110 protein-coding genes (1 of these 110 running past the window's edge) are annotated in these 110,006 nt (G+C 61.0%); 50 read left to right on the forward strand and 60 right to left on the reverse strand.

Going from position 1 to position 110,006, the window contains the following annotated elements:
• Positions 1–66, forward strand: the 3' portion of a protein-coding gene (gene tag, locus EIY71_RS09265; protein ID WP_007954111.1) for a DNA-3-methyladenine glycosylase I. It extends 492 nt beyond the left edge of the window; the window shows 66 of its 558 coding nt (coding positions 493–558); the start codon falls outside the window, past its left edge; its stop codon occupies positions 64–66.
• 40 nt (positions 67–106) lie between these two features.
• Positions 107–994, forward strand: a complete 888-nt coding sequence (locus tag EIY71_RS09270) for a lysophospholipid acyltransferase (protein WP_085748012.1) — start codon at positions 107–109, stop codon at positions 992–994.
• A gap of 51 nt (positions 995–1,045) precedes the next feature.
• On the opposite strand, the gene EIY71_RS09275 is transcribed toward EIY71_RS09270, so the two are convergent.
• The 5 genes from EIY71_RS09275 to def are packed head-to-tail and all read right to left on the reverse strand — an operon-like array spanning position 1,046 to position 5,609.
• The gene (locus EIY71_RS09275) at positions 1,046–1,360 is read right to left on the reverse strand and encodes a tetratricopeptide repeat protein (protein ID WP_134021484.1); all 315 of its coding nucleotides are present in this window, start codon (positions 1,358–1,360) and stop codon (positions 1,046–1,048) included.
• A gap of 20 nt (positions 1,361–1,380) precedes the next feature.
• On the reverse strand, positions 1,381–2,757 hold the full coding sequence (gene trkA, locus EIY71_RS09280; protein WP_085606334.1) for a Trk system potassium transporter TrkA: 1,377 nt from the start codon (positions 2,755–2,757) through the stop codon (positions 1,381–1,383).
• Positions 2,758–2,779: 22 nt separating this feature from the next.
• Positions 2,780–4,090, reverse strand: a complete 1,311-nt coding sequence (gene rsmB, locus EIY71_RS09285) for a 16S rRNA (cytosine(967)-C(5))-methyltransferase RsmB (protein ID WP_134021487.1) — start codon at positions 4,088–4,090, stop codon at positions 2,780–2,782.
• Positions 4,087–5,046: a methionyl-tRNA formyltransferase gene (gene fmt, locus EIY71_RS09290; protein ID WP_134021490.1), complete on the reverse strand. Its 960-nt coding sequence runs from the start codon at positions 5,044–5,046 to the stop codon at positions 4,087–4,089. The genes rsmB and fmt overlap by 4 nt, the downstream gene beginning before the upstream one ends.
• A gap of 56 nt (positions 5,047–5,102) precedes the next feature.
• Positions 5,103–5,609 (reverse strand): peptide deformylase, encoded by a 507-nt coding sequence (gene def, locus EIY71_RS09295; protein WP_064116564.1) that lies wholly within the window; start codon positions 5,607–5,609, stop codon positions 5,103–5,105.
• A 169-nt stretch (positions 5,610–5,778) separates the two neighbouring features.
• On the opposite strand from def, the gene EIY71_RS09300 reads away from it, so the two are divergent.
• From EIY71_RS09300 to EIY71_RS09335, 8 genes are all read left to right on the forward strand, one after another.
• Positions 5,779–6,804: a LysM peptidoglycan-binding domain-containing protein gene (locus EIY71_RS09300; protein WP_134021493.1), complete on the forward strand. Its 1,026-nt coding sequence runs from the start codon at positions 5,779–5,781 to the stop codon at positions 6,802–6,804.
• 79 nt (positions 6,805–6,883) lie between these two features.
• Complete coding sequence (gene dprA / locus EIY71_RS09305) at positions 6,884–7,984, forward strand: DNA-processing protein DprA (protein ID WP_134021496.1); 1,101 nt, start codon at positions 6,884–6,886, stop codon at positions 7,982–7,984.
• A gap of 54 nt (positions 7,985–8,038) precedes the next feature.
• On the forward strand, positions 8,039–8,596 hold the full coding sequence (locus EIY71_RS09310) for an L-threonylcarbamoyladenylate synthase (RefSeq protein ID WP_007954101.1): 558 nt from the start codon (positions 8,039–8,041) through the stop codon (positions 8,594–8,596).
• A gap of 271 nt (positions 8,597–8,867) precedes the next feature.
• On the forward strand, positions 8,868–9,539 hold the full coding sequence (locus EIY71_RS09315; RefSeq protein WP_085748018.1) for a hypothetical protein: 672 nt from the start codon (positions 8,868–8,870) through the stop codon (positions 9,537–9,539).
• Positions 9,517–10,251: an iron-containing redox enzyme family protein gene (locus tag EIY71_RS09320; protein WP_134021499.1), complete on the forward strand. Its 735-nt coding sequence runs from the start codon at positions 9,517–9,519 to the stop codon at positions 10,249–10,251. The genes EIY71_RS09315 and EIY71_RS09320 overlap by 23 nt, the downstream gene beginning before the upstream one ends.
• A 42-nt stretch (positions 10,252–10,293) precedes the next feature.
• On the forward strand, positions 10,294–11,388 hold the full coding sequence (locus EIY71_RS09325; RefSeq protein WP_134021502.1) for a DUF3419 family protein: 1,095 nt from the start codon (positions 10,294–10,296) through the stop codon (positions 11,386–11,388).
• Positions 11,385–12,653 (forward strand): aminotransferase class I/II-fold pyridoxal phosphate-dependent enzyme, encoded by a 1,269-nt coding sequence (locus EIY71_RS09330; RefSeq protein ID WP_134021505.1) that lies wholly within the window; start codon positions 11,385–11,387, stop codon positions 12,651–12,653. Before EIY71_RS09325 ends, EIY71_RS09330 begins: the two co-directional genes overlap by 4 nt.
• Positions 12,643–13,941: a phenylacetate--CoA ligase family protein gene (locus tag EIY71_RS09335; protein ID WP_129972476.1), complete on the forward strand. Its 1,299-nt coding sequence runs from the start codon at positions 12,643–12,645 to the stop codon at positions 13,939–13,941. The genes EIY71_RS09330 and EIY71_RS09335 overlap by 11 nt, the downstream gene beginning before the upstream one ends.
• A 23-nt stretch (positions 13,942–13,964) precedes the next feature.
• On the opposite strand, the gene EIY71_RS09340 is transcribed toward EIY71_RS09335, so the two are convergent.
• A complete protein-coding gene (locus EIY71_RS09340; RefSeq protein WP_102687897.1) occupies positions 13,965–14,942 on the reverse strand; it encodes an NADPH:quinone reductase in 978 nt (325 codons plus the stop codon).
• A gap of 147 nt (positions 14,943–15,089) precedes the next feature.
• Here EIY71_RS09340 and hemF point away from each other — a divergent pair, with 147 nt between their 5' ends.
• On the forward strand, positions 15,090–16,004 hold the full coding sequence (gene hemF, locus EIY71_RS09345; RefSeq protein ID WP_102687947.1) for an oxygen-dependent coproporphyrinogen oxidase: 915 nt from the start codon (positions 15,090–15,092) through the stop codon (positions 16,002–16,004).
• Positions 16,005–16,013: 9 nt separating this feature from the next.
• Positions 16,014–16,835, forward strand: coding sequence for a shikimate dehydrogenase (aroE, locus tag EIY71_RS09350; protein ID WP_134021508.1), 822 nt, complete (start codon positions 16,014–16,016; stop codon positions 16,833–16,835).
• A 7-nt stretch (positions 16,836–16,842) separates the two neighbouring features.
• Here aroE and EIY71_RS09355 read toward each other — a convergent pair whose 3' ends face one another.
• From EIY71_RS09355 to betC, 3 genes are all read right to left on the reverse strand, one after another.
• Positions 16,843–18,411, reverse strand: coding sequence for a SulP family inorganic anion transporter (locus EIY71_RS09355; RefSeq protein WP_134021511.1), 1,569 nt, complete (start codon positions 18,409–18,411; stop codon positions 16,843–16,845).
• A 268-nt stretch (positions 18,412–18,679) separates the two neighbouring features.
• Complete coding sequence (choX, locus tag EIY71_RS09360; protein WP_102688222.1) at positions 18,680–19,597, reverse strand: choline ABC transporter substrate-binding protein; 918 nt, start codon at positions 19,595–19,597, stop codon at positions 18,680–18,682.
• A gap of 16 nt (positions 19,598–19,613) precedes the next feature.
• Positions 19,614–21,128: a choline-sulfatase gene (gene betC / locus EIY71_RS09365; RefSeq protein WP_102688223.1), complete on the reverse strand. Its 1,515-nt coding sequence runs from the start codon at positions 21,126–21,128 to the stop codon at positions 19,614–19,616.
• A gap of 114 nt (positions 21,129–21,242) precedes the next feature.
• On the opposite strand from betC, the gene EIY71_RS09370 reads away from it, so the two are divergent.
• Positions 21,243–22,193 (forward strand): LysR family transcriptional regulator, encoded by a 951-nt coding sequence (locus tag EIY71_RS09370; protein ID WP_085748027.1) that lies wholly within the window; start codon positions 21,243–21,245, stop codon positions 22,191–22,193.
• Positions 22,194–22,197: 4 nt separating this feature from the next.
• Here the strand turns inward: EIY71_RS09370 and EIY71_RS09375 are convergent, their stop codons facing one another.
• Positions 22,198–22,857, reverse strand: coding sequence for an NAD(P)-dependent oxidoreductase (locus EIY71_RS09375; protein WP_134021514.1), 660 nt, complete (start codon positions 22,855–22,857; stop codon positions 22,198–22,200).
• Between the two features lie 84 nt (positions 22,858–22,941).
• Here EIY71_RS09375 and EIY71_RS09380 point away from each other — a divergent pair, with 84 nt between their 5' ends.
• On the forward strand, positions 22,942–23,268 hold the full coding sequence (locus tag EIY71_RS09380; protein WP_085748029.1) for a DOPA 4,5-dioxygenase family protein: 327 nt from the start codon (positions 22,942–22,944) through the stop codon (positions 23,266–23,268).
• Here EIY71_RS09380 and EIY71_RS09385 read toward each other — a convergent pair whose 3' ends face one another.
• Entirely contained in the window at positions 23,269–23,670 is a 402-nt protein-coding gene (locus EIY71_RS09385) for a GFA family protein (RefSeq protein WP_085748030.1), read from the reverse strand.
• Positions 23,671–23,993: 323 nt separating this feature from the next.
• Here EIY71_RS09385 and EIY71_RS09390 point away from each other — a divergent pair, with 323 nt between their 5' ends.
• The 9 genes from EIY71_RS09390 (at position 23,994) to EIY71_RS09430 (ending at position 34,171) form a co-directional block, all read left to right on the forward strand.
• Positions 23,994–25,301 carry a CitMHS family transporter gene (locus EIY71_RS09390; RefSeq protein ID WP_007954069.1) on the forward strand — a complete coding sequence of 436 codons (1,308 nt, stop codon included), beginning with the start codon at positions 23,994–23,996 and terminating at the stop codon, positions 25,299–25,301.
• A 71-nt stretch (positions 25,302–25,372) separates the two neighbouring features.
• Positions 25,373–26,140 (forward strand): TerC family protein, encoded by a 768-nt coding sequence (locus EIY71_RS09395; protein ID WP_085748031.1) that lies wholly within the window; start codon positions 25,373–25,375, stop codon positions 26,138–26,140.
• Positions 26,141–26,354: 214 nt separating this feature from the next.
• Complete coding sequence (locus EIY71_RS09400) at positions 26,355–28,013, forward strand: Na/Pi cotransporter family protein (RefSeq protein WP_074689766.1); 1,659 nt, start codon at positions 26,355–26,357, stop codon at positions 28,011–28,013.
• A gap of 94 nt (positions 28,014–28,107) precedes the next feature.
• Complete coding sequence (locus EIY71_RS09405; protein WP_134021517.1) at positions 28,108–29,499, forward strand: pitrilysin family protein; 1,392 nt, start codon at positions 28,108–28,110, stop codon at positions 29,497–29,499.
• A 76-nt stretch (positions 29,500–29,575) separates the two neighbouring features.
• Positions 29,576–30,604, forward strand: a complete 1,029-nt coding sequence (locus EIY71_RS09410) for a DUF5924 family protein (protein ID WP_039764894.1) — start codon at positions 29,576–29,578, stop codon at positions 30,602–30,604.
• Between the two features lie 55 nt (positions 30,605–30,659).
• The gene (locus tag EIY71_RS09415; RefSeq protein ID WP_102718832.1) at positions 30,660–31,808 is read left to right on the forward strand and encodes an ABC transporter permease; all 1,149 of its coding nucleotides are present in this window, start codon (positions 30,660–30,662) and stop codon (positions 31,806–31,808) included.
• On the forward strand, positions 31,805–32,608 hold the full coding sequence (locus tag EIY71_RS09420; RefSeq protein WP_039764888.1) for an ABC transporter ATP-binding protein: 804 nt from the start codon (positions 31,805–31,807) through the stop codon (positions 32,606–32,608). Before EIY71_RS09415 ends, EIY71_RS09420 begins: the two co-directional genes overlap by 4 nt.
• 1 nt (position 32,609) lies before the next feature.
• On the forward strand, positions 32,610–33,548 hold the full coding sequence (locus tag EIY71_RS09425; protein WP_085748035.1) for an MlaD family protein: 939 nt from the start codon (positions 32,610–32,612) through the stop codon (positions 33,546–33,548).
• Complete coding sequence (locus tag EIY71_RS09430) at positions 33,545–34,171, forward strand: ABC-type transport auxiliary lipoprotein family protein (RefSeq protein WP_085748036.1); 627 nt, start codon at positions 33,545–33,547, stop codon at positions 34,169–34,171. Before EIY71_RS09425 ends, EIY71_RS09430 begins: the two co-directional genes overlap by 4 nt.
• A 3-nt stretch (positions 34,172–34,174) precedes the next feature.
• Here EIY71_RS09430 and EIY71_RS09435 read toward each other — a convergent pair whose 3' ends face one another.
• The 5 genes from EIY71_RS09435 to EIY71_RS09460 form a co-directional block, all read right to left on the reverse strand.
• Entirely contained in the window at positions 34,175–35,404 is a 1,230-nt protein-coding gene (locus tag EIY71_RS09435) for a nucleoside recognition domain-containing protein (RefSeq protein ID WP_085647178.1), read from the reverse strand.
• Between the two features lie 201 nt (positions 35,405–35,605).
• Entirely contained in the window at positions 35,606–36,937 is a 1,332-nt protein-coding gene (gene gltP, locus EIY71_RS09440) for a glutamate/aspartate:proton symporter GltP (RefSeq protein ID WP_134021520.1), read from the reverse strand.
• Between the two features lie 697 nt (positions 36,938–37,634).
• Positions 37,635–38,099, reverse strand: coding sequence for an inhibitor of vertebrate lysozyme family protein (locus tag EIY71_RS09450; RefSeq protein ID WP_085748037.1), 465 nt, complete (start codon positions 38,097–38,099; stop codon positions 37,635–37,637).
• A gap of 2 nt (positions 38,100–38,101) precedes the next feature.
• Positions 38,102–38,266 carry a DUF1328 domain-containing protein gene (locus tag EIY71_RS09455; RefSeq protein WP_003177151.1) on the reverse strand — a complete coding sequence of 55 codons (165 nt, stop codon included), beginning with the start codon at positions 38,264–38,266 and terminating at the stop codon, positions 38,102–38,104.
• Between the two features lie 67 nt (positions 38,267–38,333).
• A complete protein-coding gene (locus EIY71_RS09460; protein ID WP_134021522.1) occupies positions 38,334–38,618 on the reverse strand; it encodes a hypothetical protein in 285 nt (94 codons plus the stop codon).
• A gap of 427 nt (positions 38,619–39,045) precedes the next feature.
• On the opposite strand from EIY71_RS09460, the gene algB reads away from it, so the two are divergent.
• Positions 39,046–40,392 (forward strand): sigma-54-dependent response regulator transcription factor AlgB, encoded by a 1,347-nt coding sequence (gene algB / locus EIY71_RS09465; protein WP_007954049.1) that lies wholly within the window; start codon positions 39,046–39,048, stop codon positions 40,390–40,392.
• Between the two features lie 10 nt (positions 40,393–40,402).
• The gene (locus tag EIY71_RS09470) at positions 40,403–42,193 is read left to right on the forward strand and encodes a KinB sensor domain-containing domain (protein ID WP_102688233.1); all 1,791 of its coding nucleotides are present in this window, start codon (positions 40,403–40,405) and stop codon (positions 42,191–42,193) included.
• Here EIY71_RS09470 and EIY71_RS09475 read toward each other — a convergent pair.
• The 7 genes from EIY71_RS09475 to EIY71_RS09505 form a co-directional block, all read right to left on the reverse strand.
• The gene (locus EIY71_RS09475; protein WP_134021525.1) at positions 42,190–43,806 is read right to left on the reverse strand and encodes an EAL domain-containing protein; all 1,617 of its coding nucleotides are present in this window, start codon (positions 43,804–43,806) and stop codon (positions 42,190–42,192) included. The two genes, EIY71_RS09470 and EIY71_RS09475, sit on opposite strands and share 4 nt — an antisense overlap.
• Positions 43,807–43,878: 72 nt before the next feature.
• Positions 43,879–44,658, reverse strand: coding sequence for an N-acetylmuramoyl-L-alanine amidase (locus tag EIY71_RS09480; RefSeq protein WP_134021527.1), 780 nt, complete (start codon positions 44,656–44,658; stop codon positions 43,879–43,881).
• A gap of 101 nt (positions 44,659–44,759) precedes the next feature.
• Positions 44,760–46,850 carry a diguanylate cyclase gene (locus EIY71_RS09485; RefSeq protein WP_129973329.1) on the reverse strand — a complete coding sequence of 697 codons (2,091 nt, stop codon included), beginning with the start codon at positions 46,848–46,850 and terminating at the stop codon, positions 44,760–44,762.
• Positions 46,847–47,725, reverse strand: a complete 879-nt coding sequence (locus EIY71_RS09490; RefSeq protein WP_011331775.1) for an endonuclease/exonuclease/phosphatase family protein — start codon at positions 47,723–47,725, stop codon at positions 46,847–46,849. Before EIY71_RS09490 ends, EIY71_RS09485 begins: the two co-directional genes overlap by 4 nt.
• Before the next feature lie 14 nt (positions 47,726–47,739).
• The gene (locus EIY71_RS09495) at positions 47,740–48,381 is read right to left on the reverse strand and encodes a thiol:disulfide interchange protein DsbA/DsbL (protein WP_102688236.1); all 642 of its coding nucleotides are present in this window, start codon (positions 48,379–48,381) and stop codon (positions 47,740–47,742) included.
• Positions 48,382–48,581: 200 nt separating this feature from the next.
• The gene (locus tag EIY71_RS09500) at positions 48,582–49,193 is read right to left on the reverse strand and encodes a cytochrome c (RefSeq protein ID WP_039764863.1); all 612 of its coding nucleotides are present in this window, start codon (positions 49,191–49,193) and stop codon (positions 48,582–48,584) included.
• A gap of 32 nt (positions 49,194–49,225) precedes the next feature.
• Positions 49,226–49,531, reverse strand: coding sequence for a cytochrome c5 family protein (locus EIY71_RS09505; protein ID WP_085690419.1), 306 nt, complete (start codon positions 49,529–49,531; stop codon positions 49,226–49,228).
• Between the two features lie 191 nt (positions 49,532–49,722).
• Here EIY71_RS09505 and yihA point away from each other — a divergent pair, with 191 nt between their 5' ends.
• The gene (gene yihA, locus EIY71_RS09510; RefSeq protein WP_102718519.1) at positions 49,723–50,367 is read left to right on the forward strand and encodes a ribosome biogenesis GTP-binding protein YihA/YsxC; all 645 of its coding nucleotides are present in this window, start codon (positions 49,723–49,725) and stop codon (positions 50,365–50,367) included.
• Between the two features lie 410 nt (positions 50,368–50,777).
• Here the strand turns inward: yihA and polA are convergent, their stop codons facing one another.
• The gene (gene polA, locus EIY71_RS09515) at positions 50,778–53,585 is read right to left on the reverse strand and encodes a DNA polymerase I (RefSeq protein ID WP_134021530.1); all 2,808 of its coding nucleotides are present in this window, start codon (positions 53,583–53,585) and stop codon (positions 50,778–50,780) included.
• A gap of 74 nt (positions 53,586–53,659) precedes the next feature.
• Between polA and EIY71_RS09520 the strand changes: the two genes are divergently transcribed.
• Both EIY71_RS09520 and EIY71_RS09525 read left to right on the forward strand, forming a co-directional pair.
• The gene (locus tag EIY71_RS09520) at positions 53,660–53,956 is read left to right on the forward strand and encodes a DUF2782 domain-containing protein (RefSeq protein ID WP_007954026.1); all 297 of its coding nucleotides are present in this window, start codon (positions 53,660–53,662) and stop codon (positions 53,954–53,956) included.
• A gap of 61 nt (positions 53,957–54,017) precedes the next feature.
• The gene (locus EIY71_RS09525) at positions 54,018–54,971 is read left to right on the forward strand and encodes a homoserine kinase (RefSeq protein WP_085748044.1); all 954 of its coding nucleotides are present in this window, start codon (positions 54,018–54,020) and stop codon (positions 54,969–54,971) included.
• Positions 54,972–55,011: 40 nt separating this feature from the next.
• Here EIY71_RS09525 and EIY71_RS09530 read toward each other — a convergent pair whose 3' ends face one another.
• Positions 55,012–55,932 (reverse strand): zinc ABC transporter substrate-binding protein, encoded by a 921-nt coding sequence (locus tag EIY71_RS09530; RefSeq protein ID WP_102688238.1) that lies wholly within the window; start codon positions 55,930–55,932, stop codon positions 55,012–55,014.
• A gap of 66 nt (positions 55,933–55,998) precedes the next feature.
• On the opposite strand from EIY71_RS09530, the gene zur reads away from it, so the two are divergent.
• Genes zur through EIY71_RS09550 form a run of 4 tightly spaced genes read left to right on the forward strand, consistent with a single transcriptional unit; the run spans position 55,999 to position 58,798 of the window.
• The gene (gene zur, locus EIY71_RS09535) at positions 55,999–56,481 is read left to right on the forward strand and encodes a zinc uptake transcriptional repressor Zur (protein WP_011331783.1); all 483 of its coding nucleotides are present in this window, start codon (positions 55,999–56,001) and stop codon (positions 56,479–56,481) included.
• Positions 56,481–57,266: a zinc ABC transporter ATP-binding protein ZnuC gene (znuC, locus tag EIY71_RS09540; RefSeq protein WP_085690422.1), complete on the forward strand. Its 786-nt coding sequence runs from the start codon at positions 56,481–56,483 to the stop codon at positions 57,264–57,266. Before zur ends, znuC begins: the two co-directional genes overlap by 1 nt.
• Positions 57,259–58,047: a zinc ABC transporter permease subunit ZnuB gene (gene znuB, locus EIY71_RS09545; RefSeq protein WP_007954005.1), complete on the forward strand. Its 789-nt coding sequence runs from the start codon at positions 57,259–57,261 to the stop codon at positions 58,045–58,047. Before znuC ends, znuB begins: the two co-directional genes overlap by 8 nt.
• A gap of 37 nt (positions 58,048–58,084) precedes the next feature.
• On the forward strand, positions 58,085–58,798 hold the full coding sequence (locus EIY71_RS09550; RefSeq protein WP_134021533.1) for a PA5502 family lipoprotein: 714 nt from the start codon (positions 58,085–58,087) through the stop codon (positions 58,796–58,798).
• A 39-nt stretch (positions 58,799–58,837) separates the two neighbouring features.
• Here the strand turns inward: EIY71_RS09550 and katE are convergent, their stop codons facing one another.
• Positions 58,838–60,979, reverse strand: a complete 2,142-nt coding sequence (gene katE, locus EIY71_RS09555) for a catalase HPII (protein ID WP_134021536.1) — start codon at positions 60,977–60,979, stop codon at positions 58,838–58,840.
• Between the two features lie 260 nt (positions 60,980–61,239).
• Between katE and EIY71_RS09560 the strand changes: the two genes are divergently transcribed.
• The 3 genes from EIY71_RS09560 to EIY71_RS09570 all read left to right on the forward strand — a co-directional run bounded on the left by EIY71_RS09560 (position 61,240) and on the right by EIY71_RS09570 (position 63,769).
• On the forward strand, positions 61,240–62,247 hold the full coding sequence (locus EIY71_RS09560; protein WP_007953999.1) for a methionine ABC transporter ATP-binding protein: 1,008 nt from the start codon (positions 61,240–61,242) through the stop codon (positions 62,245–62,247).
• Positions 62,247–62,921: a methionine ABC transporter permease gene (locus EIY71_RS09565; RefSeq protein WP_007953997.1), complete on the forward strand. Its 675-nt coding sequence runs from the start codon at positions 62,247–62,249 to the stop codon at positions 62,919–62,921. The genes EIY71_RS09560 and EIY71_RS09565 overlap by 1 nt, the downstream gene beginning before the upstream one ends.
• 74 nt (positions 62,922–62,995) lie before the next feature.
• Positions 62,996–63,769, forward strand: coding sequence for a MetQ/NlpA family ABC transporter substrate-binding protein (locus EIY71_RS09570; RefSeq protein ID WP_039764846.1), 774 nt, complete (start codon positions 62,996–62,998; stop codon positions 63,767–63,769).
• 157 nt (positions 63,770–63,926) lie between these two features.
• Here EIY71_RS09570 and EIY71_RS09575 read toward each other — a convergent pair whose 3' ends face one another.
• From EIY71_RS09575 to EIY71_RS09595, 5 genes are read right to left on the reverse strand one after another with little or no spacing between them, the layout of a single operon-like run.
• Positions 63,927–64,562, reverse strand: coding sequence for an SCO family protein (locus EIY71_RS09575; protein WP_007953994.1), 636 nt, complete (start codon positions 64,560–64,562; stop codon positions 63,927–63,929).
• Entirely contained in the window at positions 64,559–65,458 is a 900-nt protein-coding gene (cyoE, locus tag EIY71_RS09580) for a heme o synthase (protein ID WP_007953992.1), read from the reverse strand. The genes EIY71_RS09575 and cyoE overlap by 4 nt, the downstream gene beginning before the upstream one ends.
• Positions 65,446–66,525, reverse strand: a complete 1,080-nt coding sequence (locus tag EIY71_RS09585) for a heme A synthase (protein WP_134021539.1) — start codon at positions 66,523–66,525, stop codon at positions 65,446–65,448. The genes cyoE and EIY71_RS09585 overlap by 13 nt, the downstream gene beginning before the upstream one ends.
• A 10-nt stretch (positions 66,526–66,535) precedes the next feature.
• Entirely contained in the window at positions 66,536–67,129 is a 594-nt protein-coding gene (locus tag EIY71_RS09590; protein ID WP_039764840.1) for a hypothetical protein, read from the reverse strand.
• A complete protein-coding gene (locus EIY71_RS09595; protein WP_085667441.1) occupies positions 67,095–67,835 on the reverse strand; it encodes an SURF1 family protein in 741 nt (246 codons plus the stop codon). The genes EIY71_RS09590 and EIY71_RS09595 overlap by 35 nt, the downstream gene beginning before the upstream one ends.
• A gap of 72 nt (positions 67,836–67,907) precedes the next feature.
• On the opposite strand from EIY71_RS09595, the gene EIY71_RS09600 reads away from it, so the two are divergent.
• Positions 67,908–68,111, forward strand: a complete 204-nt coding sequence (locus tag EIY71_RS09600; RefSeq protein ID WP_134021542.1) for a twin transmembrane helix small protein — start codon at positions 67,908–67,910, stop codon at positions 68,109–68,111.
• A gap of 76 nt (positions 68,112–68,187) precedes the next feature.
• Here the strand turns inward: EIY71_RS09600 and EIY71_RS09605 are convergent, their stop codons facing one another.
• The 4 genes from EIY71_RS09605 to coxB form a co-directional block, all read right to left on the reverse strand.
• Positions 68,188–69,075, reverse strand: a complete 888-nt coding sequence (locus EIY71_RS09605) for a cytochrome c oxidase subunit 3 (protein WP_011331798.1) — start codon at positions 69,073–69,075, stop codon at positions 68,188–68,190.
• 25 nt (positions 69,076–69,100) lie between these two features.
• Positions 69,101–69,652 carry a cytochrome c oxidase assembly protein gene (locus tag EIY71_RS09610; protein ID WP_074689750.1) on the reverse strand — a complete coding sequence of 184 codons (552 nt, stop codon included), beginning with the start codon at positions 69,650–69,652 and terminating at the stop codon, positions 69,101–69,103.
• 27 nt (positions 69,653–69,679) lie between these two features.
• Positions 69,680–71,272 carry a cytochrome c oxidase subunit I gene (gene ctaD / locus EIY71_RS09615; RefSeq protein ID WP_134021545.1) on the reverse strand — a complete coding sequence of 531 codons (1,593 nt, stop codon included), beginning with the start codon at positions 71,270–71,272 and terminating at the stop codon, positions 69,680–69,682.
• Positions 71,273–71,354: 82 nt separating this feature from the next.
• A complete protein-coding gene (gene coxB / locus EIY71_RS09620; protein WP_134021548.1) occupies positions 71,355–72,482 on the reverse strand; it encodes a cytochrome c oxidase subunit II in 1,128 nt (375 codons plus the stop codon).
• Positions 72,483–72,851: 369 nt separating this feature from the next.
• Between coxB and EIY71_RS09625 the strand changes: the two genes are divergently transcribed.
• Positions 72,852–73,484, forward strand: a complete 633-nt coding sequence (locus EIY71_RS09625; RefSeq protein WP_129973324.1) for a hypothetical protein — start codon at positions 72,852–72,854, stop codon at positions 73,482–73,484.
• A gap of 51 nt (positions 73,485–73,535) precedes the next feature.
• Here EIY71_RS09625 and EIY71_RS09630 read toward each other — a convergent pair whose 3' ends face one another.
• From EIY71_RS09630 to EIY71_RS09640, 3 genes are all read right to left on the reverse strand, one after another.
• The gene (locus EIY71_RS09630) at positions 73,536–75,062 is read right to left on the reverse strand and encodes a SulP family inorganic anion transporter (RefSeq protein ID WP_102688243.1); all 1,527 of its coding nucleotides are present in this window, start codon (positions 75,060–75,062) and stop codon (positions 73,536–73,538) included.
• Positions 75,063–75,152: 90 nt separating this feature from the next.
• Positions 75,153–75,884 carry a carbonic anhydrase gene (locus tag EIY71_RS09635; protein WP_039764830.1) on the reverse strand — a complete coding sequence of 244 codons (732 nt, stop codon included), beginning with the start codon at positions 75,882–75,884 and terminating at the stop codon, positions 75,153–75,155.
• Between the two features lie 238 nt (positions 75,885–76,122).
• The gene (locus EIY71_RS09640; RefSeq protein ID WP_129973323.1) at positions 76,123–77,181 is read right to left on the reverse strand and encodes a PA0069 family radical SAM protein; all 1,059 of its coding nucleotides are present in this window, start codon (positions 77,179–77,181) and stop codon (positions 76,123–76,125) included.
• Between the two features lie 233 nt (positions 77,182–77,414).
• On the opposite strand from EIY71_RS09640, the gene EIY71_RS09645 reads away from it, so the two are divergent.
• Positions 77,415–77,717, forward strand: a complete 303-nt coding sequence (locus tag EIY71_RS09645) for a hypothetical protein (protein ID WP_007953977.1) — start codon at positions 77,415–77,417, stop codon at positions 77,715–77,717.
• A 53-nt stretch (positions 77,718–77,770) separates the two neighbouring features.
• On the opposite strand, the gene EIY71_RS09650 is transcribed toward EIY71_RS09645, so the two are convergent.
• From EIY71_RS09650 to EIY71_RS09660, 3 genes are read right to left on the reverse strand one after another with little or no spacing between them, the layout of a single operon-like run.
• Positions 77,771–79,072 (reverse strand): cytochrome c, encoded by a 1,302-nt coding sequence (locus EIY71_RS09650; protein ID WP_102688244.1) that lies wholly within the window; start codon positions 79,070–79,072, stop codon positions 77,771–77,773.
• Between the two features lie 12 nt (positions 79,073–79,084).
• Positions 79,085–80,869 carry a GMC family oxidoreductase gene (locus EIY71_RS09655; RefSeq protein WP_007953975.1) on the reverse strand — a complete coding sequence of 595 codons (1,785 nt, stop codon included), beginning with the start codon at positions 80,867–80,869 and terminating at the stop codon, positions 79,085–79,087.
• Between the two features lie 2 nt (positions 80,870–80,871).
• Entirely contained in the window at positions 80,872–81,618 is a 747-nt protein-coding gene (locus EIY71_RS09660; protein WP_129973322.1) for a gluconate 2-dehydrogenase subunit 3 family protein, read from the reverse strand.
• Positions 81,619–81,915: 297 nt separating this feature from the next.
• Here EIY71_RS09660 and EIY71_RS09665 point away from each other — a divergent pair, with 297 nt between their 5' ends.
• The gene (locus EIY71_RS09665) at positions 81,916–82,560 is read left to right on the forward strand and encodes a dual specificity protein phosphatase family protein (RefSeq protein WP_129973321.1); all 645 of its coding nucleotides are present in this window, start codon (positions 81,916–81,918) and stop codon (positions 82,558–82,560) included.
• On the opposite strand, the gene EIY71_RS09670 is transcribed toward EIY71_RS09665, so the two are convergent.
• The 3 genes from EIY71_RS09670 to prlC form a co-directional block, all read right to left on the reverse strand.
• Complete coding sequence (locus EIY71_RS09670; RefSeq protein WP_134021551.1) at positions 82,547–84,589, reverse strand: M3 family metallopeptidase; 2,043 nt, start codon at positions 84,587–84,589, stop codon at positions 82,547–82,549. The genes EIY71_RS09665 and EIY71_RS09670 overlap by 14 nt on opposite strands.
• A gap of 112 nt (positions 84,590–84,701) precedes the next feature.
• On the reverse strand, positions 84,702–84,992 hold the full coding sequence (locus EIY71_RS09675) for a YheV family putative zinc ribbon protein (protein WP_007953955.1): 291 nt from the start codon (positions 84,990–84,992) through the stop codon (positions 84,702–84,704).
• Complete coding sequence (gene prlC / locus EIY71_RS09680) at positions 84,989–87,040, reverse strand: oligopeptidase A (protein ID WP_129973319.1); 2,052 nt, start codon at positions 87,038–87,040, stop codon at positions 84,989–84,991. The genes EIY71_RS09675 and prlC overlap by 4 nt, the downstream gene beginning before the upstream one ends.
• Before the next feature lie 89 nt (positions 87,041–87,129).
• Between prlC and EIY71_RS09685 the strand changes: the two genes are divergently transcribed.
• Positions 87,130–87,675: a gamma carbonic anhydrase family protein gene (locus EIY71_RS09685; protein ID WP_064379538.1), complete on the forward strand. Its 546-nt coding sequence runs from the start codon at positions 87,130–87,132 to the stop codon at positions 87,673–87,675.
• A gap of 28 nt (positions 87,676–87,703) precedes the next feature.
• On the forward strand, positions 87,704–88,354 hold the full coding sequence (locus tag EIY71_RS09690) for an HAD family hydrolase (RefSeq protein ID WP_129973318.1): 651 nt from the start codon (positions 87,704–87,706) through the stop codon (positions 88,352–88,354).
• Positions 88,355–88,467: 113 nt separating this feature from the next.
• Here EIY71_RS09690 and EIY71_RS09695 read toward each other — a convergent pair whose 3' ends face one another.
• A complete protein-coding gene (locus EIY71_RS09695; RefSeq protein ID WP_129973317.1) occupies positions 88,468–89,544 on the reverse strand; it encodes an aminopeptidase in 1,077 nt (358 codons plus the stop codon).
• A 58-nt stretch (positions 89,545–89,602) separates the two neighbouring features.
• Here EIY71_RS09695 and EIY71_RS09700 point away from each other — a divergent pair, with 58 nt between their 5' ends.
• Positions 89,603–90,025 carry a hypothetical protein gene (locus EIY71_RS09700; RefSeq protein WP_129973316.1) on the forward strand — a complete coding sequence of 141 codons (423 nt, stop codon included), beginning with the start codon at positions 89,603–89,605 and terminating at the stop codon, positions 90,023–90,025.
• A 40-nt stretch (positions 90,026–90,065) separates the two neighbouring features.
• Positions 90,066–90,485, forward strand: a complete 420-nt coding sequence (locus EIY71_RS09705) for a hypothetical protein (protein ID WP_102688251.1) — start codon at positions 90,066–90,068, stop codon at positions 90,483–90,485.
• A 6-nt stretch (positions 90,486–90,491) separates the two neighbouring features.
• On the opposite strand, the gene EIY71_RS09710 is transcribed toward EIY71_RS09705, so the two are convergent.
• Entirely contained in the window at positions 90,492–90,731 is a 240-nt protein-coding gene (locus EIY71_RS09710) for a DUF1161 domain-containing protein (RefSeq protein ID WP_007953935.1), read from the reverse strand.
• Between the two features lie 103 nt (positions 90,732–90,834).
• The gene (locus EIY71_RS09715; protein WP_011331817.1) at positions 90,835–91,266 is read right to left on the reverse strand and encodes an OsmC family protein; all 432 of its coding nucleotides are present in this window, start codon (positions 91,264–91,266) and stop codon (positions 90,835–90,837) included.
• Between the two features lie 243 nt (positions 91,267–91,509).
• On the opposite strand from EIY71_RS09715, the gene EIY71_RS09720 reads away from it, so the two are divergent.
• Positions 91,510–92,511 (forward strand): LLM class flavin-dependent oxidoreductase, encoded by a 1,002-nt coding sequence (locus tag EIY71_RS09720; RefSeq protein ID WP_039764807.1) that lies wholly within the window; start codon positions 91,510–91,512, stop codon positions 92,509–92,511.
• Positions 92,512–92,572: 61 nt separating this feature from the next.
• Here the strand turns inward: EIY71_RS09720 and EIY71_RS09725 are convergent, their stop codons facing one another.
• The gene (locus tag EIY71_RS09725) at positions 92,573–92,797 is read right to left on the reverse strand and encodes a DUF1161 domain-containing protein (RefSeq protein ID WP_085748065.1); all 225 of its coding nucleotides are present in this window, start codon (positions 92,795–92,797) and stop codon (positions 92,573–92,575) included.
• A 128-nt stretch (positions 92,798–92,925) separates the two neighbouring features.
• The gene (locus tag EIY71_RS09730) at positions 92,926–93,141 is read right to left on the reverse strand and encodes a dodecin (protein WP_007953919.1); all 216 of its coding nucleotides are present in this window, start codon (positions 93,139–93,141) and stop codon (positions 92,926–92,928) included.
• A 156-nt stretch (positions 93,142–93,297) separates the two neighbouring features.
• Between EIY71_RS09730 and EIY71_RS09735 the strand changes: the two genes are divergently transcribed.
• Positions 93,298–93,624: a YqjD family protein gene (locus EIY71_RS09735; protein WP_011331820.1), complete on the forward strand. Its 327-nt coding sequence runs from the start codon at positions 93,298–93,300 to the stop codon at positions 93,622–93,624.
• On the opposite strand, the gene EIY71_RS09740 is transcribed toward EIY71_RS09735, so the two are convergent.
• A complete protein-coding gene (locus EIY71_RS09740; protein ID WP_085748066.1) occupies positions 93,597–94,514 on the reverse strand; it encodes a LysR family transcriptional regulator in 918 nt (305 codons plus the stop codon). The genes EIY71_RS09735 and EIY71_RS09740 overlap by 28 nt on opposite strands.
• Positions 94,515–94,626: 112 nt before the next feature.
• On the opposite strand from EIY71_RS09740, the gene trpB reads away from it, so the two are divergent.
• From trpB to EIY71_RS09755, 3 genes are all read left to right on the forward strand, one after another.
• Positions 94,627–95,874, forward strand: a complete 1,248-nt coding sequence (gene trpB / locus EIY71_RS09745; protein WP_085748067.1) for a tryptophan synthase subunit beta — start codon at positions 94,627–94,629, stop codon at positions 95,872–95,874.
• Positions 95,874–96,686, forward strand: coding sequence for a tryptophan synthase subunit alpha (trpA, locus tag EIY71_RS09750; protein ID WP_007953915.1), 813 nt, complete (start codon positions 95,874–95,876; stop codon positions 96,684–96,686). Before trpB ends, trpA begins: the two co-directional genes overlap by 1 nt.
• A gap of 122 nt (positions 96,687–96,808) precedes the next feature.
• Positions 96,809–97,252: an anti-virulence regulator CigR family protein gene (locus tag EIY71_RS09755; protein ID WP_007953914.1), complete on the forward strand. Its 444-nt coding sequence runs from the start codon at positions 96,809–96,811 to the stop codon at positions 97,250–97,252.
• A gap of 70 nt (positions 97,253–97,322) precedes the next feature.
• On the opposite strand, the gene EIY71_RS09760 is transcribed toward EIY71_RS09755, so the two are convergent.
• From EIY71_RS09760 to EIY71_RS09805, 10 genes are all read right to left on the reverse strand, one after another.
• Positions 97,323–99,284 (reverse strand): DUF4105 domain-containing protein, encoded by a 1,962-nt coding sequence (locus EIY71_RS09760; protein WP_129973315.1) that lies wholly within the window; start codon positions 99,282–99,284, stop codon positions 97,323–97,325.
• On the reverse strand, positions 99,281–99,601 hold the full coding sequence (locus EIY71_RS09765; protein WP_007953910.1) for a DUF2388 domain-containing protein: 321 nt from the start codon (positions 99,599–99,601) through the stop codon (positions 99,281–99,283). Before EIY71_RS09765 ends, EIY71_RS09760 begins: the two co-directional genes overlap by 4 nt.
• Positions 99,602–99,628: 27 nt before the next feature.
• The gene (locus EIY71_RS09770) at positions 99,629–99,937 is read right to left on the reverse strand and encodes a DUF2388 domain-containing protein (RefSeq protein ID WP_129973314.1); all 309 of its coding nucleotides are present in this window, start codon (positions 99,935–99,937) and stop codon (positions 99,629–99,631) included.
• Between the two features lie 106 nt (positions 99,938–100,043).
• Positions 100,044–100,361 (reverse strand): DUF2388 domain-containing protein, encoded by a 318-nt coding sequence (locus EIY71_RS09775; RefSeq protein ID WP_007953908.1) that lies wholly within the window; start codon positions 100,359–100,361, stop codon positions 100,044–100,046.
• A gap of 332 nt (positions 100,362–100,693) precedes the next feature.
• Entirely contained in the window at positions 100,694–100,909 is a 216-nt protein-coding gene (locus EIY71_RS09780) for a DUF1127 domain-containing protein (RefSeq protein ID WP_007911656.1), read from the reverse strand.
• Positions 100,910–101,230: 321 nt separating this feature from the next.
• Entirely contained in the window at positions 101,231–102,724 is a 1,494-nt protein-coding gene (locus EIY71_RS09785; RefSeq protein ID WP_074689736.1) for an acetyl-CoA hydrolase/transferase family protein, read from the reverse strand.
• Positions 102,725–102,939: 215 nt separating this feature from the next.
• Positions 102,940–104,373, reverse strand: coding sequence for an NAD(P)(+) transhydrogenase (Re/Si-specific) subunit beta (locus EIY71_RS09790; protein WP_085613551.1), 1,434 nt, complete (start codon positions 104,371–104,373; stop codon positions 102,940–102,942).
• Positions 104,373–104,693, reverse strand: a complete 321-nt coding sequence (locus EIY71_RS09795; protein WP_003220416.1) for an NAD(P) transhydrogenase subunit alpha — start codon at positions 104,691–104,693, stop codon at positions 104,373–104,375. The genes EIY71_RS09790 and EIY71_RS09795 overlap by 1 nt, the downstream gene beginning before the upstream one ends.
• A gap of 15 nt (positions 104,694–104,708) precedes the next feature.
• The gene (locus EIY71_RS09800; RefSeq protein ID WP_011331831.1) at positions 104,709–105,830 is read right to left on the reverse strand and encodes a Re/Si-specific NAD(P)(+) transhydrogenase subunit alpha; all 1,122 of its coding nucleotides are present in this window, start codon (positions 105,828–105,830) and stop codon (positions 104,709–104,711) included.
• A gap of 434 nt (positions 105,831–106,264) precedes the next feature.
• Positions 106,265–107,164, reverse strand: a complete 900-nt coding sequence (locus tag EIY71_RS09805) for a LysR family transcriptional regulator (protein WP_134021554.1) — start codon at positions 107,162–107,164, stop codon at positions 106,265–106,267.
• A gap of 158 nt (positions 107,165–107,322) precedes the next feature.
• Here EIY71_RS09805 and EIY71_RS09810 point away from each other — a divergent pair, with 158 nt between their 5' ends.
• Both EIY71_RS09810 and EIY71_RS09815 read left to right on the forward strand, forming a co-directional pair.
• Positions 107,323–108,504, forward strand: coding sequence for an acyl-CoA dehydrogenase (locus EIY71_RS09810; protein ID WP_134021557.1), 1,182 nt, complete (start codon positions 107,323–107,325; stop codon positions 108,502–108,504).
• A gap of 13 nt (positions 108,505–108,517) precedes the next feature.
• The gene (locus EIY71_RS09815) at positions 108,518–109,738 is read left to right on the forward strand and encodes a CaiB/BaiF CoA-transferase family protein (RefSeq protein WP_102688256.1); all 1,221 of its coding nucleotides are present in this window, start codon (positions 108,518–108,520) and stop codon (positions 109,736–109,738) included.
• The last annotated feature ends 268 nt before the right edge of the window (positions 109,739–110,006 follow it).

Raw genomic sequence — 110,006 nt, forward strand, 5'->3', positions numbered from 1 at the left:
TCGGGCATGGTCATGGATCACACCCAGGACTGCGACCGCTACGCGCAGCTCGTCAACGCCGGTTAGAATGGCCGCCTCGCGCACAGCACAAGATCAGGAGTGACCTGTGGAAAAGTTTAAAGGCGCCATGCTGGTTGGCGCTCTGCGGCTGTTTGCCCTGCTTCCGTGGCGGGCCGTGCAGGCCGTGGGTTCGGCGATCGGCTGGATCATGTGGAAAACCCCCAACCGTTCCCGCGATGTGGTGCGGATCAACCTCGCCAAATGTTTTCCACAGATGGACCCGGCCGAACGCGAGCGTCTGGTCGGCCAGACCCTGAAAGACATCGGCAAGTCCCTGACCGAAAGCGCCTGCGCCTGGATCTGGCCGGCCCAGCGTTCCATCGACCTGGTGCGCGAAGTCGAAGGGCTCGAAGTGCTGAAAGAAGCGCTGGCCTCGGGCAAGGGCGTGGTCGGCATCACCAGCCACCTGGGCAACTGGGAGGTGCTCAACCACTTCTATTGCAGCCAGTGCAAACCGATCATTTTCTACCGGCCGCCGAAGCTCAAGGCTGTGGACGAATTGCTGCGCAAACAACGCGTGCAACTGGGCAACAAGGTCGCTGCGTCGACCAAGGAAGGCATCCTCAGTGTCATCAAGGAAGTGCGCAAGGGTGGTCAGGTGGGGATTCCCGCGGACCCGGAACCGGCCGAATCCGCCGGGATCTTCGTGCCGTTCTTCGCTACTCAGGCCCTGACCAGCAAGTTCGTACCGAACATGCTCGCCGGTGGCAAAGCGGTTGGGGTGTTCCTGCATGCCCTGCGGTTGCCGGACGGTTCCGGCTATAAGGTGATCCTCGAAGCGGCGCCGGAAGCGATGTACAGCACCGACACTGAAACCTCCTGCGCGGCGATGAGTAAAGTCGTCGAGCGTTATGTGGCGGCTTATCCGAGCCAGTACATGTGGAGCATGAAGCGCTTCAAGAAGCGTCCGCCGGGCGAAGCGCGCTGGTACTGATCGGCAATGTGCGTTTGTGGATAACCTGACCAAACGGGTTATCCACAGCCGTCACGGCTTCTGCCGTTCGAGCTTCTTCAGAAACACCGTCATTTCCTTCTCGGCCTGCTTGTCGCCATGGGCCCGGGCCGCTTCCAGCCCCTGCTCCCACGCATGACGCGCAGCCGCCATGTCACCCAGCGCCACTTGCGCCTTGCCCAACAATTTCCACGCCGCCGAGTATTTCGGATCGAAGCCGACGCAACGCTGGAAATGCTCGGCTGCCTTCGCGTTCTCCCCCAGATCCAGATAACTCTTGCCGAGGCCGAAGCGCAGCAGCGAGTTATCCACACCCTTGGCGAGCATTTTTTCCAGGGATTCGATCATCGGTCTCGCCTCTTGGTCGGTCAGAAGAAACTCAGTCCTACGTGGAACAGCTTCTCCACATCGCGAATATGCTTTTTATCCACAAGGAACAGGATCACATGGTCGCCCGCTGCGATCACCGTGTCGTCATGAGCGATGATCACTTCTTCATCGCGAATGATCGCGCCGATGGTGGTCCCCGGCGGCAGCGCGATGTTTTCGATGGCCTTGCCGATGACTTTGCTCGACTTCGAATCGCCATGGGCCACCGCTTCGATGGCCTCTGCCGCGCCCCGACGCAATGAGTGCACGCTGACGATATCGCCGCGCCGCACGTGGGCCAGCAAGGTGCCGATAGTCGCCAGTTGCGGGCTGATGGCGATGTCGATGTCGCCGCCCTGGATCAGGTCGACGTACGCCGGGTTGTTGATGATCGTCATCACCTTCTTCGCGCCCAGACGTTTGGCCAGCAGCGACGACATGATGTTGGCTTCGTCATCGTTGGTCAGGGCAAGGAAGATGTCCGCGTCGGCAATATTCTCTTCCAGCAGCAGGTCGCGATCCGACGCGCTGCCCTGCAGCACCACGGTGCTGTCGAGTGTGTCGGAGAGATAACGGCAGCGCGCCGGGTTCATCTCGATGATCTTCACCTGGTAGCGGCTTTCGATGGCCTCGGCCAGCCGCTCGCCGATCTGCCCGCCACCGGCGATGACGATGCGCTTGTAGCTTTCGTCTAGACGGCGCATTTCGCTCATCACTGCGCGAATGTTCGCACGGGCGGCGATGAAGAAGACTTCGTCGTCGGCCTCGATCACGGTATCGCCCTGGGGAAGAATCGGTCGGTCACGACGGAAAATCGCGGCCACTCGGGTTTCCACATTCGGCATGTGTTCTCGCAACTGGCGCAGTTGCTGACCCACCAGCGGCCCGCCGTAGTAGGCGCGCACCGCGACGAGTTGCGCCTGGCCTTCGGCGAAATCGATCACCTGCAAGGCGCCGGGATGCTGGATCAGACGCTTGATGTAGTTGGTGACCACCTGCTCGGGACTGATCAGCACATCGACCGGAATCGCCTCGTTCTGGAACAGTTGCTCTTCGCGAGTCAGGTACGACGCTTCGCGCACCCGGGCAATCTTGGTCGGGGTGTGGAACAGGGTGTGAGCGACCTGGCAGGCAACCATGTTGGTTTCGTCGCTGTTGGTCACCGCGACCAGCATGTCGGCGTCGTCGGCGCCAGCCTGACGCAGAATGTTCGGCAACGAGCCACGGCCCTGCACGGTGCGGATGTCCAGGCGATCGCCCAGATCGCGCAGACGGTCGCCGTCAGTGTCGACCACCGTGATGTCGTTGGCCTCGCTGGCCAGATGTTCAGCCAGCGAACCGCCGACCTGTCCCGCACCGAGGATGATGATTTTCATCCAGTCACTCCATTGAATCCGTTTAGCCGCGTGCGGCAGCGATCTTGATCAGCTTGGCGTAGTAGAACCCGTCATGCCCGCCCTGCTGGGCCAGCAGTTGGCGACCATGGGGCTGCTTGATCCCGGCGGCGGTGGCCAGATCCAGCTCCCGTGCGCCCGGCGTACGCTCAAGGAACGCGGCGATCACTTCGGTGTTCTCGGTCGGCAAGGTCGAGCAGGTGGCGTACAGCAGGATGCCGCCCACTTCGAGGGTTTTCCACATCGCGTCGAGCAACTCGCCTTGCAGTTGCGCGAGGGCGGCAATGTCGTCGGCCTGACGGGTCAGCTTGATGTCCGGATGGCGGCGGATCACGCCGGTGGCCGAGCACGGCGCGTCGAGCAGGATGCGCTGGAACGGTTTGCCGTCCCACCAGGCTGCCGTGTCGCGACCGTCGGCGGCGATCAGTTCGGCGTTCAGACCGAGGCGTTCGAGGTTTTCCTTCACTCGCACCAGACGCTTGGCTTCCAGATCCACCGCCACCACGCCGGCCAGTGCCGGTTCGGCTTCGAGGATGTGGCAGGTCTTGCCGCCAGGCGCGCAGCAGGCGTCCAGCACTCGCTGGCCCGGCGCGAGGTCGAGCAGGTCGGCGGCCAGCTGCGCGGCCTCGTCCTGCACGCTGATCCAGCCTTCGGCGAAGCCAGGCAGGCTGCGCACGTCGGCAGCGGCCTCCAGCACGATGCCGTCGCGGCTGAAGGTGCACGGCTGCGCGGCGATACCCGCTTCAGTCAGCAGACCAAGGTAGGCGTCACGGCTGTGATGACGGCGGTTGACCCGCAGGATCATCGGCGGATGCGCGTTGTTGGCCTCGCAAATCGCTTCCCATTGCTCAGGCCAGAAGGCCTTGAGGGATTTTTGCAGCCAGCGCGGGTGGGCGGTACGCACCACCGGATCGCGCTCCAGTTCGGCGAAGATCGCCTCATGTTCGCGCTGGGCATTGCGCAGTACGGCATTGAGCAGACCTTTGGCCCACGGCTTTTTCAGCTTGTCGGCGCAACCGACGGTTTCGCCGATGGCGGCGTGTGGCGGGACGCGGGTGTAGAGCAGTTGATAGAGACCGACCAGCAACAAAGCCTCGACATCGGCGTCCGCTGCCTTGAACGGTTTCTGCAGCAGTTTTTCCGCCAGCGCCGACAAGCGTGGCTGCCAACGGGCGGTGCCGAACGCCAGGTCCTGGGTGAAACCGCGATCGCGATCCTCGACCTTGTCCAGTTGCGTCGGCAGGGAGCTGTTGAGCGAAGCCTTGCCGCTGAGGACAGCAGCGAGTGCCTTGGCGGCGGCCAGACGCGGGTTCATTGCGCATCCACCGCTGTACCCAGCACGGTGCCGGTGGCGAATTTCTCACGACGGCTGTTGAACAGATCGCTGAAGTTCAGCGCCTTGCCGCCGGGCAATTGCAGGCGGGTCAGACACAGCGCCTGTTCGCCACAGGCGACGAGCAGACCGTCCTTGCTGGCGCCGAGAATCGTGCCCGGTGCGCCTTTGCCTTCGGCCAGGGTCGCCGCCAGCACTTTCAGCGCTTCGCCGTTGAGCGTGCTGTGGGTGATCGGCCATGGATTGAAGGCGCGGACCAGACGCTCCAGCTCAACGGCCGGGCGGCTCCAGTCGATGCGCGCTTCGTCCTTGTTCAGTTTGTGCGCGTAGGTGGCGAGCTCGTCGTTCTGCACTTCGCCTTCCAGGGTGCCGGCGGCCAGACCGGAAATCGCTTGTACGACGGCTGGCGGGCCCATCTCGGCGAGGCGGTCGTGAAGGCTGCCGCCAGTGTCTTCGGCGCTGATCGGTGTCACGACTTTGAGCAGCATCGGCCCGGTATCGAGGCCGGCTTCCATGCGCATCACGGTCACGCCGCTCTCGGCATCGCCCGCTTCCACGGCGCGCTGGATCGGCGCCGCACCGCGCCAGCGTGGCAGCAGCGAGGCGTGACTGTTGATGCAGCCCAGACGCGGAATATCCAGCACCGCTTGCGGCAGGATCAGGCCGTAGGCCACCACCACCATCAAATCCGGTTTCAGCGCAGCGAGCTCGGCCTGAGCGTCAGCGTTGCGCAGGGTCGGCGGCTGCAACACCTGGATATTGTTTTCCAGGGCGAGCTGTTTGACCGGGCTCGGCATCAGTTTTTGCCCACGACCGGCCGGGCGATCCGGTTGGGTGTAGACCGCAACGATCTCGTAAGGGCTGTCCAGCAGGGCCTTGAGGTGTTCGGCGGCGAATTCCGGGGTGCCGGCAAAAACGATGCGCAGTGGCTCAGTCATGGGGGAGTCTCATAAAAAGAAAAAGGCTTGCCGCAGCAAGCCTTTGGAGAGGGGCATCAAGCGTTCTGGCGGTGCTGCTTTTCCAGTTTCTTCTTGATCCGGTCGCGTTTGAGCGTGGACAGGTAATCGACGAACAACTTGCCGTTGAGGTGGTCGCATTCGTGCTGGATGCACACGGCGAGCAGGCCTTCGGCGATCAGTTCGTAAGGCTTGCCGTCGCGGTCCAGAGCCTTGATCTTGACCTTCTGCGGGCGGTCGACGTTTTCGTAGAAACCCGGCACCGAGAGGCAGCCTTCCTGGTATTGCTCCATTTCTTCGGTCAGCGATTCGAACTCGGGGTTGATGAACACCCGCGGTTCGGTGCGGTCTTCGGAAAGGTCCATCACGACGATACGTTTGTGCACGTTGACCTGGGTCGCGGCAAGGCCGATGCCCGGCGCTTCATACATTGTTTCAAACATGTCATCGACCAGCTGACGCACTTCGTCGTCCACTACAGCCACAGGTTTGGCGATAGTGCGCAGACGCGGGTCCGGAAATTCGAGGATGTTCAAAATGGCCATAAGCTTGATTGCTGCACGTGTGAGGTAAAGTCGGGCGATGGCCTGGCGGGTCCGAAGATGCAGGCTACCGTTGTGAAACGTAGCTCCTTGATTTTCAGCATAGAGCAGGGAGCGAGCCACGGGGGCTCTGGCGTTTCACGCGAACGCACATAATAAAGGGATTCACCGCATGAGGAAATCACTACTCGCCTTGCTGTTTCTGGCCTCGGCCAGCGCCGCGCACGGGCAGGTGCAACTCAAGGAAGGTTTTCCACAGCAATACACGGTGGTTTCGGGGGATACGCTCTGGGACATCTCCGGTAAATATTTGCGCGAACCCTGGCAGTGGCCGCAGCTGTGGCGGGCCAATCCGCAGATCGAAAACCCCAACCTGATCTATCCGGGCGACACGCTGACGCTCAGTTACGTCAACGGTCAGCCGCGCCTGACCGTCAATCGCGGCGAGTCGCGCGGCACCATCAAGCTGTCGCCGCGCATCCGTATCAGTCCGGTAGCGGAGGCGATTCCGAGCATTCCTCTCAAATCCATCAACAGCTTTCTGCTGAGCAACCGCATCGTCGACAAGGTCGAGGACTTCGACAAGGCGCCGTACATCGTCGCCGGCGATGCCGAACGGGTGCTCAGCGGCACCGGTGACCGGATCTTCGCCCGTGGCCATTTCGATCCTAACCAGCCGGTCTACGGCATCTTCCGCCAGGGCAAGGTCTACACCGATCCGCAGAGCAAGGAGTTTCTGGGGATCAACGCCGACGACATCGGCGGCGGTGAGATCGTCGCTACCGAAGGCGACGTCGCCACCCTAGCTCTGCAACGCACGACCCAGGAAGTGCGCCTCGGCGACCGCTTGTTCAGCGGCGAAGAGCGTTCGATCAACTCGACCTTCATGCCTAGCGCTCCCACCACCGACATCAACGGCCTGATCATCGATGTGCCGCGCGGCGTCACGCAGATCGGTGCGATGGACGTGGTGACCCTGAACAAGGGCAAACGCGACGGCCTGGCCGAGGGCAACGTGCTGGTGGTGATGAAAACCGGCGAAACCGTGCGTGACCGGATCACCGGTCAACCGCTGAAAATACCGGATGAACGCGCTGGCTTGCTGATGGTGTTCCGCACCTACGACAAACTCAGTTACGGCCTCGTGCTGAACGCATCGCGCTCGCTCGCGGTGCTGGACAAGGTGCGAAATCCTTAGCTGGCTTCACAAGTTACCAACAGAGTTATCCACAGCTTGTTCCGAAAGGTTCGGGCCTTATAACGATCAAGGATGATCCATGATGATGCCTGTCTCTCCGTCGGTTTCCCCGGCGGAACTGGAAGCGCGCCTGCGCGTGCACCGCTTGCCGGAAATCGGTCCCAAGCGTTTCACCAAACTGCTCGAAGCCTTCGGCTGCGCCTCGAAGGCAATCAGCGCTCCCGCCAGCGCCTGGCGATCTCTGGGTTTGCCAGCGGCCTGCGCCGAGGCCAGACGCTGCCCTGAAGTTCGCGACGGCGCCAGCCACGCATTGCGCTGGCTAGAGCGTCCGGATCAACATTTGTTGATGTGGGATCACCCGGATTACCCGGCCTTGTTGGGGCAGATTCCCGATCCACCGCCTCTGCTGTTTGTCGCTGGCGACCCACGGATTCTGGAAAAACCGCAACTGGCGATGGTCGGCAGTCGCCGCGCTTCCCGCCCGGGCATGGACACTGCTGCTGCATTTTCCCGCAGCCTCGCGGGGGCCGGATTCGTCATCACCAGCGGCCTGGCGCTGGGCATCGATGCGGCGGCGCATCAAGCCGCTGTCGACGTCGGCGGGCAAACCGTCGGGGTGCTCGGTACCGGTTTGGAAAACTTTTATCCACAGCGCAACCGACGGCTGGCGGACGCGATGATTGCGTCTGGCAGTGCGGTGCTTTCGGAGTTTCCTCTGGACACCGGGCCGACGGCGAGCAACTTCCCCAGGCGCAACCGGATCATCAGCGGTTTGTCCCTTGGCGTGCTGGTTGTCGAGGCCAGCGTTGCGAGCGGTTCGTTGATCACTGCGCGGCTGGCGGCGGAACAGGGTCGCGAGGTTTACGCCATTCCGGGTTCGATTCATCACCCCGGCGCCCGGGGTTGTCATCAGTTGATCCGTGACGGAGCCGTGCTGGTGGAAACTATCGAGCACATTCTCGAAGCGCTGCGCGGCTGGCAGCACCTGCCGGTATCCACAGCTGCAGCGAATCCGGAGAACCCATTGTTGAGCCTGCTGCTCGCGGCGCCGCACACCAGCGAGGGGCTGGCCGACAGCAGTGGCTGGGCGCTGCCCAAAGTGCTGGCGGCGCTGACCGAACTGGAGATGGATGGCCGCGCGGTGTGCGAAAACGGCCGCTGGTTTGCGCGCGTGAGCTAGGTTTTACATTGAAGATCGGTAAACTGCGCGAAACCTGTTTGCGGAGAGTTTTTCATGGTCAACAGTTGGCGTGTGCAACAAGCCGCACGAGAGATTCGCGCCGGGGCGGTGATTGCCTATCCAACCGAAGCCGTCTGGGGGCTGGGGTGCGATCCTTGGAATGAAGAAGCGGTGGATCGCCTGTTGGCGATCAAGAACCGTTCGGTGGACAAGGGCTTGATCCTGGTCGCCGACAATATTCGTCAGTTCGATTTTCTGTTCGAGGATTTCCCCCAGGACTGGATCGACCGCATGGCCAGCACCTGGCCGGGCCCGAACACCTGGCTGGTGCCGCATCAGAACCTGTTGCCGGAGTGGGTGACCGGGGTGCATGACACCGTGGCGCTGCGGGTCAGCGATCATCCGCAGGTGCGGGATCTGTGCTCGCTGGTCGGGCCGTTGATTTCGACGTCGGCCAATCCACAGGGGCGACCGGCGGCGAAGAGTCGCTTGCGGGTCGAGCAATATTTCCGAGGTCAGGTCGATCTGGTGCTCGGCGGAGCGCTTGGCGGTCGCAAGAACCCGAGCCTGATTCGGGATCTGGCCACCGGCAATATCGTGCGCCCGGCCTGATACCACCCTTGGTTGATTTCGTGAGTACTCCTCGGCTTTCATGGCGAGGAGTACTACGCGTGCCTGCGATTTTTCCTTCATTTATCTGAAGTTATAGCCCCGCGTTTTGTTTGAATTTTTCCTTTCTACGTCAGATGAATCTTTAAGTATTCAATTGTTGTAATTTTTCCGACGTTATTCTCAGAAGCCACACAGTGGCGATTTTTCTAAAACCATTCATTATTTCAATGCGCTCAGAAAACTTCGAAAAGTTAACGGCTGCGGAGAAGAAATGGATATCAGGGATTCGCAATTAACGGATTATCTGCAGGAGATTCAGGCGACCTTTAAAAGGCGTCATGAAAACTATCGCATCGTTATTCTTGAAGCAGGATCAGACACACGAGAGTTTGAACGGTTTGTTTCCCGTCATTTTCGATTGCGATTGCAACACTACATGTTGACACCCAGAGCCAGGTCACTTGAAACACGCCTGGCGATTATTTCGCGCAGTACCCACTTTCTGTTGTATCAGCACGACAGGCCCACGGCCGTATTGAGAGTGACCCCTGCGCCGTTCGAATGGGCCTCACTGGCGCAGCAGCAACTGTCTCCCGCCACGACGCTGTCGCGCCATGTCGAGTTCAGTCGCTTGATCAGTCACTCGCAAACTCAGTTCCCCATGTCGATCAACGGTCTGCTGGCCGCTGCCACGGAATGGGCGGTCACGCGGGGTTATGAGGGCGTTACCGCGCTGTGCCGATCACCGCAGCGGCGACTGTTCCAGCGCTTCGGCCTGACGCCCATCACCACCGACGCCCTTCGCATCGAACAGCGCCAACGCGGCGATTACTGGCTGCTCTCGGCTCAATGGCAGCAAATCCTCACAGCACTTCAACAGTCCGCCCACCTGCTCGCCAACCCATTGGAGACCCCCGTTGATGAATACGCCTCTCAGTTTTGAACAACAATTAAGCCTGCTCGATGAGCGAATCGAAAAATCATGGGCCGATATTCTGGAAAGTTCGCGGCTGGTGAATGCCATTCGCGAAGGCAGCGTTTCAAAAGCCTTGTATGCGATCTACATGATCCAGACTTTTCACTACACGGCGCACAATGCGCGAAATCAAGGACTGGTGGGTGTTAGACATGCGGATAATCCGGTGTATGCCAAGTTCTGCTTTGAACATGCGGCACAGGAAGTCGGTCATGAAAAAATGGCTCTGCATGATGTCATGAGTCTAGGTTTGAAGAATGAAATTTTCGATATTCCGCCAGCACTTCCGGCCACCGATGTGCTGATCGCTTATTTATATTGGATTTCCTTTACCGGTAACCCGTTACAACGGCTTGGTTATAGTTATTGGGCAGAAAATGCCTATCAGTTCATCACTCCGCTCATTAATAGCCTGAGTGAAACGCTGGCGCTCAAACCCGCGCAACTGACTTTCTTCATTGCGCATTCCGACATTGATATCGAGCACTTCAATGAAATCAAACTCATGCTGCAGCGCACCTGCAAGCGTCAGGAAGACTGGGATGCGATTAGCACTGTCATGGAAACCAGTCTGCGTCTGACCGGCAACATGCTCGAGGCGGTTTATGAGCAGTTCGAGGCCTGGCAAAACGGGCTGGCGCCCCGTTATGACTTCCTCCATGCGCTGGACAACCAATGACAGCCTCACACCCATGTTCAGATCAGAAGGCTGGGGGCAGACATGGCTGATTATTTCGACCGGCTCAACTACACGCTCGGCGATGAGGACACCGCGCTTGAGTACGCGATCCTGCCCAGACATGCCGGGCACGTGCTGGGTATCGCCGGATGCGGCGGCCGGCTCTTGCCGTTATTGGCCGCCGCCCCGGCACGCATGACCTGTACCGATATCAGCGCGCCGCAACTGGCGTTTACCCGATTGCGTTTTGCCCTGCTGGAACAGACTGATCACGAGTCGTTCATGGCGTTCATGGGCTATCGAATGGAAAGTATGAGGGCGCGACGCCGCTCCATCTTCCAGCAACTGGTTTTACCGCCGGCGGATCGTCGCTGGCTGTCCGTGTTTTTTCAGTCCCGACGTTGGGAAGCGCCGATCTACATGGGCGCATTCGAGCAGACCCTGAAGCGCTTGGCGAAGATCACCGGACTGTTCATCGGCAAGGCCGGCCGGGGCATTTTTCAGTTCAGCCAGCTCGAGGAGCAAACGGAGTATTACCGAAACCGCTTTCCCCTCAAGCGCTGGAAAGCCGTGATCGCTTTGCTGGGAAACGCAGCAGTCCTCAATTCGCTGCTGTACAAGGGCGCGTTTCCACCCAACAACCTGGGGATCAGTTCCCGCGCGGCGTATCTGGAAATTTTCCATACGTTGTTCACCACTCAGGTGGTCCGCGAGAGCTTTTTCCTGCAAATGCTGTTCTTCGGTGAGCTGCGTTATCCACAAGGCTTTCCGCTGGAGTGCGATCCGCAGATTTTCCAGCGGGCCCGCGAGGGGCTTCAGCAGTGCGAGTTACGCGTGGTGCAGACCGACATCCTTGACTGTGTTGCCGGGGAAACAGCCATCGATTTCGTATCGCTGTCGGACGTGCCTTCCTTTATGCCCGAAGCGGCCGGCAAGAACGTTTTGCAGCGCCTGGCACCGGCCCTGTCGGAAAATGCACAGGTGGTCATGCGCGGGCATTTGCATGTGGTGCGACCCGATTGGGCAGGTTTCTGCGATATCACCCAGCAGTACCAGGCAGACATTGCGCGAGAAAAAACCCAGCTCTGGCATGTCCAGATCTATCGCCGCACACCCTCTTTGCAGGTATCCCGATGAACACTTTTCAACCGACCGTCAATTGGGTCAAAAACCGTGTCCGGCAAGCGCGTGACGATCAGCAACAGCTATTCGATGCCGGGCTCAATGGTCTGAAACTGGCTAAACGTGAAGGCAAAGAGATCGAGCTCGACAGCGGTGAACGGCTGACCGAGTTTCTCTCGTGTTCTTATCTGGGGCTGGAGTGTGATCCTCGCTTGATTCAGGAGGCGATGCACTCCGTCGAGTCCTTCGGCGTGCAGTTCGCCGCCGCACGAACCCGGGCGCTGTTGCCACCCATGCGTGAGCTGGATGAACTGCTGAACCGGATATTTCAGGGGCATTCGGTCACCTTCAACTCGGTGGGCAGTGCGCACCTTGGCTGTCTGCCGCTGCTCGGCTCCGGCGAGATGCCCTCATATTCCATGCGTCGTGGCCCCTGCTGGATTGTCGACCGTTCCGCTCATGCTTCGATGCAAGTGCTGCAAGGCATTCTCTGGCAATTCGGGCCGATACAGCGCCGCGATTGCAGCGATGTAGAGCAGGTGGAGGAAGCGTGCTCAACGGCGGTCGCGGCGGGTAATACGCCCATTATCCTGACCGACAGCATTGGCTCGATGCGCGGTGTTTACCCGATCAACCGGCTGCTGCAACTGGCGGAGCGTTTCGACGGTTATCTCTATGCGGATGACGCCCACGGCACCTCGATCCATGGCGTGGCTGGAGGTGGTTACGCACTGGACGCGGCGGATGAACGACAACGCGGCCGGCTGATCCTGGTGTCGTCGCTGTCGAAGGCGTTCGGTGCAACCGGTGGGGCAATCACTGTGCGCACCGAAGCGGATGCCGAAATGATCCGGCGTCATGCGTCGACCTACACGTTTGGCGGACCATTGTCAGTTGGCGGGGTGGGCGCGGCAGTTGCTTCGGGGAAAATTCATTTGTCGCCGGAATTGGGTCAGTTGCAGGTGGCGCTGTGGAGAAATATCGCCACGATCGACCGTTTGCTGGGGCCAATGCTGGGCAATCATCACGTCGCATCCCCCATTCGTTTCGTCCGCGTCGGCGCCGAGAAAGATGCGATCAGCCTGGCGCAGCATTTGCGCCGGCAGGGTATGGCGGTCACCACCGCGCTGTTTCCGGTGGTGGCCAAGGGCGAGGCGATTCTGCGTCTGGCCATCAGCGCGAGTCACAGTCAGCGCCAGCTGGAATGTCTGGCGAACGCCGTCCGTAGCGGATTCGATGAGCTGGGCATTCGTCAGGGAGGGCGCGGCCATGAGCAATGAACTCGTCACGGATGTATCGGCCGAGGCTCTAACACACAAATTGGCTTACGCACGCTCACTGCCATGGTTTCGTGCGCTGTATCCGAGAATCCTGGAAGTACAGGGATTGGCAGATCTGCATCGACTGCCGGTTCTGGCGGTGGAAGACGAGTCCGGCGGCGGGCTGTTTTCCGCGCTCGGTGAAGCTTCACATCGAGCACTGGGTGGCGGGCTGACCCTGACCTCGGGAGGCAGCACCGGCAATCGCAAACAGATCACCCATTCCTGGGCGTTCAACGCTGCAATCGTACCCTTGGGGGCACGGATGTTCGGCGAGACGGACGAACGCCCTGAGGTGGTCATCAACTGCCTGACGGCCGGGGAAATGCAGGGCGCCTTTCAATACGCGTCGGCCATCGTCCAGCACATTGGCGCACGCCTGCTGCCTGCCGGTTCACAGATGGGCGTGCAGCGCGTTGCCGAGCTGATTCAGGCACACAAGGTGGATACGTTGATATGCACACCCTCCTTCGCCGCCGCGTTGTTCAATCATGAAACAGTCGGCGCTGTGCAATTGTGCAGCCTGAAGTGGCTTTACTACATTGGAGAATCCTGCAGTAAAACGCTGCAGGACCAGTTGGCCCGGGATTGGCCGACGCTGAAGATCCGCTCGCTGGGTTACAGCTCGACTGAGACCGGTCCCATCGGTTTTCAGTGTGCCCATCTGGACCACGGTTCTTATCACCTGCATGCCGATGCCATGTTGCTCGAAGTGGTTGATCCGCTGACCCTGCAAGCTGTGGCTGAAGAAAAAACCGGTGAGTTTTTACTGACGCCGCTGCTGCCCGATCATGTGCCGTTGCTGCGCTACCGGATCGGGGATCGTGGGCGAATCCTGCGCACAGTGACGAAGTGTGCCTGTGGCAGTCCCATGCCGGTGCTGGCGCTTGAGGGGCGGGTCGAGACATCGATCAAACTGGGTGGCGCGCTCATCACCCAGTCACAGGTATTGCACGTACTCCGGCAGCTTTTGCCGCAGTTGCAGGCCACCGATGTCCAGGTGCAGATTGATCGACGGCCCGAGGGGGCACGCATGCGTCTGGTCCTCGCCGAAGACTCACTGACAGCCGACACACGAAGCGTCATTGAAGATGCGTTGCAGGTTGAAGGACAAGCCAGCGCACTGTTCAGGTTGCCCGGTGTGCTGGGGCTGGAGGTGAAGCGTCTTGCTCGTCAGGAGTTCGAAACCACCCTGGCCGGCAAGACGCCGTTTTTTGTGACGTCTGAACAGACCCCGGCACCGTCATGAAGATGGGACGAGGTCATCGGTGGTCAGGGCAGCAGGACAGTCGAGCCCGTGGTGCGCCGCGCCGACAGTTCGGTCTGGGCTTTCGCCGCGTCAGCCAGTGGATAGCGCTGGCTGATATCCACTTTCAGCTTGTCGCTGGTGATCATCCCGAACAGCTCGTCGGCCATGCGCTGCAGGTTTTCGGCGTTGTTGGCGTAGGTCGCCAGAGTTGGCCGGGTGACGTACAGCGAGCCTTTCGCCGCCAGAATCCCCAGATTCACGCCGTCAACCGCGCCCGACGCATTGCCGAAGCTCACCAGCAGGCCACGGGGCGCCACGCTGTCCAGCGAAGCCGGCCAGGTGTCCTTGCCGACGCCGTCGTAGACCACCGGGACTTTTTTCCCGTCGGTCAATTCCAACACGCGCTGGGCGACGTTTTCGTGGCTGTAGTCGATGGTTTCCCAGGCGCCATGGGCCTTGGCGAGATCGGCTTTGGCTTTCGAGCTGACGGTGCCGATCAGCTTCACGCCCAGGGCTCTGGCCCATTGGCAGGCGAGCAAACCGACGCCCCCGGCCGCTGCGTGGAACAGAATGGTTTCACCACCCTTGAGTTCGTAGGTCTGGCGCAGCAGGTACTGCACGGTCAGGCCCTTGAGCATCACGCCGGCGGCGGTTTCGAAGCTGATGGCGTCCGGCAGGTGCACCAGATTCGCTTCCGGCAAGACGTGGACGTCGCTGTACGCGCCCAACGGGCCGCTGCCGTACGCCACACGGTCACCGACCTTGAACCGGGTGACCTCGCTGCCCACGGCCTCGACGATACCGGCGCCTTCCGCACCCACACCCGACGGCAAGGTCGGTGGCGAGTAAAGACCGCTGCGGTAGTAGGTGTCGATGAAGTTCAGGCCGATGGCCTTGTTGCTCACGCGAACCTGCTGCGGACCGGGTTCGGCGGGTTGATAGTCAACGTACTCGAGCACTTCGGGGCCGCCGTGGGCGCGGAACTGGATTCGCTTGGCCATCTGCCTACTCCTTGGGTCATTTGGGAAGGTCCCTATCGAACGCTCATGCTTGATCTTCGTCAACTGCGGCGTGCCGGTTTGCGATGGTATGCTACGCGCCCATTTGCGCGGGGCGCCGCGCAGTTCCGCCCGATCCAAGGTGAAGCCATGACGACCCGCACCGATGCCGTAAAGGCCTATCTGCTCGACCTGCAAGACCGCATCTGCGCCGCGCTGGAAATTGAAGACGGCGGCACGCGCTTCGTCGAAGACGCCTGGACCCGTCCGGCCGGCGGTGGCGGTCGGACCCGGGTGATCGAGAACGGCACGGTGATCGAAAAGGGCGGCGTCAACTTTTCCCACGTCTTCGGCAGTGGCCTGCCACCGTCTGCCAGCGCCCATCGGCCGGAACTGGCCGGGCGTGGTTTCGAAGCCCTTGGCGTGTCGCTGGTGATCCATCCGCACAACCCGCATGTGCCGACGTCCCACGCCAACGTACGTTTTTTCATCGCCGAGAAGGAAGGTGAAGAACCGGTCTGGTGGTTCGGCGGTGGCTTCGACCTGACCCCGTACTACGGCAACGAAGAAGACTGCATCCACTGGCACCGCGTCGCCGAACAGGCCTGCGCGCCGTTCGGCCCGGACGTCTACCCGCGCTACAAGGCCTGGTGCGACACCTACTTCCACATCAAGCATCGCCACGAGCCGCGCGGCATCGGTGGCCTGTTCTTCGATGACCTGAACGAGTGGGACTTCGACACCAGTTTCGCCTTCATGCGCGCCATCGGCGATGCGTACATCGACGCTTATCTGCCGATCGTGCAGCGACGCAAGAACGATGCGTTCACCGCCAAGCAGCGCGAGTTCCAGGAATTCCGTCGCGGCCGTTATGTCGAGTTCAACCTGGTTTACGACCGTGGCACCCTGTTCGGCCTGCAATCGGGCGGGCGCACCGAGTCGATCCTGATGTCGCTGCCGCCGCAAGTGCGCTGGGCCTACGACTGGAAAGCCGAGCCGGGCAGCGAAGAAGCGCGCCTGACCGAGTACTTCCTGCAAGATCGCGACTGGCTGGCCCAGGCCTGAGGATTTCCGATGGATCGTTACGTCGTTTTCGGTAACCCGATCGGCCACAGCAAGTCGCCGATGATTCACAAACTGTTCGCCGAACAAACCGGGCAAAGCCTCGACTACAGCACCCTGCTGGCGCCGCTCGACGATTTTTCCGGCTGCGCAACGGCGTTTTTCCAGGAAGGTCGCGGCGCCAACGTGACCGTACCGTTCAAGGAAGATGCTTATCGCCTGGCCAACAGCCTGACCGCCCGCGCCGAACGCGCGGGTGCGGTGAACACCCTGAGCAAACTGGCCGACGGCAGCCTGCTCGGCGATAACACCGACGGCGCCGGTCTGGTGCGGGATCTGACGGTCAACGCCGGGTTCAGCCTCACCGGCAAACGCATTCTGCTGCTCGGCGCCGGTGGCGCAGTGCGCGGTGCGCTGGAGCCGTTGCTGGCGGAGAAACCGGCCTCGGTGATCATCGCCAACCGCACGGTGGACAAGGCCGAGCTGCTGGCCGAACTGTTCTGTGATTTGGGACCGGTGTCGGCCAGTGGTTACGACTGGTTGCGCGAGCCGGTGGACGTGATCATCAACGCCACCTCCGCCAGCCTCACCGGCGACGTGCCGCCGATTGCCCCAAGCCTGATCGAGCCCGGCAAGACGCTGTGCTACGACATGATGTACGGCAAGGAACCGACCGCGTTCTGCCGCTGGGCCTGCGAGCATGGCGCAGGCGTGGTGATGGACGGCTTGGGCATGCTGGCCGAACAGGCTGCCGAAGCGTTCTTCCTGTGGCGCGGTGTGCGTCCGGACACTGCGCCGGTTCTGGCGGAATTGCGTCGGCAGTTGGCGCTGTAAGGCGCCCTCAGTCCTCGAACCGGATCGGGCATTTCTCCGGCCCTTCGAGTTTGCGCAACTCCTCCACCACCTGCGGTCGCGCCTGACGCAAGGTCAGGCTGCGATCCTGGCGCAGAAGCCGCCGGGCTTCCTGATGGAGCATTTCCACGCCTGAATAGTCGATGAAGTTGATCTGCTGCGCCTCGATCACCACCCGCGCGCCATGCATCCGTTGCAGGCGTACTTGCAGGTAGTGGCTCGCGCCGAAAAAGATTGACCCGCCGACCCGCAACACATCGTCTTCACCATCGCGCCAATGCTGCACCCTCGGCTGCGAAGTGCGCTTGAGGTAGAAAAACAACGAGGCCAGCACGCCGGCATAGATCGCCGTCTGCAATTCCAGCAGCAACGTGGCGACGCAGGTCAGGCTCATCACCACAAATTCCGCCCGGCTGACCCGCAGCAACGCGCGAATGCCGCGATGATCCACCAGTCCCCAGGCGATCAGCAGAATGCTGCCGGCCATGGCCGGAATCGGAATGTGCGCGATCAGCCCGGCACCGAAGATCGCGAACAACGCCACCCACAACGCCGAAAACACCCCGGCCAGCGGCGAGCAGGCCCCGGCCTCATAACTCAGCCCGGAACGGGTGAACGAGCCGGCGGACAACGATCCCGAAAAGAACGCCCCCACAATGTTCGAAAGACCCTGGGCGCGGACTTCCTGGTTGGCGTCGAGCAGCTGTTGCGAGCGTGCGGAAATTGAACGGGCAATCGACAGGCTGGTGACCAGCCCGAGCATGCCCACCGCCACGGCGCTGGGCAGCAGGCGCAGGATCAGGTCCATATCCAGCGGCAATCCACTGAACGGCGGCAAGCGCCCGACAAACGCGCTGACCAGTTGAACATGGCCGAACATCGCCGGCCACAGCCACACCACCAGACTGCCGAGGACCAAGGTCATCAACAGCGTCGGCCAGCGCGGCAGCCATTGTTTGAGCAACGCACCGACCACCACCGTCGCCACACCAAGAACCAGCGACGGTTGATCCACCGCCCCGAGATGGCGCAGCAGATCCATCAGGCTGGCCAGCGCCGTGGCCTTGGCCGGCAGATCGAGCCCCAGCAGGTTCGGCAATTGACCGATGGCAATCACCACCGCAGCGCCTAGGGTGAAACCCAGCACTACGGAATGTGAGACGAAATTCACCAGCGCGCCGAAGCGCAACAGGCCGAGCAGCCACTGGAAAATCCCGGCAAGGAAGGTCAGCAGCAGGATCAGGGTGATGTAGTCCTGTGACGCAGGCACGGCCAACGGACTGACACTGGCGAACAGCACAATCGAAATCGCTGCCGTCGGCCCGCAGATCAGATGCCACGACGAGCCCCACAGGCAGGCGATCAACACCGGGACGATGGCGGCATAGAGCCCGTATTCCGCTGGGAGACCGGCGATCAGGGCGTAGGCAATCGACTGGGGCAACGCGAGAATCGCCCCGCTGAGGCCGACGACCAGATCCCGCCCGACGCTGGTGCGGGTCTGCCGGGGCAGCCAGGTCAGGAAGGGGAAAAGTGAGCGACGGCTGGGGAGGGCCATGGATCCTCTCGGTTTGGGATGGGTGGTGTGTGAAGGGTATCAGGGTGTCAATCAGGAACAGCCCCCTCACCCTAACCCTCTCCCGGAGGGAGAGGGAACTTACCGAGGTGTCTGTTCGAAATCCATCGACCTGAACGTCTTCAGTCGAACTCAGTTTCTGAAACCAACGACGGTCAGCTCCCTTTCCCCCTCGCCCCCCTTGGGGGGAGAGGGTTGGGGTGAGGGGGGAAAAGATCTAAAGCGAACTCAGACCTTCAGCACACCGCGATCAAAGCTTCGCTTTAACCGCCGCCAATGCATCTTTGCCATCCACCGTTTTCACCCCATCAAGCCACTTGTCCAACACCGCCGGATTCGCCTTGATCCACGCCTTCACCGCCTCCGCATTACTGACCTTCTTGTTCACCACCTCGGCCATGATGCTGTTCTCCATCTCCTGAGTGAACGAAAGATTGGTCAGCAATTTACCCACATTCGGACAGGCCTCGGCGTAGCCCTTGCGGGTCAGGGTGTAGACGCTACCCGTGTCGCCGAAGTACTTCTCGCCGCCCTTGAGGTAATGCATTTTCAGCTGCACGTTCATCGGGTGCGGGGTCCAGCCGAGGAAGGTGACGAATTTCTGCTTCTTCACCGCTCGCGAGACTTCGGCCAGCATCGCCTGTTCGCTGGACTCGATCAGCTTCCACTGGCCCAGGTCGAAGTCGTTCTTCTTGATGATCTCCTGCAGCGAGATATTCGCCGGCGCACCGGAGCCAATGCCGTAGATCTTCTTCTCGAATTTATCGGCGTACTTATTCAGGTCGGCAAAGTTATGCACACCCGCATCCCACACGTAATCCGGCACGGCCAGGGTGAATTCGGTGCCGTCGAGATTCTTCGCCAGTTGGGTGACGTCACCGGTGGCCACGAACTTGTCGTAGAAGCCCTGCTGCGCCGGCATCCAGTTGCCGAGGAACACGTCAACCTGGCCATCCTTCAAGCCGCCAAAGGTGATCGGCACCGCGAGGGTGTCGACCTTGGCCTTGTAGCCCATGCCATCCAGCAGAAACCCGGTGATGGCGTTGGTCGCGGCGATGTCGCTCCAGCCGGGGTCGGCCATTTTCACCGTGTCGCAGCTCTCGGCGAACGCGGATGCGCTGCCCAGTGCCAGCAGACTGACCGTCACGACTGTGGATAACTTGACCATGGACTTCCCCTTAACGTTATTGGTTTTGGCAGGGTTGTGGATAACGGGCCTTGCGCTCCAGGTCATCGAGGTCGATGTGGTTGCGCATGTACTGCTGACTGGCGTCCACCAGCGGCTGGTGATCCCAGCTCTTCAGCTTGCCGATCGTCAGCGCCTCGGAGACGAAGCGCCGGCGACGCTGGCTTTCGAGGACTTCACGGTGGATCGCCGGGATGTCCCACTTGGCCCGTGCTTCAGCAAGAAAATCGTCGAAAAGCTGGCGATGTTGCGGTGATTGGCTGAGTTCTTCCTGCTCGCGCGGATCGTTGTCCACATCGAAGAGTAGGCAAGGGTCGGTTTCGCTGTAGATAAATTTGAAGGCGCCACGGCGGATCATCATCAGCGGACTGACAGTGCCTTCGGCCATGTATTCGCCGAATACCTCGTCGTGACCGCCCTGCCCTTGCAGATGTGGCACCAACGAACGGCCATCGAGCGGCAGACTTGGTTCCAGGCTGCCGCCGGCCAGTTCGACGAAGGTCGGCAACAGGTCGGCGGTGGAGACGGCAGAGCTGACACGGCCCGATTTGAACTGACCGGGTGCACTTATCAACAGGGGCACTCGAGCGGCCATTTCGTACCAGTGCATTTTGTACCAGAGGCCCTTCTCTCCCAGCATGTCGCCATGGTCGCCGGAGAACACGATGACGGTGTCGTCCGTCAGCCCACAATCTTCGAGGGTTTGCAGAAGTTTGCCGACGTTGGCGTCGATATAACTGCATGCACCGAAGTACGCGCGGCGTGCGTCGCGGATTTTATCCACAGGCAGCGGCTTGTCCCACAGGTCGTAGACCTTGAGCAAACGCTGGGAGTGCGGATCGAGTGAATGCTGATCCGGCGTCGTCGGAAGCGGGATATTCGCATCGTCGTACAAATCCCAGAACGCCTTGGGAATCGTGTACGGATCGTGAGGGTGAGTCATCGACACGGTCAGGCAGAACGGCTGATCGCCGTCCTCGCGGATATGGTCGAACAGGTATTGCTGAGCCCTGAACACCACCTCTTCATCGAAATCGAGCTGGTTGGTACGCACGCACGGCCCGGCCTGCAACACCGAAGACATGTTGTGATACCAGCTCGGCCGCACGTCGGGCTCGTCCCAATTCACCGCCCAGCCGTAGTCGGCCGGATAAATGTCACTGGTCAGGCGCTCTTCGTAACCGTGCAGTTGATCGGGGCCGCAGAAATGCATCTTGCCCGACAGCGCGGTGCGATAACCGAGGCGGCGCAGGTAATGCGCGTAAGTGGGAATGTCGGCGGGGAAATCGGCGGCGTTGTCGTAGGCGCCGATCTTGCTCGGCAACTGGCCGCTGACCAGGGTGAAGCGCGAAGGCGCGCACAGCGGGCTGTTGCAGTAGGCGGCATCGAACACCACGCCTTGTTCGGCGAGGCGGCTGAGATTCGGCAGTTTGATCGGCGACGGGCCGTAGAACGGCAACATTGGCGCGGCCATTTGATCGGCCATGATGAAAAGAATGTTCTTGCGCTTCATGTGATCGCGGCATTCCATAGTGAATATTTATGCGACATTGCTGCGATCGAGCATGGATTCCCCGCAATATCCGGTAAAGCCCGCGCCGGACAATGACTAGGATAAGCACAGCTTATGTATGAAGCCCTCGGTGTTTTGTCGCTGGACCTGTTGCGCGCCTTCGAGGCGGCGGCCCGTCATCGCAGTTTTACCGCTGCGGCGGTGGAGCTCGGCACGACGCAACCGGCGATCAGTCAGCAGATCAAACGGCTGGAGGAACAGCTCGGAACGCGACTGTTCGATCGCATCTACCGGGGCATCGAACTGACCGAGGTCGGCTCGATCCTGTTCGAGCAGGTTACCCTCGGTTTGCAGAATATCGACGCAGGATTGAGCGCGATCAGCACGCAACAGCAACATGAAGTGCTGCAGGTCGCCACCGATTTCGCTTTCGCCGCGTATTGGCTGATGCCGCGTCTGCACCGCTTCCATGAAGCTAATCCACAGGTGGACGTGAGCCTGGTCACCAGCGAACGCAATCACAACATGCTGCGTCCGGATATCGACGTTGCCGTTCTGTTCGGCGACGGTCGCTTCAAACAGGGCGAAAGTCACTGGTTGTTCAGCGAAGAAGTGTTTCCGGTGTGCAGCCCGCAACTGCTCAAGGATCGCCCCCTGCCCTTGCCGGCCCAGGCATTGATGGAGTTTCCGCTGCTGCACCTGCGCGGGGAAAACAGCAGTAACTGGTTCGATTGGAGCGGTCTCTTCCGCGCACTGAACATCAGCACGCCGCCAGCCCCGGGCCAGCTGCGCTTCGACAATTACACCTTGTTGATTCAAGCCGCGATTGGCGGTCAGGGTGTGGCGATCGGCTGGCGGCACCTTGTGGATAACTTGCTTACCCAGGGTCTGCTGTGCCGGCCGATCGCCGAAACCACCCTGTCGCGCCTCGGTTATTACGTGGTGCTGCCGCAGCGCAAACGCCGGGGCGCGTTGATCCAGACGTTCGTGGATTGGCTGATGGCTGAACAGGCGAGCAGCGCCGAATCCCTGGCCGGGCTGGCGCTGCCGTCGATTGCGGTGTAACGGATCAAGAGGCGGCGACAAAATCCACGTGCTGGCGCAGATGCAAATTCAGCCGCAGCTCATCGGCAATGCCCACCGCCACCCGGTTCAGGCGCTCCAGCGGTTCGGCCAGACCCGGTTCGAGCGTGCGGCCGACCTGATTGAAATGCTCGATCGTCAGCCCGGCGACGCTGCGCGGTGCGTTCACCAGCGTCCAGTGCAGCGGGCTGCTTTGCAGGGCTTCGCGCACTTCTTCGGCGGCGTGGCGTTGCAATGGGTCTGCGTTTTCCGGGTCGTCCAGGGCTTCGAATTCGCCGATGACAAACAGCCGCGAGACGTTCGCCGCCTGCAGTCCGTCGATCAGCGCATCCACCGCCAGCACCTGTTCCACCGGCCCCAGCACCACGGATTTCTCGACATGATCGCTGATCAGCGGCAAGCCCGGCGCATTCAGCAGGCAGATCACTACCGAGCTGCCGGCGACACTCTGGTTGACCCGCTCGGCATCGAGCAGATCGCCGCTTTTGGTGCGCAGCCCCGGCCGTGGCGCGAGCGCCGTCAGATCGTCGAGGATCGCGATGACTTCGTGCTGGCGACGCAGCAGTTCAGCCATCAACGCACTGCCCAGGCTACTCATGGCACCATAGAGCACCACTTTCACCGCCGGGGTTTCGGCATTTTTCATGGCTGAGGTCCCTTTTGTTTTCCCTTGTATGGCGTGTGACATACGGGCAACGCCGAGGGTTCGAACCGATTCAGAGGGTTTGCGATGCAGACGATCAAGGGTTATCACGCCCATGTTTATTACGACGCCAGCACGATCGAACAGGCGCGGGCGCTGTGTGAGCAGGCCGCGCAATTATTCCCATTGAAGATGGGCCGCGTGCATGAACGTCCGATCGGCCCGCACCCGGACTGGAGCTGCCAGTTGGCCTTCGGCCCGGAGCTGATCGGCGACGTGCTGCCGTGGCTGGCGCTCAATCGCAAGGGTTTGGTGGTGTTCCTGCACCCGGACACCGGCGATGACTTGCTCGATCACACCGAACACGCGATCTGGATGGGCGCGATGCGGCCGCTGGATCTGTCTGTTTTTTAATCAGATGGTTTCTTCGGGCTCGCCCGGCAAATGCTCGTCCAGGTGCAGCCACGGCAACTGGCTGTCGGTCCAGATATGCCGCTCGGCGGCGGCCTGCTCCGGGTGATCCAGTGTGGCAATCGTCAGATCGATGCTCTCGGGACTGAGCAACGTTACCAGCGCCAGTTGTGCGCCGCAGTTCGGACAGAAGAACCGGGCGCAACTGGTCGATGAGTCATAGCGCGAAGGCGTCCCCGCCAGCCACTGGAAGTTCGCCGCCGGCAGCGTGATCCAGGTAGTGACGATGCCACCGCTGACCTTTCGACAGATCGAACAATGACAGTGGGCGATGTCCTGCAACGCGCCGCTGAACTGATAGCGGATATGTCCGCAATGGCAGCCACCGCCGTGCAACTCAGTCATCGCCCTGCCCTCCGCTTCCCGTGTTCATTGACTCTAGCCCGCATCCGACGGCCGGTTGGCCGTTCGCCCAAAGCTTTCTTGCGCGAAAGGTAGCTGAAAGGTTCCCCGATTAGGATCGCCCCCACTGCCGGCAACAGACCGGTTGGCCAACGCGTGTGATTGCTCGCACGACAGGCCCAATTAACAACAACAATGGTGATTCTGATGTCCTCTGTAACCCGCCTCCTCGCTGCAACTCCGCCCGTACGCCTCGTGCTTCCCGTTCTGCGCTGATCCCGCCGATCCGCTCACTTACCTAGCCGCGCTACGCCTGGAGTATTCCCATGCTGACTTTCCTTGGCTTCGCCATGGTCATCACGTTCATGTTCCTGATCATGACCAAGCGCCTGTCTGCGCTGATCGCTCTGATCATCATCCCGATCCTGTTCGCTTTGTTCGGTGGCTTTGCGCCGAAGATCGGCCCGATGATGCTCGAAGGTATTACCAAGCTTGCGCCGACCGGCGTGATGCTGATGTTCGCGATTCTGTATTTCGCCCTGATGATCGACTCCGGCCTGTTCGACCCGGCCGTGCGCAAGATCCTCAAACTGGTCAAGGGCGACCCGCTGAAAGTTTCGGTCGGCACCGCCGTACTGGCGCTCGTCGTTTCCCTCGATGGTGACGGCGCGACCACTTACATGATCTGCGTGGCCGCCATGCTGCCGCTGTACAGCCGCATCGGCATGAGCCCGCGGATCATGGCCGGTCTGATCATCCTCGCCGGCGGCGTGATGAACATGACCCCATGGGGTGGCCCGACCGCCCGTGCCGCCAGTGCGCTGCACGTGGACCCGTCGGACATTTTCGTACCGATGATCCCGGCGATGGCTGCCGGTGTGGTGGCGATCCTGATCATTGCCTACTTCTACGGCAAACGTGAGCGTGCGCGTCTGGGCGAGCTGCACCTGATCGGCGACGAAATCGATCACAGCGAAATCAGCGTTTCGCAATTCCCGGATGCCCGCCGTCCGAAACTGATCTGGTTCAACGGCCTGCTGACCCTGGCCCTGATGTGCACTCTGATCGCCGGCCTGTTGCCGCTGCCGGTGCTGTTCATGGTGGCGTTCAGTATTGCCATGATCGTCAACTACCCTTGCCTGCAAATGCAGAAGGATCGCGTCGCCGCCCACGCCGGCAGCGTGCTGTCGGTGGTCAGTCTGATCTTCGCGGCAGGCATTTTCACCGGTATCCTGTCGGGCACCGGCATGGTCGATGCGATGTCGAAAAGCCTGCTGGCGGTGATCCCTGATTTCCTCGGCCCGTACCTGGCGGTGATCACGGCGCTGGTGAGCATGCCGTTCACGTTCTTCATGTCGAACGATGCGTTCTACTACGGTGTGTTGCCGGTGTTGTCCGAAGCGGCCAGCCATTACGGCATCACCGCGGTGGAAATGGCCCGTGCCTCGATCGTCGGTCAGCCGGTTCACCTGCTGAGCCCACTGGTGCCGTCGACATACCTGCTGGTCGCACTGGCGGGGATCGAGTTCGGCGATCATCAGCGTTTCACCCTGAAGTGGGCAGTGCTGGTCTGCCTGTGCATACTGGTCGCAGCCTTGCTGTTGGGGACTTTCCCGCTGTTCAGCACGTTGTAACGGCACCAAACTCACCAGGACGCCAGCTGATTGCTGGCGTCCTGGTTTAACACTCGCTCAAAGGAATACACATGGAATGGCTGACCAACCCTGAGATCTGGGTTGCCTTCTTCACCCTGACCGCCCTGGAAATCGTTCTGGGCATCGATAACATCATCATGATTTCGATCCTGGTCAGCCGCATGCCCAAACACATGCAGCAGCGCACCCGGATCTTCGGTCTTGGCCTGGCCATGATCACGCGGATCCTGTTGCTGCTGTCGATCACCTGGGTCATGCGCCTCACCGCCGACCTGTTCGAAGTGTTCGGCCAGGGCATTTCCGGTCGCGACCTGATCCTGTTCTTCGGTGGCCTGTTCCTGCTGTGGAAAAGCTCCCAGGAGATGTACCACGCGCTGGAAGGTGAAGATGAGAGCGGCGACGAGCCTTCGGGCAAGGGCGGCAATTTCCTCTACACCATCATCCAGATCGCGATCATCGACATCGTGTTCTCGCTGGACTCGGTGATCACCGCCGTCGGCATGGTGTCCCACGTTCCGGTCATGGTTGCGGCGATCATCGTGGCCGTGCTGGTGATGATGCTGGCCTCGGGCAAGATCAGCGAGTTCATCGACAAGCACCCGTCGCTGAAAATGCTCGCGCTGTCGTTCCTGCTGGTGGTCGGCACCGTGCTGATTGCCGAATCGTTCGACGTGCACGTACCGAAAGGCTACGTCTACTTCGCCATGGCGTTCTCGCTGGCGGTCGAAGCGATCAACATCAAGATGCGCACCGCCATTGCGAAAAAACGCAAACAGCAGGATCCGGTGAAACTGCGCAAGGATATTCCGGGTCAGTAACCCGAACGCTGCGCAACAGATCAAAGGGCCTTCGGGCCCTTTTTTCATGGCCGCATGAACCTGTTTTCATGACACTTTTGTTTCAATCCCCGCTTTAGCTGTGCAATGCTGGCGCCCAGACCGTTAGCCAACTACAGCTTAAGTATCAGAACGTAGAAATTGCGCGGTACCGTCAACTTGCCCCTCTGGGGCGCTGCTATTACAGGGGGTCTGCATGCTCACCCTGCTCAATCTGCTCTCTGCCGTGGCCCTGCTGATCTGGGGCACGCACATCGTCCGAACCGGCATCCTGCGGGTGTACGGCACCAATCTGCGCCATGTGATCGGCCAGAACATGTCCAAACGCTGGCTGGCCTTTGTCGCCGGCATCCTCGTGACCGCGATGGTGCAGAGCAGCAACGCCACCGCCATGCTCGTGACGTCGTTTGTCGGTCAGGGGCTGATGGCGTTGACCCCGGCCCTGGCGACCATGCTGGGTGCCGACGTCGGTACGGCACTGATGGCGCGGGTGCTGACGTTCGACCTGTCGTGGCTGTCGCCGCTGCTGATTTTTATCGGGGTGATTTTCTTTCTGTCGCGCAAACAGACGCGGCTCGGGCAGATGGGCCGCGTGTCCATTGGGCTTGGGCTGATCATTCTGGCACTGCAATTGATCGTCGAGGCCGCTGCGCCGATCACCCATGCCCAAGGGGTGAAGGTGATTTTCGCCTCGTTGACCGGCGATATCCTGCTCGACGCCTTGGTCGGCGCGCTGTTCGCGATGATTTCCTACTCCAGCCTGGCGGCCGTGCTGCTGACCGCCACCCTCGCCGGCGCTGCGGTGATCAGCCTGCCGGTGGCGATCGGTCTGGTTATTGGCGCCAACATCGGCAGTGGCGTGCTGGCGTTCATGAGCACCAGCATGCAGAACGCCGCCGGCCGGCAGGTGGCGCTGGGCAGCCTGCTGTACAAACTGATCGGGCTGCTGCTGATCATTCCGGTGCTCGACCCGCTGGTGCACTGGATCGACAGCCTGGATTTCAGCCCCCAGGAAATGGTCATCGGCTTCCACCTGCTCTATAACACCGCGCGCTGCCTGATCCTGCTGCCGAGCGTCGGGCCGATGGCGCGGCTGTGCGCCTGGCTGCTGCCGGAGCGGCCGGAGGTCAACGGCACCGCCAAGCCCCGCCACCTTGATCCCACCGCGCTGGTCACGCCGAGTCTGGCGCTGGCCAACGCCGCTCGGGAAACCCTGCGCATGGGCGACCTGATCGACAACATGCTCGACGCGACCCTCGACGTGCTGCGCGGCAAACAGACCGCCATCACTCAGGAAATGCGCAAGCTGACCGATGACGTCGAAGCGCTGTACAGCGCGATCAAGCTGTACCTGGCGCAGATGCCCCGCGAAGATCTCGGCGAACAGGACAGTCGACGCTGGGCGGAGATCATCGAGCTGGCGATCAACCTTAAACTGGCCAGCGACCTGATCGAACGCATGTTGCGCAAAGTGCAGCAGCAGAAGACTTCGCAACGCCGCTCGTTCTCCGAAGACGGGCTGGAAGAACTGGCCGGCCTGCAACAGCAATTGATCGCGAATCTGCGGCTGGGGCTGTCGGTGTTCCTCAGCGGCGACAAGGAAAGCGCCCGCCAGCTGCTGCGCGAGAAACGTCGCTTTCGCGCACAGGAACGACGTCTGGCCCACGCCCATGTCAGCCGATTGCAACGCAAGATCGTGCAGAGTATCGAGACCAGTTCGTTGCACCTGGAGTTGATTGCCGACATGAAACGCCTGAACTCGCTGTTTTGCAGCAGCGCCTATGTGGTGCTGGAAACTTCCGATACCGGCGCGCTGGCGGCGGACGATATGGCGGACATCACGCATTCGCCTTGAACGTCTGGGGTTGTGGTCAGTCAGTAACTCAAGGTTCGGCCTCGCAGCCGGACTGACGACACGGATCTCCAATTCAGCCGTATGGAAGCTCGTTATGCGTTGCCTGTTGTTCGCTTGTCTGCTGCTCGGTTCCCTGCCCGCCTTCGCCCTGGATCGTTTTCAGGTCGAAGGCTATGCGCTGCCCAACGGCTTGCAATTGCTGCTCAAGCCCGGCACCGAGCGTGGGCACGTGGCCATCCGGCTGGTGATCGGCGTCGGTCTGGACGATTTCGACTGCAATGAAAAGGAGCTGCCGCACCTGCTCGAACACTTGCTGTTCAGCGGCATCGATGCCACCGGCGAAGGTGGCCTCGAAGAACGCATGCAGGCCCTCGGCGGTGACTGGAACGCCTTCACCAGCAACGCCGACACCACGTTCGTCATCGAAGCCCCGGCGAAAAACCAGCGCAAGGTCCTCGACCTGCTGCTGGACCTGCTGACCCAGACCCGCTTCGACGACAACGCGATCAACGCCGCCAAACGGGTGGTCGAGCGTGAGGACGGCGGCCATTACACCCGCCTGCAACGCTTTCTCGACCGACAGGATCTGGGCCACACCGCGAGCAACCAACTGGCGGTCGAACTGGGCCTGAAATGCCCGCAACGGGCCGAAGTCGATGGCCTGACCCGCGAACAGCTGGAGACGGTGCGCAAGGCCTGGTACGCGCCGAACAACATGACCCTGATCATCGTCGGTGACCTCGACAAACTGCTGCCGGCCTATCTGGAACGGGCGTGGGGCGCGCTCGAAGCTGTCGAGCCGAGCGAACACCGCCCGTTGCCGGACATCCGCGCCAGCGCCGCCCACGAACGCACGATCACTCGCGGCTTCATCGGCAACAGTGCCAAGCTGCACTGGCTGGTGCCGGAGCCGGTGCTGGACGATCAGTACGACGAAACCTTCGACCTGCTCAAGGAATATCTGGAGTGGGCGCTGTATCGCCAATTGCGCCTGAACCACGGTTTGTCCTACGGGCCGTGGGCCGAGCGCGAGGTGTTCGGCGGCGTCGGTTTCATGAGCCTCAACGCCGACCTGGATCGCGGCGACATTGCCGAAGCCGAACAAGTGCTGGAAGACCTCAAGGCCGACCTGCTGAAAAACGGCCTTGATGCCGATACCTTCAATCGCTTGAAACAAGCCGCCATCGCCCATCAGGCCTGGGCCGTGCAAGGCACCAGCGCCATGGCCGACTATTACTGGAGCGCGTTGGGCGACTACGAAGATGGGCGCTTCGCTGATCCTGCGCGGGAGCTGCAAGGCGTGACGCTGGAGGCGGCGAACAAGGCCATGCGCGAGTTGTTGCTGCAACCGGGCTATCTGCGGATCGAGAAACCGCTGCTCAGCGACGATCAGGTATTGTGGCTGCTGGCGGGCGGATTGGGCGTGCTGGTGCTGATCCTGCTCGGCTGGCGCCTGCATCGGCGCAAATCCGTGCATCCAGACTGACCGGCAGCCTCGCCACACGGCCCGGCGGGCGGTACTCTGTCGAGGTTTTTTTCCTATCCAGTCGTGAACCGCCCAAATGTCTAAATTGACCCTCCTGATCCAGCGCATTCTCGAACTGATGAAGCGCTACCCCGGGGTCATTGCGCTCGGTGGTTTCATCTCCGGGGTCGGCAGTTTCATTCTGGTCGACCGGCAACAGGGGCTGGCGAGCTGGATCACCACGATCATGCTGCTGAGCTGGATCTGGCTGATGCTGGAAAACAGCCTGACCAAGCTGTTCACGCGGATCTTCAAACGGGAAATCCCCCAGCCGCTGCTGCGTTACGCGACGCAGATGATCCACCAGGAAAGCCTGTTTTTCGTCCTGCCGTTCTTCTTCATCACCACCACCTGGAACAGCGGCCAGCTGTTTTTCACCGGGCTGCTGTGCATCGCGGCGCTGATCTCGATCGTCGACCCGCTCTACTACAAATGGCTGGCGCCACGGCGCTGGGCATTCCTTGCGCTGCACACCCTGACCCTGTTCGCCGCCCTGCTCACGGCGCTGCCGGTGATCATGCACCTGACCACCTCGCAAAGCTTCAAATGGGCGCTGGGGATTGCGGTGGTGTTGTCGTTCCCGAGCCTGGCGTCGATCTTCCCGATCCGCACCGTGCGCAACGCGCTGGCGATCCTGTGTATCACGGTCGGCATCGGTGGCGTGGGCTGGGTCCTGCGTTCGTGGGTGCCGCCGGCGACGCTGTGGATGACCGACGTGGCGATCAGCACCCAGGTGCAGGACCGGGTTCCGGGCGCCAGCCTCAAGGAAGTCAGCGCCGAACAGATCCGTGGCGGCGGGCTCTATGCCTACACCGCGATTAACGCGCCGCGCGGGCTTGATGAGCGGATTTATCACGTCTGGCAATTCAACGGCAAAGAGGTCGACCGCATCGCCCTCGACATCCACGGCGGGCGCAAGGAAGGTTACCGGGCCTGGACGCACAAGCAGAACTTCCCCGGCAACCCGGCGGGCAAATGGCAGGTGCGGGTGTTGACCGAAGACGGTCAGGTGATTGGCGTGCTGCGCTTCGAGGTCACGGACAGCACACCGACCAAAGAAAAGTAACCGTGTTCGTGCTATTACGTATGCCAGCGTATTCAGCCGAACAAGCACGGAGCTTATGACCAGCAGCCCAATGACCGGCAGTGCCCGCCTGGACACCTCGATCACCCCTGCCCGCCTGCGGGTCACCGGGGACTGGACGCTTGCCCATTACGCCGACCTCAAGCAACTGAGCGAAACGCTCCACGGCCAGTACGACGCCAACACCCCCATCGACCTCAACGGCCTCGGCGCCCTCGACACCGCCGGTGCGTCGCTGCTGGTGGAACTGCTCGGCTCCGAGCGGCTGAGCAAGTCCGCCGAACACCCCGACTGCACGATTTCCAGCGCCGACCGCGCCTTGCTGCAAACCGTGTATCGCTCGCTGACCGACTTCTGCGTGCCGATCAAGGAGCCGGAAATCAGCGTCAGCGTGCAATTGCTGACCCGTATCGGCCGGGCCGTCGACACGGTCTGGCAAGACACCCTGCAGCTGCTTGGCTTCGTCGGCCTGATCCTCGAAACCATCGCTCGCAGCCTGTTCCGGCCCAAGCGCTGGCGGATCACGCCGATGATTGCGCACATCGAACAGACCGGCCTCGACGCTGCGCCCATCGTCGCGTTGCTGACCTTTCTGGTGGGCGCGGTGGTGGCGTTCCTCGGGGCGACGGTGCTGGCCAGTTTCGGTGCCAGCGTGTTCACCGTGGACCTCGTGGGTTTCGCCTTCCTGCGCGAGTTCGGCGTATTGCTCACGGCGATTCTGATGGCCGGCCGCACCGCCAGTGCCTTTACCGCGCAGATCGGCTCGATGAAGGCCAACGAGGAAATCGACGCCATTCGCACCCTCGGCCTCGATCCCATGGAATTGCTGGTTGTGCCCCGGGTGCTGGCGCTGCTGGTGGCGCTGCCGATGCTGACCTTTCTGGCGATGATTTGCGGGATCGTCGGCGGCGCAGTGGTTTGCGCGGTATCGCTGGATATCTCGCCGGCGATGTTCCTGTCGCTGCTGCAAAGCGACATAGGGATTCAACATTTCCTGGTGGGTCTGGTCAAAGCCCCGATCTTCGCGTTCCTGATTGCCGCCATCGGCTGTCTGGAAGGCTTCAAGGTCAGCGGCAGCGCCGAATCGGTCGGCGCCCACACCACCTCCAGTGTGGTGCAATCGATTTTCGTGGTGATCGTGCTCGATGCGGTCGCTGCGCTGTTTTTCATGGAGATGGGCTGGTGAGTCGTCTACCCCGCGCGCCCTCCGAGGCGGTCATCGAAGTCCGTGGCCTGTGCAATCGCTTTGGCAGCCAGAGCGTGCACGAGAACCTCGACCTGGACTTGTACAAAGGCGAAATCCTGGCCGTGGTCGGCGGCTCCGGCAGCGGCAAATCGGTGTTGCTGCGCAGCATCGTCGGCCTGCGCCAGCCCAGCGAAGGCATGGTCAAAGTGTTCGGCCAGAACCTGCCAAGCTTGCCGGAGCATGAGCGCTCGCTGATTGAGCGGCGCTTTGGCGTGCTGTTTCAGAAAGGCGCGCTGTTCTCGTCGCTGACCGTCACCGAGAATGTCGCCCTGCCCCTGATCGAACACGCCGGCCTGAGCCGCGACGATGCCGAACATCTGGCGGCGGTGAAGCTGGCGCTGGCCGGGCTGCCGTTGTCGGCGGCGGACAAGTACCCGGCCTCGCTGTCCGGCGGCATGATCAAACGCGCGGCACTGGCCCGGGCGCTGGCGCTGGATCCGGACATCCTGTTTCTCGACGAACCCACTGCCGGCCTGGATCCGATTGGCGCCGCGCAGTTCGACCAATTGATCCTGACCCTGCGCGATGCCCTGGGTCTGAGCGTATTTCTGGTGACCCACGACCTCGACACGCTCTACACCATCACCGACCGCGTTGCGGTATTGGCGCAGAAGAAGGTGCTGGTGGCCGGTCCCATCGACGTGGTCTCGGAAACCGACGACGCGTGGATTCACGAATACTTCCACGGCCCTCGCGGCCGCTCGGCGCTGGACGCCGCCAAACAGCTCAACGAGGTCTGACATGGAAACCCGAGCCCATCATGTATTGATCGGCCTGTTCACGGTGATTGTGGTGGCGGGCGCCCTGCTCTTCGGTCTGTGGCTGGCCAAGTCCAGTGTCGACACCGAGTTCAAGGATTACGAAATCGTCTTCAACGAGGCGGTCAGCGGCCTGTCCCGGGGCAGCCCGGTGCAGTACAGCGGGATCAAGGTCGGCGACGTGGTCAGCCTGCGCCTTGATCCGAAGGACCCGCGTCGAGTGCTGGCACGCATTCGCCTGGCTGGCGACACGCCGGTCAAGGAAGACACCGAGGCCAAACTGGCCTTGGCCGGGATCACCGGCACCTCGATCATCCAGCTCAGCGGAGGCACGCCGCAAAGCCCGAAACTCAAGGGCCATGACGGCAATCTGCCGACGATTGTCGCCTCTCCCTCGCCCATCTCGCGGCTGCTCAATGACAGCAACGACTTGATGAGCGGTGTCAGCACGCTGCTGAACAATGCCAATCAGATGTTCTCCGCCGACAACATCGAGCGCGTGAGCAAAACCCTTGAACATCTGGAGCAGACCACCGGCTCGATCAACGATCAGCGCGGCGACCTGCGTCAGGCCATGCAGCAACTGGCGACGGTCGGCAAACAGGCCGGCAACATGCTTGAACAGACGTCCGCGTTGATGCGCAACGCCAACGGCCTGCTCAACGATCAGGGCAAACAGGCGCTCGGCAGCGCCGAGCAGGCGATGAAATCCCTGGAGCAGAGCAGCGCCACCATCAATGGTCTGTTGAGCAAGAATCAGAATTCCCTCGACAGCGGCATGCAGGGCCTCAACGGCCTGGCCCCGGCGATCCGCGAACTGCGTGAAACCCTGAATTCGCTGCGCGCCATTTCCCAACGCCTGGAGGCCAACCCCAGCGGTTACCTGCTGGGCAGTGACAAGAACAAGGAGTTCACGCCATGAAGCTGATTCGCCTCGCCCTCCTCGCCGGCTTCACGCTGATCAGCGCGTGCTCGATCCTGCCCAAGTCCGAACCGTCGGATGTCTATCGCCTGCCGACGGCACAGGCGCCCGCCTCGGCCAGTTCGGCATCTACCCAGCACTGGTCGCTGCGCCTGAACAAACTGCAGGCCAGTGAAGCGCTGAACCGGCCGAGCATCGCGGTGATTCCTCAGGGCGATGTGATCAGCAGTTACAAGGCCTCGCGCTGGAGCGATCCGGCGCCGGTGCTGGTGCGTAACCGCTTGCTCGATGGCTTCCAGCGCGATGGCCGGGTGTCGCTGTTGAGCACCGACGACAGCAATTTCCAGGCGGACCTGGAACTGGGTGGCAGCCTGCAGGCGTTTCAGACCGAGTATCAGGGCACGCAGGCCAGCGTGGTGGTGCGGGTCGATGCGTTGCTGGTGCGCGGTTACGACCAGCGGATCCTCGCCAGTCGCCGCTTCGAAGAACGTCAGCCGCTCAGTGATGTGAAGGTGCCGGCGGTGGTGGCCGGCTTCGGTCAGGCCAGTGATCGCCTCACCGCGAAGGTGGTGGCGTGGGCGGTGGAGCAAGGGCAGAAAGTTGCCCCACCTGCCCGGCCCTGAATATCAGCCGAAGAACCAGTAGCAGACGCCGATAGCGCCGAGCACACCCGCCAGCTCGGCCAGCAACGCGCAACCGACGGCATGCCGGGCGCGCTGAATGCCCACCGCGCCGAAGTACACCGCCAATACGTAGAACGTGGTTTCGGTGCTGCCCTGGATCGTGGCGGCCACCAGCGCCGGGAAGCTGTCCACGCCCGAGGTCTTCATCGTTTCGATCAGCATCGCCCGGGCGGCGCTGCCGGAGAACGGTTTGACCATCGCAGTCGGCAGCGCATCGACGAAGCGCGTGTCCCACCCTGCCCACTCCACCAGATGGCGGATGCCGTCGAGGCCGAAGTCCAGCGCGCCCGATGCGCGCAATACGCCGATCGCGCAGAGCATCGCCACCAGATACGGCAGCAGGTTCTTGGCCACGTCGAAACCTTCCTTCGCACCTTCGACGAAGGCCTCGTAGACCTTCACCTTGCGCAAGGCGCCGATCACCAGGAACAGCATGATCAGGCCGAATAGCGTCAGGTTGCCGAGGATCGACGACAGGCCCGCCAGCGCAGTGGCCGACATTGTCGCGAGCAACGCCATGAAACCGCCGAGAATCAGCGCGCCGGGAATCAAGTAAGCCAGCACGACCGGGTCCCACACGCGCAGGCGCTGCATGAATGCCACCGACAAGAAGCCGACGATGGTCGAGCAACTGGTGGCCAGCAGGATCGGCAGGAACACCAGCGTCGGGTCCGGCGCGCCTTGCTGGGCGCGGTACATGAAGATCGTCACCGGCAGCAGGGTCAGGGAAGATGCGTTGAGTACCAGGAACAGGATCTGCGCGTTGCTGGCGATGGTCGAGCTGGGGTTGAGCTCCTGTAGCGCCTTCATGGCTTTAAGGCCGATCGGCGTGGCGGCGTTGTCCAGGCCCAGGCCGTTGGCGGCGAAGTTCAGGGTGATCAGGCCCAGCGCGGGATGTCCGGCTGGAACTTCCGGCATCAGCCGCAGGAACAGTGGCCCGAGCACTTTGGCCAGCCATTCAACGATGCCGGCCTTTTCGGCAATGCGCAGGAAGCCCAGCCACAGGGTCAGCGTGCCGAACAGCAGCACCATGACTTCGACCGACAGCTTGGCCATGGCAAAAATGCTTTCCACCATCGCCGCGAAGATCCCGGCGTTGCCGCCGATCAGCCATTGCCCCAGCGCCGAAACGGCTGCCACGATGAAGAAGCCAAGCCACAGGCCATTAAGCATCAGTCAAATCCCCCGGAAGATGCGGCGAATGATAGCGGGGTCGCCAGAAACGACAAACCCCGGATTTCTCCGGGGTTTGTTGGTAAGGCTTGCATCAACCACTGTGGGAGCGGGCTTGCCCGCGATGGCGGTGTTCATTCAGCGAATATGTTGAATGTGCGCACCTCATCGCTGGCAAGCCAGCTCCCACAGGGTTTTGCATCAGTTTTTGGAGATTTCACCGGCCGGCAGTTTTTCCTTGCTGCGCCAGTGCGGCAGCGAGTTCCAGTAGCGCTGGCCCTTGGCGTCGTCGTACATGCCTTCCCAGCGGGCGATGACCAGTACGGCGAGGGCGTTGCCGATCACGTTCAGGGCGGTACGCGCCATGTCCATCACACGGTCGACACCGGCGATGAAGGCCAGGCCTTCCAGCGGGATACCCACGCTGCCCAGAGTGGCCAGCAGTACCACGAAGGACACGCCCGGCACGCCGGCGATACCTTTGGAGGTCACCATCAGGGTCAGGACCAGCAGCAGTTGCTGGCTGATCGACAGGTCAATGCCGTACAGCTGGGCAATGAAGATCGCCGCGATGGACTGGTACAGGGTCGAACCGTCGAGGTTGAACGAGTAGCCGGTCGGTACCACGAAGCTGCAGATGGCTTTCGGTGCGCCGTAGGCTTCCATCTTCTCGATCACGCGTGGCAGTACGGTTTCCGAGGAGGCGGTGGAGTAAGCCAGCACCAGCTCATCCTTGAAGATGCGCATCAGCTTGATCACCGAGAAGCCGAACATCTTGGCGATCAGGCCCAGAATCACGAAAGCGAAGAAGGCGATGGCGACGTAAACCAGGATCACCAGCTTGGCCAGCGGCAGCAGCGGGGCGAAACCGAAGTTGGCCACGGTCACCGCGATCAGTGCGAATACGCCGATAGGGGCGTAGTTCATGATCATGTGGGTGACTTTGAACATGCTTTCCGACACGCCCTGGAACATCTTCACCAGCGGCTCGCGCAGGTCCGACTGCAGGCTCGACAGACCGAGACCGAACAGCACGGAGAAGAAGATGATCGGCAGCATTTCGCCGCGGGCCATAGCCGCGAAGATGTTCGACGGGATCAGGTTGAGGATGGTCTCGATGAACGCGTGTTCATGCTGCACTTCGGCGGCGGTCGCCTGGTACTTGGAGATATCGACGGTGCCCAGGGTGCTCATGTCGATGCCGGCACCCGGATGGAACAGGTTGGCCAGCAGCAGGCCGACAACAATGGCGATGGTAGTGACGATTTCGAAGTAGATGATGGTCTTCAGGCCGATGCGCCCGAGCTTCTTGGCGTCGCCCACGCCGGCGATGCCGACGATCAGGGAAGAGATGACGATCGGGATAACGATCATCTTGATCAGACGGATAAAGATATCGCCTGCCGGTTGCAGGACGTTGCTGATCCACCAGGCCTTCTCGGCACTGAAATGGTTGAGCAACGCACCGATTGCAATCCCCAACACCAGACCGATTAGGATCTGCCAGGCGAGGCTAAGCTTTGCCTTCTTCATTATCTTTACCCTTACTTGCGTTTGACTCAGGCACATGCAGGAACTGGAACGCTCATCAGCGGAAAAGTCTGTGCATCTGCCTCCGTATAAGGTGCCCCGAAGCGCGTGTTTACGGCTCTCCGGCAGGCGAAAAAAGGCGCAACTATTCCGATGCAAGGTTGCGCCGTCTAATGCCGTAAACGCCTACCCTATGCCGAATCGGCATGAGCTTTTTTAAATGAAACTGGCGTCCCAACCGGTTCGAATACGACATTTCGGCAGGCATAAGTGCCGTGAACCGGCCATTACAGCGTAGGTTGGTTATTTTTTGAACGAGTGATTTCGAGGAAAAATTTAGGAAAAAGCCTACGTTCGGAAACTAAATGTCCGACTTGGTGGATCGACTCTTTCTCGATATACGGTCGCCAGGAAACACCGCGAAATGCTTTCGCACGCAGTGTGGGCGATAAAAATGAAGAGCAGAACGCTCTGGATCAACGTTTTGTCACGTTGAAAGCTCAGCGCAAGTCCGTCAAACCGCTTCGGTTGGCGAACTTGCGTCGCAGCTTTTACCCTGACCCGGCCCTCATCGCAGGCACTCCCTGTACCCGTAGGTCACTCCGACCCTGCAACAGTCAGAACGTCCCGGCCCCCTGGTCATGCACCGGCCTTCCTCGGGCCGACGCAATGGAGGACAGCCTTTCGGCTGCCCTCGTGTTCAATACCAGTTCGGATCTTTCTTCAGCGTTTCCATCAACAGATCCTGCATGCCCTGGTCGGGCTTGCCGAGGAAGCGGTAGGTGGCATGTCGCGTTGGCGACTTGTCTGCCGGCAGCCCTTCAGGCACATCCACAAGCATGGCGTAAGCGTCTTTCTTGTCGAAACTGAACGCGACGATCAAGCGATGGTTCATGCACTTGTCTGCGGATTCGCAGAGCGGGCCGACCAGATACTTGTCGCCATCTTCGGTTACGGCATTCATCTGCTGGTCAGGCGTACCGGACAGGTTCATCACCCATTCCGGCAGGCGTTCTTCCTTCTTCACCACACCTTCCCAGGTTTCCCTGTATTGCGGGTCGGAACTCAACAGTTCGTTGACCCGCGCCTGGCCGTCATTGGCCGCCATCGCCATGGCACTACCGCCCAGGAGCAGGGCGGCTGCCAGTGTCTTTAAACCCTTCATGTTCAACCTCGACCGCGACGGCCAAAGAAGAAGGAAGCGATGAACATCACCAGGAACACGACAAAGAGAATCTTGGCGATACCCGTGGCGGTGCCCGCGATACCACCGAAGCCCAGTACTGCAGCGATGATGGCAATGATCAGGAATGTGATTGCCCAGCTCAACATGGTGATTCTCCTTGCTTCTATTTAGGGATGTTGCCGGTCTCGGCGCGGGGGCGCCCAGATTCGTTGATCAGAAAACCCAGCGTTCTTCACGGGGCATGTCGCCCAGTGGCTGTGGCTGGTCGACGTCCATCATGCGCATCGCGCCGTTGTCGTCCTGGCTGCTGCTGACGGCGCTGAAGTGCGTCTGCGTCGCGTGTTGCATCGAGATCAAAGGCTCAGGTTGCTGACTGTGCTCCCAGCGCAGGTATTGCTGGCAGGCGATCAAAGTGATCAGCAGCGCAAGTGCGCCAAACAGGGCCTGCTGCAAGTGCAGTGGCGAAATACGCATTTGGGCGGCACGTGGGCGAGTCATCCTGGGTTCCTCACTCTTGTTCGATTGGGGCAGTGCATATCTGCCCGGGCTGAAAGAGGTATTGCAGCCTGCGTGCCAGCTTTTTTGTTTGAAAAAAACCAATAAAATCAGCTAGTTACAAACGGTATGAAAATTCCTGACGACGCATCCTGCACGATGGTCCGCATAGGGTCGTGCGTAATGCACGATTATTTCGTAGGAGAAATCATTATTTTTGAATTGGGGACAGGGTACGGATGTCAGAAAAGTAGGCAGGAAACCGACCTGAAACTGTGCGATGTTTAAAAAACCAATGAAATCAGTCGATTAGCCGTTAGGGCAGGAGAGAGCTACCCTGCAATGACTCGAATCGATCAGAATCAACCATGCAACTTGCCCGATTTTTCCGGGACTAACCCAAGACATTCACTTATGGAGCGTAGGAAAAATGGAATCAGCCACTGAGCACCAAGGCCGCATTCTGCTGGTGGACGATGAATCCGCCATCCTGCGAACCTTTCGTTATTGCCTCGAAGACGAAGGTTATACCGTCGCCACCGCCAACAGCGCGGCTCAGGCTGACGCGCTGCTGCAACGCCAGGTGTTCGACCTGTGCTTCCTTGATTTGCGCCTGGGTGAAGACAACGGCCTGGATGTATTGGCGCAGATGCGCATTCAGGCGCCGTGGATGCGGGTGGTGATCGTCACCGCGCATTCGGCTGTCGATACCGCGGTAGACGCGATTCAGGCCGGCGCTGCCGATTATCTGGTCAAACCGTGCAGCCCGGATCAATTGCGCCTTGCGACCGCCAAGCAGCTTGAAGTGCGCCAGCTGTCGGCGCGTCTGGAAGCCCTCGAAGGCGAGATCCGCAAACCCAAGGACGGTCTCGATTCCCACAGCCCGGCGATGAAAGTCGTACTGGAAACCGCGCGGCAAGTGGCGGGCACCGACGCCAACATCCTGATCCTGGGTGAGTCGGGCACCGGTAAAGGTGAGCTGGCCCGAGCCATTCACGGCTGGAGCAAGCGCGAGAAGAAATCCTGCGTCACCATCAATTGCCCGTCGCTGACCGCCGAACTGATGGAGAGCGAGCTGTTCGGTCACAGTCGTGGCGCGTTCACCGGGGCCAGCGAAAGCACGCTGGGTCGGGTTAACCAAGCCGATGGCGGCACGCTGTTTCTCGACGAGATCGGCGATTTTCCGCTGACGTTGCAACCCAAGTTGCTGCGTTTCATCCAGGACAAGGAATACGAGCGGGTAGGGGATCCGGTCACCCGCCGCGCCGATGTGCGTATTCTCGCCGCCACCAACCTCAATCTTGAAGACATGGTGCGCGACGGGCGTTTCCGTGAAGACCTGCTCTATCGCCTGAACGTCATCACCCTGCATTTGCCGCCGCTGCGCGAACGGGCCGAAGACATCCTGACCCTGGCCGACCGTTTCCTCGCTCGCTTCGTGAAGGAATACGCGCGCCCCGCGCGGGGTTTCAGTGATGAGGCTCGCGAAGCGCTCTTGGGTTATCGCTGGCCCGGCAACATCCGTGAGCTGCGCAACGTGGTCGAGCGGGCGAGCATCATCTGCCCGCAGGAGCGTGTCGAAATCAGTCACCTCGGCATGGCGGAGCAACCTGCGAACAACGCACCACGGGTTGGCGCCGCGCTGAGCCTCGATGAGCTGGAGAAAGCCCACATCGGCGCAGTACTGGCGACTGCCGGCACTCTCGATCAGGCCGCCAAGACTCTGGGGATCGACGCCTCGACCCTGTATCGCAAGCGCAAGCAGTACAACCTGTGAGCATCCGCCGATGAAACTGGCGATGAAGTTGCGGACTCGCTTGTTCCTGAGCATTTCCGCGCTGATCACCGTGGCCTTGCTCGGGCTGATGCTCGGGCTGGTCAGCGTGATGCAGATGGCCGGGACTCAGGAGGCGCTGATCCGCAACAACTTCGTCACCCTCGATCTGGGGCTCAAGCTGCGGCAGACGCTTGGCGATCAACTGATCATGATGCTTGCCGAGAAACCCGATCCCGTGGCGTTCGAAGCATCCAAACAACGCTATTTCGAATTGCTCGACGAGGGTATCGCCCAAGAGCAGAAAAACGACAATCGCCAATATGGCTTCAGTCAGGCGAAGAGCGATTACCTGACCTTCCTTGAGGCGTTCGATATCTCCCGCGATCCGGGCGCCGCCCTGAGTGGTAGTGGCGACTTGCGCGAACGATTCAACACCCTGCGTAACGGTTTGATCACCGAGCACAAGCACGCGCTGGATAACATCAACGCTGTCCAGCACGCTGCCCGTGACCGGGCGCTGCTGATTTCCGGCCTGCTCGGGCTGGTGGGGCTGGCAGTGCTGATCATTGGTTTCGTTACCGCCCAGGGCATTGCGCGGCGTTTTGGTGCGCCGATCGAAGCGTTGGCCAAAGCGGCGGACAATATCGGCCAGGGCAATTTCGAAGTGACCCTGCCGGTGTCCTCGGCGATGGAGATCAATCTGTTGACGCGCCGCTTCGGGCTGATGGCCGAAGCCCTGCGCGAGCATCAGGCGACCAATGTCGACGAACTGCTCGCTGGCCAGCAGCGCCTGCAAGCGGTACTTGACAGCATCGATGACGGTTTGCTGATGATCGACCGTCAGGGTCGTCTGGAACACTTGAACCCGGTGGCCCAGCGACAATTGGGCTGGGACAGCGACCGTTTCGGCGAGGGCCTGGGCACAGCGCTTCAGCGTCCAGAGCTGGATGCACAGCTGCAACTGGTGTTGCGCGGCGGCAACCTTGAGCGGGCGCCGGAAGACTTGAGCATCGAGGTCGATGGCGAGTCGCGCCTGCTGACCTACAGCCTTACGCCGGTCAGCCATACCCAGGGGCATATCCTCGGCGCCGTGATGGTTTTGCATGACGTCACCGAGCAGCGCGCCTTCGAACGGGTGCGCAGCGAGTTCGTGCTGCGCGCGTCTCACGAATTGCGCACACCGGTCACGGGCATGCACATGGCGTTCGGGCTGTTCCGCGAGCGGGCTAAGTTTCCTCCGGAGTCGCGCGAGTCCGACCTGCTCGACACGGTCAATGAAGAAATGCAGCGCCTGATGCAGTTGATCAACGATCTGCTCAACTTTTCGCGTTATCAGAGCGGTTTGCAGAAGCTCACGCTGGCGCCGTGCTCCATCGAGGATCTGCTGGAGCAGGCGCGTTTGCGTTTCGCCGATTCGGCGGCGCAGAAGGGCGTTACCCTGCAAGTCGAAGCGCAAGGCCCGCTGCCACGCTTGCAGGCGGATCAGGCGCAGCTCGATCGAGTCCTCGACAACCTGATCGACAACGCCTTGCGCCACACGGCGCGCGACGGGCTGATCCGCTTGCAGGCCCGGCGCCATGGCGAACGGGTGATCATCAGCGTCGAAGACAACGGCGAAGGAATTGCCTACGGTCAACAAGGGCGGATCTTCGAACCGTTCGTCCAGGTCGGCAGGAAAAAGGGCGGGGCCGGGCTGGGTCTGGCGCTGTGCAAGGAAATCGTCCAGTTGCACGGCGGGCGGATGGGTGTTTACTCGCGGCCGGGGCAGGGCACGCAGTTCTATATGGCGCTGGCGGTTTAGGCTTCGTCGTCGATCCGGCGGCCGGCGAGTCGCCGTCCACGGGTAATCAGTTCGATGAACTGCACCGCGCTCAAGGCGTGGGCGAACAACCAGCCCTGACCGAACTTCACCCCTTCGCTGCTCAGCAGCGCCGCTTGTGACTCGAATTCGATCCCTTCGGCAATCACCTTCAGGTCCAGCGCCTGGGCCATGTGAATGATGTGTGGCGCGACACCGCTGCTGGCGGCGTCATGGCCGAGGGCGTCGATGAAGGCCTTGTCGATCTTCAGGCAATCCACCGGCAGGGTTTGCAAATAGGCCAGGCTGCAATAGCCGGTGCCGAAATCGTCGATCAGCACCTGATGCCCGACATCGCGCAGCGCCTGCAGGTTTTCCCGGGCTACCACCACATCGATCAGGCCGCGCTCGGTCACCTCGAAAGCAATCTGCCGCGCCGCCACCCGATGCAGGGTCAGCAGCCGCGCCATGACCTGGCCGATGCGCGGCACCATCACGTCGCAGGCGGCCAGGTTCACCGAGATGTACAGCTGCGGATTGGCCCGCAGCAACTGACCCAACTGCTCGAGCAGGCGTTGCAGGACGAAGTCGGTCATCTGGCGAATCTGTCCGGTGTTCTCGGCCATCGGGATGAACAGGTCGGGGCTGGTCAGCGTGCCGTCCGGCCGGCGCCAGCGCAGCAAGGCTTCGGCACCGACGCAGTTGCGGCTGTCGAGATCGAAGATCGGCTGATAAAGCACCTGCAACTCGCCACGGCGGATGGCGCCGTGCAGCTCGGCGTCGAGCGACTGGCGCTGGCGCACGACCCAGAACACCAGAACGCCCACCAGCGCACCGAGCACCAGACAGAAAGGCACCATCCACCACCAGAGCTCCGGAATGTGCATGCCCGTGCGCGGGCTGATCAGCACCAGTTGGTATTCCGGGTTGTCAGTGGGCATGCGGTAGATCAGGTGTGACTGGGTGACTTGCAGTGCGTTCGGGGTTTTCGGCGGCCAGGGCTCGGTGGGCGGCCAGACCTGTGGAACGCCGAGCACCGGAATCGCCCGGGTCCCGTGATCCAGCACTACCAACAGGCTGCTGCCGGGCAACAGGTCGACCATGTCGGTGAGATGTCCGCGCGAGGTGGCTACGCGAAAGTTGCCGCGCCCGAGCATCAGCGCTGCGCGGTTTTCATCGGGTTCGGTGGTGGTGTTCAGCCAGTAGCTGTAGGTCGGGCCCTTGATGTCCGGAGGGCGGATCACCGACAGGCCTTCCTGGCGCGGACGGTTGGAGCAGATCCGCGTGGCGTCCATGTAGGCCGCTTCATAGACGAAGCGGTAGTTGAACGTCACTTGCTGCAACGTCGCGATCATTTCGTCGTCGCAGCTGCGCAAGGGCTGGGCTTCAAGGTCGTCGAGGCTTTCGCGCAACTGGCCGAACAGTTGCTCCAGACGCGCCAGGAACCGCTCACCCTGGGCGTTCATTTCCTGGCTTTCGCTTTGTTCGACCTGGCGCATGGCCACGAACAGCCCGCCGGTGATCAGCAGGCTCGCACTGAGGACAGCCGCGATCATCGCCAGAAACCAGGGGCGATAAAACCAGCTACGCAGCGTCTCTCGGGTAGCAACCATCATGGATATCCGAAGAATTACCAATGAGTTATAGCTGCTGATTACACTTTCGCCCTGACCGTCGGGCGGGCGTCATTATTTTGTCTGATTCAACACCAGCAGCAACGCTGCCGTTTGCGCGTCCGGCGTGCCGTCAAAGCGCGTAGGGCGGTAGTGCATCTGGAAGGCCGCGAGCACATGCCGGGTCGCCACATCCAGCTCGCCGGTCTGTGGCGTCGAGTAGCCCAGGCGCGCCAGTTGGCTCTGGAACCAGGTGATGCTCGGCAGTTCGGCGTTGAATTGCGCCTGCTGCCGTGCCACCGCTTGTTCGTTGGGCCAGAGCCCCAGCCCTTCGGCCGCCAGACGCTTCCAGGGGAACAGCGGACCCGGGTCGAGCTTGCGCAACGGGGCGATGTCGCTATGGCCGATGATGTGGCGCGAGCTGATGCCCTGGCGTTTGCTGATGTCCTTGAGCAGAACGATCAGCGACTGCACCTGGGCTTCGCTGTAGGGATACCAGAGGCGACCGGTCGGTGTGTCCTTGAAGCCCGGATTGACGATCTCGATGCCGATCGAGCTGGAGTTGAGCCAGGTACGACCTTGCCATTCGCTTTCGCCGGCGTGCCAGGCACGCAGGTTTTCGTCCATCAGTTTGTAGATGGTGGCGCTCTTGTCGTCGCCGATCAGGTAATGACTGCTGACTTCGCCGTGGGTCAGCAACTGCAGCGAGCGTTCCAGCGATGCGGAGGTGTAGTGCACGATCACAAACTGTACGCGACTGTCGTGATTGACCGAAGGATGGCTGGTGTCAAAACGCGGGCCGCTGGCACAACCGGCCAGGAGGATCAGCGACGCGAGCAGGGTAAAAAATTTCATGGCAGAGGGCAGTACACGCAAGACGATAATGCAACAGTGTAACGTATCGCCTTGCGCTACGACGCTTGAATGGCTGATTTAAACAATATGGAACAATTGCCTCAGCCCAGCTCCACCCGGTTTCGCCCTGCGTTTTTCGCCCGATAAAGCGCCTGATCGGCTCTTTTGAGTACCAGATCGCTGTGCTCACCCGCCCGGAACGTCGTCAGACCCATGGAAACGGTGATCGTGACGCGCTCACCCTTGAAGTGAAATGGGCAGGCTTCGATGGCCGCGCGCAGGGTTTCCAAAAACTTGGCACCGACGGCGGGCGGTGTTGCCGGCAGCAGTAATACAAATTCCTCTCCGCCAAACCGGGCAATGAAATCGTTGCCACGCATACGCTTGCGCAGCACCGTGGCGATGATCTTCAACACCTTGTCGCCCGCCAGGTGGCCGTAGTTGTCGTTGATCCGTTTGAAGTGATCGAGGTCGAGCATGGCGAGGCTCAAAGTGTTGCCGTGCTGCTGCCATTGGGCAATCTCATGTTCGAGCCGTTCGGTCCAGGCGGCGCGGTTGGGCAAGCCGGTGAGCGGATCGATCAGGGCTTTCTGGCGCTGCTCTTCAAGGTGTTCGCGATAGCCTAGCGCTTCCTGCTCCATGTGCGCGACGCGCTCGGCCAGGCTTTTCAGGCGCACAGCCACTTCCTGCTCCCGGGCGTCACGCTGTTTCTGATGCTGATCCATCGTGCCGAGCAGGCCTTCGAGGTGGTTTTCCAGCACCTGCTTCAAATCGTCCAGATCGGCCGCTTCCTGCACGCTGTTCTGCAAGCCGTCGACTTGCTCGCGGATCTGCGTGTCCATCGCCCGCGCTGCAGAACTATTGTCGGCGTGGCCTTCGCTGGCGGCCTGCAGATTGCTCTGAAACGCTTCGAGCCGCTCGTTGAGTTGCTGCAAATAAGCTTCGAATTCGTGCTGGCCGCTGTCGGTAATCGCCAGCATCAAAGTCGCCAGATCGTCGAGGATCGGCAACAGTTCGTACCAGTTCAGCCCATTCTTCAGCCGGTCGCGCATCGCCTCTGCTTGCGGGCGGTGGCGCTCCGGCAAGGTCAGGTCGTCCAGCAACCCGATCAGCGTGTCTTCGATGTGTTTGGCGACCGAACTGTAGGACGGTTCCGGCGAGTCCGGCAGGGCGTAAAGGATATCGTGCTCGGATTGCTCCGGATCGATTGCGGCCAATGCCTGGGCGATGGGCTCGGGGATGGGCAGGCTGTCGAGGATCACGGGCGGCGGGGTATCGCCGGGGTGGATCAGTTCGTCCGGGTTGATGGCTGTTGGCACTGCCGGCGCGAAAACCGGAGGAGGCGTAAAGGCCTGCGGCTCCGGTTCAGGCTCGGCGGGTTCTGGTTCGCTGGGGGCGGAGGGGGATTCGGTGAGGATTCTGGCCGGCTCGAAGGCCACCACCTCCGGCTCCGCATGATATTCGGGGGTTGGCGCTGGAGTTTTCGCGGGTTCGGCCACGGGGGCGGCGACCGGTGCCTGGCTGACGGGCGCAGGGGCGACCGGTTCGGCGGTCGTGACAGGCGCTTCCTGCAAGGGCGCGGTTTCATGCGTGACGGGCGGTTGTTCTGTTTGTGCCGGTAGTACGACCGCCGCGGGCTGCATCACTGGAACAGGCGCTTCCTCGTTGTCGCGGCTGCCGAACAGACGCTGCAACAACCCCGGTCGTCCCGGTTCCGCCGGCGTCTCCAGCTGGCTCAAGGCCTTGCCTTGCAAGCCGCTGAGCTCGCTGAGCAACAGCGGCATTTCCCTTGCCTGACTTACCCGGCCGTCCAGCTGCTTGGCGAATTTCTTCAGCGGCTGGGCCACATCTCGGGGCAGCGGGAGAGATTGCAACTGAGTAACCAGCGCAGTCAGTGCGGTGCTGACCTGTTCGATCCGGGTTTCCCGGCGCTGCTCGGAATCGAGCACGGCTTTTTCCAGGCGAGGGAGCAGGGCGGCGAGGCCGGCGTCCATGTCATCGGTGCGCACCACGTCGCGCATCTCTTTCATGCATTGATCGACCACGCGGTCGGTGCCTTCCGCCGCCAGGGTGCTGCGCACCAGACCACGGCGCAGCAGGTCGAGCCGGGCGTCCCATCGACGTTCAAGCTTTTCCTGTTGTTCGATGCTTTTGAGGTATTTCTCTTTCCAGCGCTGGGCTTCGTCGCTCATTCAGGGGTTCCGCGAAGGGCAGTGCTCAACGCGGGCAATGCATCGGCCGTGAGCGAACCCGGCAGACGAATCTCTACCGCGACCGGCAGGTGATCGGAAATCGGTTGTGCCAGCACTTCGACCTTTTCCAGGGTCAGGGTCGGGCTGAGCAGAATATGGTCCAGGCAGCGCTGCGGGCGCCAGCTGGGGAATGTCGCTTCGAGTTGCGGGGCCAGCAGGCCGAGGTCGCGCAACGGCGAGTGTTGCAGCAGATCGCTGGCGTGGGTGTTCATGTCGCCCATCAGCACCTGATGCTTGTAGCCGCCGATCAGTTCGCGGATGTAGGCCAGTTGCATGCTGCGCACCCGGGCGCCGAGCGCCAGGTGCATCATCACCACCACCAGCGCTTCCGGGCCTTCGCCGAAGCGCACCAGAATCGCACCGCGTCCCTTCGGACCCGGCAGCGGATGGTCTTCGATCGCCCACGGCCGCAGGCGACTGAGCACGCCATTGCTGTGCTGGGCCAGTCGGCCAAGGTTGCGATTGAGTTGTTGATACCAGTAGGGGAAGGCGCCGAGCTGGGCCAGGTGTTCGACCTGATTGACGTAGCCTGAACGCAGGCTGCCGCCATCGGCTTCCTGCAGAGCGACCAGATCGAAGTCGCCAAGCAGATTGCCGATCTTTTGCAGATTGCTCGAACGCCCGGGGTGCGGCAGCAGATGCTGCCAGCTGCGGGTCAGGTAGTGCCGATAGCGCTCGGTGCTGATGCCGACCTGAATATTGAAGCTGAGCAAGCGCAGACGGCTGTCTGCGGGCAGGCCCGTCGATTCCAGGTGATGCTCGTTGACCTGCGGTTCATGCAGGCCAACGACGCGTTCGGTTCCCCAGCGGCGCATGGCGATTGCCGCGCTTAGTTGGCGGCTGCCTTGTTGGCCGCTCGCTCTTTGGCCACCAGTTGATCAGCCAGTTTCAGCGCCTGTTCGGCGCCGCCGGCGGAGCCGATATCGAAGCGGTACTTGCCGTTGACGATCATGGTTGGGACGCCGGTGATTTCATATTTCTTGGCCAGTTCGCGGGCTTTCACGATCTGCCCTTTGATCGCGAACGAGTCGAAGGTCGCCAGGAACTTGTCCTTGTCCACGCCTTGAGTGGCGAGGAAATCGGCCATGTCGTTCTTGTCGGTCAGCTTCTTGTGTTCTTTCTGGATGGCGTTGAATACGGCAGCGTGCACGTTGTGCTCGACGCCCATGGCTTCCAGGGTCAGGAACATTTGACCGTGAGCGTCCCACGGGCCACCGAACATCGCAGGAATGCGTACGAAGTTGACGTCGGACGGCAGTTTTTCAACCCACGGATTGATCACCGGCTCGAACGCGTAGCAATGCGGGCAGCCATACCAGAACAGCTCGACCACTTCGATCTTGCCAGGCACGGCGACCGGCACCGGGTTGCTCAGTTCGACATAAGGGGCAGCAGGGGCTTCGGCGGCCTGGGCGGTCACGCCGAACAGGCTGGCAGCGACGAGGGCGGCGCTGATGATCAGATTACGCATGCTTTACTCCTGGACAATTTTGGTCGCCTCGCGCGACCTGTTTTCAGACAGATCCTGGCGGGCATGAGTTCTGTAGTGTAACGGCAGCGGCCACAAAAAAGGGCGGCCAAAGCCACCCTTTTTATACTTGCTGCAACGGATTAATCGAGCGTTAACGTGGCAGGCGTTGGCCATTGCACGCAGCGCTCGAATCGCGCGTCTTAGTGCAGGCCCTGAATGTAGCTGGAGACTGCCGCGATGTCTTCGTCGCTCAGCTTGCGGGCGATGGTGCGCATGGTCATCGCGTCGCCGTCGTTGTTGCGGCCGGCTTCTTCCTTGCGGAAATCGGTCAGTTGCTTGGCGATGTACTGAGCGTGTTGGCCACCCAGGTGCGGGAAGCCGGCGGCTGCGTTGCCGGCGCCGTTCGGCGAGTGGCAACCGGTGCAGGCTGGCAGGCCTTTCTCGAGGTTGCCGCCACGGAACAGGGCTTCACCGCGAGCGACGATCTTCGGATCGGCGGCGCCGACGCTGCCTTTCTGGCTGGCGAAGTAGGCGGCGATGTCGGCCAGGTCCTGATCGCTCAGGTTGGTCAGCAGGCCGGTCATTTCCAGAACGGTGCGCTTGCCCGACTTGATGTCGTGCAGTTGCTTGGTCAGGTAGCGTTCGCCCTGTCCGGCCAGTTTTGGAAAGTTTGGCGCCATGCTGTTGCCATCCGGGCCATGGCAGGCGCCGCATACGGCGGCTTTGGCCTGGCCTGCGGCTGCATCACCGGCAGCATGGGCGAAGCCTGAGATTCCCACGGTCAACAGCAGACTCACGATCAGTTTGTTCATCAGCTAATCCAACTACGGCTAAGGGTTAAGAGTTATGGACCGGGCTTACTCTCGCTCATCCAGAGGATGAGGGCCTGGTAATCCTCGGCACTGCAGTCCATGCACAAACCACGCGGCGGCATCGCCTTGAAACCCTGGGTCACGTGTTGCACCAGCGTCTCCATACCTTTCGCCAACCTCGGCGTCCAAGCTTCCTGATCGCCTCTTTTGGGCGCCATGGGTAGTTGGCCGGAATGACAGGCTCCACAAACACGGTTGTACACGGCTTCCGGATCCTGTGTAGCCTGTGCGCTGTAAAGCGGCATCAAGACTCCGGCAGCCAGCAGCCATTTCGTCATAAAACGACCTTTTCAGGGTTGAGAGCGTTCTGCGTTCTAATGCGCAATCAAGGTCTGTCGCTCTCGTGAACTTCATCCTTCGCTGGGACAAAGCACACACAAAATCTGCGGCATTATATACTGGCGTCACTGAAACGGAAGCGACACCGCGTTCCGCGCCTAATCCCGGCGCCGCCCACATCGGAAATCCCATGCAACTCAAGAATCCCATCCTCGGCCTGTGCCAACAGTCCACGTTCATGCTCAGTGCCGCCAAAGTCGATCAGTGCCCCGACGACGAAGGCTTCGAAGTGGCGTTCGCCGGTCGTTCCAACGCCGGTAAATCCAGCGCACTGAACACTTTGACTCACGCCAGCCTGGCGCGCACCTCGAAAACCCCGGGTCGCACACAGCTGTTGAACTTCTTCAAGCTAGACGATGAACGGCGTCTGGTCGACCTCCCGGGCTACGGTTATGCAAAAGTACCGATCCCGCTCAAGCAACACTGGCAGCGTCATCTTGAGGCTTACCTCGGTGGCCGCGAGAGTTTGAAGGGTTTGATTCTGATGATGGACATCCGTCATCCAATGACCGACTTCGACCTGCTGATGCTCGACTGGGCCGTTGCGGCCGGAATGCCGATGCACATCCTGCTGACCAAGGCCGACAAACTGACCTACGGCGCAGCCAAGAACACGCTGCTCAAGGTGCAGTCGGAAATCCGTAAGGGGTGGGGCGATCAAGTGACGATCCAGCTGTTCTCTGCCCCGAAACGCATGGGTCTGGAAGAGGCCTACACTGTGTTGGCAGGCTGGATGGAACTGGCAGATAAAGGCGTGGAAGCGGCGGCAGAGTAAGGGATTTCAAAACTGTCTGTGGTACTGTCAGGCAAGGCAAAAGCACTGCTAAAAAGCGGAGTTTAGGGGACCTAAATGAGCATTTTTTGTTGCGCTTTTAACGCAGCATGGCTGCGCCACAGGCAGTTTTGAGGCAAAAAAAGCCCCGGACTTCATATGGGGAGGGAGAAGTTCCGGGGTTTAAGTTCCGAACCGCTAGGGCGGGGTTCAGATATCTGCCAACACTTAACACAACATAGGAGCATCGAAGGGCTTCACCAGCCATTCAGTATCTCTGAGTGCCCTGTCGCAAGATTAGTTCAGAATCTTTTCAAAAAACTTTGGAATAAGCTCAAGAACGATCAGGCCTAAGCGATTTTCGATGCCTTTGCCGCGACGCCCTGTCGCGGCAAAACCCCAATCCAGAGGCCTCAGTGCGCCTCGTCCCAGTTGTTGCCAACCCCCACTTCCACCAGCAATGGCACGTCCAGTTTTGCCGCTTCGCTCATGTGCACGCGAATTTCTTCGCGAACCTGATCGACCAGATCCTCGCGAACCTCCAGCACCAGTTCGTCGTGCACCTGCAGGATGACTTTGGCGTCCAGCCCGGAAGCGCTCAGCCAGTTATCCACTGCCACCATGGCTTTCTTGATGATGTCCGCCGCGGTGCCCTGCATCGGCGCATTGATTGCCGTACGTTCGGCGGCCGCGCGTTCCTGCGGCTTGTTGGAGTTGATGTCCGGCAGATACAGGCGACGACCGAAAATTGTTTCCACAAAACCTTGATCCGCAGCCTGGGCGCGGGTGCGATCCATGTACTCGCGCACGCCCGGGTAACGCGCGAAGTAGGTGTCGATGTAGGCCTTGGCGGTCTTGGTGTCGACGCCGATGTCCTTGCCGAGCTTCTGCGCGCCCATGCCATAGATCAGGCCGAAGTTGATCGCCTTGGCGCCACGGCGCTGGTCGGACGTCACTTCGTTCAGCTCGACCTTGAACACTTCGGCCGCCGTGGCGGTGTGTACGTCCAGATTGTTGCGGAAGGCATTCATCAGGCCTTCGTCGCGGGACAGGTGGGCCATGATCCGCAGTTCGATCTGCGAATAGTCCGCCGCCAGCAGTTTGTAGCCTTTCGGCGCAACGAACGCCTGACGGATGCGTCGGCCTTCAGCAGTACGCACAGGAATGTTCTGCAGGTTCGGATCGCTCGACGACAGGCGACCGGTCGACGCAACGGCTTGATGGTATGAAGTGTGGATACGCCCTGTACGCGGGTTGATCTGCTCCGGCAGGCGATCGGTGTAGGTGCTTTTCAGCTTGCTCATGGAGCGGTGTTCCATCAGCACTTTTGGCAAGCGGTGATCGTCTTCGGCCAGTTTCGCCAGCACTTCTTCGGCGGTGGACGGCTGGCCCTTGGCGGTCTTCTTCAGCACCGGGAGGCCGAGTTTTTCGTAGAGGATCACGCCCAGTTGCTTCGGCGAGCCGAGGTTGAACTCTTCACCGGCGATCTCGAACGCTTCGCGCTCCAGCGCGACCATCTTGTTGCCCAGCTCGATGCTCTGGATGCCAAGCAGTTCAGCGTCGACGAACGCGCCCTGGCGCTCGATGCGAGCGAGCACCGGCACCAGCGGGATCTCGATATCGGTCAGCACGCTTGCCAAGCTCGGTATGGCGCTGAGTTTTTCGAACAGCGTCTGGTGCAGGCGCAGGGTCACGTCGGCATCTTCGGCGGCGTAAGGCCCGGCCTGTTCCAGGGCGATCTGGTCGAAGGTCAGCTGTTTGGCGCCTTTGCCGGCGATGTCCTGGAAGCTCACGGTGGTGTGATCCAGGTACTTCTGCGCCAGGCTGTCCATGTCGTGACGGGTGGCGGTGGAGTTGAGTACGTAGGACTCAAGCATCGTGTCGAAGGCAATCCCGCGTACGGTAATGCCTTCATTCTGATCACCGCCGATGGCGCAATTGGCCAGGATGTTCATGTCGAACTTGGCGTGCTGGCCGACCTTGAGCTTGTTCGGGTCTTCGAGGATCGGCTTGAGCGCGCGCAGCACGGTGTCGCGATCCAGCTGCTCCGGTACGCCGATGTAGGAGTGGGTCAGCGGGATGTAGGCCGCTTCGTTGGCCTGCACCGCGAAGGACAGACCGACCAGTTGTGCCTGCTGGGCATCGATCCCGGTGGTTTCGGTGTCGAAGGCGAACAGCTTGGCGCTTTTCAGCTTTTCCAGCCAGACGTCGAATCGCGCCTGATCGAGGATGGTTTCGTACGCGGCTTCAGCCGGAGCGGCAGGCACTTCTTCTTCGGCAGGCGCGCTGAACAGATCGCCGGCCGGCGCAGGCTCGGTGGCAGCGCTCAGTTCCAGACGTTTGGCATCCCGCTCCAGATCGTTGATCCAGCTCTTGAACTCCAGCAGGGTGTAGAGCTCAAGCAGTTTGGCCGGATCTTCCGGGCCCATTTGCAGGTCGTCGAGGCCGATATCCAGTGGCACGTCGACCTTGATGGTCGCCAGTCGATAGGAGAGGAACGCCATCTCCTTGTGTTCTTCGAGCTTGGCTGGCAGGGTCTTGGCGCCGCGAATCGGCAGGGTCGGCACGATGTCGAGCTGCGCATACAGCTCGGTCAGACCGCCGTTGACCCCCACCAGCAGGCCGGAAGCAGTCTTCGGGCCGATGCCGGGAACGCCGGGGATGTTGTCGGAAGAATCGCCCATAAGGGCCAGATAATCGATGATCTGCTCGGGAGCGACGCCGAATTTCTCCTTCACGCCTTCCACGTCCATCGAGCTACCGGACATGGTGTTGACCAAGGTAATGTGCCCGTCGACCAGTTGCGCCATGTCCTTGTCGCCGGTGGAGATGATCACCGGGCGGTCGGCGGCCGCGCTGCTGCGGGCCAGGGTGCCGATCACGTCATCGGCCTCGACGCCTTCGACACACAGCAGCGGAAAACCGAGAGCGATCACGCTCTGGTGCAGCGGTTCGATCTGCACGCGCATGTCGTCGGGCATGCTTGGGCGGTTGGCCTTGTATTCGGCGTACATCTCATCGCGAAATGTCCCACCCTTGGCGTCGAACACCACGGCGAACGGGCTGTCCGGATACTGCTTGCGCAGGCTCTTGAGCATGTTCAGCACGCCTTTGACCGCACCGGTCGGCAGGCCTTTGGAGGTGGTCAGCGGTGGCAGCGCGTGAAAGGCGCGGTACAGGTAAGACGAACCGTCCACCAGGACGAGGGGGGCTTGGCTCATGAGCAGAATCAACCTTTTCGGCGGGCCCGGCGCTAGAATAGCGGGACCGTTGACGACAAAGGGACAAGGTTATCATGCGTACGTTAAATCGCTTGCTGCTGGTCAGTCTGATTGCTGTCTCACCGCTGGCCGCGATCGCGGCGGATGATGCGCCATCGTCGGAGCCGGAAGTTACCATTAGCACGCACACGGAAGGCGACAAGGTCATTCAGGAATACAGCCGGAGTGGATTCGTGTATGCGATCAAGGTCACACCGAAGGTCGGCAAACCCTATTTCCTGGTGCGCGCCGATGGTACGGACGCGAATTACATCCGGTCCGACCAGCCGAATATGTTGATTCCAGCGTGGGAAATCTTTACCTGGAAGTAAGTTTCCTGACTTTTAATCGGCGCCGTTTGATGGCGGCGCCAGAACTGAGCAGTTTTTAACCATGTCTGTGTTTACCCCCCTGGCTCGGCCCGAGCTGGAAACCTTTCTCGCCCCCTACGGGCTCGGCCGTCTGCTCGATTTCCAGGGGATCGCCGCCGGCAGCGAAAACACCAACTTCTTCATCAGCATGGAAAAGGGCGAGTTCGTCCTGACCTTGGTCGAGCGCGGCCCGGTGCAGGAAATGCCGTTCTTCATCGACCTGCTCGACGTGTTGCACGAAGCCGATCTGCCGGTGCCTTACGCACTGCGCACCACTGACGGCGTGGCCCTGCGCGAGCTGAAAGGCAAACCGGCGCTGCTACAACCGCGTCTGGCCGGCAAGCACATCAAGCAGGCCAACGCCCAGCATTGTGCGCAGGTCGGTGAGTTGCAGGCGCACCTGCACCTGGCGACCCAGGGCGACAACATGATCAAGCGCAAGACCGATCGTGGCCTGGACTGGATGCTGGAAGAGGGCACGCAGTTTCTTTCGCACCTGAGCGATGAACCTCGTGCGCTCCTGCAAACCGCGCTGGACGAAATCACCCGACAGAAAGAGAAAATTCTCGCACTGCCACGGGCGAACATTCACGCCGACCTGTTCCGCGACAACGCGATGTTCGAAGGCACGCATCTGACCGGGCTGATCGACTTCTACAACGCCTGCTCTGGTCCGATGCTTTATGACGTGGCGATTGCCCTGAACGACTGGTGCTCGGACGATGACGGCCTGATCGACGGCCCGCGTGCGCGTGCATTCTTGGGTGCCTACGCGGCACTGCGTCCGTTCACGGCGGCCGAGGCCGAGTTGTGGCCGACCATGCTGCGCGTGGCATGCGTGCGGTTCTGGCTGTCGCGCCTGATCGCGGCGGAATCGTTCGCCGGGCAGGACGTGCTGATCCACGATCCGAAAGAGTTCGAGCAGCGTCTGGCACAGCGTCAGACGGTCAGTACGCCGCTACCTTTCGCCCTGTAAAAGAAAAAACCGCAGCCTGTGCAGGCTGCGGTTTTTTGTATCAGAGCGATTCGAGACAACCCGCCAGATCATTCCCCAGCTTCTCCAGCACTTGCTCATAACCCTGAGCCGTCGCTGGCGTGTATCCGCCCAACGCATCCAGTTCCGCCAGTTTCACCGGCAGGCCAGCCACCAGGGTTTCGGCCAGACGTGGACGCAGCGGCGGCTCACTGAACACGCAGGTCTTGCCGACTTCCTGCAAACGCGTGCGCATTGCCGCCACATGCTGGGCGCCCGGCTGCACTTCCGCCGCGACGCTGAACACACCGGTGTGTTTCAGGCCGTAGGCGTCTTCGAAGTAGTCGAAGGCTTCGTGGAAGACGAAGTAGGGTTTGCCTTCAATACCGGCCAGACGTTTCTTCAAGCGCTGATCCAGTGCATCCAGACGTTCATCGAACGCCTTGGCGTTGCTCTGATAGCGCTCGGCATTGGCCGGGTCTGCGGCGCTCAGGTCAGCGGCCATTTTGTCGGCAATAACCCGCGCGTTCACCGGCGATAGCCACAGATGCGCATCGAGGCTGCCCGGACGATGATCGTGGTCGTGTTCGTCGGCTTCTTCGGCATGGGAATGACTGTCTGCGGCGAAGCGGCGCAGTTTCATGCCCGGCAGGTCCTGTACCGCGACGCTCGGCAACGTACGACCGTTCAGCACGCGAGGCAGGAAACCTTCCATGTCCGGGCCGATCCAGTACAGCAGGTCCACCGATTGCACCTTGCGCACATCGGATGGGCGCAAGGCGTAGTTATGCGGCGAAGCGCCCGGTGGCAGCAGCACTTCCGGAATCGCCACGCCGTCCTGCACCGCGGCGGCAATCAGTTGCAGGGGCTTGATGCTGGTGAGGACTCTGACCTCGGCCTGAGCCGGACCGATCAGCAGAAAACCGGTGATGAATACGACAAAAACAGAAAAAAGTCGGGACACGATGACCACTCAATGAGGCGAGAACGGGTAACATAATAACGTCTCTAACCAAACTCGTCGCCGCTCATGCCTATTACACCGATTGCCAGCCGTCCCCACGACCACTCGCACTGCGTTCACAGCGCGCTGTCCGAGGCCGATGCCCTGTGTGCACAGAAAGGCCTGCGCCTGACCGCGCTGCGCCGGCGGGTGCTGGAACTGGTCTGGCAGAGCCACAAGCCGCTGGGTGCCTACGACATTCTGGCGGTGCTCAGCGAGCAGGACGGCCGCCGCGCCGCGCCGCCGACCGTGTACCGGGCGCTGGATTTCCTGCTGGAAAACGGTCTGGTGCACCGCATCTCCTCGCTCAACGCCTTCGTCGGCTGCGTTCACCCGAAACATTCGCACCAGGGCCAGTTCCTGATCTGCCGCGAATGCCACGCCGCCATCGAACTTGAGCAAAAAACCATCAGCGACGCCATCGTCCACAGCGCCAAGGACGTCGGCTTCATCGTCGAGGCCCAGACCGTCGAAGTGGTCGGCCTCTGCTCCGGTTGCCGGGGGGCTTGATGAGCGATGCGCTGATCCGTCTGGAGCAGGTGGCGGTCCGGTTTGCCGGGCAGAACGTGCTGGACAACATTCACCTGAGCGTCGAGCCGGGGCAGATCGTCACCCTGATCGGCCCCAACGGCGCCGGCAAGACCACGCTGGTGCGCGCCGTGCTCGGGCTGTTGAAGCCCGATAGCGGCAGCGTCTGGCGCAAGCCGAAACTGCGCGTGGGTTACATGCCGCAAAAACTTCACGTCGATCCGACCCTGCCGCTGTCAGTGCTGCGCTTCCTGCGGCTGGTGCCGGGCGTCGATCGCCCACGTGCGCTGGCGGCGCTCAAGGAAGTCGGCGCCGAGCATGTCATCGACAGCCCGGTGCAAAGCGTTTCCGGCGGTGAAATGCAGCGTGTGCTGCTGGCCCGGGCGCTGCTTCGCGAGCCGGAACTGCTGGTGCTCGACGAGCCGGTGCAAGGCGTCGATGTCGCCGGGCAGGCCGAGCTGTACAGTTTGATCACCCGCCTGCGCGACCGTCACGGCTGCGGCGTGCTGATGGTGTCCCACGATCTGCATCTGGTGATGAGCACCACCGATCAAGTGGTGTGCCTCAACCGTCACGTCTGCTGCTCCGGTCATCCCGAGCAGGTCAGTGGCGACCCGGCCTTCGTCGAGCTGTTCGGCAACAACGCGCCGAGCCTGGCGATCTATCACCACCATCATGACCACGCCCACGACCTGCACGGTTCGGTGGTCAAAGGGCCCCTGTCGGCTCAACCTCACGTTCACGGAGATAGCTGCAAGCATGGCTGATTTTCTGTTCTACGCCCTGCTTGCAGGTCTGGCGCTGGCGGTGGTCGCGGGGCCGCTGGGCTCGTTCGTGGTCTGGCGGCGCATGGCCTATTTCGGCGACACCCTGTCCCACGCCGCTCTGCTCGGCGTGGCGCTGGGCTTTCTGCTGGATGTCAGCCCGACTGTCGCGGTCACCGTCGGCTGCCTGCTGCTGGCGGTGTTGCTGGTGACTTTGCAACAGCGCCAGCCGCTGGCGTCCGACACGCTTTTGGGAATTCTCGCACCGAGCACGCTCTCCCTCGGGCTGGTGGTACTAAGCTTCATGCATGAAGTGCGGATCGACCTGATGGCCTATCTGTTCGGCGACCTGCTGGCGATCAGCCCGACCGATCTGGCGTGGATCCTCGGCGGCAGCGCGGCGGTGCTGGTGTTGCTAGTGACGCTGTGGCGGCCGCTGCTGGCGATCACCGTGCACGAAGAGCTGGCCAAAGTCGAAGGCCTGCCGGTGGCCGGTTTGCGCATGGCGCTGATGCTGTTGATCGCGGTGGTGATCGCCGTAGCGATGAAAATAGTCGGTGTATTGCTGATTACTTCGCTGTTGATCATCCCGGCGGCTGCGGCACAACGTCACGCCCGTTCGCCGGAGCAGATGGCACTGGGCGCGAGCGTGCTGGGCATGCTCGCCGTGTGTGGCGGGCTGGCATTGTCCTGGTTCAAGGACACCCCGGCTGGCCCGTCAATCGTTGTGACGGCGGCCGCACTGTTTCTGCTGAGTTTTGTTCTGCCCCGTCGAGGGGTGTAGACTTGCTCGTTTTTTGCGCAAATAGAGAGTCGCAGGAATGAAGCCGTTCGCCTCCCGTTATCTGCTCCTTGTGGCCTTTTCAGTGCTGCTGGGCGCCTGCCAAAGCACGCCGCCGGTGGCCGAAGTCCCCGATGCGCGGGCCACGGCCATCGCACAGCTGGAGCAAAGCCTGGCCAGCAGCGAACTGGCCACTGCCGAAGACCAACTGGCAGCCTTGCAAGCCGAAACACCCAACGATCAATCCCTTGAGCAATACCAGCGCCAGTTGGCCGAAGCCTATCTGCGTCGCAGCCAGATCGTCCTGCAGAAGGGCGATGTGAATGCGGCCGCGACCGCGCTGGCCCGTGCCCGCGTGCTGATGCCCAAGGCCCCGGCACTGACCGGTGGCGTCAACGGTGCCATCACCGAAGCGCGCAAGGCCGAGCTGGAGAAAGCCGAAGCAGCGCTGCAAGCCGCCGAAGCCAAGCCGAAAGCCAAGGTGATCGATCCCACCGCCGAGAGCACCACGGTTGCGCTGAATATCACCGATAGCCGCAAACTTCGCCGCCAACTGGATGCGATCGCCGCCGATGTGGTGAATTACGACTGTGCGGTGAGCATTCAGGCCCCGCGCACCAATGATTACCCTTGGCTGGCAACGCTGATCACCAAGCGCGTGAAGAAGCTTGATCCGGATTTCGTTCTGAAGATCGAAAAACAGATTCTGCGCACGGTGCCGGCGCAGATGGTTCTGAGCCCGCGCAAACCTTGAATTAACCGCAGCCTGCTTTTCGCAGGCTGCGGTTTTTTTTCAGGCAGGAATCGCCTTGGCCTTGGCTTCCCTATCCCAAACCCGATGCTGCCCGATCGCCGCAAAGAATGGCTGGGTCAGCGCGCCTACATCCTTGCCTTCGACCAACCCCGCATCCGTTTCCAGCTTCAACACGTCCAGCAACTGTTTGGCCTCGCCATGCAGCGCAATCGCCTTCAAGTGCTTGTACGCCTCCAGCAGGTAATGCAACGCCACGCCGTCACCGCTCAACGCTTTAACCGACGCTGCGCCACCCGGCACGAATACCGCATCGAACGCAATCGAAGGCAAACCTTCCATCGACGCATCTACCGCCAGGGTTTTGCCATCGGCGGTCTTCACCGGCGCCGAAGTCGGACCAAGCAGTTTGGCGTGCGCACCTTCTGCCGCCAGCGCCTTCTTCATCGCATCAATCGCCGCACCATCGACGCCGTTGGCCGCAAGGATCGCAACTTTTCGTGTCTTGATGTTCTCCGGCAGCAGGTTGGCCTGACTCAGCGCCGGCGAACGATCCAGTGATGTTTCAGGCACGTCCACGGTACCTTTGCCTGGCGCTGGCAGACCCAGGTTGGCCGCCACGCGTTTGGCCAGCTCCAGATCGATGTTGGCGAGAATCTCGTTCACTTGCCGCGCCCGGATGAACTCACGCTCAACCTTGCCGAGTTCGAAACTGTAGGCGGCGATGATGTGCTCTTTCTCGTGCGGGCTCATGCTGTTGAAGAACAGCCGCGCCTGGGAGAAGTGGTCGCTGAACGACTCGCTGCGCTGACGGATCTTGTTGGCATCGATGCGCTCCGGATAGCTTTCGAACCCGCCGTCCTGCGCCGCCGGTGGGGTTTCCTTCGGCCAGCCGCCATCGATGGAATTGGGTTCATACGAAGCGCGGCCCTTGTCGATCACCGTACGGTGCTGGGCATCGCGCTGGCCGTTGTGGAACGGTGCCACTGGGCGATTGATCGGCAACTCATGAAAGTTCGGCCCGCCGAGTCGGCTGATCTGCGTGTCGGTGTAGGAAAACAGCCGGCCTTGTAGCAGCGGGTCATTCGAGAAGTCGATGCCCGGCACGATATGGCCGGGGCAGAAAGCGACCTGCTCGGTTTCGGCGAAGAAGTTGTCCGGGTTGCGGTTGAGGGTCATCTTGCCCAGCGGCGTGATCGGAACGATTTCTTCGGGAATCAGTTTGGTCGGGTCAAGGATGTCGAAATCGAAGTCGTGCTCGTTTTCCTCTTCGATGACCTGAACGCCGAGTTCCCATTCCGGGTAGTCACCCATCTCGATGGCTTCCCACAGATCGCGCCGGTGGTAGTCGGTGTCTTTACCGGCGAGCTTCTGCGCCTCGTCCCATACCAGCGAACAAGTGCCGGCAGTAGGGCGCCAGTGGAATTTGACGAAGCGCGATTTGCCCTCGGCGTTGATCAGCCGGAAGGTGTGCACGCCGAAGCCCTGCATGCTGCGCAGGCTTTTCGGGATGGCCCGGTCGGACATGGCCCAGATGACCATGTGCGCCGATTCCGGTACCAGCGACACAAAATCCCAGAACGTGTCGTGAGCCGAGCCGCCGGTAGGGATCTCGTTATGCGGTTCGGGTTTCACCGCGTGGACGAAGTCAGGAAACTTGATCGCGTCCTGAATGAAGAACACCGGCATGTTGTTGCCGACCAGATCGAAGTTGCCTTCGTCGGTGAAGAACTTCACGGCAAAACCGCGCACGTCACGGACGGTGTCGCCGGAGCCGCGCGGCCCCTGGACCGTGGAAAAGCGCACGAATACCGGAGTTTTCTTCCCCGGATCCTGCAAGAAACCGGCCTTGGTCAGCGCCGCATGGTTCTCGTAGCTTTGAAAGAATCCATGGGCGCCGGTGCCGCGGGCGTGAACGATGCGCTCGGGAATCCGTTCATGGTCAAAGTGCGTGATCTTTTCACGCATGATGAAGTCTTCCAAAAGCGACGGCCCGCGAGCCCCGGCCTTGAGGGTGTTCTGGTTATCAGCAATTTTCACGCCCTGATTGGTGCGCAGGGCCTGACCGGTAGCGTCGGAGCGAAACTTCTCCAGGCTGTCGAGTTTGGCATTGGTGTTGGCGCGATCCGGGGTATCGGTGCCGGCCAGTTGGCTTTTGTCATTGGCAGGTTTCTTGGTACTCATCAGTCATGAACTCCTGTTTGTCCCGGGATTGCCCCGGAACGCTTGAGTGTTTCCCAGGCACGGCACCCAGGGTTTTCAAGTCGCTTAAGTAGTGACTGACGAGGGTTTCGGGCGTTCCTTTTTTATGACCTTTGATCCTGTTATTGCCAAATCGAAGGTTATTCGCGAAATAAATGCTAAGAACCTCTATACGGACAGGCTAAAATGCGCGCCCGGCTAACCGCTGATCCTTTTCCAACGCGCCCCACAAGGTTCGCTACGTGATCGAGTTTCAAAACGTCCATAAGACTTACCGCGTCGCCGGTAAGGACATCACCGCGCTGCACCCGACCAGCTTCTCCATCGAGAACGGTCAGGTGTTCGGCCTGATTGGCCACTCCGGCGCGGGAAAAAGTACCCTGCTGCGTCTGATCAATCGCCTGGAGCAATCCAGTGGCGGCAAGATCATCGTCGACGGCGAAGAAGTCACCGCGCTGGACGCCAACGGCCTGCGCCGTTTCCGTCAGCAGGTCGGGATGATCTTCCAGCACTTCAACCTGCTGGCATCCAAGACTGTGGCCGACAACGTCGCGCTGCCGCTGACCCTGGCCGGTGAACTGTCCCGTGCCGAGATCGACCAGCGTGTGGCCGAGTTGCTGGCGCGGGTCGGTCTGTCCGATCACGCCAAAAAGTACCCGGCGCAGCTGTCCGGCGGTCAGAAGCAGCGCGTCGGCATTGCTCGCGCCCTGGCGACCAAGCCGAAGATCCTGCTGTGCGACGAAGCCACCAGCGCCCTCGACCCGCAGACCACGGCATCGGTCCTGCAACTGCTGGCCGAGATCAACCGCGAGCTGAAGCTGACCATCGTCCTGATTACCCACGAGATGGATGTGATCCGCCGCGTGTGCGATCAGGTCGGCGTGATGGATGCCGGCGTGATCGTCGAGCAAGGTTCGGTGGCCGATGTGTTCCTGCATCCGAAGCACCCGACCACCAAGCGCTTTGTTCAGGAAAGCGAGCAGATCGACGAAAGCGAGCAGCGCGATGACTTCGCTCACGTGCCTGGCCGCATCGTGCGTCTGACTTTCCAGGGCGAAGCGACCTACGCGCCGTTGCTCGGCACCGTCGCCCGGGAAACCGGTGTGGACTACAGCATCCTGGCCGGTCGCATCGACCGCATCAAAGACATTCCTTACGGGCAATTGACCCTCGCCGTCACCGGTGGCGACATGGAAGCGGCGTTCGCCCGCTTCACCGCCGCTGACGTTCACATGGAGGTGTTGCGCTAATGGAAGACCTGATGAGTTTCTTCACCAATATCGACTGGTACGAAATCTGGCTCGCCACCGGCGACACCATGATGATGCTCGGCGGTTCGCTGTTGTTCACCGTGCTGCTCGGCCTGCCGCTGGGCGTGCTGCTGTTCCTGTGCAGCCCACGCCAGTTGCTCGAAGCCAAAGGCGTGTACGCCTTGCTGTCGCTGGTGGTGAACATCCTGCGTTCGCTGCCGTTCATTATTCTGTTGATCGTGATGATCCCGTTCACCGTGCTGATCACCGGCACCTCGCTGGGCGTGGCCGGTGCGATTCCGCCGCTGGTCGTAGGTGCAACGCCGTTCTTTGCGCGGCTGGTGGAAACCGCCCTGCGTGAAGTCGATCGCGGCATCATCGAAGCGACCCAGTCGATGGGCGCGACCACTCGCCAGATCATCATGAACGCCCTGCTGCCGGAGGCCCGTCCGGGCATCTTCGCAGCAATTACGGTGACGGCGATTACACTGGTTTCCTACACGGCGATGGCCGGTGTGGTCGGTGCCGGTGGCCTGGGTGACCTGGCGATCCGTTTCGGCTATCAGCGTTTCCAGACAGACGTGATGATTGTCACCGTGGTGTTGCTGCTGATTCTGGTGCAAGTGCTGCAAATGGTCGGCGACCGACTGGTCGTGCACTTCTCGCGCAAATAACCGGTTTTGTAATGACATGAGCCGGCCATTCGCTGGCAGGCGCCAGACGGGCGCCGTAAAAAGGAGTTAGCTGAATGAAAAAACTGATTGTTGCCCTGGCTGCCGTTGCAGCGTTCTCGGCCCACGCCGACGAAACCCTGACCGTTGCTGCCACTCCGGTACCGCACGCGGAAATCCTCGAATTCGTGAAGCCGGCACTGGCCAAAGAAGGCGTGGATCTGAAGGTCAAGGTCTTCACCGACTACGTACAGCCGAACGTACAAGTGGCCGAGAAGCGTCTGGACGCCAACTTCTTCCAGCACCAGCCGTACCTCGATGAGTTCAACAAGGCCAAGGGCACCAGCCTGGTGTCCGTGACCGGCGTGCACCTGGAACCGCTGGGCGCCTACTCCAGCAAGTTCAAGAAAATCGAAGAGCTGCCAAGCGGCGCCAACGTGGTGATCCCGAACGACGCCACCAACGGCGGCCGTGCGCTGTTGCTGCTGGCCAAGGCCGGCGTGATCACCCTGAATGATCCGAGCAACATCCTGTCGACCGTCAAGGACATCGCCCAGAACCCGAAAGACCTGAAGATCCGTGAACTGGAAGCCGCGACCATCCCGCGCGTGCTGACCCAGGTCGACCTGGCGCTGATCAACACCAACTACGCGCTGGAAGCCAAACTCGATCCATCCAAGGACGCGCTGGTCATCGAAGGCAGCGACTCGCCTTACGTGAACATCCTGGTGTCCCGCGCGGACAACAAGGACAGCGACGCGATGAAGAAACTGGCCGCCGCCCTGCACAGCCCGGAAGTGAAGAAATTCATCACCGAGAAGTACAAAGGCGCGGTGCTGCCGGCGTTCTGATTTGATCGTGCCCATGCTCTGCGTGGGCATGCATCCCCGGGCGCTCCGCGTCCGCTGGGACGCAGAGCGTCCCTTGCTGCATTCCCACGCAGAGCGTGGGAACGATCAAAACGAAAAGGGGACGCCAGTGGCGTCCCCTTTTTAGTGCGTTCAGTTTTTACTTGCGGTTCAACATCACCGGCAACTGCGCCACCAGCTTGGCATTATTCAACGGCGCCCGAATAAACCCGCGCTGTGTCCCGTCCGGGCCGATCACCGCCAGGTTGCCGCTGTGATCCACGGTGTAATTCGGCTTGCTGGTGTCCGCCGGAATGAACGGAATGCTCACCGCGTTCGCCACCTTCTGCAGCTCGTCGATGGACTTTGGTGTCAGGCCGATGAACTGTGGATCGAAGTAGCCCAGGTACTGTTTCAACTGCGCAGGGTTATCGCGGTTCGGGTCGACGCTGACCAGCACGATCTGCAACTTGTCCACGGCATCCTTCGGCAGTTCGCTCTTGATCTGGCGCAGCTGGGCGAGGGTGGTCGGGCAGATGTCCGGGCAGAAGGTGTAGCCGAAGAACAGCAGGCTCCACTTGCCCTTGAGCTCGTTGACCGTGACCGGTTGGCCGTCCTGATTGGTCATCGTCACGTCCGGCAGGTTGCGGCTCTGCGGCAGCAGGATGATGCCGGCGTCGATCAGTGCGGTCGGGTCGCCCTGGCCCTTGCCGCTCAGCACTTTGTTGACGGTCAGGCCGAGGATCAGCGCGATCACGGCGACGAGGATGAAGACGGTTTTCTGGGTTCGAGTCATAGGTTCAACAGTAAGTAGTGGTCTACGAGCAGGGCGATGAACAGCAGAAACAGGTACCAGATAGAGTACTTGAAGGTGTTGATCGCCGCGTGCGGCCGAGTGCCACGGTACAGCACCACGGCCCATTGCAGAAACCTGGCGCCCAGCCCGAGCGCGCAGATCAGGTACAGCAGGCCGCTCATGTGGATCACGTACGGCAACAGGCTGACCGCCAGCAGGGCGAAGGTGTACAGCAGAATGTGCACCTTGGTGTAGTGCTCGCCATGGGTGACCGGCAGCATCGGAATGTCGGCCTTGGCGTATTCCTCTTTGCGGTGGATGGCCAGCGCCCAGAAGTGCGGCGGGGTCCAGGCGAAGATGATCAGCACCAGCAGCAGCGGTTCTGCACTGACGTGGCCGGTCGCGGCGGTCCAACCGAGCAGCGGCGGAGCGGCGCCGGCGAGGCCGCCGATGACGATGTTCTGCGGCGTCGCACGCTTGAGAAAACCGGTGTAGATCACCGCGTAGCCGAGCAGCGAGGCCAGGGTCAGCCAGGCAGTCAGCGGATTGGTGAAGGTCAGCAGCAGTGCCTGGCCGAGCAACGCCAGCACCAGCGCAAAGGTCAGTGCTCCTGTGGGCGAAACCCGGCCCTCCGCCAGCGGCCGTTTGTGGGTGCGGGCCATGACCGCATCGATGCGTCGGTCCACCACATGATTGACCGCCGCCGCGCCACCGGCACACAACGCGATCCCCAGGTTGCCGAACACCAGCACCGTCCACGGCACCCCGGCGCGGGTCGCGAGGAACATGCCCACCAGCGAGGTGATGAGCATCAGCACCACGACTTTCGGTTTGGTCAGCTCCAGGTAATCACGCCACAGCGCCTGCGCCGGACGTTCGCCGATCAGAATCGCCATGGCGTCTCTCCTTTAATCGTGATGGGCGCCGCCGAGTGTTTGCGCGGGCTCAGGCGCCAGCGCGCGATCATCGGCTGCCTGACCCGAACCAGGCTGGTTCGCGCGTGATAGTTGACCAGCACCATGGTCAGCAGCAGCGCTGCGCCGCCAGCGTTATGCGCCACGGCCACCGGCAGCGGCAGATGGAACAGCACGTTGCTGATGCCGAGGGTGATCTGCGCGGCGAGGGCGATCAGCACCAGCCCGGCCAGTCGGGTCATGCCCACGACTTTCAGTTGCCAGGCCAGACCGAGCAGGACGAGCGTCACCAGCAGCGCGCCGATGCGGTGGGTCAGGTGAATCGCCGTGCGTGCATCGCTGTCGAGTTGCCCGCCGAGGTAATTCGGGCCGATGTGTTGAGTCAGGTGAAAGCCGTTGGCGAAATCCGCCGGCGGCAGCCATTGGCCGTGGCAGGTCGGGAAGTCGATGCAGGCCACCGCCGCGTAGTTGGAACTGACCCAGCCGCCGAGAGCAATCTGGCCGATCACCAACAGCAATCCGGCGGTCGCCCAATATTGCAGACGCTTGGGCACGGTCAGCGCCGGCAGCACGCCGGACAGTCTCAACGTCAGCAGAAACAGCAGGCTCAGGGTCGCGAAGCCGCCGAGCAGATGCCCGGTTACCACTTGCGGCCAGAGCTTGAGTGTCACCGTCCACATGCCGAACGCCGCTTGGGCGAACACCACCGCCAGCAGAAACAGCGGCAGCTTCAGCGGTTGCCCGGGATGACGACGATTGACCCACGCGCGACCGGCCAATACCGAGATCAGCAGGCCGAGGGTGCCGGCGAAGTAACGGTGGATCATCTCGTTCCAGCCTTTGTGCGCCTCCACTGGCGAGTCGGGGTAATGCAGTTCGGCATGGGCCAGCTGGGCTTCGCTTTTCGGCACGCTGATGAACCCGTAGCAGCCCGGCCAGTCCGGGCAGCCGAGGCCGGCGTGGGTCAGGCGGGTGTAGGCGCCGAGCAGCACGACGATCAGTGCCAGCAGGGTGGCAAACAGCGCGAGGCGAAATCCAGGTTTGGCCATGACGATGCCCTTATCCGATGTTCGACAGTTTCAGCAGGTGGCGCAGGTCGTTGAGCAGATCCTTGCCCTTGACGCTCGGGTCGTAGCGCAGCACGAGGTTGCCGTGGGGATCGATGATCCACAGTTGCGGCGTGGCCTTGTCGCCTGTGGCCTTGCTGAAGGTCGCCGGGTCCAGCGGGTAGCGTTGCAGCTGCGGGTATTCGCGGGTCAGCTTGGCTTCGTAGTCGGCAGCCAACGGTTGTGCAGCGGCCAGGGCGTGGCTGGCGCGCCCGGCTTCGCGGCCCAGGCCGATCTGGATCTGCCGCGCCAGGTACACCAGTTGCTGGCAGTCCACCGCACAGTCTTTCGGCGCGGTCACGAGCATCTGCCAGCGCGTTTCGTCAGCCTGGATACCGAGGTCAGCGCGGGTCTGGCCGTTGCCGATCAGTTCGCCGTGATAGCTGCGACCTTCCGGCACCCAGAACTGCAACTTGTACATGCCGGTGGCGAGGATCATCGGACCGACCACGCCGAGCACGATCAGCAGCAACTGGATGCGTCCGCGACGGCGACTGGCCGGGACTTTCGTTTCAGACATGCTGGGTGGATTCATGGCCGCTCCCATGGTGTTTCTCCTTTGCGTTGTGCCAGCCGAGATAGAGGTAGAGACCGAGCAGGGCGGTGGCCATGGCGAACCACTGCACGGCGTAACCGAGGTGTTTTTCCGGGCCCATCGCGACTACCGGCCAGTCGGCCTGATAGCTGGCGGGGCCGGGTTCGGCGCGTAATTCGTAGGCGAACCCGTCGCGTTCGAGGGTTTTCCACAGCTTCGCGGGTTCGATGGCGGTGACGGTCTGCGGCCAGGTGCTGCTGACCGGATCGGCATGCAGCTGGAAGGTGGCACCGGGGGCGACATACACCCAGGCATCGACATTCACGGCATCGGCTGGCGTATTGAATTGCGGGGCCGTGCGCCGGTCCGGCCACGGCAGCCAACCGCGATTGACCAGCAGCCACTGGCCGCTGCGTTGGTCCTGAAACGGTTGCAGCAATTCGACGCCGACCTTGCCGTTGCGCTGACGGTTGTCCAGCAACAGGCTGTGGGCGGCGTCGAACTGGCCGTGCAGATGCACCCGGCGAAAGGCCGGATCGGCGCTGTGCAGCAACTCGGTGCTGGCCATCGGTTCGGCGGCGCGGCGTTCGGCGTAACTGGCGAGCAGGGCGGTTTTCTCCGCGCCCCGGCCCAGTTGCCAGAAGCCCAGCGAAATCAGTAACGGCAGCAGCAGGCCGACCACCAGGGTCGGCACCACGCCCGGCCGGAAGCGCTTCATGGTCGCGCCAGAAAATCAGTGAACGCGATCGCTATACTCAAGTGCATCGCTTGTTCCCCCGGAGTTCTTCCCATGCTCAAAGCAGCCATCGTCCTGATGCTGATTGCCACGGTGGTCAGCCTGTTCAGCGGCCTGTTTTTCCTGGTCAAGGACGACAGCAGCTCGAATCGGCTGGTGATCGCCTTGAGTGTTCGGGTGACGTTGGCCGCTGTCACCGTCGGCCTGATCGCCTGGGGTTTCTACAGCGGCCAACTGGTGTCCCACGTGCCGTGGTAGCTGCAAGCGCCAAGCTACAAGCTACAAGCCTTACCGTTTTGACTTGAAGCTCGCAGCTCGCGGCTTGCAGCTGCTGTTAAAGCACATAAACGAAGATGAACAAGCCGATCCACACCACATCGACGAAGTGCCAATACCAGCTCGCCGCTTCAAAGCCGAACTGATGTTCGTTGTCGAAATGGCCCTTCATGATGCGCATCAGCATCACGAACAAAATGATCGTGCCGATGGTCACGTGGGCGCCGTGGAAACCGGTGAGCATGAAGAACGTCGCGCCGTAGATGCCCGAGCCGAGGGTCAGCCCCAGTTCGTGGTAGGCGTGGATGTATTCTTCGGCCTGGAAACCCAGGAACGCGCAGCCCAGCAGCACGGTGATCGCCAGCCACAGTTTCAGCGCGCCGCGATGACCTTTCTTCAGCGCGTGGTGGGCGATGGTGATGGTCACGCTGGAGCTCACCAGCAGGATGGTGTTGATCAGCGGCAGGCCCCAGGGGCTGATGACTTCCTTGGGCGGCGGGAACAGTTTCGGATCCGGCGTGTGCAGCAGCGGCCAGGTGAACTGGAAGTTCGGCCAGAGCATGTGGGCGATGCCTTTGGTGCCTTCGCCGCCCAGTGCCGGGCCGGAAATGTGTCGCACGTAGAACAGCGCGCCGAAGAAGGCGATGAAGAACATCACCTCGGAGAAGATGAACCAGCTCATGCCCCAGCGGAACGAGCGGTCCAGTTGCGGGCTGTACAACCCCGCGCGGCTCTCCTTGATCACCGTACCGAACCAGCCGAACAGCATGTACGCCAGTAACAGACCGCCGACGAAAAAGATCAGCGGGCCGTGGGATTCCGGACGCGCTGCCTTCAGATCGTTGAACCAGGTCGCCAGGCCATACACGGTGACGAACATCCCCACCGTGGCCACGATCGGCCACTTGCTCTGGGCCGGGACGTAATAGTGCTCATGAGTTGCCATTTATTGTTCTCCTTATCGGGCACGCTTAACCGCCAGTGTTTGCAGCCACCGGAGGATGTCGGGCGGTGATATCGAACAGCGTGTAGGACAGCGTCAGGTGCTTCACGTCCTTGGGCATGTCGCGGTCAACGATGAAACGCACCGGCATCTCGATCTGCTGACCGGGCTGCAGCACCTGCTGGGTAAAGCAAAAGCATTCGGTCTTGTGGAAGTACGCGGCCGCATTGCTCGGCGCGATGCTCGGTACGGCTTGAGCGCTCATCGGTTTGTCGGTGGGATTGCGCGCGATGAAGATCATCTCGTTCACCGCGCCGGGGTTGGCCGTCAGCTCGTCATGCTTGGGATAGAAATCCCATGGCATGTCGGCGGTGTTGGTCGACAGAAACTGCACCCGCACCTGCCGCGAAGCATCGACGGTCTGCTCGCCCTCGTACTGCCCGGCGGTCTTGCCGTTGATGCCGAACGCCTTGCACATCACGTCGTAGATCGGCACCAGGGCAAAGCCGAAGACGAACATCGCCACCACCACGCCGAGCAGTCGAGTGACCAGTTTCTTCAGCGAAATCGAGTCAGCCATGGTGGCGGTCCTCAACGGCTACGGGGTTCATTTCACTTCCGGCGGCGTGGTGAAGGTGTGATACGGCGCCGGTGACGGCACGCTCCATTCCAGACCTTCGGCGCCATCCCACGGTTTGGCCGGTGCCGGCTCGCCGCCACGGATGGTCTTGATCACGATGAACAGGAAGAAGATCTGCGTGGCGCCGAACATGAACGCGCCGATCGACGACACCATGTTGAAGTCGGCGAACTGCAGGTTGTAGTCCGGAATCCGTCGGGGCATGCCCGCCAGACCCACGAAGTGCATCGGGAAGAACGTCAGGTTCATGCCGACGAAGGACAGCCAGAAGTGCAGCTTGCCCAGAGTTTCGTCGTACATGTGGCCGGTCCATTTCGGCAGCCAGTAATAGGCCGACGCGAAAATCCCGAAGATCGCCCCCGGCACCAGCACGTAGTGGAAATGCGCGACCACGAAGTAGGTGTCCTGGTACTGGAAGTCCGCCGGGGCGATGGCCAGCATCAGCCCGGAGAAACCGCCGATGGAAAACAGGATCACGAACGCCACGGCAAACAGCATCGGCGTCTCGAAGGTCATCGAGCCTTGCCACATGGTGCTGGCCCAGTTGAACACCTTCACCCCGGTTGGCACCGCGATCAGCATCGTCGCGTACATGAAGAACAACTCGCCCACCAGCGGGATGCCCACCACGAACATGTGGTGCGCCCAGACGATGAACGACAGGAACGCGATGCTCGCCGTGGCGTAGACCATCGAGGTGTAGCCGAACAGCGGCTTGCGCGAGAAGGTCGGGATGATCTGGCTGACGGCACCGAAGGCCGGCAGGATCATGATGTACACCTCGGGGTGGCCGAAGAACCAGAACACATGCTGGAACAGCACCGGGTCACCGCCACCGGCGGCACTGAAGAAACTGGTGCCGAAGTGGATGTCCATCAGCATCATCGTCACGCACCCGGCCAGCACCGGCATCACCGCGATCAGCAGGAACGCGGTGATCAGCCAGGTCCAGACGAACAGCGGCATTTTCATCAGGGTCATGCCGGGGGCGCGCAGGTTGAGGATGGTGGCGATCACGTTGATCGCGCCCATGATCGAGCTGATCCCCATCAAGTGAATGGCGAAGATGAAGAACGTCACGCTTTCCGGGGCATAGGTGGTGGACAGCGGCGCGTAGAACGTCCAGCCGAAGTTCGGCCCGCCACCGGGGGTGAAAAGAGTCGAGACCAGCAGCAGGAACGCCGCCGGCAGCAGCCAGAAGCTGAAGTTGTTCATCCGCGGCAGGGCCATGTCCGGCGCGCCGACCATCAACGGGATCATCCAGTTGGCGAGGCCGACGAACGCCGGCATCACCGCACCGAACACCATCACCAGGCCGTGCATGGTGGTCATCTGGTTGAAGAACGCAGGCTCCACGATCTGCAGGCCGGGCTGGAACAGCTCGGCGCGGATCACCATGGCGAACGAGCCGCCGAGCAGGAACATGCAGAACGCAAACCACAGGTACAGCGTGCCGATGTCCTTGTGGTTGGTGGTCAGCACCCAGCGCATCAGGCCTTTGGCGGGGCCGTGGGCGTGGTCGTGCTCGGCATGACCGTGGTCATCGATGACAGCGCTCATGGCCGGTCTCCTTCAAGTGAGTGGACTGGGCAGGCCGGGACGCAGGGCCCCGACCGGTTCACGAAGTACGCAATAGACCGGCTCATTTGCTTTCCGCCTGTTTCAGCTCCAGCACTTCTTTTGGCGTGACCATGTCGCCCTTGTTGTTGCCCCAGGCGTTACGTTCGTAGGTCACGACCGCTGCGATATCGACTTCCGACAGCTGCTTGCCGAACGCCGCCATGGCGGTGCCGGGCTTGCCGTGGAAGACAATGCTCAAGTGGCCTTCTTTCGGGCCGGTGGCGATTTTCGAGCCCTTGAGGGCCGGGAACATCGGCGGCAGGCCCTGGCCTTCGGCCTGGTGACAGGCGACGCAGGTGGTGTGGTAGATCTTGTCGCCACGTTCCTTGAGCTCGTCGAGGGTCCATTCCTTGCTGGTCAGCTCCTTGAGCTGCATCGCTTCGGCCTTGCGCTCGGCGAGCCATTTTTCGTAGTCGGCCTTCTCCTTGACGTCGACCACGATCGGCATGAAGCCGTGGTCCTTGCCGCACAGCTCGGCGCACTGACCACGGTAGAGGCCGGGCTTGTCGATGCGGGTCCAGGCTTCGTTGACGAACCCGGGGATCGCATCGCGCTTGACCGCGAAGGCCGGCACCCACCAGGAGTGGATCACGTCGGCGGAGGTCACGAGGAAGCGCACCTTGGCCCCGGTCGGCAGCACCAGCGGCTTGTCGACCTCGAGCAGGTAGTGCTCGCCCTTGGCTTCCTTGTTGTGGATCTGCTCGGCGGGCGTGGCCAGGTTGCTGAAGAACTCGACGTCCTGGCCCAGGTATTTGTAGTGCCACTTCCACTGATAACCGGTGATCTGGATATCGATATCCGGCTCACTGGTGTCGTACATCTTGATCAGGGTCGCGGTCGCCGGAACGGCCATCGCCACCAGGATCAGCAGCGGGACGACGGTCCAGAGAATTTCGACGGTGGTGCTTTCGTGGAATTTTGCGGCGACCTGCCCGGTAGAACGGCGGTGCACCATCATCGACCAGAACATGGCGCCGAAGACGATGATCCCGATCACCACACAGATCCAGAAAATGGTCATGTGCAGGTCGAATACTGCGTGACTGATTTCAGTCGCTCCAGGTGCCATATTCACAGTCCAGGCAGCTTGCACCGGGCTGAAAATCGACCACAACAGGAGGCCCATCCAGACGTGTGGATGTCGCATCATTGCGGGTTCCCCTTATCGTTCTTGTTATCCCGCCGGCTTTCACCAGAGGCAAGGGAGCGGCTGCATCAGACTACGAACTTGAATCGCCGGGCCTTGCTGCGTGGGCAGTCGGGCGTCATCAGCTAACTCCATTCAATGGCGAGTATAGACAGCCACCGAGAAATGCAATGTGCGGACGTAAATCGAATGAAACAGCTGACGCTTGCGTTCCAGGGCACGAATGGAGAAGGATGCAGACGAGTGGTGGCAAACCGATATAACGCCGTTGCATCAAGGATGAAATAATTATGACAAATGCGTCTTAGCATTTTTCGTAAGCCAGCTAAGTTATGTCTTCCCTATTTCATTGCCTTGTTTCCTGGAGTTTTCATGAACACCGCCGCATTGCGCGAGCAGATCCACATAGCCCGACAACACGAGATTGAAACCGGAAAGCTGACCCGTCAGCTGGAAGCCCAACTGCAACACCTGCACCCGGCCATCCAGTTGCCGGAAACCGACGCCAACGGCGTGCTGACGCGTTTTGTCGCCGCCTACATCGACGAAGTGCCAGACCTGCTGGATGCAGCCAATGAAGTCGCCAGGGAAGCGGGAATCGAATCGCAGATCAAACCGGTGCTGAAAATCGCCGAGCAGTACTTCCTCCAGCCACCCGTGGGCCTGGACAGTCTGCTGGACGAAGCCTATCTGGCGCATCGTTTTGTCGAAGAGGTCAACGACCTGTACATCAAGCATTTCGGCCAGCCACTGATCCCCTTGGACATGACGGTCGCCAATCTGATTGCTCACCAGTTGATCGGTGAGGAGTTTGCCAACCAACTCGACGAAGTGGTGCATCACGCGGTGGACAGCATGCTCGACGACGACAGCTTTGCGCTGGAGTCGGTGGAAGCCTACCGCGAGAAACTCAGCAGCCCGGACACCGGTGCGGCGTGGAAACGCTGGCCGTGCATGAGCCGCCGTCTGGGCGTGGGCCTGGAGCTGGATCAGCCTGCGGCTTGATCCCGGCGCAAACGATTGGGGGAACAGATTGCTCTGTTCCCCCAAATATTTTCAGCCCGCCGCTCCGATCCCGGTGGTGGTGCGGATCCGCCCTTCGAGCCGCCGTTTCAACCCGCGCGACTCGATCAACAGCTTCGCCCCCTTGGCCGCATTCGCCCGGCCCCACTCTTCGAGCAGTTCCAGACACGAATGGTCGATGTAGCTCAGGTTATTGAGCGGCACATGCACCGTTGTGCCCGGCGGAATGCTGCCCAGTACCTGAGTCAGCGCCGGCACCTTGAGGAACGTCGCGGCGCCCACCAGGCGCAACTCCATTTCCCCGTCCTGCGGCAGATCGATCAGGCTGATTTTCAGGCGTGAGGCCTTGAACGCCAGTTTCACCAGGGTCAGACCGAAACCGATCAGCACGCCGGTCAACAGGTCGGTGAAGATGATCGCCAGTGCTGTGGCGGCGTAGGTGAACATTGGCATCCGGCCATATCGGGCCAGACCACGGAATGCCTTGAGGTCCACCAGTTTGAAGCCGGTGTAGACCAGAACGCCCGCCAGACTCGCCACCGGAATGCTCTGCAACACGCTCGACAGCAACAGCACGAACGCCAGCAGCCACAGGCCATGGAAAATCGTCGAGTAGCGTGTGGTGGCGCCGGCCTGGACGTTGGCCGAACTGCGCACGATCACCCCCGTCATCGGCAGCGCGCCGACCAGACCGCAAAGCATGTTGCCGACGCCTTGCGCGGACAGCTCCCGGTCGAAATCCGAACGCGGGCCGCTGTGCATGCGATCCACCGCAGCGGCGGACAGCAGGGTTTCGGCGCTGGCGATGAAGGCGACGGCGAATGCGGCGATCAGCAGCGTTGGATCGGCGAGACTGAGCAGATCCGCCGGTTTCAGCCAGTCGATGGCTTCGGCGAGATTCTCTGGCACTTCAACCCGTTTCACTTGCAACGCCAACAGCAGGCTGGCGCCTGTCGCCAGCCCGACCCCGAGCAGCGCGCCCGGAATAAAGCGCAGCGAATGCGGGCGGAATTTCTCCCACAACCACATCACGGCTATGGTCGACAGCCCGAGCAACCCGGCCTGCCAGCCTAAGGACGGCAAGGCCTGCGCCACTGCGCCGGGGAATGCCGTGAGGTTGTCGAGGCCGGAGGGTTTCGGTGACGCATCGAGCATCACATGCACTTGCGACAGCACAATCAGCACGCCAATCCCCGCGAGCATGCCGTACACCACCGCTGGCGCCGTGACCCGAAACCAGCAACCGAGCTTCAGCCGTCCGGCCACCAGTTGCAGAAAACCGGCGAGCAGCAGGATCGGCCCGAGCATTTCGATGCCGTGCTGGCGCACCAGCTCGAACACCAGCACCGCCAGACCCGCCGCCGGCCCGCTGACCTGCAACGGCGACCCCGCCAGCCAGCCCACCACCAGACCGCCGATGATCCCGGTGATCAGGCCTTTGGCCGGCGGCAGCCCTGACGCAATGGCAATGCCCATGCACAGCGGCAGGGCGACCAGAAACACAACCACTGAAGCGAGCAGCTCCCGTGGCAACACAGCTTTCAATTGAGCCGCACGCATGGCGATACTCCCGAAGTTTTCTTCAGGCGTGGCAAGGCCTGGCCGCTGAAACAGCGGCCGGCGTCAAACCACACAGATTTTTAGGAGGATTTAGAAGCGCGCTTTGGGCGTCGCCACCGGGATCGGATGGCTGCCGTCGAGCGGCAGGAAGCATCCCTGATCCGCGTCGTAAGCTTTGATTTCGCTGGTTTCGATGTTGTAGACCCAGCCATGGATGAACAGATGACCGTTCGCCATGCGCGAGGCTACCGAAGGATGGGTACGCAAGTGCTGCAGTTGGGCGATGACGTTTTCCTCGGTGAGGATCGGCATGCTTTCTTTTTCGTCGGCGCAGTTGCAGTTGTCATGCACCATGGTTTTCGCGACTTCGGCGTGGCGCAGCCAGGCTTTGACCGTCGGCATCTTTTCCAGGCTGTCCGGGTTGAGCACCGCGCGCATGGCGCCGCAGTCGGAGTGGCCGCAGATGATGATGTGCTGCACGCCAAGTGCCAGAACCGCATATTCGATGGCGGTGGAAACGCCGCCGTTCATCTGGCCGTAGGGTGGCACCACGTTGCCGACGTTCCGCGTCACGAACAGATCGCCGGGCGAACTCTGGGTGATCAGTTCGGGCACGATGCGCGAATCGGCGCAGGTGATGAACATGGCCCGTGGCGACTGGGCCGTGGCGAGTTTCTTGAAGAGTTCTTCCTGCTGCGGAAAGACCTCATGATGAAAATGCAAAAAGCCGTCAACGATACGATTCAACGCTGCATCGGCGGATTCCGCCACAGGGGCGGCTTGCGCCGACGCAGCCAACGGCTGTTTATCCTTGTCACTCATGATTCATCCTCATTGGCGGATTCGGGGAGTCGTTCCCGTGTATTCCGGTGTGAAGCCAGTGGCTGTTTAGAACATCCGGGTCATCCCGACCCGTCAGTCACTCGATGAACAAGGTAACCGCCGAAACTTAACTCAAACTGAATCAAGCGCTCTAGAACGTGTGTTCCAGGTCACAAAAAACGTGACCGGCGTAAACCGGGCCAAGCATTCCTTCCTCTCAACCATAGGCCAATTGACCCTAAATCAGCGCCATCTGGCGACCCGGCGGACAGAAGGCTGTGCAGTCGAGGTTGAAGCCTTCGCGGTGATTGAGCCCCAGGCGCTTGATCGCTTTGGCGAAGCGCTGGGCGAGCAGATCGGCGAACGGACCCTCGCCGCGCATCCGGGCACCGAAACGGCTGTCGTAAAGCTCGCCGCCACGGCTCTGGCGGATCAGGCTTAGCACATGCGCCGCACGTTGCGGGTAGTGTGCCTCAAGCCATTCCTCGAACAGCGGCGCCACCTCCAGCGGCAGGCGCAGCATCATGTAGGCCGCGCTCTGGGCACCGGCGGCGTGGGCTTCGGTCAGCAGGCTTTCGATTTCGCTGTCGTTGATCATCGGAATCATCGGCGAACACAGCACACCGACCGGAATCCCCGCCTCGCGCATGACCCGGATTGCCCGCAACCGGGCCTTGGGCGCGGCGGCGCGGGGCTCGAGAATGCGTTTAAGTTCGTCGTCCAGGGTGGTCAGGCTGATCATCACCGCCACCAGCCGTTGTTGCGCCAGTTCGGTGAGCAGGTCGAGGTCGCGCAGGATCAGCGAGCCCTTGGTGACGATGGTCACCGGATGCCGGTAGCGCAGCAGCACTTCGAGGGTCTGGCGTGTGATCCGGCGTTCGCGTTCGATCGGCTGATAGGGATCGGTATTGGAGCCGAGGTTGATCGGCGCGCATTGATAGCCTTTTTTCCCCAGCTGTTCTTCCAGCACCTGGGCGGCGTTGGTTTTGGCGATCAGTTTGGTTTCGAAATCCAGCCCCGGCGACATGTCCCAATAGGCGTGGCTGGGTCGTGCATAGCAATAAATGCAGCCGTGCTCGCAGCCGCGATAGGGATTGATCGAGCGGTCGAAGGGCAGGTCCGGCGAGGTGTTGCGGGTGATGATGGTCTTCGCGGTTTCGAAGCTGACTTCGGTGCCCTGGGTCAAAGGCACTTCCTGAAACCAGCCGTCATCCTCGGCCACCGAACGACTCGGCGCGAAGCGGTTGTGCGGGTTGGTCGCGGTGCCGCGACCGCGCGGGGGCAAGGGGCTGGTCATCACGGGTGTCCTTGGTCTGTACATGCATACAGTATCCGCAAGGTGGCGGATGATCCACTACCGTTCAGCCGTCGATCAATAAATCGAGCGGTTAGTTGCAAGTTTGTCTAGAGCTAAAGTTGTAGTTGTGCAAATTGAAGAAACATAAGTTGGCTGTTCGTTTACTGTTCAAGTTCGTAGTATCCACTTCGCTTCACACCACTTGACTATATAAAAGACAAAAGGATTTGATGATGTCGTTTTTTAATTCGCGCGGTATTTTTCTGCAACTGATGCAGCCCGGCCCATCGGAGCCCAATACACTGGTTTCCATGCAACTGGCGCGCAAGGAACTGGGCTGGGATGCGGAGGCTGGCGTGCAGACCGAAATGCTGGTTGACCCGATCTTTGTTACCGCGACCTCCCGGGATGGCGGCCATACCTTCAGCATCGGCCGTCTGGAGCACGATGTGGATCGTGACGGTGAAATCGGTGAGCAGGATCGAGCCAAACTGGTTGCTCTGGCCAAAGCCTATGCCAGTATTACCAATCCGTAACAGCCATTAAATAAATAACCCCTGCATGATTAATCATGCAGGGGTTACTGCGTTTAGTTGTGGTTTGTTACTTGTCCAAGATCACCGGCTGATGTTGTAGTCATATCGTCGGTACGTAACTTGGCAACATCTTTTGCGGTGACGGTGGAGCCCTTGTTACCCCAACTTCCACGAATAAAGCTCACGACATCCGCCACTTCCTGATCCGACAGACGCCAGGCGAAACCCGGCATGGTGAAGGTCGATGGCGCTGCGTGCGTCGCAGGCAAGGTGCCGCCCTTGAGCACAATGTGGATAAGCGAGGTCGGGTCGTCCGATTGCAGCACCGGATTGCCTGCCAGCGCCGGGAACACCCGGGTGTAGCCGTGGCCGTCCGTGCGGTGGCACGCCGCGCAGTTGTCGATGTACACAGACGCGCCACGCTGACTGTCATCACCGTTCCACAAGGCCTTGGCAGCTTTCTCGTCGTACTGGTGCGGCTGGTCGGCAGGATCATTGGCTGGCAGCGATTTCAGGTAGCGGGCAATCGCGGTCAGGTCGGCGTCGGTCATGTACTGCATGCTGTGGGTGACCACGTCGCTCATGCCGCCGAACACCGCGCTGCGGTCGCTGCGACCGGTCTTGAGGAATTGCACCAGTTGTTCTTCGCTCCAGCTGCCGAGACCGTCCTTGTGGTCGCCGCGCAGGCTCTTGGCGATCCAGCCTTCCAGCGGCGCACTGCCTGACAGAAAACTGCTGCCTTCGGCCGCGCTCAGGGATTTTTCCTGCATGGTCAGGGCCCGTGGCGTATGGCAGGCGCCGCAATGTCCGAGGCCCTCCACCAGATACGCCCCACGGCTGACGACGGCATCGTCCGACGCGGCTTTGTAATCCTCGACCTTCGGCGCGAACAGCCAGCGCCAACCCATCAGTGGCCAGCGCATGCTCAGTGGCCAAGGGATGTCGCTGGCCTTGTTCTCTTGCGCCACCGGTTCCACGCCGTGCATGAAGTAGGCGTAAAGCGCCTGCATGTCGGTTTCGCTGACACGGGCGTAGGACGGGTACGGCATCGCCGGGTACAAGGTACTGCCGTTTTTGGCCACGCCATGGCGCACGGCCTGGTCGAAATCCTCGAAACTGTAGTCACCGACGCCGGTTTTATCCGGGGTGATGTTGGTCGAGTAGATCGTGCCGATCGGGGTTTCCATCGGCAGGCCACCGGCGAACGGCTTGCCATCCTTGGCCGTGTGGCAGGCCACGCAGTCGCCGGCACGGGCGAGGTATTCGCCTTGTTTGATCAAGGATTGATCAACTTCGGCGCCATGAACGGCCGTGCTGCCGAGCAGCGCGAGGGTCGCGATAACGAGAGTCTTCATGGTCATCGCTCCTTAAGCCTGAACCAGCGGGCCGGGGTTTTTCAGGTATTGCTCGCGGATCGCTTTCGCCGACCAGTAGGTCAGCGCGGCAACCAGGCCGGTCGGGTTGTAGCCCAGGCCTTGCGGGAATGCCGAGGCGCCCGGGACGAATACGTTGTGCACGTCCCAGCTCTGCAGGTAGCGGTTCAGCGCGCTGGTCTTCGGATCGGTGCCCATGATCGCGCCACCGTTGAGGTGGGTGGTCTGGTACGACGCGGTGTTGAAGTGGTCGCCGACTTTCTTGCCGATCACGGCGATGGCTTTCGGGCCCATGGCCTCGGCGATCTTGCCCATTTTCTCGACCATGAAGCGGTTCATCTTGATGTCGTTTTCCTGCCAGTCGAACGTCATCCGCAGCAGCGGCATGCCGTAGGCATCGCGGTACACCGGGTCCAGATCGAGGTAGTTGCCACGGTAGGACTGATGCGCGCCGTGGGCGTCCATCGACACTTGGTGGGTGTAGTAATCGGCGGTGGCGCGTTTCCACGCACTGCCCCAGGCCGGAGTGCCCGGCGGGTTGGAGGTGCCGGCGATCGGTCGGCTGCCGGCCTGGTTGACCCACATCGGCGAGCCGCCGACGAAGCCATGCGGTCCGTGATCGAAGTTGTCGGCGTTGAAGTCATCCACCGCCACACCGTTGCCGCCGGCGCCGATGAAGTTGTTGGTGTGGGTGTCCTTGTCGAAGAACGCCTTGATGGTGGCCATGTTCTGGTAGGCGAAGTTGCGCCCGACCACGCCTTCACCGCTGACCGGGTCGTAGGGTTTGCCGATGCCGGAAAGCAGCATCAGGCGTACGTTGTGCAACTGGAACGCGCCGAGGATCACCAGATCCGCCGGTTGTTCGATCTCGCGACCCTGGCCGTCGATGTAGGTGACGCCGGTGGCTTTGGTTTTGGTGCTGTCGAGGTTGACCCGTAGCACGTGGGCGTTCGGCCGCAGTTCGAAATTCGGCAGCGGCTTCAGCGCCGGCAGAATGTTCACGTTCGGCGACGCTTTGGAATACATGTAGCAAACGTAACCGCTGCAGAAACCGCAGAAGTTGCACGGGCCCATCTGCGCGCCGTAAGGGTTGGTGTACGGCCCTGAAGTATTTGCCGAAGGCAGGTTGTAGGGTTTGTAACCCACCTCCGTAGCCGCTTTGCCGAACAGCTGTGCGGAAACCGTGTTTTTCTGCGCTTCCAGCGGGAATGGGTTCGAGCGATCCGGTGCGTACGGGTTGCCGCCCTTGCCCTGACCGACCAGTTGGCCTTTCACGGTCCAGGCCTGGCCGGAGGTACCGAAGACTTTTTCGGCGAAATCGAAGAACGGTTCCAGCTCTTCATAGCTGACGCCGAAGTCCTGGATGGTCATGTCCTTGGGGATGAAGCTTTTGCCGTAGCGCTCTTCGTAGTGGCTGCGCATGCGCAACTCGATCGGGTCGACCCGAAAGTGCACGCCCGACCAGTGCAAACCGGCGCCGCCCACACCATTGCCCGGCAGGAACGCGCCCAGTTGGCGGTTCGGCAGGGCGATGTCGTTGACGCTGTGACGGATGGTGACGGTTTCCTTGGAAACGTCCTGGAAGAGTTTTTTCCGCACGCTGTAGGTGAGTTCGTCGATCACCTGGGGATAGTTGCCGTCCGGGTAGGTGTCCTGCATCGGTCCGCGTTCCAGCGCCAGCACGTTGAGTCCGGCTTCGGTCAGCTCCTTGGCCATGATCGCGCCTGTCCAGCCGAAACCGACGATCACTGCGTCGACCTTCTTCATTACCGTTGCCATGCTCACGCCCTCTCGCCGCGAATCGAAACTGCCGGGAAGGGGTACTGCTCGTTGCGTTCCACCCAATCCATGAAATCGGCGCGGGCGCCGGGGAAGCCGATCATGGTCCAGCCGACCATGCCTTTATTGCCGCCGTGGATCGGGTCGCAGAAGAACCCTTCCTTGGTGTTTTGCAGCAGCAAGCTGAAGAAAATCTTCGCCGGAACCGCGTCGAATTGCGGTTTTCCGGCTTCAAGCTGCTTGAGCAGATCGTCTCGGGTAGCGCTGTCTTGCTCGGCAAATGTTTTACCGTTGATGGATTTTGCCCACTGATCCGTGGCGGCGATGCCGAGGCGATAGATCTCTTTTGGCACCAGTTTGCTCTGCCAGCCCATCTCTGGCGCGGCGTCGGCATTGAACGGGCCCTGCATGTACCAAAGAGCACCGGCGGCGTACGGGGTGTTCATCTGACGGTCGATGTATTCCGGCACGCCGGCCTCGAGCGCACCTGGACCCTGCGCATCTTTGGGGATCAATTGCGCGACGGCGGCATTGATGAACGCCCACTCTTCGGCGGTGAAGTAGCTTGGCTGATAAGTGCTGGCTTCAACCGCGACCGATTTTGCCGGGGCGGGGGCAGGCGCGCTTTCGGGCGCTGCTTGCAGCACCGTGCTGCCGAGACCGCTGCCGGCCAGAGTCACGACCGGAATCAGGGTCAGGGATTTGCGCAAAAACTCACGCCGCGGGTTGTCTCGATCTTCATCAGACATGGGTATGCACCTCATCAGGCATTGATGGTTGTCAGCCGTTTCTGCGAACGGCTCAAGAATTTTCTGGCTGCGACGTGGCCGGAATGACCGGGAGAAGGGGGACGCGTCTGCAACATGATGTGACAAATGGTAGCAGGCTAAGCAACCGGATGAACCGATTCAGCCAAAAAAAGACCGCTTTTCGACCAAGGGAACCGGTGTCTTCACGATTCTTTTACAAGCGCCTCACAGGGATTTGACTGCGAGGCTCGCAAGCTGCGGTCCTCACTGATGAAACCCACACGGTCGCCGTAAAGCATGTTCCTGACGCGTTTTTCCTCCGTACTCTATTTGTCGCTGCTTGCGCTGTTCAGCTGGATTCCCGCTCAGGCTGCGGACACTCCGGCTTCCCGTCCCGTCGAGTGGGCGCAACCGGTAGAAGTGCAATACAACCTGTTCCAGATGTCGCCCACGCTGTATCGCAGCGCGCTCCCCGACGACGGCGCGGTACCGTTGCTGAACAACCTGAAGGTGGCCACGGTCATCAACTTCCTGCCGGAAGCGGATTCCAACTGGTTGAAAGCCCCCGGTATCCATCAGGTGCAATTGCCCTATCGCACCAATCACGTGGACGACAGTGACGTGCTCAAGACCCTGCGTGCCATCCAGTCCGCCGAAGCCGACGGCCCGGTGTTGATGCACTGCAAGCACGGCTCCGATCGCACCGGCCTGATGGCGGCGATGTACCGGATCGTCGTGCAGGGCTGGAGCAAGGAAGACGCCCTGAACGAAATGACCCAGGGCGGGTTTGGGGAGAGTGGGCACTTCCGGGACAGCGTGCGCTACGTGATGCAGGCCGATGTCGATAAATTGCGCACCGCGCTGGCCAATGGCGATTGCAGCACCAGCGCGTTTGCCACGTGCTCGATGAAGAGCTGGTTTCAGACGGTCAATCTGAAGTGACCCGTCCGGCCTCCACGTCAACGAGGCCGGCGACCGGCCGGCCGATGAACGCTTCTACCGCGTCCAGCAACGGACGCCCCGCACCTGGTGCAAAGAACGTGGCGCGGAACTCTCGGCCGGTTTGCGCGTTGAACACCCAGTCCCGGTTGAAGCGCTTGAACGCTTCCTGAGCCAGCGCGCCCGACCAGACGTAGGCGTAAACCGAAGCGTCGTACTGGGTCACCATGTAATCGAATCCATTGGCAAACCGGTGATCGCCCGGCAGTTGCAGAGGACTCAGGCTGCGCTGCACGTCGGTGCAGACCTCCTCGACCGAGCGCCCGTCGCCGGGGGTCAGGTGCAGCTCGAAATCAATCATCGCCCCCATCAGCAACAAGGCCTGCTGCCGGCTGGAGTGGGCCTGAGCAGCTGACAGTGCCGCGTCGACCCGTGTGGCGCTCAAGCGTTCGCCGGTCTGAAAATGCGCGCCGAGCCACAGCACAAACTCCCGCGACAAACACCACTGCTCGAACAACTGCCCGGAAAACTCCGCCGCTTCATGGCCCAGTTGCAGGATGCCGGACAGGCTGTGATGGGGCGAGCGTGTCAGCACGTGTTGGAGGCAATGGCCAAACTCATGAAACAGCACCCGCAGATCGTCGATTTCGAGCCAGCACGGATGGGTATCGGTGGCCGGTGTGAAATTGCTGTAGAGCAGGGCAATCGGCAGCGCCGGGCGGCCTTCGGCGTTGATCCGGCGATTGCGCAGCGTGGAGGTGCCGGGGAAGTCCACCGCGTTGTCGCGGTGAAACGGGTCGAGGTAGATGTAGCCGATGACCTGTTCATGCTCGCTGATTTCCAGCAGGCGCACATCGTCATGCCAGTGGCCGCCACCGGACCGCTCGACGATGCGTATCCCGAACATTCGTTCGCAGAACAGAAAGAGCCTGCGCAGGGTGCCCTCGAGCGGAAAGTAATCACGCAGGTTTTCCAGCGCACCGGGAAACTGCTGTTGGCGCCATTGTTCGGCCAGGAAGTCTTCATCCCACGGCTGGACCCGGTCGATCCCGCGTTGCTGCGCGAAGGCTGCCAGTTGCGCTGCATCCTGCGCGAGGGTAGGTGCCAGTTGCGACGCCTGACGCTGTAGAAAACTACTAACCCATGCCGTTGTCCCGGCGCTGTTTTTGGCCAGACTCAGTAGTGCGGCGTTTTCGTGGCCGAGTAAACGGGCTTTCTGCTGGCGCAAGGCGAGCAGCGTCTTCAGCACCGGGCCGTTATCGAAGCGGCCGGCCAGTGGGCCCCGATCGGAGGCGCGGGTCATGTAGGCAACGTAGCACTCCTCCCGCAAGGCGCGGTTCTCGGCGTACTTGAGGATGTGCTGGCAGGTGTTCTGGTCCAGCCGGATCAACCAGCCGTCATGCCCGGTCTGGCGTGCGGCGAGTGCCAGCCGATCTTTCATGGCCGGCGACAAGCCTGCGAGCAGCGCAATATCGTCAATACGTTTGCTCCACGCCTCGGTCCAGCGATCGAGGTTGTCCAGAAATACGAATTCCAAGCCTCCGATCTCGCGGTTCAACCGCGCCAGCTCCTGCTGCTGTTCAGTGGGAAGCTCAATGCCCGACTGCTTGAATCGGCGCAGAATTCGCGACAGTGCGATGTTGCGCGCCTCATCGAAACTGCCGGCGATCGAGCTCTGCGCCAAACGCTGATAGGTCTCGTACAACCGGCGATTGTGGGCTTTTTCAGAGCGATACTGATTGATCGCCAGATGCGCTTTGGCGCTTTCCACGAGCCAGACCGCATCGTCGGATCTGACCATCGACAACGTTTCAAGAATCGAGCGAACTTCACCGAGGCGCGCGTCGGCTTCGTCGATGCTCAGTACCAGATCATCCCAGCCGGGATGTTCGGTCTGACTGGCGATCACCTGGGCGATGATTCTTTGGTTGTCCGCAATGATGCTGGTGACCGCCGGCAGCAGGTGCTCGGCGCGAATCGCTGGCCACGGTGGCAGCGTCCAGTGTTGCAGGAGGGGATTGGTGTCGGGCATGGCAGCTTCCTTCGAGGCGTGGCGCAAAAGGCCAGCCTACGAAGCAAGTGCGGGGGACAGGTGTTAAGCCAATACCACCTTCCACCGACGAATCGGGGAAGGTGATTGAGGATCAGTGCTGCTCGTCGGGCTTTTTCTTCAACTTCGGATTCGGGAAGAACTGCACCGCCTGAACCGTTTTGTCCGGGGCAGGCTTGAGCGCGCTGGTGTTGACCCGCGTGCCCAGCTCTTTCGGCACCGACAGCCCTTGGGCATTGAGCGTATCGCTGTAGCCGCACGCCACACATTCGCGGTGCGGGACATCGTCCTCGCTCCACATCATCAGTTTGTCCGGCTCGCTGCACGCCGGGCAGACCGCCCCGGCGATAAAGCGTTTTTTGGTCTTCACGGGTGCCTCACTCATGCTGCCGCGTCCTCACTCAGGCCGCTGTGGCGCAAGAGTGCGTCAATCGACGGCTCACGGCCACGGAAGTCGACGAACAGCACCATCGGCTCCTGCGAGCCACCGCGGGCCAGGATCGCTTCACGGAAGGCGCGACCGGTGTCGGCATTCAGCACGCCGTCTTCTTCGAACTTCGAAAAGGCATCTGCCGACAGCACTTCCGCCCACTTGTAGCTGTAGTAACCCGCCGCGTAACCGCCGGCGAAGATGTGGGCGAAGCTGTTCGGGAAGCGGTTGTAGGCCGGAGGACGCATCACCGACACCTCGTCACGCACGCCTTCCAGAACCTGCGCGACGCTGCGGCCGTCACCGTGAGTGGCGTGCAGTTCGAAGTCGAACAGCGAGAATTCCAGTTGGCGCACCATCATCAGACCGGACTGGAAGTTCTTCGCCGCGAGCATTTTTTCCAGCAGATCCTGCGGCAGCGGCTCGCCGGTTTCGTAGTGGCCGGAAATCAGCGCCAGACCTTCCGGCTCCCAGCACCAGTTTTCCATGAACTGGCTCGGCAGCTCGACCGCGTCCCACGCCACGCCGTTGATACCGGAAACGCCGGCATGCTCGACGCGGGTCAGCAGGTGATGCAGGCCGTGGCCGAATTCGTGGAACAGGGTGGTCACTTCATCGTGGGTCAGCAGTGCAGGTTTGCCGCTGTCGGCCGGGGTGAAGTTGCACACCAGATTGGCCACCGGGCTTTGCAGCACCCCGTCGAGGGTGCGGCGACGGTCGCGGGCGCCGTCCATCCACGCGCCGCCACGCTTGTTGGCGCGGGCGTAGAGGTCGAAGAAGAAGCGACCGACGTGCTGGCCGTTTTCCTTGATCTCGAACAGGCGAACGTCCGGGTGCCAGGTGTCGAAGCCTTTCAGTTCGGCGATTTCAATACCGTACAGGCGCTGAACGATGGCGAACAGGCCGCCGAGCACTTTGTCGATCGGGAAGTAGGCGCGCAGGGTTTCCTGGGCGACGCTGTAGCGTTGTTCACGGAGTTTTTCACCGTAGAAACCGCTGTCCCAGCTTTGCAGATCGGCGCAGCCTTGCTCGGCGGCGTAAGCCTTGAGCTGTTGCAGATCCTGGGCGGCAAACGGTTTGCTGCGCTTGGCCAGATCGCGCAGGAAGCTCAGCACCTGATCGCTGGATTCGGCCATTTTGGTGGCCAGGCTCAGCTCGGAGAAGCTGGAGAAACCAAGCAGTTTGGCCAGCTCCTGACGCAGGTCGAGGATTTCGCCCATCACCGGGCCATTGTCGTTCTGGCCGGCGTTCGGGCCTTGATCCGACGCACGGGTGCAGTAGGCGGCGTAGACTTCTTCGCGCAGCGCACGGTCCTGGGCGTAGGTCATCACCGCGTAGTAACTCGGGAATTCCAGGGTGATCAGCCAGCCGTCGAGGCCTTTGGCCTGTGCCGCAGCGGCCATTTGCGCCTTGGCCGAATCGGTCAGGCCGGCGAGGGCGGCTTCGTCGGTCAAGTGCTTGGTCCAGGCCTGAGTGGCGTCGAGCAACTGGTTGGAGAAGCGGCTGCCCAGCTCGGACAGCTTGCTCTGCACTTCGGCATAGCGCTTCTGCTCGGCTTCCGGCAGGTCGATGCCCGACAGACGGAAATCGCGCAGGGCGTGTTCCAGAATGGTTTTTTGCGCCACGTCGAAACCGGCGGCTTCCGGGCTGTTGGCCAGGGCTTCATAAGCCTGGAACAGTTCGCGGTTCTGGCCCATTTCGGTGGAATAGGCGCTCAACGCCGGCAGGCACGACTCGTAGGCTTCACGCAGTTCGGCGCTGTTGCACACGGCATTGAGGTGGCTGACCGGACTCCAGGCTGCGCCCAGGCGATCATTGAGTTCGTCCATCGCCAGCACCAGCCCGGCCCAGGTCGGGTTCTGGCCTTGGGTCTTGAGGATTTCGGCGATGGCGGCGCGGTTGTCGGCCAGAATGGTTTCGATGGCCGGCTGCACGTGTTCGGCACGGATCGCGGAGAACGGCGGCAGGTCGTAGGACTGCAGAAGAGGGTTGTTCACGCTCACGGTTGGCACCTTGGCTGGAAGAAACATGCGCCCATCTTAATTACAATCGACACCCACCGCAGCTATCGGCGACAGAGAGAGAACTAATCGTGTCCCTTCGCAAGTACCAGAATCACACCCCACGCTTGAGCCAAGGCGCATTTGTCGACGGCTCGGCGGTGGTGATCGGCGACGTCGAAATCGGCGAAGACAGCTCCGTGTGGCCGCTGACCGTGATCCGCGGCGACATGCACCGCATCCGCATCGGCGCGCGCACCAGCGTGCAGGATGGTTGTGTGTTGCACATCACTCACGCTGGCCCGTTCAACCCGGACGGTTTCCCGCTGCTGATTGGCGATGACGTGACCATCGCCCACAAGGTCATGCTGCATGGCTGTACGGTCGGCAGCCGCGTACTTATCGGCATGGGCAGCATCGTCATGGACGGCGCGGTGGTCGAGGACGATGTGATCATCGGCGCCGGCAGTCTCGTGCCACCGGGCAAACGCCTGGAAAGCGGTTTCCTGTACGTGGGCAGTCCGGTGAAACAGGTCCGTCCACTGACCGACAAGGAAAACGCCTTTTTCACCTACAGCGCGGCGAACTACGTGAAGCTCAAGGACCTGCATCTGGCCGAAGGCTACGACCAGCTCTGATTTTTCTCTCTATTGCCCGGGATTTTTCATGCATTACCAGACCGTACTGTTCGACCTCGATGGCACCCTTACCGATCCGCGTGAGGGCATCACCCGTTCCATTCAGTTCGCCTTGAGCAAGCTCGGCATCGATGAGCCGGACCTGACCAAGCTGGAACACTTCATCGGCCCGCCGCTGTTGCAGGCGTTCATGCAGTTTTATGGTTTTGATGAAGCGAAGGCGTGGGAGGCGGTGAATTTCTACCGCGAGCGCTTCAAGGTCACCGGCCTGTACGAGAACCGGGTGTTCGAGGGCGTCACGCCGTTGCTGGAAACCCTGAGCGGCCAAGGCCGCCAGCTGTATATCGCGACGTCGAAGCCGTGGGTGTTCGCCCGGGAAATCGCCCGGCACTTCGACTTCGCCAAACACTTCAAGGTGATCTACGGCAGCGAACTGGACGGCACCCGCACCAACAAGGTCGATCTGATCGCCCACCTGATGGCCGAGGAAGGGCTGGATTCGGCCAATACGCTGATGATCGGTGACCGCAAGCATGACCTGATCGGTGCTCGCAGCAACGGGCTGGATGCGGCGGCCGTGGGTTACGGTTTTGGCAGCCATGAAGAGCTGAGTGCCGAAGCGCCGGCTTATCACTTCGAGACTTTGGATCAATTGCATCAGGCATTTTTGCGGCGCTGATGAATCAGCCATCGCGAGCAGGCTCGCTCCCACAGTGACCGCGTTTCAGTACCGGAACTCGGTTTCCTGTGGGAGCGAGCCTGCTCGCGATGGGCCTGAAAGCCGCTGTAGATTTATGAGCCTGCCAGCACTTTCAAAGCCGACTTACGCTCAACGACCGGCAAGCCACCCAACTTTTCGACCTCTGCGTAAAACCTGACCCAATCCCCACCAACCTGCCTGAACAACGCCGCAAACGCCGGCACCCACTGGTCATACAGCCCGAACGGCAATAGCCGTGCGTTGTTCAACGGCGCATTGACCCAGGCGTCATAGCGTTTGTCGCCGGCCCACTGGTCATCGCGCATCGCTCGGTAATCCTGTCGAAACCGTTCGAACTCTGCCGCCTTGCGCTCGCGCATCTGCGCTGTCGCCAATGGTTGTGCATAGAGTTTTTCGAGGCGTGAACGGGTATCGAGGATCAGCTGAATGAATTGATCCCGCTGCTTCAGTTTCGAGTCGTTTTCCGGGGGCAAGCCACGAAACGCTCGCCACTGCCGCGTACCTTCCTGCTCGACGAAGGTCGCGAAGGACTCGTTGAACTCGGTGTCATCCTTCACATAGAAACGTTGGTGGGCCAGTTCATGGAAGATCAGCGTCGCCAGACGCTCGTCGCCCCAGCCCATCATCGAATTGAGGATCGGATCGTTGAACCAGCCGAGGGTCGAGTAGGCCTCGACGCCGCCGATCGACACGTCCATGCCTTGCAGGCGCTGAATCGCTGCTTCGCCCCGCGCCGCGCTCTGGCTGTAATAGCCGCGATAGGCCACGCAACCGGCAATCGGGAAGCAATGGTTCTGCGGGCTCAGGGAAAACTCCGGGGTGGCGAACACATTCCACACGACAAACGGCCGACCGATGTCGGCGTAGAGGCGATAGCTTTGGTTGTCCGGCAGGTGCAAATGTTCGCTGGCAAAAGCCCGGGCTTTCTGGGATTGGGCCAGGTGAGTGCGCAGTCTGGCGTCGCGGGTCGGGTCGGCGATCACCTTGGCCACCGGCTCCCGCGCCCGCAAAAGCTGCAGCTGACCGCTGGCCAGCTGGCTGTAATAGCTCAGGCTTGAGCAACCGTTGAGCAACAAAATCATCACACCCGGAAACAAAACCCGCAAAACGCGATCAAGTAACCCATGGCTTGGAAGCGGCCTGATCAAAATAAGAAATCCCCCCGGAAAGTCTGCCCAAGACTATCCCGCCCATTGGAGCTCCGCTATGCGCATGTTGATACTGACAGGAAGCGTGCTGACGCTGGCCGGTTGTGCCGGATTCGGAATGCCGACCCCTGACCCCTCGCAAGCCTGGATCGATCTGGATGCCCGGCAACAGGACACGGCGTTGCAGGCGCTGGAAGTCGACAACAAGGCTTCCGTCGATCATCGTTACTTCGAAGTGCAGCCCGGCAGCCATGAACTGACGGTTCGTTATCAATTCCCGGTCGAGGCGACCAACATCGGCCCGGATGCCGAGCCGCTGTGGCGCGATTGTCAGTTGAACGTGAAATTCAAGGATTTCAACGCTGGCCAGCGGTATCAGTTGCAGGCGGGTAGCATCGGTTTCCGTCCGTGGGCCAAGCTCTATGACCAACAACGCAACGTGGTGGGCCAGGGCACGCCAGCGGGCTGCCAGCGAACCTGATCGGCGTTATGCTGGATGTCCGAACTCACGGACATCCATCATGCGCACGTTGATGCTGTTGCTGGCCGCAGGCGTACTCGCCGGGTGCCAGACATCGTTGCCCCCCGTCGATCCGAACATGGCCTGGGTCGAATTCTCCACGCCAACCCCCGGCGGAAAACTGCTGATGGCCGAGCGTCTCGACAACAGGCGGCTGACTGACGGGCGCTTCTTCCAGGTCACGCCCGGCAGCCACGAGCTACGGGTACGCTTCGACTTTGAAGTGTTCGGCGGAGGCGGCAGCCTGATGACCGGCCCCGTGGAGCGTCTGTGCTACCTGACCATCCGCTACGATCATTTCGAGGCGGGCCAGCGTTACTTGCTCGAAGGCCGTTCGCTGGCGTTTACCCCGAGTGCCCGCCTGTACAACGACAAGCGGGAAATCGTCGCCGAGGACCGCGAAGTCAACTGCATCATCTGATGCGTATCAGCGGTCGTTCTTCTGATAGATGATGGCTTTGGTGCCGTTGTCGCAGGTGCCGACGATCATGGCGATGTCGTGTTTTTCAGCCTCTTCCTTGGAGACTATCTCCAGGGTGTAGGAGGGCACGGCGTTCGCCTGAATCTTGATTTCGATCTCTTGCTTGAGTTCTTCGCAGTCTTTGGGCGCTGCGAAGGCCGACGTTGCCAGCACGCCACAGATAACCGCCAAGGCAAAACGTTTCATGGTTGAAGCTCCATCGAAGCAGCGCGCACGAAGATGCGCGAAAGCTGCTGTCATTTATTCGACCACATTTTTGCCTGGCGGGTTCTGATTAGGCTCAAAGCAGTCAGCTGACCAGCGATGCGTCGAGACTGATCTTCGCATTCAGCACCTTGGACACCGGGCAACCTTCCTTGGCCTTGTTGCTCAGCTCTTCGAACTGCGCCTGGGTCGCTCCCGGAATTTTTGCCTTGAGGATCAGTTTCACTGCGGTGATCGCAAAGCCGCCATCCACCTGGTCCAGCGTGACCTCGGCCTGGGTGTCGATGCTGTCGGCCTTGAGCCCGGCGTCACCGAGAATCATCGAGAACGCCATGGAGAAACAGCCCGCATGGGCGGCGCCGATCAGTTCTTCCGGATTGGTGCCCTTGCCGCCTTCGAAGCGGGCCTTGAAGCCGTAGGGCGCTTCGCGCAGGACGCCGGTTTCGGTGGAAATCGAGCCGATGCCGGTTTTCAGGTCACCTTCCCAATGCGCGGATGCCTTCTTCACGATAGCCATGTGTGCCTCCTTCAAATCGGGCGCGAGACGCCGCGCCGTCGTGGTTTTTGCCTGCAAGGCTTCTGAGGATAGACGCCGGAACAAAGTTCAGCCCAAGTGAATCGTTGACTTTTTTAGTAGGAAATTTCGGATCGGCTATTGAAACTCGGGTATATGCCCTCATTGCACAGAACACGCTTATGAATTGGGCAGGTTTGCGTTCGCCAAGAACACACCTGCGCCCTCAATCGGAGATGCAGGTTTATGAAGCAACTGTCCGACGTAAAGTTTTCCACCCTTGATCTGGTGCCGGTGCGCGAGAACGGCAGCCCGGCGCAGTCGCTGCGCAACTCGCTGGATCTGGCGCAGCACGTCGAGAAGTTCGGCTACACCCGGTTCTGGGTTGCCGAGCACCACAACATGGACGGCATCGCCAGTTCTGCCACCTCGGTGTTGCTGGGCTATCTGGCCGGCGGCACGTCGACCATCCGGGTCGGCTCCGGCGGCGTGATGCTGCCCAACCACGCACCATTGGTGATCGCCGAGCAGTTCGGCACCCTCGAAAGCCTGTATCCGGGACGGATCGACCTCGGTCTGGGGCGTGCGCCGGGTTCCGACCAGATGACCGCCCGCGCCTTGCGCCGTGAGCGCTCCGGCAGTGCCGATGATTTCCCGGAAGACGTGGCTGAGCTGGCGCGCTTCCTCGGTCCGCGCACCCCGGATCAGCGCGTGATCGCGATGCCGGGCACCGGCACCAACGTGCCGATCTGGCTGCTCGGTTCCAGTCTGTTCAGTGCACAACTGGCCGGCGAGCGCGGTTTGCCCTACGCCTTCGCCTCGCATTTCGCACCGCGCTTCATGCATGAGGCGATTCGCGTCTACCGCAATCACTTCAAGCCATCGGCGGTACTCGACAAACCGTACGTGATGCTCGGCGTGCCGCTGGTGGCGGCCGATACCGATGAACAGGCTGATTACCTGGCGACCTCGGTGTACCAGCGAATTCTCGCGCTGATGCGTGGGCAAAGTCTGGTGCAGCGCCCACCGGTGAAAACCATGGACGGCCTGTGGCTGCCCCACGAGCGTGAGGCGGTGGGTGATTTCCTCGGTCTGGCGATGGTCGGCAGTCCGCAGAAAATCCGCGCGAAACTCGAAGTGCTGATCGAACAGACTCAGGCTGATGAGCTGATCTTCACCTGCGACCTGTATGAACACGCCGATCGCCTGCATTCCTACGAGCTGCTGGCGCAGGTCATGAAGGGCTGAGCCCGATCGCCGCGAACAAAAAAGCCGACGCATTGCGTCGGCTTTCGTTTTTCCGGCGTGATCAGCCGCGGGTGTAGACGATCTCTTTGGCGCCGCCTTCGCAGGTGCCGACGACTTTGCCGCCACTGGCCGCACCCTTGTCGACAATCTCCAGCGAATACCCGGAAACGCCCTTGGCATCCAGCTTGGCCGCGATTTCAGCCTTCAGTTCTTCACAAGGCTTGCCGGCAGCAAACGCACCACCCGCAAGGCTCAACAAACCTACTGCCAACATGAACTTCTTCATCGGTCGCACTCCCTGGTCGGATTAAAAAAGGCAGGCATCGAGCCGTTCGCTCGATGCACTCACCTCGTAGCGCATTGCCATTCCTATGGCACTCGGCCAGCGCGCAAGTTCAGAAGCGTAGACCAAACTCAGCTGCTGGCTATCCGGAACCCGACTTTCAGGGTCACTTGAAAGTGCGCCGCCTTGCCATCCTTGATGTGGCCGCGGGTTTCGGTCACTTCAAACCATTCCAGATGCTTGATGCTCTTGTTGGCCTCGGCCAACGCATTGTTGATGGCGTCTTCGATGCTGCTGGTGGACGAACCGACCAGCTCGACTTTCTTGTAGGTGTGATGGTCACTCATGGTGTTCTCCTTGAAGTGTGCAATTGAGCCTAGCAGCGATTTGCCGTGTTGATTTCGGCGATCCGGGCGAGAGGAAGTTCAGATTTTCTGCACTTTCCAGAAACGCTGAAGTCCCAACCAACACACGCCACTCATCACCAATGCAGGAGAGCCACAATGGCCAACACCTCGTTACGCAAAGCCTCGTTGCAAAGCATGGAAGCGGAGATCGAGAGTCTGCTCAAGTCGTTGGAAAGCCTGAAGGACGACGCTTCTGACGAGTCGCGCAAGACCCTCAAGGCGCTGAAAAGCAATGCCGAAAGTGCGCTGAAACATTCGCGCAGCCTGCTCAGCGATGCCTACGAAGAAGTCAAAGTCAAAACCCGCGAGACCGGGATCGCCACCCGCGATTACGCGCAGGAACATCCGTGGACGACCGCCGGTGTGGCGGTCGGTGCGCTGGGTCTGCTGGCCGCTTACTTGCTGTTCAAGCGCGGCGAGTGATCTGCCTGGCGCAGCTCGTTCCTGAGCCACTGCGCCAATTGCCGGGCGCGCCCGTCTGCGGCGCGCTTGGGTAGCCACAACGCCAGTTGCGCCGGGGTTTCACTGAAGCCCCATGGCGCGACCAGGCGACCGGCCTTCAAGTCTTCGGTCACCAGCGGTTCCGGCGCGATCGCCACGCCCAGCCCGGCGACGGCCGCTTCCAGCAAGTAATACAAATGCTCGAAACCCTGCCCCAGCTTCAACGCCTTGGCGTCGAGGCCGCTTTGCTGCGCCCAGCTCGGCCAGGCTTGCGGGCGTGAAGTCGTGTGCAGCAAGGGTTCGTCGAGCAGGGCAATGGGCGGTGCCGATTGCAGGCGCTGGTAGCCGCTGAACAGCGGACTCATGACCGGGCCGATTCGCTCGCTGGCCAGCTCGTACACCTGCATGTCCGCCGGCCATGGCGGTTCGGCGAACAGCAGCAATGCATCCAGTCCCGGGCGACGCGGGTCGAGATCGCCTTCACCGGCGGACAGGTGCAGACGCAAGTCCGGCAGATCGGCATTCAGCCTTCCCAGTCGGGGAATGAACCAGCGCGCCAGCAAGCTACCGGAGCAACCGAGTACGAACGGCGCATCGGCGGTGCTTTGGGTCAGTTCGGCGCAAACGCTGCGCAAGCGGTCGAACGCCTCGCCGCTGGCATCGCGCAGACGGATGCCGGCATCTGTGAGTTTCAGGCCACGACCGTCCTTGACGAAAAGACTGACGCCGAGATGCTCTTCCAGCACCTTGAGCTGGCGGCTGACCGCACCGTGAGTCACGTGCAGTTGCTCCGCAGCCTGGCTGACACTGTTCAGGCGGGCGGTGGCTTCGAAGGCGCGCAGGGCGTTCAGCGGGGGGAGGTCATGGCTCATGATATCTGTGAGTTTTCCTGACAGGTTGTGGCGATCTTATCGGTTTTCAGTCTGGAAGGTCAGGGGTAGAGTGAACGCCATTGTCTTCTCGTGAAATCCGCTGGAGCGAACCATGACCCAGACTTCGAACACCTCCGATCTGCGTAACGGCCCTGACGCCAACGGCCTGTTTGGCTCGTTCGGCGGCCGTTACGTCGCCGAAACCCTGATGCCGTTGATCCTCGACCTGGCTCGTGAATACGAAGCGGCCAAGGAAGATCCGGCGTTCAAAGAAGAATTGGCCTACTTCCAGCGCGACTACGTCGGACGTCCGAGCCCGCTGTATTTCGCCGAGCGCCTGACCGAGTTCTGCGGTGGCGCCAAGATCTACCTCAAGCGCGAAGAGCTGAACCACACCGGCGCGCACAAGATCAACAACTGCATCGGCCAGATCCTGCTGGCGCGGCGCATGGGCAAGAAACGCATCATCGCCGAGACCGGCGCCGGCATGCACGGCGTGGCTACCGCCACCGTGGCTGCGCGTTTCGGTCTGGACTGCGTGATCTACATGGGCACCACCGACATCGAGCGTCAGCAGGCGAACGTATTCCGCATGAAGCTGCTGGGCGCCGAGGTGATCCCGGTGGTCGCCGGCACCGGCACCCTGAAAGACGCGATGAACGAAGCGCTGCGTGACTGGGTGACCAACGTCGACAGCACCTTTTACCTGATCGGCACCGTGGCCGGCCCGCACCCTTATCCAGCCATGGTTCGCGACTTCCAGGCGGTGATCGGCAAGGAAACCCGCGATCAGTTGCAAGCTCAGGAAGGTCGTCTGCCGGACAGCCTGGTGGCGTGCATCGGTGGCGGTTCCAACGCCATGGGCCTGTTCCACCCGTTCCTCGATGACAAGAGCGTCGAGATCATCGGCGTCGAAGCCGCCGGTTACGGCATCGAGACCGGCAAACACGCGGCCAGCCTCAACGGCGGCGTACCGGGTGTGCTGCACGGCAACCGTACCTTCCTGCTGCAGGACGACGATGGCCAGATCATCGACGCCCACTCGATTTCCGCCGGCCTCGACTATCCGGGCATCGGCCCTGAGCACGCGTGGTTGCATGACATCGGCCGCGTCCAGTACACCTCGGTGACCGACGACGAAGCCCTTGATGCGTTCCACAAATGCTGCCGCCTCGAGGGGATCATCCCTGCATTGGAAAGCGCTCATGCGTTGGCCGAAGTATTCAAACGCGCACCGAAACTGCCGAAGGATCACCTGATGGTGGTCAACCTGTCCGGCCGCGGCGACAAAGACATGCAGACCGTCATGCACCACATGGAACACTCTCAACAAGAGCAATCGAAGCAGGAGAAACACTGATGAGCCGCCTGCAAACCCGTTTTGCCGAACTCAAGGAACAGAATCGCGCCGCCCTGGTGACCTTCGTCACTGCTGGCGACCCGGACTACGACACCTCGCTGGCAATCCTCAAAGGCCTGCCGAAAGCCGGTGCCGACGTGATCGAACTGGGCATGCCGTTCACCGACCCGATGGCCGACGGCCCGGCGATTCAGCTGGCGAACATCCGTGCTTTGGGCGCCAAGCAGAACCTGATCAAAACCCTGCAAATGGTTCGCGAGTTCCGCAAGGACAACAGCGACACGCCGCTGGTGCTGATGGGTTACTTCAACCCGATCCACAAGTTCGGCGTCGAGCGCTTCATCGCCGAAGCCAAAGAGGCCGGCGTTGATGGCCTGATCGTGGTCGACATGCCACCGGAGCACAACTCGGAGCTGTGCGACCCGGCCCAGGCAGCGGGCATCGACTTCATCCGCCTGACCACCCCGACCACCGATGATGCGCGTCTGCCGAAAGTGTTGAACGGCAGCTCCGGCTTCGTTTACTACGTGTCGGTTGCCGGTGTGACCGGTGCCGGTGCGGCGACTCTGGAACACGTCGAGGAAGCGGTGGCGCGTCTGCGTCGTCATACCGATCTGCCGATCAGCATCGGTTTCGGTATCCGCACGCCGGAGCAGGCCGCGTCCATCGCGCGTCTGGCCGATGGTGTGGTGGTGGGCTCGGCGCTGATCGATCACATCGCCAACGCGACCACGCCGGACCAGGCCATCGACGGCGTGCTGAGCCTGTGTTCGGCGCTGTCCGAAGGCGTGCGTAAGGCTCGCGTCAGCTGAAGGTAAAGTTCCTGATACAGAGGAATTAGGGCCTCGCGGCACAGACTAATTGAGCAAGACCGAGGGATTCAGAACCACGTTCTGAATCCCTTTTTGCTGTCAGTGCAGTGAGGAAAGACCCGATGAAAATGCCGAAACGTCTGATTGCCAGTCTGGGCGTGCTGATGATCAGCGCGACGCCGCTGCTGGCCAGCGCCGATCCGCGCGACGATCACGACCACGGCGGCCCGCAACAGGGCCACTACGACAATCGCGGTGGCGATCACCATGATTGGCAAAGCAACCATCGCGGCGGCCCGCCGCCTCGGGATTTTGGCCCGGTGCGTCAGGTGATCCGTGACAATCATGGCTATTTCGTTCGCGGTGCGCCGCCGCCTCCAGGCATTCATCTGGTCCGTGGCCGCCCGCTGCCCCATGGCTATTACGGCGAGCGGCTGGATAACCGGGCGTTGAGTCGTCTGCCGTATTACCCGGGTTATGAATGGCGTCGTGCTGGCGGTGACATCGTGCTGATCGCGGTGGGCAGCGGGGTCGTTTACGAAGTACTGGATGGCGTTCTGTACTGATCGTCAGGCAATAAAAAAGACCGCAGCCTTTACCGGCTGCGGTCTTTTGTTTTCAGGGCCTGTGTTTTTTTCAGGGCAGTTCCAGTCCGCCCGAGGCTTTGTGCAGTTTGCGCAGATGCTCGCCGATCTGTTTCACGTTGGCCTCGCTGGCCGCAATTTCGGCTGCTCGTTTGGGCTCGAGCAATGCGCGTACTTCCTTATCGAGATCGCCGGTCAGGGCCAGCAATTGTTTCTGGCGCTGGCTGCTTTCTGCTTCCAGTCGGCTGAATTCGCTTGGTTGCGGCAGGCCATAACCTCGGGAGTCGAGCAATTCTGCCGGTCGGCTGAGGAAGCCGCTGTTGGCGAGGATCTGCTGCAAGGTCGCGTTGGCCTTGTCCATGCCACCGTCTTCCAGCTCACGGGCGCCGAGGTAGCGTTGCTTGACCTCATCCTGAGCCAACAGCAATTGGCGGCGGAAACTGGCTTGCTCCAGCAATAACAGCGCGGCGCTGGTGCGCAGGTCTGCACGTTCGAACCATGGGCGACGTTCTTCGGCGGACAGCGAAAGCCATTCTTCAACGGTTGCCTGCTTGATTGGCAATTGCTTTTTCAAGACATCGAACATCGCCTGATAACGGTCACGGAACGAGTCGAAACGATAACCCAGGCGCAACGCCTCTTTCGGATCATCGAGCACGCTGGTGTCGGCCAGGCCTCGCCCCTTCAGCACCTCCAGCAAGCCGTTGGGCATGATGCTGTCGAGGCCGGTGAGCCGGGCGTTGTTGCTGCCGCTGCGCAGCAGTTTCAGGCCTTCGACCGCACAGTTGTTGGAGAGAAAGAAGTAATTGCCGTCGTAGCTCCAGTGCATTTCGGCGGCGTGTTCGACTACGCCCTCGATTTCGCTGCGCGAGAGATTCAACGGCACCGACGCCAGGCTGCGCAGTTCGGTCTTGGTGTACTCGTCGATCACCTGCGCCAGCGGCAACACAAATAGGCGCGACGGGTATTTGCCGACCAGTCCGTCCCAGCTCGACAGCTGTACGTCACCGACGAAGGCGCGGTATGAGAGCACCAGATGCTGGTCCAGATCCAGTCGGCAGTCCGGCCCGCGTGGTCGGCCCGGTGCACAGATCACCAGACGCAACATGCTGTGGCCCCAACGGCTGACCCAGTTCTGGTTGGCTTCGGCCAACAGGTAATCCACCGCGTACACGCGCTCCGGATCAACCTGGCCCAGGGGCTGTTTGGCAAAGTCGTTGCCGGCATTGAGGAAAGCGAAGGTTTTGGCGCACTCATCTTTCGCGGGCGGTGCCCAGCCGAAGTGCTCCTGGTAATAGCGATACAGCGCCGGGCGCCGGCAGGCGTAGCTCGGGTCGAGGAGGAAATACTCCATGTTGACCGCGACAAACTCCTTCGGGCTGGAGATTTCGTAAAGGTCGGGGCTGCGAGCGATCTGCCGGTTGTGCTGTTCACGTTCGCCACGACGGCCGACGTATTGCTGCCAGCCGGCGAGATCGAGCAGGCGTGGATCATCGCTGAGGGTGAAGCGCCGACCGTTCTGGCCGCGGCACTCATCGGGAATGCCGATCAGCCCGGCGCTGTTGTTGCGTCGGGTACAGCGCTGGATCAGCGTGCGTTCGGCCGCCGGCCACAAGCGCGCGCGATCGTAAATGTGGGTGATTTCGTGCAGCACCGTGGCCAGCAGTTCCCGGCGAACGGTGCCGTGGGGGCGATTGGTTTTTTGCGTGGCCGCGCTGCCGTCGGTGAGGCTGGCGAGCAGTTTTCGGTTCAGGTCCAGCTCGGAGACGAGCGTCGCCTGGCCGTAGGCGTTGCCGGGCATGTCGTCGGTCCAGCCGACATCGATACGCCGGTCCAGGCGTTCGATGAAGCTCGGCGGCAACGCCTGCATGGCTTCATCGAGCAGTGCCTGGCTGGCCTGCTGTTGGGCGGGGCTCAGGCCGTCGATCTTGAGCCGCAATTGCAGGCCGGCGTGGGCGCTGTTGCCAAGCAGCAACAACGCCCCGGCCAGCAGCCAGGCGCCGAGTGACTTCACAGTGCGAGGATGGCTTCGGCGAGTACCTGATCACTGGCGTCGCGAGCTTCCGGCACGCGGGTGCGCAAGGTGTTGAAGGCGGCTTCCAGGTTGGCACCACGGATATCACCGTCGCTGGCCACGAAACTGGCGGCGTCGTCGTGGGCTTCGCGGATGATTTTCGAATCGCGAATCGACGTAGTGGTGTCGGAGGTGAAATCGATGGTGCGCTGGGAGGCGCGGACGATGATGTTACTGGTGGCTACCAGGGTGTGTGCCTGGGCCATATCGGCCAACAACAGCAGGCCAAGGGCGGCAGCAATCAGCGGGCTACGCATGGAACGACTCCGAAAAGACAGGGATGACTATTGGACGAGAATTGACTGTGCCAGTTCAAGGTCGCTGACATGAAGTTTTGGCCGGCTCTTGCGCAGGTAATGCAGGGCGGATTCGAGCTGTGCGCCGCGCATCTGGCCGTCACTGGCAACGAACGCTGCAGCATCGTCGTGCGCGGCGACGATCAGTTTACGGTCGAACGGCGCGGAAGACACCATGCCGGTGGCCCAGACGCTGACAACGGTGTTCTGTGTGGACACATCGAAGGCGTCTGCCAGAGGAATCCAGCAGGCGGTGATCAGTACAGAGGGGATAAGCAGATTTGTAAGAAAACGCATGGGACTCGGCAGCTGTTGGCGAGTCCCAAGGCTAGCGCAATGCCCGGACTAGAGCCAGTGCCGAAACATCGGGACACTAGCGGCGTGCCCCGTAATGTTCCATTGCTTAGATCGTCAGAATGGCCTGGGCCAGCTGTGCGTCGGTCGCGTTCAGTTGCGGAGCCTGATGACGGATGTGATCCAGTGCGCTCTCCAGTTTCACGCCACGGATTTCACCTTCGCTGGCCACGAAGCTGGCGGCGTCGTCACGGGCGGCGAGCACGATCTTGTCGTCACGGAAGGACGAGGTGACGTCGGAGGTGGCATCGGAAGAGGACTTGAGTGCGCCAACCACGGCGTCGGTGGTCACGATGAAGCTGGTGGCGCTGGCGTTGGCAGCGACGGCCAGCAGTGCGGCGGCGCTGAGCAGACGAAGACGGGACATGGGAGAACTCCTGTGGATAAACCGTATTGAGAGGTGGCTCGGTGTCTGAAGGTCAGACGCCAGTCGCACAGCATTCGCCACGTTCTGCATGGATCTTAGGCCTCCGTTCGGGATTCGCACAGTGGTCAGGATGCTGGCCTGAACACATTTTGCGTAACTGTACTTGTCTTTATTAACTTTTCGAAAACTGTATCTGTTTGATGTTTCAAACTGGATATTCAGTTTTTTCTGCCCTGAAACGACAAAACCCGTCGCGGTTTCCCGCGACGGGTCTTGTGTGTTCAATTCGGGTTGCTGGCGGTGGGTCTAGCGACCAGAGCCAGCGACGCTGCTTAGCGCCAGAACGGCTTGCTCAGCTCTTCGTAGCGTTGTGCTTCGCTAATCCCGGCGTCAGCCAGCAGACGCGAATCCAGACGAGCCAGTTGATGGCGGCTGGAGATGCGGCGCTGCCACAGCATCAGGTTGGCGATAACGCGCAGAGGCAGGGAAGCCTGGGTGTTTACAGCTTTGTCTTCGAAGAACAGTTCGGAACTGAGTGTACGTTCCATGGTTGACATCCTTCCGCTTGTGGCGGGATTAGGTAGTGGTTTAACTGGTGCCCATGATCCTCTCGTTTAGCCAGACTCTCTAGATACAGTTCACCTGTATTGTGAGTGACCAGTTAACTGTTTATAGAGGGTGTACGGGTCAAAATCGCGCAAACTGTACCTGTCTGCGCTTATTTGGTGCATTTTTGCCCAAATCGATGATTCGAGTAGGCAAAAGCCGTAGGAATAGACCGGTACAGCAGTACAGTTTTTGACGGCTGCGGCGGTTTTCAAATTTCCGCTGACGAAACTGTGTTTGCGCCAGCGGAAAATCTGTGCGGATTACACCGCCAGCATGCGTCCGGTTTCTTCCAGATTGATGTGCCAGCTCAGGGCGTCACGCAGGATGTGCGGAGTGTGGCCGCCGATCGCACAGGCTTTTTCGAAGTAATCGTTCAGCGCCGGGCGGTAATCCGGGTGCACGCAATTATCGATGATGACCCGGGCGCGTTCCCGTGGCGCCAGGCCGCGCAGGTCGGCCAGGCCCACCTCGGTCACCAGGATGTCGACGTCATGCTCGGTATGGTCGACGTGGCTGACCATCGGCACCACGCTGGAAATCGCGCCGCCCTTGGCGATCGACTTGGTCACGAACACCGCCAAGTGTGCGTTGCGCGCGAAGTCGCCTGAGCCGCCGATGCCGTTCATCATTCGCGTGCCGCAAACGTGGGTCGAGTTGACGTTGCCATAGATGTCGAACTCAAGGGCCGTGTTGATGCCGATGATGCCCAGACGCCGCACCACTTCCGGGTGGTTGGAGATCTCTTGCGGGCGCAGTACCAGTTTGTCCTTGTACTTCTCCAGGTTGCCGAACACGTCGCTGTTGCGCCGCTCAGACAGGGTGATCGAACTGCCCGAGGCAAAGCTCAGCTTGCCGGCGTCGATCAGGTCGAAGGTCGAGTCCTGAAGCACTTCGGAGTACATGGTCAGGTCTTCGAACGGCGAGTCGATCAGCCCGCACATCACCGCGTTGGCAATGTTGCCGATCCCGGCCTGCAACGGTCCGAGCTTGTTGGTCATGCGCCCGGCGTCGACTTCTTGCTTGAGGAAAGTGATCAAGTGATCGGCGATGGCCTTGGTGTCGACATCCGGCGACGACACGGTGGACGGCGAGTCCGACTGCTGGGTGATGACGATGGCGACAATCTTCTCCGGCGGGATCGGGATCGCAGTGCTGCCAATACGGTCGTCGACCTTTACCAGCGGAATCGGCGTGCGGGTCGGACGATAGGTCGGGATGTAGATGTCATGCAGACCTTCGAGGTTGGCGTTGTGCGCCAGGTTGATCTCGACGATCACGTGTTTGGCGAAGATCGCGAAGCTCGCCGAGTTGCCCACCGATGTAGTCGGCACGATGTGGCCCTGTTCGGTGATGGCCACCGCTTCGATCACGGCGATGTCCGGCAGCTTCAGTTGCTGGTTGCGCAGTTGCTCGACGGTTTCCGACAGGTGCTGGTCGATGAACATCACTTCGCCGGCGTTGATCGCCTTGCGCAAGGTGCTGTCGACCTGGAACGGCATACGCCGCGACAGCACGCCGGCCTCGGTCAATTGTTTGTCGAGGTCGTTGCCCAGGCTGGCGCCGGTCATCAGGCTGATCTTCAGCGGCGTGACCTTGGCTCGCTCGGCCAGCGCATGGGGCACGGCCTTGGCTTCGCCGGCGCGGGTGAAGCCGCTCATGCCGACGGTCATGCCGTCCTCAATCAGCGCAGCGGCGTCGGCGGCGCTCATCACTTTATCCAACAACGAAGGCAGGCGAATACGGTCACGGTACATGGATTATTTTCTCGGGCAGCGAGTAGCAGGATGCGCAGTCTAGTGAATTTCGCGAGCGCCTGTCCCGCTACCAAGGTCGCAAACGAGGCGTCTATTTAGCGGGTTTCAAGTAAAACACCGTTACTGGATCTGCAACAACGCGGCAAATTGTCCGACGTTTTGCGTAAACAAAAACGCCCCGACAAGTCGGGGCGTCCGGTGAAGCAGCGAGCGAGTTATTCGACCGCTTTGACCATGTCTTCGATGACTTTTTTCGCGTCGCCGAAGACCATCATGGTCTTGTCCAGATAGAACAGTTCGTTGTCCAGGCCGGCATAGCCGCTGGCCATCGAGCGCTTATTGACGATGATGGTCTTGGCCTTGAACGCTTCGAGGATCGGCATGCCGGCAATCGGCGATTTCGGATCGTTCTTGGCGGCCGGGTTGACCACGTCGTTGGCGCCGAGCACCAGCACCACGTCGGCCTGGCCGAACTCGGAGTTGATGTCTTCCATTTCGAACACCTGGTCGTACGGCACTTCGGCCTCGGCCAACAGTACGTTCATGTGCCCAGGCATCCGACCGGCCACCGGGTGGATCGCATACTTCACGGTCACGCCATGGTGGGTCAGCTTCTCGGTCAGCTCTTTCAAGGCGTGCTGTGCGCGAGCCACCGCCAAGCCGTAACCCGGAACAATGATCACGGTGTCGGCGTTGGTCAGCAGGAAAGTCGCGTCGTCAGCCGAACCGGATTTCACCGGACGGGCTTCCTTCTCACCGGCAGGACCGGCATCTGCTGTATTGCCGAAACCGCCGAGCAGTACATTAAAGAAGGAACGGTTCATCGCCTTGCACATGATGTACGAGAGGATCGCACCGCTCGAACCCACCAGCGAGCCGGCAATGATCAGCATCGAGTTGTTCAGCGAGAAGCCGATACCTGCCGCCGCCCAGCCGGAATAGCTGTTGAGCATCGACACCACCACCGGCATGTCGGCGCCGCCGATCGGGATGATGATCAGCACGCCCATGACGAACGCCAGGGCCAGCATCAGTGCGAACGCGGCGAGGTTGCCGGTCAGCATGAAGGTGACGCCGAGGATCAGCGTTGCCAGACCCAGTACCGCGTTCAGCTTGTGCTGACCGCTGAACTGTACCGGTGCACCCTGGAACAGACGGAACTTGTACTTGCCCGACAGCTTGCCGAACGCAATCACCGAACCGGAGAAGGTGATTGCACCGATGGCTGCGCCGAGGAACAGCTCCAGACGGTTACCCGCCGGGATCGAGTCGCCCAGTTGCTTGACGATGCCCAGCGACTGCGGCTCGACCACGGCGGCGATGGCGATGAACACCGCTGCCAGACCGATCATGCTGTGCATGAACGCAACCAGTTCCGGCATCTTGGTCATTTCAACGCGCTTGGCCATGATCGAACCGGCGGTGCCGCCGATCAGCAGGCCGACGATCACATAGCCAATACCGGCGGTGGCCAGCTCAGCGCCCAGCTTATAGATGAGGCCGACAGTGGTGATGATTGCCAGCGCCATGCCGAGCATGCCGAACAGGTTGCCGCGGCGCGACGTGGTCGGGTGCGACAGCCCCTTGAGGGCCTGGATGAAGCAGATCGACGCGATCAGGTAGAGCGTCGTGACGAGGTTCATGCTCATTACTTAGGCGCCTCTTCTTTTGCTTTCGGGGCCTTCTTCTTGAACATCTCAAGCATGCGGCGGGTCACCAGGAAGCCACCGAAGACGTTGACCGCGGCCAGTGCCACGGCGAGGGTGCCCATGGTCTTGCCCAGCGGGGTGACGGTCAGTGCGGCCGCGAGCATGGCGCCGACGATCACGATCGCCGAAATGGCGTTGGTCACTGCCATCAAGGGCGTGTGCAGCGCGGGTGTAACGTTCCAGACCACGTGGTAACCGACATAAATCGCCAGCACGAAGATGATCAGGTTGTAGATACCGGGGGAGATAAGCTCTTCCATCGTCTGAATCCCTGCTTAGGCGTTTTTGCGGATGACTTGGCCGTCGCGGCACATCAGGCACGCGGCGACGATGTCGTCTTCGAGGTTCACTTCGAACTGGCCTTCTTTGGTGAAGACCAGCTTCAGGAAGTCCAGCAGGTTGCGTGCGTACAGCGCCGAGGCATCTGCGGCGACTTCACCGGCAAGGTTGGTCGGGCCGACGATGGTCACGCCGTTCTCGATCACGACCTGATCGGCCACGGTCAGCGGGCAGTTGCCACCCTGAGCGGCCGCGAGGTCGATGACCACCGAGCCGGGTTTCATCTGCGCCACGGTGTCTGCGCTCAGCAGCGTCGGTGCCTTGCGGCCCGGAATCAGTGCGGTGGTGATGACGATGTCAGCCTGCTTGGCGCGCTCGTGCACGGCCTGGGCCTGACGCTGCATCCAGCTCGCCGGCATCGGGCGTGCGTAACCGCCGACGCCGACCGCGCATTCGCGTTCTTCATCGGTTTCGTAAGGCACGTCGACGAACTTGGCGCCGAGGGATTCGATCTGTTCCTTCACGGCCGGACGTACGTCGGACGCTTCGATGACGGCACCCAGACGTTTCGCCGTGGCAATCGCCTGCAACCCGGCCACGCCGGCACCCAGAATCAGCACGCGCGCCGCTTTCACGGTGCCCGCAGCGGTCATCAGCATCGGCATGAAGCGCGGATAGTAGTGAGCGGCCAGCAGCACGGCCTTATAGCCGGCAATGTTCGCCTGGGATGACAGCACGTCGAGGCTCTGGGCCCGGGAGGTACGTGGCGCCGCTTCCAGGGCAAACGCGGTAATCCCGCACTCGGCCATCTTTGCGATGGTGTCGTTGTTGAATGGGTTGAGCATGCCCACCAGCACCGTTCCGCGCTTGATCAGCGTCAGTTCGGCATCGCTTGGCGCGACCACTTTGAGAATCAGCTCGGCGCCAAACGCGTCATTGGCACTGCCAATGGTTGCGCCTGCCGCTTCATAGGCACTGTCGACAACGCTGGCTTTAACGCCGGCGCCGGTTTGCACAGTGACCTTATGACCTTGGCTGATCAGCTTTTTAATGGTTTCCGGGGTTGCAGCAACCCGTGTTTCACCGGTCTGGGTTTCGAGAGGAACACCAATGTGCACGTCAAATCTCCTGCGTGATCTTATTGAGTAAACCCATGCACTACGGATGGTGCGACTGGGGCGGCCGATCAGCACGATCCCGCCAAATCAGGGCGGGGCGCGGCATTTTGCAGGCGAAGTTTATGCCCTTCAAGGGATTATGACGGGTGACGGAAAATTAACTACAAGTCATCCCGTGACCGAATGTCGCAGATGGCCAGTTGAATCCCTTGCAGGCCGTGCCTTTCAAGGATTCTGGATGAATTTGAAGATTTTTCTCATCGGTGACGTGAATAGGCCGCAATGAGTCGTGAATGGGGGCTCAAAGCCACGTCGTCAGGCGCTTGTGGGACGTCTGTACGACTTTCGGATACAGTCTGTCGATTTGCGACAAATAGTTATATCTGTAGGGCTTTAATTTTCCTGACTACGGGGTTAGCAATCGCTGAAACCCTTTAGCCTTCTAGGTTGTAGCTGTGTGCCTGGTTCACCAGCCAGTCGCGAAAAGCCTTGAGTGACGCGGATTCGACCTTTCGCTCCGGAATCATCAGGTAATACGCCTTGATGCTGGAGAGCGCGTTCGGGTTGGCAATCACCAAGCGTTTCTCGGCCAGTTCGCGCTGAATGAGGAATGGTGGGATCAGCGCGATGCCCATGTCGTGCATGGCGGCCTGGGCCAGCATGGAGAATAGCTCGTAGCGCGGACCTGTCATGTCGCGGGGGATGTTCAGGTGTTGCGAGTTGAACCACTGTCGCCAGGCGTAGAGGCGGGTGGTTTGCTGGAGCAGCGGCAGATCGGCGATTTCATCGGGTGTCAGATGCGTCTTGTTGCCGAGCAGGACGGGACTGCATACCGGAATCGGATTCTCTCCCATCAGCCTGTGGGATTCGGTACCGGACCAGTCGGCATCGCCAAAGTAGATGGCGGCATCGAATTCGGTGTCGGCAAACAGGAACGGGCGGGTGCGGTTGGTCAGGTTGACCGTCACTTCCGGATGTTTGAGCTGGAAGTCCTTCAGCCTTGGCAACAGCCATTGCGTGCCGAAGGTGGGCACCACGGCGAGCTCAATCACATTGGTGCCTTGCTGACCCATCACCGACAGGGTGTCGCGCTCAACGGCGTCGAGTTGGGTGGCGACCCGACGACTGTAGGAAAGGCCCGCTTCTGTCAGCTTCACCCCGCGACGCGAGCGTCGGAAGAGTTCGACGCTGAGGAAGTCCTCCAGGCTGGCGATCTGTCGGCAAATGGCGCCCTGGGTGAGGGAAAGTTCTTCAGCGGCCTTGGTAAAGCTCTCGTGACGGGCAGCAGCCTCGAAGCTGATCAGGGCGGTGGTGCTGGGTATCTTGCGGCGCATGTACGTCAACCTCACTAATACATCGCTTAATCGGCATCTCGCGACGTTTCGGAGTGAGAAATTAGCACAACAGGATGCGAAATCCTCGTTTGCCGGGATGGGGAAGCGCGCCTAGGATCAATGCCACGTTAATTCACCCGATTTGCGAGGACTCACTCATGGGCGGTAAAGCTAGCTTCAACTGGATCGATCCACTGCTGCTGGATCAACAGCTGGCTGAAGAAGAACGCATGATCCGCGACACTGCCGAGCAATTCGCCCAGCAGAGCCTCGCGCCGCGCGTGCTCGAAGCCTTCCGCCATGAAAAGACTGACCCGGCGATCTTCCGTGAAATGGGTGAGGTCGGCCTGTTGGGCGCGACCATCCCCGAGCAGTACGGTGGCAGCGGCCTCAACTACGTCAGCTATGGCCTGATCGCTCGTGAAGTCGAGCGTGTCGACTCTGGCTACCGTTCGATGATGAGCGTGCAGTCTTCGCTGGTGATGGTGCCGATCAACGAATTCGGTACCGAAGCACAGAAACAGAAGTACCTGCCGAAGCTGGCTTCCGGCGAGTGGATTGGCTGCTTCGGTCTGACCGAGCCGAACCACGGTTCCGACCCGGGCGCGATGATTACGCGTGCACGCAAAGTGGAAGGCGGCTACAGCCTGACCGGCGCCAAGATGTGGATCACCAACAGCCCGATCGCCGATGTGTTCGTGGTCTGGGCCAAGGACGATGCGGGCGACATCCGTGGTTTCGTTCTGGAGAAGGGCTGGAAAGGTCTGAGCGCTCCGGCGATTCATGGCAAGGTCGGTCTGCGCGCTTCGATCACCGGCGAAATCGTCATGGACAACGTGTTCGTGCCGGAAGAGAACATATTCCCAGACGTGCGCGGTCTGAAAGGTCCGTTCACCTGCCTCAACTCCGCACGTTATGGCATCTCTTGGGGCGCGTTGGGTGCTGCCGAGTTCTGCTGGCACACCGCTCGCCAGTACACCTTGGATCGTCAACAGTTCGGTCGTCCGCTGGCCGCCACTCAGTTGATCCAGAAGAAGCTGGCTGACATGCAGACCGAGATCACTTTGGCACTGCAAGGCTGTCTGCGTCTGGGCCGCATGAAGGACGAAGGCACTGCTGCGGTTGAAATCACTTCGATCATGAAGCGCAACTCTTGCGGCAAGTCTCTCGAGATCGCCCGCATGGCGCGTGACATGTTGGGCGGCAACGGGATATCCGATGAATTCGGCGTGGCCCGTCACCTGGTCAACCTGGAAGTGGTGAATACCTATGAAGGCACTCACGACGTTCACGCGCTGATCCTCGGTCGTGCGCAGACCGGCCTGCAGGCGTTCTATTAATAGGAGAGCGACCATGGGCGCGCTGTCGCATCTGCGGGTACTGGATTTATCGCGAGTGCTGGCCGGCCCATGGGCCGGGCAAATTCTTGCTGACCTTGGGGCGGAAGTGATCAAGGTTGAGCGCCCGGGCAATGGTGACGACACTCGCGCCTGGGGGCCGCCCTTCCTGAAGGACGCTTACGGCGAGAACACTAGCGAGGCGGCTTATTACCTGTCGGCCAATCGCAACAAGCAATCGGTGACGATCGACTTTACGCGTCCCGAGGGCCAGAAGCTCGTTCGGGAGCTGGCAGCCAAGTCCGACATCCTGATCGAAAACTTCAAGGTGGGTGGTCTGGCGGCGTATGGCTTGGATTACGAGTCGCTGAAGGCGATCAATCCGGATCTGATCTATTGCTCGATCACCGGTTTTGGTCAGACCGGACCGTATGCCAAGCGTGCGGGTTATGACTTCATGATCCAGGGGCTTGGCGGGCTGATGAGTCTGACCGGGCGACCTGAGGGTGATGAAGGTGCCGGGCCGGTGAAGGTGGGTGTGGCGCTTACGGATATCCTGACGGGGTTGTATTCGACCGTGGCGATTCTGGCGGCATTGGCTCACCGTGATCACGATGGCGGCGGGCAGCATATCGATATGGCGTTGCTGGATGTGCAGGTGGCTTGTCTGGCTAACCAGGCGATGAATTACCTGACGACGGGCAATGCGCCAAAGCGGCTAGGGAATGCGCACCCGAATATCGTGCCGTACCAGGATTTTCCTACGGCCGATGGCGACTTCATTCTTACCGTGGGCAATGACGGGCAGTTCCGCAAATTTGCCGAAGTGGCGGGGCAGCCCCAGTGGGCGGACGATCCGCGTTTCGCGACTAATAAGCTGCGGGTGGCGAACCGTGCGGTGCTGATTCCGCTGATTCGTCAGGCTACTGTATTCAAGACAACTGCAGAGTGGGTGGCTCAGTTGGAGCAGGCAGGTGTGCCGTGTGGGCCGATCAATGATCTGTCACAGGTATTCGAGGATCCGCAGGTGAAGTCTCGCGGGTTGGCGATTGAGCTGCCTCACGCGCTGGCGGGGATGGTGCCGCAGGTGGCCAGCCCGATCCGGTTGTCGCGGACGCCTGTCGAGTATCGCCTTGCGCCTCCTTTGTTGGGCGAACACACCTTGGACGTTTTGCAGCGGGTGCTGGGTCTTGGGGCTGGAGCAGTGGCTGCGATGAAAGAGGATGGAGTGCTCTGATGGTTCTCTCTATATAGAAGGGGTGCTGAATCCTTTTCTATATAGAGGGAATTGGATGTTTTTGGCCTATCTGCAAGTTATTGAAAGAAAAGCGAAATTAAGGGTTGACGGCAGATTCTGAGTCTCTATAATTCGCCCCACTTTCGGCGCAGTCGAAACGGAAAACTCCTTGAGATTCAATGAGTTAAGTAGGTTTCGAAAGCGGGTCGCTTCAGTTCATCGAAGTCTGGAAGGAGTTGGAAATGCCGGTTCTTTTGGTTCTTTCAAC

The organism is Pseudomonas sp. CH235 (assembly GCF_004368175.1).
Lineage (GTDB): Bacteria > Pseudomonadota > Gammaproteobacteria > Pseudomonadales > Pseudomonadaceae > Aquipseudomonas > Aquipseudomonas paraglycinae.

Coding starts and splice junctions, on each gene's coding strand:
- EIY71_RS09730 (WP_007953919.1), bottom strand. CDS start 93,141: ATGAGTGACCATCACACCTACAAGAAAGTCGAGCTGGTCGGTTCGTCC.
- EIY71_RS09725 (WP_085748065.1), bottom strand. CDS start 92,797: ATGAAGAAGTTCATGTTGGCAGTAGGTTTGTTGAGCCTTGCGGGTGGT.
- EIY71_RS09355 (WP_134021511.1), bottom strand. CDS start 18,411: ATGGCCCTCCCCAGCCGTCGCTCACTTTTCCCCTTCCTGACCTGGCTG.
- EIY71_RS09790 (WP_085613551.1), bottom strand. CDS start 104,373: ATGAGCATGAACCTCGTCACGACGCTCTACCTGATCGCGTCGATCTGC.
- choX (WP_102688222.1), bottom strand. CDS start 19,597: ATGGTCAAGTTATCCACAGTCGTGACGGTCAGTCTGCTGGCACTGGGC.
- EIY71_RS09500 (WP_039764863.1), bottom strand. CDS start 49,193: ATGAACAAACTGATCGTGAGTCTGCTGTTGACCGTGGGAATCTCAGGC.
- EIY71_RS09660 (WP_129973322.1), bottom strand. CDS start 81,618: ATGTCTGATGAAGATCGAGACAACCCGCGGCGTGAGTTTTTGCGCAAA.
- EIY71_RS09275 (WP_134021484.1), bottom strand. CDS start 1,360: ATGATCGAATCCCTGGAAAAAATGCTCGCCAAGGGTGTGGATAACTCG.
- EIY71_RS09330 (WP_134021505.1), top strand. CDS start 11,385: ATGAACACTTTTCAACCGACCGTCAATTGGGTCAAAAACCGTGTCCGG.
- EIY71_RS09625 (WP_129973324.1), top strand. CDS start 72,852: ATGAACACCGCCGCATTGCGCGAGCAGATCCACATAGCCCGACAACAC.
- EIY71_RS09780 (WP_007911656.1), bottom strand. CDS start 100,909: ATGGAACGTACACTCAGTTCCGAACTGTTCTTCGAAGACAAAGCTGTA.
- EIY71_RS09300 (WP_134021493.1), top strand. CDS start 5,779: ATGAGGAAATCACTACTCGCCTTGCTGTTTCTGGCCTCGGCCAGCGCC.
- EIY71_RS09595 (WP_085667441.1), bottom strand. CDS start 67,835: ATGAAGCGCTTCCGGCCGGGCGTGGTGCCGACCCTGGTGGTCGGCCTG.
- EIY71_RS09720 (WP_039764807.1), top strand. CDS start 91,510: ATGAAGCAACTGTCCGACGTAAAGTTTTCCACCCTTGATCTGGTGCCG.
- EIY71_RS09600 (WP_134021542.1), top strand. CDS start 67,908: ATGCTCAAAGCAGCCATCGTCCTGATGCTGATTGCCACGGTGGTCAGC.
- EIY71_RS09655 (WP_007953975.1), bottom strand. CDS start 80,869: ATGGCAACGGTAATGAAGAAGGTCGACGCAGTGATCGTCGGTTTCGGC.
- EIY71_RS09455 (WP_003177151.1), bottom strand. CDS start 38,266: ATGTTGAGCTGGGCAATCACATTCCTGATCATTGCCATCATCGCTGCA.
- EIY71_RS09370 (WP_085748027.1), top strand. CDS start 21,243: ATGTATGAAGCCCTCGGTGTTTTGTCGCTGGACCTGTTGCGCGCCTTC.
- EIY71_RS09675 (WP_007953955.1), bottom strand. CDS start 84,992: ATGAGTGAGGCACCCGTGAAGACCAAAAAACGCTTTATCGCCGGGGCG.
- fmt (WP_134021490.1), bottom strand. CDS start 5,046: ATGACTGAGCCACTGCGCATCGTTTTTGCCGGCACCCCGGAATTCGCC.
- EIY71_RS09650 (WP_102688244.1), bottom strand. CDS start 79,072: ATGAAGACTCTCGTTATCGCGACCCTCGCGCTGCTCGGCAGCACGGCC.
- hemF (WP_102687947.1), top strand. CDS start 15,090: ATGACGACCCGCACCGATGCCGTAAAGGCCTATCTGCTCGACCTGCAA.
- EIY71_RS09390 (WP_007954069.1), top strand. CDS start 23,994: ATGCTGACTTTCCTTGGCTTCGCCATGGTCATCACGTTCATGTTCCTG.
- EIY71_RS09640 (WP_129973323.1), bottom strand. CDS start 77,181: ATGACCAGCCCCTTGCCCCCGCGCGGTCGCGGCACCGCGACCAACCCG.
- EIY71_RS09795 (WP_003220416.1), bottom strand. CDS start 104,693: ATGGAAGAGCTTATCTCCCCCGGTATCTACAACCTGATCATCTTCGTG.
- znuC (WP_085690422.1), top strand. CDS start 56,481: ATGAGCGATGCGCTGATCCGTCTGGAGCAGGTGGCGGTCCGGTTTGCC.
- EIY71_RS09565 (WP_007953997.1), top strand. CDS start 62,247: ATGGAAGACCTGATGAGTTTCTTCACCAATATCGACTGGTACGAAATC.
- EIY71_RS09635 (WP_039764830.1), bottom strand. CDS start 75,884: ATGAGTGACAAGGATAAACAGCCGTTGGCTGCGTCGGCGCAAGCCGCC.
- EIY71_RS09810 (WP_134021557.1), top strand. CDS start 107,323: ATGGGCGGTAAAGCTAGCTTCAACTGGATCGATCCACTGCTGCTGGAT.
- polA (WP_134021530.1), bottom strand. CDS start 53,585: ATGAGCCAAGCCCCCCTCGTCCTGGTGGACGGTTCGTCTTACCTGTAC.
- EIY71_RS09415 (WP_102718832.1), top strand. CDS start 30,660: ATGACCAGCAGCCCAATGACCGGCAGTGCCCGCCTGGACACCTCGATC.
- EIY71_RS09630 (WP_102688243.1), bottom strand. CDS start 75,062: ATGCGTGCGGCTCAATTGAAAGCTGTGTTGCCACGGGAGCTGCTCGCT.
- algB (WP_007954049.1), top strand. CDS start 39,046: ATGGAATCAGCCACTGAGCACCAAGGCCGCATTCTGCTGGTGGACGAT.
- EIY71_RS09570 (WP_039764846.1), top strand. CDS start 62,996: ATGAAAAAACTGATTGTTGCCCTGGCTGCCGTTGCAGCGTTCTCGGCC.
- betC (WP_102688223.1), bottom strand. CDS start 21,128: ATGAAGCGCAAGAACATTCTTTTCATCATGGCCGATCAAATGGCCGCG.
- EIY71_RS09380 (WP_085748029.1), top strand. CDS start 22,942: ATGCAGACGATCAAGGGTTATCACGCCCATGTTTATTACGACGCCAGC.
- EIY71_RS09590 (WP_039764840.1), bottom strand. CDS start 67,129: ATGGGAGCGGCCATGAATCCACCCAGCATGTCTGAAACGAAAGTCCCG.
- EIY71_RS09775 (WP_007953908.1), bottom strand. CDS start 100,361: ATGTCCCGTCTTCGTCTGCTCAGCGCCGCCGCACTGCTGGCCGTCGCT.
- zur (WP_011331783.1), top strand. CDS start 55,999: ATGCCTATTACACCGATTGCCAGCCGTCCCCACGACCACTCGCACTGC.
- EIY71_RS09490 (WP_011331775.1), bottom strand. CDS start 47,725: ATGCGCCGCTGGGGAACCGAACGCGTCGTTGGCCTGCATGAACCGCAG.
- EIY71_RS09395 (WP_085748031.1), top strand. CDS start 25,373: ATGGAATGGCTGACCAACCCTGAGATCTGGGTTGCCTTCTTCACCCTG.
- EIY71_RS09770 (WP_129973314.1), bottom strand. CDS start 99,937: ATGCGTTTTCTTACAAATCTGCTTATCCCCTCTGTACTGATCACCGCC.
- def (WP_064116564.1), bottom strand. CDS start 5,609: ATGGCCATTTTGAACATCCTCGAATTTCCGGACCCGCGTCTGCGCACT.
- EIY71_RS09310 (WP_007954101.1), top strand. CDS start 8,039: ATGGTCAACAGTTGGCGTGTGCAACAAGCCGCACGAGAGATTCGCGCC.
- EIY71_RS09425 (WP_085748035.1), top strand. CDS start 32,610: ATGGAAACCCGAGCCCATCATGTATTGATCGGCCTGTTCACGGTGATT.
- EIY71_RS09735 (WP_011331820.1), top strand. CDS start 93,298: ATGGCCAACACCTCGTTACGCAAAGCCTCGTTGCAAAGCATGGAAGCG.
- EIY71_RS09715 (WP_011331817.1), bottom strand. CDS start 91,266: ATGGCTATCGTGAAGAAGGCATCCGCGCATTGGGAAGGTGACCTGAAA.
- trpB (WP_085748067.1), top strand. CDS start 94,627: ATGACCCAGACTTCGAACACCTCCGATCTGCGTAACGGCCCTGACGCC.
- EIY71_RS09470 (WP_102688233.1), top strand. CDS start 40,403: ATGAAACTGGCGATGAAGTTGCGGACTCGCTTGTTCCTGAGCATTTCC.
- EIY71_RS09710 (WP_007953935.1), bottom strand. CDS start 90,731: ATGAAACGTTTTGCCTTGGCGGTTATCTGTGGCGTGCTGGCAACGTCG.
- EIY71_RS09670 (WP_134021551.1), bottom strand. CDS start 84,589: ATGCCCGACACCAATCCCCTCCTGCAACACTGGACGCTGCCACCGTGG.
- EIY71_RS09410 (WP_039764894.1), top strand. CDS start 29,576: ATGTCTAAATTGACCCTCCTGATCCAGCGCATTCTCGAACTGATGAAG.
- dprA (WP_134021496.1), top strand. CDS start 6,884: ATGATGATGCCTGTCTCTCCGTCGGTTTCCCCGGCGGAACTGGAAGCG.
- EIY71_RS09405 (WP_134021517.1), top strand. CDS start 28,108: ATGCGTTGCCTGTTGTTCGCTTGTCTGCTGCTCGGTTCCCTGCCCGCC.
- aroE (WP_134021508.1), top strand. CDS start 16,014: ATGGATCGTTACGTCGTTTTCGGTAACCCGATCGGCCACAGCAAGTCG.
- EIY71_RS09550 (WP_134021533.1), top strand. CDS start 58,085: ATGAAGCCGTTCGCCTCCCGTTATCTGCTCCTTGTGGCCTTTTCAGTG.
- EIY71_RS09475 (WP_134021525.1), bottom strand. CDS start 43,806: ATGATGGTTGCTACCCGAGAGACGCTGCGTAGCTGGTTTTATCGCCCC.
- znuB (WP_007954005.1), top strand. CDS start 57,259: ATGGCTGATTTTCTGTTCTACGCCCTGCTTGCAGGTCTGGCGCTGGCG.
- EIY71_RS09450 (WP_085748037.1), bottom strand. CDS start 38,099: ATGAAGGGTTTAAAGACACTGGCAGCCGCCCTGCTCCTGGGCGGTAGT.
- rsmB (WP_134021487.1), bottom strand. CDS start 4,090: ATGAACCCGCGTCTGGCCGCCGCCAAGGCACTCGCTGCTGTCCTCAGC.
- EIY71_RS09785 (WP_074689736.1), bottom strand. CDS start 102,724: ATGTACCGTGACCGTATTCGCCTGCCTTCGTTGTTGGATAAAGTGATG.
- EIY71_RS09665 (WP_129973321.1), top strand. CDS start 81,916: ATGTTCCTGACGCGTTTTTCCTCCGTACTCTATTTGTCGCTGCTTGCG.
- EIY71_RS09315 (WP_085748018.1), top strand. CDS start 8,868: ATGGATATCAGGGATTCGCAATTAACGGATTATCTGCAGGAGATTCAG.
- EIY71_RS09815 (WP_102688256.1), top strand. CDS start 108,518: ATGGGCGCGCTGTCGCATCTGCGGGTACTGGATTTATCGCGAGTGCTG.
- EIY71_RS09525 (WP_085748044.1), top strand. CDS start 54,018: ATGTCTGTGTTTACCCCCCTGGCTCGGCCCGAGCTGGAAACCTTTCTC.
- EIY71_RS09495 (WP_102688236.1), bottom strand. CDS start 48,381: ATGCGTAATCTGATCATCAGCGCCGCCCTCGTCGCTGCCAGCCTGTTC.
- trkA (WP_085606334.1), bottom strand. CDS start 2,757: ATGAAAATCATCATCCTCGGTGCGGGACAGGTCGGCGGTTCGCTGGCT.
- EIY71_RS09645 (WP_007953977.1), top strand. CDS start 77,415: ATGTCGTTTTTTAATTCGCGCGGTATTTTTCTGCAACTGATGCAGCCC.
- EIY71_RS09605 (WP_011331798.1), bottom strand. CDS start 69,075: ATGGCAACTCATGAGCACTATTACGTCCCGGCCCAGAGCAAGTGGCCG.
- EIY71_RS09320 (WP_134021499.1), top strand. CDS start 9,517: ATGAATACGCCTCTCAGTTTTGAACAACAATTAAGCCTGCTCGATGAG.
- EIY71_RS09520 (WP_007954026.1), top strand. CDS start 53,660: ATGCGTACGTTAAATCGCTTGCTGCTGGTCAGTCTGATTGCTGTCTCA.
- EIY71_RS09690 (WP_129973318.1), top strand. CDS start 87,704: ATGCATTACCAGACCGTACTGTTCGACCTCGATGGCACCCTTACCGAT.
- EIY71_RS09700 (WP_129973316.1), top strand. CDS start 89,603: ATGCGCATGTTGATACTGACAGGAAGCGTGCTGACGCTGGCCGGTTGT.
- EIY71_RS09610 (WP_074689750.1), bottom strand. CDS start 69,652: ATGGCTGACTCGATTTCGCTGAAGAAACTGGTCACTCGACTGCTCGGC.
- EIY71_RS09340 (WP_102687897.1), bottom strand. CDS start 14,942: ATGGCCAAGCGAATCCAGTTCCGCGCCCACGGCGGCCCCGAAGTGCTC.
- EIY71_RS09430 (WP_085748036.1), top strand. CDS start 33,545: ATGAAGCTGATTCGCCTCGCCCTCCTCGCCGGCTTCACGCTGATCAGC.
- EIY71_RS09325 (WP_134021502.1), top strand. CDS start 10,294: ATGGCTGATTATTTCGACCGGCTCAACTACACGCTCGGCGATGAGGAC.
- EIY71_RS09480 (WP_134021527.1), bottom strand. CDS start 44,658: ATGAAATTTTTTACCCTGCTCGCGTCGCTGATCCTCCTGGCCGGTTGT.
- cyoE (WP_007953992.1), bottom strand. CDS start 65,458: ATGGCGATTCTGATCGGCGAACGTCCGGCGCAGGCGCTGTGGCGTGAT.
- EIY71_RS09485 (WP_129973329.1), bottom strand. CDS start 46,850: ATGAGCGACGAAGCCCAGCGCTGGAAAGAGAAATACCTCAAAAGCATC.
- EIY71_RS09740 (WP_085748066.1), bottom strand. CDS start 94,514: ATGAGCCATGACCTCCCCCCGCTGAACGCCCTGCGCGCCTTCGAAGCC.
- EIY71_RS09400 (WP_074689766.1), top strand. CDS start 26,355: ATGCTCACCCTGCTCAATCTGCTCTCTGCCGTGGCCCTGCTGATCTGG.
- EIY71_RS09585 (WP_134021539.1), bottom strand. CDS start 66,525: ATGGCCAAACCTGGATTTCGCCTCGCGCTGTTTGCCACCCTGCTGGCA.
- EIY71_RS09505 (WP_085690419.1), bottom strand. CDS start 49,531: ATGACGAAATGGCTGCTGGCTGCCGGAGTCTTGATGCCGCTTTACAGC.
- katE (WP_134021536.1), bottom strand. CDS start 60,979: ATGAGTACCAAGAAACCTGCCAATGACAAAAGCCAACTGGCCGGCACC.
- EIY71_RS09705 (WP_102688251.1), top strand. CDS start 90,066: ATGCGCACGTTGATGCTGTTGCTGGCCGCAGGCGTACTCGCCGGGTGC.
- EIY71_RS09435 (WP_085647178.1), bottom strand. CDS start 35,404: ATGCTTAATGGCCTGTGGCTTGGCTTCTTCATCGTGGCAGCCGTTTCG.
- EIY71_RS09575 (WP_007953994.1), bottom strand. CDS start 64,562: ATGACTCGAACCCAGAAAACCGTCTTCATCCTCGTCGCCGTGATCGCG.
- EIY71_RS09805 (WP_134021554.1), bottom strand. CDS start 107,164: ATGCGCCGCAAGATACCCAGCACCACCGCCCTGATCAGCTTCGAGGCT.
- ctaD (WP_134021545.1), bottom strand. CDS start 71,272: ATGAGCGCTGTCATCGATGACCACGGTCATGCCGAGCACGACCACGCC.
- EIY71_RS09375 (WP_134021514.1), bottom strand. CDS start 22,857: ATGAAAAATGCCGAAACCCCGGCGGTGAAAGTGGTGCTCTATGGTGCC.
- gltP (WP_134021520.1), bottom strand. CDS start 36,937: ATGAAGAAGGCAAAGCTTAGCCTCGCCTGGCAGATCCTAATCGGTCTG.
- trpA (WP_007953915.1), top strand. CDS start 95,874: ATGAGCCGCCTGCAAACCCGTTTTGCCGAACTCAAGGAACAGAATCGC.
- coxB (WP_134021548.1), bottom strand. CDS start 72,482: ATGATGCGACATCCACACGTCTGGATGGGCCTCCTGTTGTGGTCGATT.
- EIY71_RS09335 (WP_129972476.1), top strand. CDS start 12,643: ATGAGCAATGAACTCGTCACGGATGTATCGGCCGAGGCTCTAACACAC.
- EIY71_RS09765 (WP_007953910.1), bottom strand. CDS start 99,601: ATGCGTAGCCCGCTGATTGCTGCCGCCCTTGGCCTGCTGTTGTTGGCC.
- EIY71_RS09755 (WP_007953914.1), top strand. CDS start 96,809: ATGAAAATGCCGAAACGTCTGATTGCCAGTCTGGGCGTGCTGATGATC.
- EIY71_RS09460 (WP_134021522.1), bottom strand. CDS start 38,618: ATGACTCGCCCACGTGCCGCCCAAATGCGTATTTCGCCACTGCACTTG.
- EIY71_RS09385 (WP_085748030.1), bottom strand. CDS start 23,670: ATGACTGAGTTGCACGGCGGTGGCTGCCATTGCGGACATATCCGCTAT.
- yihA (WP_102718519.1), top strand. CDS start 49,723: ATGCAACTCAAGAATCCCATCCTCGGCCTGTGCCAACAGTCCACGTTC.